Origin of the sequence: Desulfobacter vibrioformis DSM 8776, from assembly GCF_000745975.1 — a bacterium.
In the GTDB taxonomy this organism is placed as follows: Bacteria; Desulfobacterota; Desulfobacteria; order Desulfobacterales; family Desulfobacteraceae; genus Desulfobacter; species Desulfobacter vibrioformis.
The window spans coordinates 57,672-171,840 of the sequence record NZ_JQKJ01000007.1; the positions used below are offsets into that span (position 1 = coordinate 57,672).

Here is a 114,169-nt window from a genome sequence, read left to right on the forward strand (position 1 = left end):
CCACCTCCCGGATGTTCACCCCGTCCCCGAAGTTGATGTTCACCTTGCGAATCTGTTGAAGGGCCAGGTCAATGTCATCTTCGCAAGCGCGTTTGTCCCCGGTGGCAGCACACGCATCATCGGGTCCGATATATGACAGAATCCCTGGGGGGATCCGGAAGAGGCCGGAGGTAGTGTCTGCATTCCCAAGCTTTTCGTACAGCTCCGAAGATACGGGAATGGGGGTGAGCGCCGGCACCTCAAGGGTATCAATATAATTCTGTTTGATGGCCTCTTCCACGGCTGCGGTCTCTTCCTCATCATCGGGCAGGCTTTCCAGGAAAGCATCGGCCCTGGCATTGGCTTGTGCCTCAAGCTTTGCCATGTCCGGAATGCGCAGGGTGATTTTTTTGTGATACACCATCCGGCCGTTTTTCAGGCCGTCATACATGCACAGGACATAGGGGCCGGGCTCTTCGGGGGCCATGAACCCGAAGGTGCCGGCATCTTTGCCGTTCAGGGTCAAAGACCAGACCGCAGCCTTCCGGGCGGCATCGGCCGTGGCAGATGCCGTGTCAAAGGCCCCCGGCAGAATGCCGATCCAGGCGTCGGCGTCAAAGCCGATGGAGGCGGTGAAGCGGCCTTCGGTGTTCATGTCCACATAGAGGGTGTCGTCCATGGAGAAATAGGCCCAAAGCTCAATGTCCGGTTTGTGGACCGCGGCATAGGCCGGGTCCAGGGCCACGGTAAGCGTCCGGGACACGGTTTCCGGGGGCAGTTTGTCCGGGGGCTCTTTACCCGTACCCGGCCAGAAAAGCACCTGGTAGGTACCAGGCCGGTTCGGTGCCGTGACAGTCGTCTGGATCAGGCCGGTCCCATTGCCCTTGATCGATTTGGGCCCATAGGTGAAAACAGGCTTTCCCTGGCTGTCCGTTCCTGCCAGGGCAAATGCCATGTCCCCGGGCCAGGCGCGTGCCGGGATAAGATCCACGGCAGCCCTTGCTTTGGGAATGACTTTTGAACCGGACAGGCGAATCTGTGGGGGGGCCGTTCCCGGGGCAGGCACTGCTGTCAAGGTGAGCGGAAAGGTCTGGCGCACCCCGTCAATCTTGACCTGGTACTTTCCCGGTGAAAGATCCAGGGGCAATACCCCGTGGAACAGCGTATCCGTCACCCGGACAAACGTTGTTTTGGCCGATGATCCGGGCAGCCGGAAAATTGTGTTGATCTCCTCGGGATAGAGATAGACAGCCTTGAATGTTTTCTTGAATCCGGGTTCAGGCTCCGAGTGCAGCGCAACCACTATCTCGCCTTTTGCACAGGCGCTTTCAGGCATCTGCACCCGGGTATGAAAGGCGTCCCTGACGCTGAAATCCGCCCGGCTGACCAGGGTCGGCGGCCCGGCCTTGGTCCACTGCAGGGTGTCGTAGAGAAAAAGGGTGTAATCTCCGGGCTCCTGGGGCGGCAGGGAGATCATATTCTTGCCGGCATCCAGCTCCTTTACCAGGACCGCCTGCCCCATGGTCCGGGCCAGGTCATCCGGACCGCTGTTCTGTTCCCTGTGGGCCACCACAAGACAGGCCGGTACTTTGGGCGGCAGGTGATAGGTGATATGGATCTGCTGGTCCGCTTCAAACCGGGTGCTGTAAATATTGAACTTTGCCAGAAAGGCCCCGGGCAGCAGGGACTCATTTTTAAATGCTGCCATGGCCCCGGGACAGATGGGGGAGGGGGCTGTGTCAAAGACCGGGGGCGGAACATCCTGGGGAAAGGCAAATTCCACACGGGAACTGGCCACGGGTTGTTCAGTTCCGTTGACGAAAAAAAGTACATCGTATGTACCGGGTTCTCCGGGCGCGGTCACAGCCACAGGATCGTCCAGATACCGGGTGTATAGATCTTTTTTCATCACCTGCTGTCCATCTTTCTGAAATGAGGCATAGCCGTGCTGGGGCATGCCCTGGGCCGGAGGGAAGGCTTTAAAACAGAAGGGAGCCCCGGTGGGGAAAACGGTTTTGGGGATCATGATCCGGGCGCCTGCCGTTTCCCTTGGGACAACGGTCAGGGGCAGGGCCGCCCGCAGCATCCAGCCGTCGTACAGGGCCAGAATGTATTTGCCCGGGTCCATGGGGGCTTTGATGTCCACCCATCCCTGGCCGCCGGAAAGGGATTTGGCCTCCAGGCGGATCTGGTGCTTTTTCTCCATGATATAGCCGGCCTTGTCCGCCCGGACCTGGAGATAATCAGGTGCCAGGATGCCCACGGTCATGCGCCCGGCAATGTCACCGGCCATGACTCCGGCATGGACCACGGCCCCCGGCGCAAACGAAGATTCGGGCAGGGCCAGCCGGGGAACCGCGCTCTCCTTCACCGTCACTCCGGCCAGTTTCTCTGGCAGGGTTTTCCATTTCAACGCCCGCCAATGGGGATAAAAAAGGAGCTGAAACCTGCCGCCGGCATCGGGCAGGGCCATCTCAACGTCCCGGGTGTTAATGTCCTTGATCGTGGTCAGGGCATGGGTCATGCCGTGGCGGATATTCCTGGGCGTGAACCAGGCCGGCAGCAGCAGGCAAAAGGCATCGGGGTTCTTTTCAGGATGGGGCACCAGGGCGTTGCCGGAAATCCTGATCCGCTGTTTGCGCTCAAAGACCAGGGCCTCCCCATGGGTGTCAAAGCCCTTCTTTACAACCCTAGGCCGGGGATCACCCACCAGCAGATCGGTTTTCAGCAAAATCTGCCGGTCATCCCTGTCCTTGTCAAATATGCGCAGCTCGTACTCACCAGGGGCTTTGACCCTGGCAGACACCCGGGTAAATTCGGTTTTCTGTTTGATGTACCAGTAGGTAAGGTATTTTTTGCTTTCATCGGGCTCATCCTTTTTGAACAGCCCCACCCAGGGGCGGTCACCGGCGCTTCCCCTGGCCCACTCCGGGGTATTGTGGACTATCAGGTCCAGGGGGGCATCGGGCTCCAGGGCAGTGCCGCCGAACCCTGCAATGCCCCGGGTTTCGATTTTCAGCTTACCGGCCCAGGAAGGTTCCGGCAGCACCGTGACATTTTCCTGGGCCAGCAACCGGCCCTGGGAGCTGTAGACCTTGAGGGTATAGGTGCCGGCAGTTTTGGGAATCTCCACCTTGATCCGATCATCCAGGGCCGCGGCGGTATAGAGGACGGGCAGGGGAAGTTCCAGGTCCGGGAGCCCAGTGGCCCCGTCCGCCGGGGTCACGGTAATCCAGACATTGTCCGGATCTTTCTGGGTTACCCGGCATTCAGCAAAATTGCCTGGAATCACCTCTTTCCGGAAAAGGGCCAGGGCGTCCGCAGCATTCTTCTGCAGTGTACCGGCCACGGGATTATCCTGTCTATTTTTCAATTCCGTGATTTTCCGTTTCAGGGCGGGGGAGCGGGCCGGGTCTGCCGGGGGGAATTTCTCCCAGATAAAATCCAGGTACTGGTAACAGCGCCGGGCTTCGGAGAAAATACCGGCGGCCTCAAACTGCTCACCGGTTTTTAACAGGGTTTCCTGAAGCGTTTCAGAGTCCTGGGGCAGGGTCTGGATGGCCTGCTTCAGGGTCTGTTTCAAGGCCTCTGCATTGGTCAGGGCCAGAGCCTGGGAACCAGATAAGAAAACAAAACAAAGCCACAGACAGGTAAAACACCGTATTTTTCTTTGAAACGCTTTCATCCCGGGAAAAATTCCTTTATTTATTCAACGCGTTCAATTGTTTTTGGGTCAGTTGAGCCCAATACCGGTTCTGGTCAGGGATTCTGACCACGGGCGTGATGCCGGTGTTCTGCCAGCATCGCCCAATGGGATCCTTCAGCCGTCCCCGGCTGATAATAAGGGCGGATCCGTCGGACAATTCCACCACCTTCTGGGTCAATGCCTTGCCAAAGCTTTGGGTGCCGAAATTCAGCCCGGCATGGTTGGTTATGAGTGCGGCAATGAGCACCTCGGCAGCCGAAGCTGTGAATCCGTTTTGCCAGAGTCCGATGGGACGTCCTTTCCAGATACGGTTTCTGGCCTTGTATCCGGTGGTTTCCGAAGCGGTTTCAATGGCCAGGACATTCGCGTTTTCCGGCAGGAACAGTCCTGCGATATCCACAGCCGAAAACAGATCTCCCCCGGGATTGTTGCGAAGATCCAGCACCAGGGTCCGGTTCTGATTTATTTGTTCCAGGGCTGTCTTTATCTCCTCCAGGGTGGCCGGTGAAAAATGGCTGATACGCAGCACCTGAAGGCCGCTGTCATCGGCCCTGAATACGGATTTGTCCTTTAAGGCTGTGCGGATGACGGCCATCTCACGGTGAACCCTGCCCCGGCCGATGGTCAAGGTCACTGGGCTGTTTTCCCTGCCCCTGATCCGGGTGCCTGCCCAGTAGATGGAATGATCTGCCACGGACTCCCCGTCCACGGCAATCAGCTCATCCCCATCCCGGAGCCCGGCCCCGGCAGCCGGGCTTTCCGGCCGGGGAAAACAGTAAAACCTGCCGGAACGTTCCATGATCTCCATGCCCACCCCGTGGAAAGAATACTGCTGGGCCGCTTTCCACTGCCGGTACGCATGGGGCGGCAGATAATGGCCGTAGGGGTCGCTTTCGCGCATATAAGACATCAAGGCATTGGTAACGATATCACCGGTATCCGGGGCAGCCAGGGCATTTTTCTTGATTTTGGCAACGGCCTCAAAAAAGGTGAGCATGGCCTGGTCATTGGTCCAGGACAGGGGGGGGGCCGCCCGGGTCACACCGGCAGGTCCCGCGATCACCACCAGAACCCAGGCAGCCAGCACAAAAAGATGCCTTGCCATGTTACAAAGCACTCAGGGCCTCGGCCTCTTTTAAGAGTTCATCCATTTTCTTCTGCAGGGCCGCAAGCTTTCCCGCTTTGGTTGAAAGGGATTCTCCGGAATTGTTCATCTGGATGGTGGCGCTCTTTATGGATGCGGCTTCATCCTGGAGCCGTTTCAATTTTGCCTTCTGGCTGGTATTGATGGCCCTGGCTTTGGCCAGTTGGTCTTCCAGTTTGCTGGTTTGGGCATACAGGCTGGCCATCCGGGCTTTCAGGTCCTGGTAAGCGACCTGTTTGTGCTGTTTGTCCGCGTCAAGGGCCGCGCCCTCCTGCCGGGCCATGGCATTGGCCTCTTCCGTGTCGGCCAGGGTGGCTTCCCTGTCTGCTATGCGCTGCTGATAGGCTGTGGGGTTGTAGCTGAACAGCCCGCCCTTGCGGGGGTCGGTTTCCGTGGATGCACAGGCCCCAAGGCCCATTAACATAATCAGGCAAAGGCCTGCTGTGGTGATGCGTTTTATCATGATTCCTCCTAATTCGTGTTTGAACGAAACGTCAGTCATCTGCGGCATTGCATCTGCGGCATTGCATCTGGGCAACGTTCCGTCCAAACCCGGGGGGTGCGTTCAAGCACGAATTAAACTGACATGCGGCCGGACAGACTTGCCAGATCCTCACTGTGCTGCTCCAGCTCCTTGATCAGCCCTTCAAGTCTGGCAATTTCAGTGTCCAGGGCCTGGGTCTCATCCTTGGAGTTCTTCTCCGTGACCTGGGCCACGGCCTGTTTCTGGGAATCCAGCTCAAACTTGGCCCGGGCAAGTGTTTTATCCGTGGCCTTGATGGCAGCGTCAATGGTCTTTTTTTCGGCCAGAAGCGTTTTTTTACTTGCCTGTCTGGCCGCATATTTCTTTTCAAGGGCCTGGGTTTCAGCATCCAGCCGGGCGATATCGGTACGCAGCTGGTTATTGTAGGCCAGGGTCTCCTGGTTCACCTGCCGGGCGCTGGCAATGCACTGGTCCAGCCAGTCTTCTTCGCTGGCATATTTGGCTTTCTGGGAGGCCACGTGATCGCCGTAGGCATAGCCTGCGGCACCGCCGGCAGCCGCACCAATGGCTGCCCCGATCAAAGCACCCTTGGAATCGCCACCCAGAAGCGCGCCGGCCAGCCCGCCGATGAGTGCGCCGGCTCCGGCACCCACAGCCGTACCTTCATTTCGGGTTCTTTGGGCATCACTGGAACCTGTTGTGGCGCATCCGGCCATGGACACGCACATGGCAAAAATCAGGATAATAGAAATACAACGTGACGTTCTGTACATAATGAAACTCCTTTACTATGCCCCTTATCTTTCCATGGGAATCACAAGGGGGGTTGAATTATCAAAGCTGATGACAAGCTCAAATCTGTGTCTGCCTGCGGCAATGGTGTTATTGTCCTGCACATAAAGATCCAGACTGGCCGGACTGGCATCCACCGGCCAGTCCAGGGCCCCGGTTTCCGCCTGGTTTAAGGATTTGTTTTTCTTTGCCGCCACCAGCAGCCAGGCCGCATTGCCCGGATCGGTATCCCAGACCGGGGCTTTGGTGGCTGCATTTCTAAGGGCAAGCCCTGTGATGCGAAGGCCTTGGGCACCTTCAATCTTTAGTTTAAGCCAGGTATCCGGGGATCCATCGGCCCGCAGGGTCTCATTGCGGCCGGTAAAATCACTGAATCCCCGCAGTTTTTTTATGGTCAGCGCCCCTTTGGGGGAACCGCCATGGGCAGGGTCTGCCACCGGGGCCTGGGGTTCAGGGCGTTCCGGTTCCACAATAACGGGCGTTTCAGGTGCTTTGGGGGCTGCGGGCTCCTGGACATCCGGTGCTTCATACCGGGTCTGGTCACCTCCGTCCCCGGCAAAGGAAAAACTGCCGCATCCCAGTTCTCCGGTTTCCGGGAGTGTGGATTCAGGCGAAGCCGGAACCGAAGGCGCCGGCGCTGTTTCCCCGCCCATGGTGATGGAGCTGATGATCGCATCCAGGATTGGGGAAAACCGGTCATCTTGGACAGACGCGGCAATGCCCATGGGTCTGCCGTCCGGCAGGTCACCCTCAAACAGAATCAGCCGGGCCTTGATCTTGCCATCCTTGACAAGTCCTCTGTATTCTTTGGCATCCACACCGCCAATCCGGATTTTTTTTTCAGTGACCCCGGTCATGCTTTTTAAAAGTTTTTCTCCGCCCGATTCCCGGATCACGGCAAAGTCAGCCAGATGATCTCCAATGCCAAAACGGCCCGAGTCTTTCCTGACCGTGCTTTCCCAGTTATCCGGTACCCGGACACTGACTGGCCCCAGGGAATATACCTTCCATTCAGGCCCCGGTGCCATGGATGCCGGGCAAATCAGGGGTTCATCATTTTCCCCCACTTCCATGCCGCACACCGGAAGCGCCAGCCAGGCCACCCGCCGCTTTGTCCAGCTCTTTTTGGTCCATTTGTCATTGATTTTGCCGTCATCAAGCAGCTCCTGCTTCACCAGGTACATCAGGCTCAGCTCCATCACCACCGGGGCGGTGAGGCGTATTTTGCCCTTTCGCTCCACCATGGAGGGCACCCAGCTGATCTCAAGACCCTCGTTGTCTTCTTTCAAGCTGATCTTAGCCTTGGTTTCATCAACATGGATATCGCCTTCACTGTCCAGGATCCGCACTGACATGCGCTTTTGGGTCATGGTATATCGGATGTTGCCCGCCTTGCCGCCAAGCCCTGACAGCGGCATGGCGATCTGGTCGGGTTCAGGACATTTAATTTTAAGTGTCACCGGGGTGCCGATGGTCTGGACCCCAAAGACGCGCATAAAAGGTGTCGTAAAATTTTTGGCGGATTCGGAATCATAATTCACGGCCCCATTTATCCCGGAATCTTTGTACTTTTCCCAGAACCAGGATGACACCGGGTCATCCACGGGCAGGGGCCCCTTCAGCCCCTGGGTTTCCAGGGCCACGGGCAGTTTAAGTTCGAATTTTTCAGGCCCCAAATTTTTATTCAGGCTGTATTCAAAAAAAGTGATGGGCCCAAGACTTAAGGCATCCACGGGGGGAGCCTGGTCAACGGCCAGCACCGGACCATGCCACAGCAAAGCGATTCCGGCAATCAGCGGTATAATGACTTTTTTCAAGGAACTCTCCTGTGTTGATAAAAATTGACCTCTGTACAATATCTGCCGCACCCTTCTGCGGCCATCCCCCGGTGTTATATCCCCAGGGTGCTCAATTGTTTTTTCCACTCATCCAGGGTGGTGCGCTTGGTTCTGGACAGCTCCGCCAAGTGGTTTGCCACCAGCTTTGCCGCCCGGATCTGCTCGGCTGCATCGTTTTCCAGTAAAAATTTCAGGTACCGCTCCCGGGCCGTGTGCCGGGATGCCAGGCTTAAGGTGTCCATCTGGCGCAAAGAGGCTGTGTAGTTCTCCATGGCCTGGCTGATGTTGGCCTCGATTTCAGCACACCTTATTTCAAGCTTTTCCACCATGGCGGTGCGGTTTCCGGCTTTTGCCGCGTCAATGAGCTTGTGTACCGTGGGCAGTTTTTGGCTTTCAAGGTGAATGAAGAATCCCCGCTCCGCCGCGATCTTGAACCAGGCATAGGCGGTTTCGGCATCGGCCTTGGCCTGGATGAACTGAATGTCTTCGATTACGCTTCGAAGGCGGTTCAGATCCTGTTTCATATCCTCTTTCATATCCGGGTGGCCGGCTGCTATTTTTTCCAGACGGTCCAGGTACTCCCCGGCCTGGTTTGTGCCGGCTTTGGTTTTCTGAATCGTCGGTGCAGTGCTCACGGCGGCCGGGGTATCGGCCCCGGCCCCTGCCCGGTAGGTGTCCCAGGCATCGGCATAGGATTTTGCGGCATTGCGGTCCACGAACACCACCGCAGCCAGTACAGGCCGAAATCCCATGGTGGCTTTCCGGTTGGGTTTGGGCACTTCACTGCCCCGGGCCATGTAAAAGGGTTCTTCGGTGCGCAGACTTGAGCGCAGAGTTTTCTCCGAGGAGAGGAAATGGCCGCCCCTGGCCACAAATCCGCCGGGACGTCCCTGGTAGTATTCAATCATGTAAAGACCCTGGGTCATCTCGGTCACATTGCCCAGCATGTCATGCAGCCCGATGGGGTTGGGGGCCAGGAGACCTGCGGATTTCAGTTTGCCGTGGCTGGATTTGGGCCCCTCGAACCACTCGTATTTGTTTAACGTATCTGTGTAGGGCACCCGGCGGTCAAATACGTCGGCAGAAACTGCGGCCCCGCCCCGGGCCGCAAACTCCCACTCCGCTTCCGTGGGCAGGCGCAAAAATCCCGGGCTTGATCCGGATCTGGGCAGCTTGTCCAGGGCATTGGCAAAAAGCCATTGATTCAGCTTATTTAAAAAATCCTGGGCCTCAAACCAGGAGATGCCGGTCACAGGCTTTGCTCCGGCGTTGGGGTCCGGTGCGGGCAATGCCATAACCGCGGCCCACTGGGCCTGGGTGACCTCGTATTTGCCAAGGTAAAAGAGCCAGTCCCTGCCCGATTTAGTGTCACCGGTAAATGAGCCGCCCAGACTCACCTCGGTGGGATGCTCCTTGAACCCGCCGTCCGGATCCCCCATGCGAAAGCTTTTCTGGGCAAAAGGGGTATCCCCCTGCCCCATGAATACGGGCCTGAAGGCCATGTTTCGCTGCCCTGGCAATGGCAGGATAAAATCGCCGTGCAAAGGACTGGGGTTGTCATTGACCCCCAGAGCGGCGGTTGTACACACCATTGTGAAAACTATTGTGGAAACTATGGGAAAAATCAAAAATTTAAGCAGGTGTCTGTGCATTATTCCTTCTGTCCTTATTCATCTCTCAAGGCCTCGGCCGGGTCAATGGAGACCACCCGGAAGGCTGCCAGTGCCGCGGCGATTTGTCCCAGGATCACCACACCCCAGGCTGCAGCGGCCAGGTGGATGGAATAAAGGCGGCAGAAATGTTCCCCTGCCGAAAGCTGGGAGGAAAAAAGATGGTTGATGAGTCCGGCCATGACCAGGTAAAAGCCCAGTGCCAGGGCAAATCCCCCGCAGGAGAGAAACAGGGCCTGGTAAAGGGGGAAGCTTAACAGGCTGCCCCGGCCAAAGCCGATGAGCCCGAGCACCCCTAAATCCTTTCGTTTGCGCTCCACCGAGGCATAAAGGCTTGCGGCCAGGGCGCCGGCACCGCCCAGGATCCCGCCCAGGGCAATGAGCCAGAAAATCATGGAAAGATGTCTGTCCAGCTCCTTGAGATCCCGGATACGTTCGGCCTCTGTATGCACCGGAATACCCATCCCCTCCAGTTCCAGTTTCAGGTCCGGGACATGGTCCATGGTCCTTGCGTACATCCTGAATGCGGCATATCCCCGGCGGTGAAGAATGAACTGGTCTTTGTGGTCATCCCAGCGGATTTCCCGTTTCCGGGCCAGATTCAGGATACCAGCCAGATCCGGGGGAACCAGGGCCCAGGCACCTTGTGAAAACTGGTCTGTCCGGACCTGAACCGGAAATTCAAGGCCTTTTCCAGGCAGGCTCAGGACCGGCTGTCCGGACAGGTTCAAACCCTTTGGCAATATGATCTGCCTTGGATTCTTCCCCCCTGGACCCGAATCATTCCAGGCAAATTCCGGTGCCGGCGGGCTTGGAAAGGCCAGAATGGATATGTTCTGACTGGTCTCAAGTCTGGCATCAATGGGTGATACCCAGGGCAGGATCAAGGGGTTTTTCCCCCGGAGCCGGTTGGCCATGGTTGTCAAAACCGAACCGGGCACGGCTGTTTTTGTGCTGAGCAGATAAATATAGGGCCTGAGGGTTAGGGGATAGCCCAGGCTTTCCATACGGCTGCCTTCCGGCAGTGCCGTGACATGGCTCAAGCCCGTGCCCGAAATCAGGCGGACCTTGAGCACCGGGTCCATGGGCTGGTCAAGGCCGAGCACCACGCCGTCAAAAACAGGCCCGGCCACGGGAAGCCGGCCGTTCCAGCCCAGTTCCGGCACGGCCTGCCCGTCCTTGAACGCCTCCACCGCTTCCAAAAGGGGCAGGGGAAAAAAGGCTGCCACCCGGGCCGTGGCCCGGGGATCTGCAATGCCGGACACGGTGACCGTGGTGGCGCCGCTTTCAAAACCGCTGCCTTTCAGGCGTTTCACCAGAAGCGATAGGGTCTGGCCGGTTTGCACGTCCAGTTTGCGCGCCGCCTCCCAGGAGAGGACGCACTCTTTTTTTTCAGGCGGCCTGGCATGGTTTTCCAGCAGCAATGGGTCGCCTGGCGCCGAAGGCAGGGCCTCCAGCACCAGTTTATTTCCCTTTGAAATCAGCTCGACACTGGCGGAGATACTGCGGGTGGCCGGTACCAAAAAGTCAACTTTGGGGTTATTCTTTAACTGATCCAGCCATTGGGGGGTAAAGGAGCGGGAGACCATGGGGCGAATTTCACGGTTGCGGGGATCTTCAAGCAGCCTTCCCCGCAGGGTTTCCATGGTACCGTTTTTTAAGCCGAACAGCAGAAGCAAGGGCCCGATCACGGCCGCAACAGCCAGAAACAGGCAAAGGCTTAATACCCATTCATGCTTTAAATCTGCCCAGGCAAGACTTGGGACAAGGCCTGCGCCGCCGCCATGGGTCATAACGCCTCCACTTCGTGCAGGGTGGAGAGGGTCACCCCGTGGGCCGCACGTTCCAGGCGGAAGCTGAAAATCCGGTCCACCCGGCCTCTGAGCAAGGAGCGGTCGTGGGTGACCATGATGGTGGTGGTGCCCAGGGTTTTACCCAAACACTGAAACTGGTCCCGGATCTCCATGGCCGTGAGTTCATCAACGGCCGCCGTGGGTTCATCGGCCAGCACCAGACCGGGGCAATGGACCAGGGCCCTGGCAATGGCGGCCCGCTGGCGCTGTCCGCCCGAAAGAAACGCCGGGCGTTTGTCCAGCTGTTCGGCAATGCCCAGATTTGCGGCCAGTTCCCGGATCCGGCGGTTATCCTTTAAGCGGTTCAGTGCCAGGGGAAGGGCAATGTTCTGGCGCACCGTTAAAAAAGGAAGAAGTCCGCCGGTCTGGAGTACATATCCAATGTTCTGGCTGCGCACGGCAGCCCTGGCTGAGGTCCCCAGACAGGTGAGATCAAGGCAACGCCCATGATCCTGCAGCGTAAAGATATCAGCCCTGTCCGGTTGCATCACCAGCCCGAGAATGTCCAAAAGGGTGGATTTGCCACAGCCCGACGGACCCACCACAGCGGTGAATTCTCCCGGGGCCAGACACATGTCAGGCACCCGGAGTTCAAAGCGGATTCCGGCATGGGACCGGGCATGTACAAGGCCTTGGAGGCACAGCGCGGTTCCTGCCCTGGACAGGGGTTTCATGGATTAAGGCAAAAGTTCCAGGCTGACCGGGTAAACATGTTCATCCGGGTCATCCGCGGGATTTAAGGCAACCCATCCCTGGGGACGGTCATGGATGGAGCGGTAGGCCTGGATTTTGGCATCCAGTTCATTCAAGAACTCATCCTGCTCGTCCACAGACCAGCTCATCCACAGATCATTATTCATGCTCATCAGGCGGCTCTGATAGGGCAGCCCGGATAAAAATTCGGGAACCAGGCCTGTATCCGCCATGGTTTTAGCATTTTTGATGAGGTTTGGATCACGGGATGCGGCAGCCGAGGTCGCCTGCAGGGCCGTGAAAAAGTCTTCACCGCCGATCTGTCCCCGTCTGCCTGCAGCCATGATTTCTTTGAGGATGGTATTCAAGGCGTCCAGCTGCCGTTTGTTAATGAGCAGACGCACCTCCATGGATTGAATTTCCGGGGTGAGCAGATCCTTGTCCGTGGCCCAGGCAACGATATCCCGGGGCGCTTTGGCCCCGGTCTGCTTACCCACCCATTCCACCATGGCCGCTTTAACCATCCGGAAGGCAAGGTCTTTGGCACTGACACCGGTTTCGCTGTTCTGCCTGCCAACGATACCTGTCATTTCATGTTCAATGGGCCCGGGAGCATCCTGATTAACTGCAACTTTTGAGGTGTCCGGAGAATCAGCAAGTGCCCGGGAGAGCTGTGCTTCTTCGGACAATCCGGCAGCTTCGGGGGTATCCGCACCAATGCTCTGGGCCGCATTTCCCTGCTTTACCGCACTGAGCATGCGGGTCAACGCTGAAGTGATATCCCGGGCCACTTGGGAGAATCCGGTCAGATTTTCGGAAGAGACAGCGTAGTAGGCGCTTTGACCCTGCATCCCCGGGTTGCCGGAAAGTTCCCGGAACTGAATTTCAGCGGGTTCGTGATATTTTTTAGCCCGGGGCGCTTTGACATGCATGGCGAACAGATAGACGCCGGCATCGTCGCAGATGGCCCGCAAGGTCTGGACAGACTGGCCTGAGGCATTGTACTTGTGACCGGTTTCATGGCCGGGCGCATCGCCCAACAGCACCATGATACGGATAGCGCCGGTGGTCCAGGCGGTTTTACCGACGGCATCGCTGATCCCGGAAAAAACATCTTCAGCGTAGTCATCACTGTCTGTCTGGGTGACATCCACCTGGGAAAGGGCATTGACAAACTGGCCGGCATGGAGCAGTTCCGGGGTGTAGTTATACGTGGTGTATCCGATATCCGGGATCAGGTCCGCGGAATCGCGATACCCCCAGACGCCAAAGCGAAGGCTTTTGGAAACCTCCGGGTCTGTATTTAACTGTTGGGCCACCTGGCGGATCACATCCAGGGTGGCCTGGATATATCGTTTCATCGACACGGTGGTGTCTGTGACAAAGACAATGTCCACATCCATCTGCTTTAACACGTGGGCATCCACGCCCGAGGCATCAATGGTTGCCTCATCCAGATAATCCGGATTCTTGGAAAGATCTGTGGACTGTCTGGCATCCGGGCCCTGGGCTGTGGCTGCCGCCAGCTGGAGCAGGCGTCCTTCCCGGCCCTGGAGTTCAATTTCGTCAAAGGCAAGGATGGGCAGAAGGTAAAACTGGGTGGCAATATCAACAGCCTGCTTGGGCTCCACCGAACGGATGGGAAAATTCTCAGGGATCTGTTTTGCATCCAGGGCCTGGTAAAAACCGTTCACTTCATTGAGGCGGGTGATTTCGTCTGTGTTGAGAATATTCTGCAGTGCCGCGCGGTTTGAAAACATGAGGACCGGCTTGCGGCCCTCCGGGTGGGTATAGGCCAGGCACATGGTCTGTTTCCATTCAAAGACATCTTTTGCCTGCATCCACCCTATAATCCGGCCGCGATTATTTTCCCCGATTTCGTACCATCCGTCCTGGAGTTCTATATCTTCGGGCGATGGCCGGGTGTACACGTAAAATGGCTGGAATGCCGGCAGGTTTTCCCTGACAGTGCCGCTGTTTATATCTTTGGCATTATAGATGTGGGAAAATGGACGGGTTAGCACCCGCAAAGGCAGGATGGCCTTGCCTTCAATGGTAACCGGCTTTCTTTGCGTTTCGTTGGCAAACGCCGGTATGGCGATACAGACCATAACAAACAGCCAAAGGGATCGTTTTAGCATGGTGTAATTCTCCTTGCCTCCGCACGAAGCACTCTATATGAAACTAGAGACAAGATACAGGAAACAAAAGGGTGAAGCGCCTGGGGCGCCCATGTTGGCCCTGCATTGTTTCTGTCTTTGGTTTCATGGTTCGTTGTGGGCTTGCGGCCCATGTGGGTTATCTGAAAAAGTTTAACCACGGAAATCACTGAAGACACTGAAGATAGAATTCTGTGATTAAAATGTTTTCATCGTTTGTTGTGTCCGTCAGGTCATGGCCGTTATGCAAAAAGTGAAAAAATTAATATTAATTGTTAATCGTGGGATAGAATCTATTTAACCAAGAGCAGATCTCTTGTCAAGGTGTGTGAAACGCTTTTTATCTGCGCCGGTTCCTTAAGTTTTCATGCCTTTGAAAGGCTATGAATAAAAAAGCCCAACCACCAAAATGTTTCTCAGTGATTGGGCTTAAGAACGTCAGTTGATGGACTTAAGTGCTATACTTAAGCGTTATCAACGATTTGGTTCAGTGTTGCGCTAGGTCTCATTGCAGCAGTTGTCTTATCGAAATCAATTACGTAGTAACCACCGATATCAACAGGTTTTCCCTGTGCAGCCAGAAGTTCATCAGCAATTTTCTGCTCGTTTTCTTCCATGGCGGCAGCTACTTTTGCAAATCTTGCTTTCAAGGCGGCATCATCATCCTGTGCGGCAAGGGCCTGTGCCCAGTACATTGCCAGATAGAAATGGCTGCCTCTGTTGTCAATTTCATTTACTTTACGAGAGGGGGATTTTCTTTCTTCCAGGAACTTGGTATTGGCTTGGCCCAGAGCCTTAGCATATACTTTAGCTGTAGCGTTGCCTTTATTTCCAATATATTCCAGGGATTCGGCAAATGCCAGGAATTCACCTAAAGAATCCCATCTTAAATGACCTTCTTCCAGAAACTGTTGAACGTGTTTCGGGGCAGATCCGCCGGCGCCGGTTTCAAAAAGTCCGCCACCTGCCATCAAAGGAACGATGGAGAGCATTTTAGCACTGGTGCCAAGCTCAAGAATGGGGAACAAGTCTGTCAGATAATCCCTTAAAACATTACCGGTAGCACCAATGGTATCCTGGGATTTTCTTACACGGGCACAAGAGAAGGCGCATGCTTCAGTGGGCGCCATAATCTCAATTTCCAAACCGGATGTGTCATGATTCGGCAGGTATTTTTCAACTTTTTTAATCAGTTCTCTATCGTGGGCTCTTTGGTTATCCAGCCAGAAAATAACCGGGAAACCGGTCAGCCGGCCACGATTAACGGCCAGTTTAACCCAATCCTGAACCGGGGCGTCTTTTACCTGGCACATTCTGAAAACATCGCCTTGCTCAACAGCCTGCTCAAGCAGAACGTTGCCGGCAGTATCCACAACTTTAACGGTTCCGGCAGTGGGGATTTCAAATGTTTTGTCATGTGATCCGTATTCTTCGGCCTTCTTTGCCATCAAACCAACATTTTGTACGGTACCCATGGTTCTCGGATCGAAAGCGCCGTTTTTCTTGCAGTCATCAATGGCTGCCTGGAAAACACCGGCATAGGCTCTGTCAGGAATCATGGCGATGGTATCGGCAAGCTCTCCGTCCGGTCCCCACATTTTTCCGGAATTGCGGATCATTGCGGGCATGGACGCGTCGATGATCACGTCACTTGAAACATGCAGGTTGGTAATGCCTTTATCGGAATTCACCATTGCCAGAGGCGGTCTTTTTGCATAGCAGGCCTGGATATCTGCTTCAATTTCAGCTTTCTTGTCTGCGGGTAATGCCTCAAGTCTGGCGTAAAGATCGCCAAGACCCATGTTCGGATTCACACCAATTTCTTTAAACGTGCCTTCATGCTTGTCAAAAACGTCCTGGAAATAAACATAAACAATGTGGCCGAAAAAGATCGGATCGGAAACCTTCATCATTGTGGCTTTAAGATGGGCTGACAGAAGAACACCCCGGTCTTTAGCTTCCTGAATTGATTTAGCAACATATGCACGCAACGCTTTTTTGCTCATCACGCATGCATCAATAACTTCAGCAGCTTCCAGTGCAAGCTTTTCTTTGAGAACAGTTTTTGATCCGTCTGCACCAACCAGTTCGATCTTGACGTCACATGCGTTTTCAACAGTTATTGCGACCTCAGTTCCGTAATAGTCACCTTCGGTCATTGAAGCAACATCAGTTTTGGAGTCAGCAGACCATTCACCCATGGTGTGGGGATTTTTCTTGGCAAACTCTTTAACCGCAACAGCGGCTCTGCGATCGGAGTTTCCTTCCCTTAAAACAGGGTTAACGGCAGATCCCAGATTCTTTGAATATTGCGCTTTGATGGCCGCTTCTTCGTCATTTTTAGGCTCATCAGGAAAATCGGGAACATCATATCCTGCGGCCTGTAATTCTTTGATGGCGCCTTTCAATTGGGGAACAGAAGCACTGATATTGGGAAGTTTGATAATATTTCCGGCCGGGTCCATGGCAAGCTTGCCTAAAAATGCCAGATCATCGGACTGCTTTTGATCATCTTTCAAACGGTCAGACCAGTTGGCTGCAACCCGGCCTGCAAGAGAGATATCTCTCAGTTCGACTTCAATTCCTGATCCTTTAAGGTAAGATTTAATAATCGGAAGCAAAGAATGAGTTGCTAATAAAGGGGCTTCATCAGTTCTTGTCCATCTAATTGTTTCAGTCATGTTTATTCCTCTGTTGAAGTTTAGGTTTAAGACATCTAACACTATTATGTTAAGATCAAAGACCTGTCAGGTAATTGCTTACCGGAATTGAATTTAAGGTCTTCCATCTTGCAAACACAAACGGCGAATTCACTGACCATGCGCAGTTCACCCTTAACATACAAAAAATACTAAGGTTCCAACGGCCTGAATCAATTTGTTCTTAATAAAGAACAAACAGAAACTTTAATAACATTCAACAAGGTGCAAATCAAGACTGTTGTAGAAATTACTTCAAAATTTTGTATACAGCGAAAATTTAGCATGTTAAGGCACAATGGCGTCCGATCCGTGTTGATTTACAACCGGTCTTTAGTTTATTGTTCTTGGGTGACAGGTGGAACAGCCATATATATAATGTAAGAGCTCAAGAAGGAGGGTTAAAAATGAAAATAGTTGTTCTTGACGGATATACGCTAAATCCGGGGGACCTTAACTGGAACAAATTTTCGGAAATTGGTGATCTGAAGGTTTACGACAGGACAAGTCCGGAAGAGATCCAGGAACGAACGGCCGACGCCAATATTGTGTTGACAAATAAAACCGTGCTGACGGCTGAAGATATTGCGGCGATGGATAAAGTTGAGTATATCGGGGTGCTGGCAACAGGGGTTAATGTTGTCGACCTTGACGCCACAAAAAAAATGGGTATTACGGTTACCAACGTTCCCGGCTATTCCGGTTCTTCCTCAGCGCAAATGGTTTTTGCCCTGATTCTGGAACTGACCAACAGGGTCGGACACCACAGTCAGACGGTAAGGGACGGAAAATGGTCGGAATCAAAGGATTTCTGCTATTGGGATTATCCTCTGGTGGAATTGGAAGGCCTGACCTTGGGCATTGTCGGTTATGGCGGTATTGGCAAGGCAGTGGCACGCATGGGGGTGGCTTTCGGGATGAATATCCTGATCCACAACCGCTCTGTTCCCCCTGATCTTCCCGATGGAATCACCTATTCGGATCTGGACAACCTGATTCATACCAGCGATATTATATCCCTGCATTGTCCGTTGACCCCCCAGACAAAAGGATTGATCAACAGGGAGACCCTGGCTCAAATGAAAAAAACAGCCTATTTAGTCAACACCTCCCGGGGGCCGCTGATTGTGGAAAATGATTTGGCTGATTTTTTAAATGAAGGCCGTATTGCCGGCGCTGCACTGGATGTCCTTGGGGTAGAACCGCCCGTCAAGCACTGCCCGTTGCTGACGGCTAAAAACTGTTACATTACGCCTCATATTGCCTGGGCAACGCTTGCGGCAAGGGAAAGGCTGATGTCCATTGCTGCTGAAAACATAAAAAGCCATCTGGCAGGAAAACCCCGAAATGTAGTCCCCGGAAAGTAAAAAACATTCATCTGATCACTCCCAACGCATCCGGCTAAACTGCTTTCCGGGCTGTCTATTCTAGCCCGGAAAGGGAATAAAGCGGTCATGAGGAAATCCAGGTTCCCGGACCGCCCTGAAAAACCGCCAGCATGGTGCGGGTATCTCTCCAGATTTTAACATATTCTTAAATTATCTCCTGTGAAAAAAGGCATGCCCTTTTTAGCCCTCGGCTTTTCGACCTTCCTCTGGTTTCTTTTTCTTGTCCCGGTAAACGGCTGATGAATACTATGTTCAGAAGATGTTCAAAACCTATGAAAAGCCGCTTTAAATAATGATCCTGGAGCGGTTCAAAAAAAGAGTCTGATTGTTGAAAACAGGTTCAAAATATGTTGAAAATATTAAATCAGCATCAACCCAGAGTTCTGGAAAGAGGGTTCGGACTGATGTCAGGTTAAACTATCCAAAAGGATATTCATAAAATATCGACAAACATAGCGCCATGTTCAAAAGATGATGAATACTGTGTTCAGAGCATGTTCAAAACCTATGAAAAACCGCTTTAAATAATGATCCTGGAGCGGTTCAAAAAAAAGTGTCTGAGTGTTGAAAACAGGTTCAAAATACGTTGTATCTTCAAAAATATTTTTCCAAACCTCTTAACCAGAAGAAGACCCCATGGCAGATTATTTTTTTAAAGACCGATTGAATGTTGACAGAATATAAGTTTGTAAGTAACTATCACTCACCTTTCAAGGGCTTATGAAATGGTGGCCCTTTATGCCCCGCCATCCTTGAAATTATCCGGGAAGGCATTGCCTCAGATGAAATAGCTGCCGGTATTTCGGACATCATTTTCAACGGAGTGAAACCATGACCCTACTCAAAGAAATTGCAGCAACCATTAACAATTACATTAAAATCGGGATCACCAGTCTCAACGAAGACCAGGCAAAAAAAATATTCAAAAAACTGGGTCTGCCCGTGGTACAGGAAATACGAGTGGAATCCATTGAAGATATCCATGGGGCTGCCCATACTGTCGGCTACCCTGTTGTGCTCAAGGGCATTGCAAAACAGATGCTGCATAAAACCGAAGCCGGTATGGTGGACGTGGGCATCACCAATGAGGCACGTCTGAGGCAAGCGGCCCAAAGGATGAAGTCCCGGGCGGGTGATGGGTTTGAAGCCTTCCTGGTCCAGCCCCTGATCCAGGGGCGGCGGGAGTTTACCGCAGGCATGTTTCATGATCCCCAGTTTGGCCCGGTGATCATGTTCGGGGTGGGCGGTGTACTCACCGAAGCGTTAAAGGATATGGTTTTGCGGCTCGCCCCATTGTCCGATGCAGACCTTGATGACATGCTGGATAATCTGAAAGCCAAGACCCTTCTGGGGGCATTCAGGGGGGAGGCGGCTGTAAATATTACAGAACTTAAATCCGTGCTCCGGGGCTTGTCTGACCTGGCCATGGCCTGCCCGGGCATCCGGGAAATTGATATCAACCCTTTGATTATCAGCCAGGACGGGTCCCCTGTGGCAGTTGACGGGCTGATGATTCTTGAAAAACCCGGGCGGTGTGACGCTGGTGTGCATCAAAAAATAGATTTCAAGGCCTTATACACCACGTTTTATCCCAAAACCATTGCCTTTGTGGGGGCCTCTGCAGTCCCCGGCAAATGGGGGCATCTTCTGCCCACAAATGCCTATGCCGGTGGATTCAAAGGCCAAATTTTTCTGATTAATCCCAAGGGCGGCACGATTATGGGCCGCAAAGTCCACAAGGACTTTGATGACATAGAAGGCGATGTGGACCTGGCTGTGGTAACCGTGCCTGCAAGCCGGGTGATGGACCTGATCCCGGCCCTGGAAAAAAAGCATGTCAAAGGCATGGTGCTGATCACCAGCGGATTCAGGGAAGTCGGGGACCAGGGCAGACAGCTTGAGGATGAGGTCATGGCCGCAGCCGGCAAGGCCGGTATCCTGGTCATCGGCCCCAATACCATGGGCCTGTGCAATCCCCATGCATCCCTTTATTTTTCCGGGGCAAATGCCTTTCCGCGTCCCGGTTCCACGACCCTTGTGTCCCAGTCGGGCAATCTGGGCACCCAGCTTCTGTCCTTTGCCGAGCAGCAGGGCATCGGCATCAGGGGATTTGTGGGCTCAGGCAACGAAGCCATGATCACCATTGAAGATTATATGCAGGCCCTGGAACTTGATGACCTGACCCGCACGGTGGTGTTGTATATCGAAAGCGTAAAAGACGGACCCCGGTTTTTTGAATCTGCCACCCGGTTGTCAAAAACCAAACCCGTGGTGGTACTCAAGGGTGGAAGAACCCAATATGGAGAAAAGGCCGCCTCCAGCCATACCGGAGCCATGGCCTCGGATGCAGGTGTGTTTAATGCGGCCTGCACCCAGGCCGGGATTATCCAGGTGGAGCAGCCCATGGAACTTTTAGACCTGTCTGTGGTTTTTTCATCCCTGCCCATGCCCCAGGGGGGACGTGTGGCCATCATGACCCTGGGCGGCGGATGGGGTGTGGTCACCACAGACCTTTGCGCAGAATACGGGCTTGGGGTGCCCAAACTGTCCGGAAAAATCATTGAACGGCTTAACAACTGCCTGCCCGACTTCTGGAGTCATGGCAACCCCGTGGATATTGTGGGCGAAGGGGATCCGGAAATACCCATGATCTGCCTGGAGGAACTTTTAAAATGGGATGGGTGTGATGCGGTCATTCACCTGGGCATCCACGGCAGACGCATCCTGGTCAATGGCATGGCAAAGGCTGTGCTGAAAACAGATCCCGGCATGACAAAGGAAACGGCAGATATGTTTATGGCAGGCTTTCTCAAAGAAGAGGAGGACTACACCAGATATGTCGTTGAAATGACACAGAAATACGGTAAACCTGTAGTCGGTGTCAGCCTTTTAACCGATGAATTGAGCCGCACCCTTTACCGTTATGACGATCTGGACTATAAGGGGGTATTTTTCCCCTCGCCGGAACGTGCTGTCAAGGCTCTGGCCGGAATGGTCCGGTACAGAAAATGGCTTGACTCGGCAGGAATTAACAGATAACTTAAAATCAGGAGAGACGCATGAGCACAAAAGTTACCACTTCCAGCCTGATGAAGATGAAGCAGGAGGGCAAAAAAATCACGGCCCTCACCGCCTATGACTATCCCTTTGCCGCCATGGTGGACCGTGCCGGAATCGATATCATCCTTGTGGGCGATTCCGTTGGCATGGCGGTCCAGGGCTGGGACACCACCCTGCCCGTGACCATGGATGAGATGATTTACCATACAAAACTTGTGACCCGGGCCTGCACAAGATCCCTGGTAGTGGGTGACATGCCCTTCATGTCCTATCAGAGCAGCCTGGAAAGGGCAGTTGAAAACGCCGGCCGGTTTTTAAAGGAAGCCGGTGCCATGGCTGTAAAACTTGAAGGCGGTGCGGATGTCTGTCCTGCCATTTCAGCCATGGCAAAGGCGGGGATACCTGTCCAGGCCCACATTGGTCTTACGCCCCAGTCCGTACATCAGATGGGGGGATTCAAGGTGCAGCGGGATGAAGAACGACTGCTTAAGGATGCCAGGGACGTTGAGGCAGCCGGTGCTTTTTCCGTGGTTCTGGAAGGCATTCCCGCTTCCATTGCCCAAAAAATTACCCAGGCCCTGACCATTCCCACCATCGGCATTGGTGCCGGTCCCTTTTGCGACGGCCAGATTCTGGTGTTCCACGACATGCTGGGCATCAATGACGGGTTTATACCCAAATTCGTGAAAAAATACGTGGACATTGCAGCCCTGGCTGCCCAGGGACTTGATGAATATATAAAAGAGGTCAGGGAGGGCAGTTTTCCGTCCCAGGACCATTCATACAAATAAAATTATAAATACTCCCAAGCGAAAATTTTCCGTGATCGGCTGTGGACGGGTGGGCATCGCCCTGGCCACATTCCTCTTTAAAAAAGAGTATGTACCGGCAGGTTTTTTCAGCAGGAGCAGGACTTCGGCCCAGGCCGCCAGGGCAGCAGCCGGGTGCGGCACCGTATTTGATACGGCCGCTGACTGTGCCCGGGCCGGTGACATTGTTTTCATCACTACCCCTGACAACATCATAGCGTCTCTCTGCGGCGATCTTGTCCAACAAAACGCCCTGGGACCGAAAACCATGGTTTTTCACCTGTCAGGCGCCCATTCTTCAGGGATTCTTACCCAGGCAAAACAGGCCGGGGCAGTTGTAGGTTCCATTCATCCCCTGCAGTCCTTTGCCCCTTATGAACCGGGACAGGCAAGCCCCTTTGAGGGAATCAATATCTCTGTTGAAGGGGACCCCGATGCCGTTTCCCAGGGCAAGGACATTGCCGCAGCCCTTGGCGCCCTGGCCTTTGCCATCCCAACGGAATCCAAAACCCTTTACCATGCCTCGGCTGTGGTGGCGTCCAACTACCTTGTGACTCTGGTGCGGTTTGCCCTGGCCCTTTTAATGGAAACAGGGCTTCGGGAAGATGTGGCATTTGAAATTTTGTCCCCCCTGATCCAGGGCACTCTTTTCAATATCGGGTCCAGGGGCTGCACCCGGGCCCTGACAGGCCCTGTGGTCCGGGGGGATCATGAAACAGTGTTCCGGCACCTGGCTGACATTGACGAAAAAATACCGGAATTTTCATCCCTGTACCGTCTGCTGGGCGCCCATACCCTGGATATCGCCAGGGCAGGGAATGGACTGTCTGAAGAGGCGGAAAAAATAATGTCCCAGCTTTTTAAACAAATTTAATATCATGTGTGATTGTGACCGTGCTGATGGTCATGTTTGCGGGTGATCATATTTCTTAAGAAAAGTCCTGCCAGAATCAAGGCTGCTGCCAGTTCCACATTGTGGGGGATCACTTCGGCGGCCTGGCCGATTACAGCCGTTGCCTGGATTCCCAGCAACTGGTAGCTTAAATCCAGCAGGGACCCCATGGTCATGGAACAAACGGCGATCATGCTCAGGTAGATAACCAGGGCCCGGGTACTGAAGATATTTTTCACCACCCCCATGGTGGCGGCATTGGTGGCAGGGCCTGCCAGAAGAAAGACCAGTGCGGCACCGGGGTTTAGCCCTTTGAGGATAAGGGCTGCTGCAATGGGGGTGGAGGATGTAGCGCACACATACATGGGAATACCTGCTGCCAGCATGACCAGCATGGAAAGAAATGGATTATTCCTGGACCAGTCGCCTAGTTCAGCAGGAAAAAAGAATGTGATAATCCCGGCAATTAATATGCCGATGGCAAATGGTTTGCTGATATCTGTTAAAAGATCGCCAAATGCAAAGTTCAGTCCCTGAATCAAGCGCCGGGACAAGGGCGGCTCTGTTTTTATTTTACCAGGTTCTTCTGCATCAATAGCGCCACAGGAACTGCAGGCGCATCCCGAATCCGGGACCACATCAAAAAAGGGATCTGCATTAACACACTGCTTTTCTTTTTGCGGTTCACGACGGTTAAGAAAATTTTCTGCAATGCCCGTTGCTACAGCGGTCACAAGCCCCGCAATGGGCCGTATTATCGTCATCACCGGATCCAACATGGCCCAGGATACGGCAATGGAATCCACGCCGGATTCCGGCGTGGCGATCATAAAAGCAAGCGCTGCGCCGTCATTGGCGCCCTGTTTTTTTAAACCTGCCACCACCGGGATTACCCCGCAACTGCACAGGGGGATGGGAATGCCGAATAAAGCAGAAAGCAACACCGGTTTGATCCGGCCCTTCCCCAGGTATTTTTTGATTTTGTCTGCTTTGAAAAATACATAGAGCAGGGCCGCCACCAGAAAGCCGAACAGCATAAACACTGAGACATCCAGGTAAACATGCCAAATTTCTAAAAATATTTGTTTTATTGTGTTTATCATTATGTTTGTCCTGATTAATTTTTTTTTAAAATTAAGGGGCTTTTTACCTTTGTTAAATATATTTTACTTTTAATTGAACATATGAATTATTGTTCATATGTAAATATAAAATTAAAAAATATGTGTCAACCAATTTTTTAGGTTAAAGCAGGTTAAAAAAGATATGGAAAGCGAAGATACGGGATAGGGCTGAGTTAAGAAGGGCTATATTTGCTGGTAGGTGATATGATCCAGGGTCATCTGGATCAAGGTGCGCACGTGGTCATCATCCAGTGAATAATAGACCCGTTTGCCCTGGCGCCGGTTTTTAACTATCCGAAGAGCCCTTAAAAGCCTGAGCTGGTGGGATACGGCGGACTCGCTCTGGCCACACAGCGCGGAAAGATCGCACACGCAATGTTCATGATGCAGCAATGCGGTGACAATTTTAACCCTGGAGGCATCACTTAAGGCTTTAAATGTTTCCGCCAAGCCAAAGATGGTGTCGGGCGCAGGCATTTGCTTTGCCGTTTTTTCCACCAGTTCCGGATTGATGCATTTTTCTGAACAGATATCCATTTTCAATCGACCTTTGTATAACCCCCATGTCCTAGCGGACACAACAAACCATGAAAAACATTTTAACCACAGAACACACGGAAATCACAGAATTTTATCTTCAGTGTCTTCTGTGATTTCCGTGGTTAAACTTTTTATAAAAACAGGCTGGTCCAAACACCTAAATTTTATGAAGGACCAGCGGCTCACGCCCTTCTGCCTCCAGGGCCTGGTTGGCCTGCTCCAGAAGGGGTTTTGAGGAAACCACAGAAATGCCCTTGGCAGACTCGTCCCGGAAAAAATACCGGCCTGCTGTTTCCACGACCTTTTGCTTGTCCATACCCAGCAGGGCATCCTTGAATCCCTTGCGGATCTCATCGGACAACTTGGTGATCCGGCGGTAAAAGGCTTTCATCGCTGAAGGCGCTGGTGTTTCAGGCTTGTCAATGTCCGAGCAAACTTGAAGTATTGCCTCTTTTATATCTGTCTGGGTAAACCGTCCCTGGGTGATGAAATCACAAGCATCTGCGTAGACATCCAAGGTCCGTTTGATATGGGGATCCCGGTAGGAACCAAATGAAAAAATACCCTCTTCCATGTTGAACAGGGCAAATCCGCCGTATGCGCCGCCTTTTTCCCTGATTTCCCGATGGAGAAACAGGGAACGCAAAAGTTTGGCAATTACGGACAGGGCCGGTGCGTCTTCATGGGAGATGCGCACCGCTTTAAAGGACTGGGCCACAAAGGAAACAGCTGTATTGGTCATCCAGCCGTCGTAGGGCCGCAGGGTATATGTTTCTATCTGAGGGGTATAAAAGGCCTGGCTGCTGCCGTTGGGCAGGTTGTCGTAAATTTTTTCAATGCGCTTATCCGCCTGGACCATGGACGCCGCAGATCCGATAACAGCAGGTTTGAAATTATCTTTTCTCATGACGGCACAAGCCATGGCAGAAAGGTTTTTTTCCAGTTCAGCCAGGGCCTGGGCGCGTGTTTTCTCGTTATTCACCCTGGTGGCAAGATCCTTGATCCGGATGTACTGTTCGATGCCATGCCACAGTTCATCGATACTGGCAGCGGTTGACAGGTGCCGGGCAGACAGGGTTATGGCATACCTGTGTCCGGATCCGACAATGGAGGCCTCAAGACCTGCCTGATATTGTAGAATCAGGTTTTTGAGCCGGTCATGGTCTTTAAATCCACCGGCATTGATATATTCATCCACCATATCAAAGAGATGGTCAATGTTTCGGTCCAGGGCTTTCCCCTGCAACGCCAGAAAGGAGTGGCCCTCGCCCTTCTGGTCAAAATGGGTGCCGGAAAAGGGGGACATGAAAATGCCGCCGGTATAAAGATCCATACGTTCGGCCATCTGCACATAAGAAGAATTTTTTGTGCCTGTATTGGTAAAAGCCCGGGCGAAAAACGGTACCATGGGAAAAAGATCCGGCGCAATGTTTCCGGCGCCTGCCGGGCAGGTAAAGTAAAGGATGCCCGAGGTGGCCTTGTCAAAGGCAGTGGCGCAGGTGATGCCCTTGATGGTGTCAGGGTGAACGATTTCAATCTCAGGGGGCACGTCTTCAAGCGCCAGGGTGGGCAGAACATCCACGTTTTCTTCTGTTTCCTGGCGTTCTTTCAGGGCTGCCATATCTTGATTGATCTGCGCCAGCTCTGCTTCACCCAGGGATTTTAGTCTTGCTTGAAGTTCGTGGCGTACATTTTCGGCCTGACGGGTTTCAAGCCCTTCATCCGGGACAAGGGTAAACAGGAGCCTGTGGGGATTATCCAAAAAATACCGGCGAATCCGGCCTTCCAGAAAAGGGCCTTTAGCCAGCTCTTTCTGCAGTTTTTCCAAATCATTGTCAATGTTGATGGCGGATACGGGATTCCCTTCATGAACCATGACCGAAGCCACGCCCACAAGCAGTTTAATGCCGTACGGGTATGGTGTATTGGTGATCTCCTTGCGGGAAAATTCGATCTGGTGGATGGCGGAATCAATTAAATGTTGATCGATACCTTTGTCGACAAGGGTTTCAAGGGTGTTAAAAACAATTCTTTCCACTTCCGGGACAGCCGTTACCTCAATATCTTTGAGCCCGCAGACAAACATAGTGTCCCTGTTATCCGAATCAAATCCTGTATCATCGCACAGGGCAGAACCCAGGGTGCTGTCAATGAGTGCTTTTCTCAATGGAGATGCGGAATTTCCAAGGAGAATCTGTTCAAGCACCGTCATAACCAGTACTTCAAAATGATCCGCGATATCAGGCGTCAGCCAGGCCACACACCCCTGGTATTTGGCGGCGATATTATCAGTGTCTGAGTAGGCATATGCCTGGGTCATGGTTTTAGGGGCCTGCCACCGGGGCTGGGAAGGCACCCGGGTGTCCATATCAAGAAAATCAAATCTGGAGAGCACTTTTTCTTCAATAAAATTTAAACGCTCTTCCAGGGGCAGATCCCCATACGTATAGAAATAACTGTTGGACGGGTGGTAATACCTTGCGTGAAACGCCTTAAGATCCTCGTGGGTAAGTTTTGGAATGTCTGCGGGGTCGCCACCCGAGTTATTGGCATAGGTCGTATCCGGATAAAGCCCTTTAAGCAGTGCCCGGGACATGACCTGGCCAGGTGAAGACATGGCGCCTTTCATCTCATTGTAAACAACCCCTTTATACACCAGTTCGTATTCTCCGTTTTCCCCTGGTTCCAGTTCAAGCCGGTGGCCTTCCTGCTTGAAGCTTAAAGAATCAAGATCCGGAAAAAATGCCGCATCCAGATAGACATCCATCAGGTTGAAATAATCTTTTTTATTCTGGGTGGAAAAGGGATACATGGTCCAGTCTGATGCGGTGAATGCATTCATGAAGGTGGACAGGCTTCGTTTGAGCATGGAAAAAAAGGGATCGCGGACCTTATATTTTTCAGACCCGCACAGCACGGTATGTTCAAGAATATGGGCAACCCCTGTGGAGTCCGTGGGCACGGTTCTGAAAAATACCCCAAAGGTGTTTTCCTTATCCCCATTGGCAATGTGGATGTGGACAGCGTTTGTCTTCTCGTGGACCAGTTGGATGAGATGGGCGTTAATTGCAGGCAGGGCCGATACTTGTTGAATTCTGTAGCCGCTGATGGTCTGCCCGGGTGTAAATGCAGTCTGATTCATATAAAAAATGCTCTTAGATAATTAAACTTTTTTGTAAATTCCCCGGCTGACCCGTTGGATCTTTTTTATCTTATCCAGCCTGAAAATGATATTTCTCAATTTTTTATCGTCAAAACCTGTGGCCGCCTTAATGGTCTTAAAATTAGTGCCTTCCGGGTGGTTGCCGATGATGTCCAGTGTAATGGCAGAGGCACTCTTTTTTCGTGGCGTCCGGATTTTACTTTTCTGTTTGCTCGCCGGATGATTCTGATAAATCATTTGTTCTAGTTTGTCAAGCCTCCTATGAAGATTAGCAATATCTTCTTTAGTCGGAATGTCCAGGCTATGGAGAAACATTTTTATAAGTATCTCCCAATTGTTACTTAATTCGGCGGGTTCCATATGTTAAACCTCCTCTAAAATGGCGTTTTCCGTATCTTCAAATAAGATTGGGTCGCTTTTTGTCCGGCGCTTAATTTCAAATTTTAGTGCCTTACTCCTCGGTTTCTGTCAAACAAAACAAGAAAATAAGGAGGGACAATTGGGTTGCGGGTTTTCCGGGTTAGTAAGATTTTTCCAGGGATATGCTTTGCGTCTCAACTCTTTTTTAAACATCATGTTCCAAAAATTACTTCTTAACTATACTAAAGTCAAGTCGTCGATATCTAAATAAGTAAAAGACTATATCACGACAGGCGTTAAATTTTATGGAAATTAATAAAAAACTGTGATTTACTGGTATCTACGTTAAAGAAAAATTTAAAGAAAAACCGCTGCTGTCAATCTTTTATCCCCCTTCCAAGGCGAAAAATGTGTGGCATATGGCGTCCTGGAGATAAATAGCAAAGAAACGGAGAGCAAAAAGGGGAATGACGCATCCTGGGGAGTTATTAAAGAGAAACGGGGTATATGCCGGAAAAGAACTTGGCCAGAATTTTTTGTCCAACCCGGCTACGGCCCGGATGATTGTGGATAGAACCGGGGTTGATAAAGAAACCACAGTGCTTGAAATCGGTCCGGGGTTGGGGGCAATCACCCTGCCTTTGGCAAAGGCCTGCAAGCAGGTTGTGGCCGTTGAAAAAGACCGCCGTATAATTCCCCTGCTTGAAGGGGAACTGGCCGAAGAAAATATTTGCAATGTGAGGATTATCAATCAGAACATTTTAAAAACAGATATAAGGGAGATCGCAGGAACAGAAAAACTTGTGGTGATCGGGAATCTGCCATACAATATTTCATCCCAGATCCTTTTTCAGCTGGTTACAATCCGGCAGGTTGTGACACGCGCGTTTCTGATGTTTCAAAAGGAGCTTGCCGAACGCCTTCTTTCGTCAGCCGGAACCAAAAATTATTCAAGGCTCTCTGCGGTGGTTCAGTACGCATCAAAAATCAGCCATGTTGCAGATATCAGGCCCAATGCCTTTTTTCCCAGGCCGGAAGTGGACTCAACAGTCCTGCGCTTTGATTTCTTTGAAACCCAAGGGATGGAGGAAAAGGATGAGATCCTGCTGTTCAGCGTGATTAAAGCAGCATTTTCCAAACGGAGAAAAACCCTTCACAATGCCATGTCCGGCGGTGAGATGGGTTTAACAAAAGAGATTGTGGGGATGGCCCTTGCAAATGCCGGCATTGACGCTTCCCGGCGGGCAGAAACTTTAAATGTCCAAGAGTTCATAGACCTGTCAAAGGCAGTTGGAAAGGTTTGCACCCGTGAATTATGATTAAATCAAGGATTTCCATAGATAAGCTGATTGACATTGTCCGCCAGGGCGGCCGGGTTCAAACCGGGGTGGATGTGTATAACAGCAACGGCACCCTGCTTCTGGCAAAAGACGTGATGGTGGAAAAGATTAAACCACTTGAAATCGTTCGAAAAAACGGCCTCAGACAAGTGCCTGTGGCGGTGAACGGCGGTGTGTTTGATGCATCCGGAAAAAAAATAAACATGAAACCTGCCGGCATGCCCGACCCTTTGCCCGAGGCATTTTTCGATCCGGAACCCATAAAAACCAGAAACGTAACCGAGCGGCTCAAGGAGATCCAGGAACTGCGCAGGTTTGCCAAATCCATAAGCATCAAAGCCCAGGCCGGCATAAAAACCGCTGTGAACCAGATCCGGCAGACAAAGGGTGAGTTTGATGTGGATGCCGTATCAGAGCAGGCAGCAGAACTTGCATCTCTTGCCGACCAGAACCGCCACCCCTTTGCATACCTGCCAAGGGAGTGGTTTGTCTATGATGACTATTTTTACAGCCATGCCGCCAATGTCTGCGCCTTAGGTTCCCAGGTATTGCACCGATTTAACAGCGCTTTTTCAAGCGCTGTTGAAAAATCGCTTTGGTCATCGCCATCCCTTACCGGCAAGGGATCTTCCGGAATGTTTTCCTATTACTATCCCGGGGAGATAGATGAGATGTCCTTTGGTCTGTTTATCTATGATCTGGGCAAATCCATGGTGCCGGAGGCGCTTTTAAACAAGACCTCTGCCCTGAACAAAGATGAAACCGAACTGCTGCGCAGACACACCGGCGATTTCGGATTTACGATCATTGAAAAAAACCATCTGGACAGTACTGTGCTCAGCAACATGATCCAATATCATCATGGACCGATATATGAAGGAGAGCCTGGATGTTATCCTGTGGGGCTGGCGTGCGGGATGATGCCGCCCTATGTAAGGATATGCAAACTGATGGACATCTATGACGCCATGATTTCCAAGCGCAGCTACCAGGAAGCCGTTAACCAGGTTACTGCCGTTACCGGCCTGTTCCGCAGTTACGTGCACAAAGACCCCATCCTTCAATTTATTCTCCATGCTTTTGTTAAAACCGTAGGACTTTATCCTCCGGGCAGCATTGTTTTTCTTAAAAACGGACAGATGGCTTATGTCCTTGAAAGTGAAGGCCCCCTTGTTCTTCCTTTTACAGACAAGAGCCAGGCCCCGTTGATATCCAAGCCGGATCCTTTTAACGTCAGTAAACAGACCGGAGGTCTTGTCATTGACAGTGGCAGAAGCATCAGACAACCCAAAAAAATCTGGGACTGCCTGCCTGTATTTATCAGGGAGATTGCCTCGCCCGGGAATCAGGCAACAGAAGCAGTTGCTGCGGTTTCTAATATATAACCCTGCCTGTTACGGCTTAAAAAGCGCTGAGACACTTTCTCCTGTATGGATGTGCTTGATGGCACTTGCAAAAAGCGGTGCCACGGACAAGGGTTTAAGCTGGGGAAATTGTTTGTCTGCAGGGATATGCACCGTATTGGTGACCACAATCTCGGATATACCGGTTTGACTTAAATTTTTCACGGCGTGCCCACAAAGTACCGGGTGGGTCGCACCAACATAAACCTTAGCCGCACCTGCCCGTTTCAAGGTCTTAACAGTGCTCACCAGGGTTCCCCCTGTGGATATTTCATCGTCAAAAATAATAGCATTTAAACCCTTTACATTGCCCACAACCAGTCCCTGCTGGACATTGGAATCGCTGAGCCGGCGCTTGTCAATGATGGCAAGGGAAGTGTCCAGGCGGTTGGCAAACCGGCCGGCCCTTTTAGCCCCGCCGGCATCCGTGGCCACCACCACCACCTTTGACAGGTCCAGGAGCGCTGCAAAATAATCACAGATTGTGGGCATGGCTGTTAAATGATCCACGGGAATACTGAAAAATCCATGCACGGCATCGGCGTGCAGATCCATGGTCAAAACCCGGTCTGCCCCGGCAGTTTTTAAAAGATCTGCCACCAGACGGGCCGCAATGGAAATTCTTGGGGCATCCTTTTTATCGGACCGGGCATATGAATAATAAGGGATGACAGCTGTAATTCGTTTGGCAGATGCACTGCGCAGGGCATCCAGGGTAATCATCAGCTCCATGAGGTGGTCGCTTACCGGTGTGGTCAACGATTGGATCACGAATACATCCTCTTCCCTGACACTTTCTTTAATCTGAACAAATAGATTGTCATTTGAAAACCGGGAGGTTTCCATTGGACTTAAAGCAATTCCGATATGCCTGCAGATTTCCGTTGCCAGATCCGGATTGGATCCCCCGGAAAAAATTTTTAAATTGTCTGCCATCTTATGCTTTCCTAGGAGGGTTTTTAGTTCGCATTTTTTAATAGCAGGTTACAGGTCAAGAAACAAGAGATGGGAAACAAGAAACAAATTGTATATTGCCATATTCTGGGGCTTTTCATTATTGCCGCCCGGATCTGCGGCAGTGCCGAAAAAGGCAGTGTCCTTGTCTCTGAATCCACTGCGGCCCCAATGCCATAAACTTAAGCATTGAGATTTTATTTTACCACGAAGAACACGAAGTTCACGAAGATATTAGAGAACTAAACTTCGTGTTCTTCGTGGTTTTAATCTGAAAAGTTTCTTAACTTTATGACATTGCGTCAAGTGTCTCTTAGCAACTGGTTCAAATTTCGGGGTCCATTATAATGTTTAGATTTCATATGGATTGCGCGTTCCCTGTTTCTGCCTTAATTTTTCCGGATTACTAAATTTTATAAATTACCCGGGTATCAGTAATAATGATATCCACCGTATATTTCCTTGATTCCATCTGGATCTGGTCAACAATCTGCTCTTCATAAGCCAGAGATACCCTCCGGCAGGTTTCAGGCAGTTTTGTAATCAGCTTTGCATAGTAGTTGTTGCCGAATCCCATGCGCCCGCCCTTGTCATCAAAGGCCAGGCCCGGAATAATGGCAATATCCACATCATCCAGGGCGATTTTTTTGCATCGCTCCGGATTGGGCTCAAGCATGTCATGGGCGTTGGGCACCAGATCCTTGTCAAAATGACTGATTTTGTACAAAAGAAAAGTATTTTTAACATCCGTAAATACCGGAAGAATAATACTTTTTCCGATTTCCATGGCTTTGCGGATGATGTTTTCCGTAGGAATTTCCTTACTTCCTGGCGGGTACAGGAACACCTGCTGGGATTCTAAAAAGTTTGCAAATTCAAACAATTTATTTTCAATAATATTGTATTTTTCTTCAATCTGTTCCGGGGGCAGGGCGTTCATGCGCTCAGCCACCAGGCTTAACACACTGTTTTTACCGCTTTTGGTCTCATCCATAATGCTATTCCTTATTATTTCACAATAAAGTTTTTGAGAAATATTATACACTGTCGGACAATTGTCAACCGGCAATAATCGTTGACTGTTTACATGGCCCGTGTTATCTGGATACAATTGTGAAAATATTATAATCAGTCACCTTTCAACCCTATAATCATGCAGGACAAAAATCGAAAATGCTTGATATCAAATTGATTAAAAATGACCTGGACACTGTTGTTCAGGGCATGAAAAAAAGAGGGGCGAACATTGATTTTTCCCCGTTTTTTCAAAATGAGGAAAAAAGAAAAGCACTTTTAATTGATATTGAAGAGTTACGCCATTTAAGAAATACTGTTTCCGATGAAATTGCCAAAATGAAGAAATCCGGCCAGGACGCCCAGCCAAGCATAGATAAAATGAGGGGCGTTTCTGAACAAATTAAGGAAATGGACAAAGCACTCAATGACCTGGAGGCCTGGATCAAGGAATTCCTTATTCATCTTCCCAATCTGCCCCATGAAGATGTCCCCATGGGAAAGGATGACACTGAAAACCGGCTTGAAAAGACCTGGGGAACACCCCGGTCCTTTGATTTTCAGATCAAGGATCATGCTGACATTGCCGAAAGCTTAGGCATTCTCAATCTTGGGTGTGCCGCAAAGATTGCCGGGGCCAGATTTCCTTTGTACCTGGGCGCAGGCGCACGCCTGGAAAGGGCTTTAATCAACTTCATGCTGGATATTCACACCCGCGAACACGGGTATAAGGAAGTTTTACCGCCGTTTATCGTAAATAAGGAAACCATGACCGGCACGGGCCAGCTGCCTAAATTTGAAGAAGATCTTTTTAAGCTCGAGGGCTGGGATTACTACCTGATTCCCACATCAGAGGTGCCCATGACCAACATCCCGGCCGGAGAAATTCTGGATGAGTCCAGGCTGCCCATGAAATTCACGGCATTTACCCCCTGTTTCAGGTCCGAAGCAGGCTCCTACGGCAAAGACACCAAAGGACTGATTCGCCAACACCAGTTCAACAAAGTGGAAATGGTGAAAATCACCTCCCCGGAGACCTCATTTGAGGAGCTTGAATCATTGCTGACCAATGCGGAAGACATTCTCCAGCGCCTGGAACTGCCCTACCAGGTGGTCACCTTGTGCAGCGGTGACCTGGGATTTTCCGCCACGAAAACCTATGACCTTGAAGTGTGGATGCCCGGCCAGGATAAATACAGAGAGATTTCCTCATGTTCAAACTGCCTTGATTTCCAGGCCAGGCGGGCAAACATCCGGTTCCGGCGGGAAAACGCCAAAAAGCCGGAGTTCTGCCACACCCTGAACGGATCAGGTCTGGCCGTGGGCAGAACCTTTGCTGCAATTGTTGAAAACTATCAGATGGAAGACGGAACCGTCAGAGTGCCCAAGGCACTGGTACCGTATATGGGAGGTATAGAAATAATTGACTATGAATCTTAATCTGTTTCCTGGGGATATCAGGCCGCATATCATACCCTCGCCCCGGGGGGAAATGTACTATAAATGCCTTGGCTGCGGTGCTGAATACGGCATTGAAAAACTGTTATACGTGTGTCCGGCATGCAACCAGGTATTGCTGATCCATGACCGGAACAAAGATCAGCTCAACGCCATTTCAGGCGAAACCTGGCAGAGAATCTTTGATTACCGGAAAATGCTTAAGATACCGGCGCTTAAAGGGATTTACCGGTACCACGAATTCATCGGCCCCAGCATCCCCCTTGAATCCATCATCTATCTGGGTGAAGGGCACACGCCGGTGGTGGAGGCCAACGCCGGGCTCCAGGAAAAAACCGGGGTAAAGTTCTATTACAAAAACGACGGCCAGAACCCTTCGGCCTCATTCAAAGACAGGGGCATGGCCTCTGCCCTGTCCAGTATAAAATATCTTATTGACCAGGGATTTGTCTCCGAGGTGATTGCGATATGTGCATCCACCGGTGACACCTCGGCATCGGCAGCCCTTTATGCCTCCTATCTGGGGTCTAAAGTAAAATCCGCCGTACTTTTGCCCCATAAAAAGGTCACCTCTGCCCAGCTGGCCCAGCCTTTGGGAAGCGGTGCCAGGGTTTTTGAAATCCCAGGGGTTTTTGACGACTGCATGAAAATTGTGGAGCACCTGTCTTCAAGCTATCCTGTGGTACTGCTCAACTCCAAAAACGCCTGGCGTATCCTGGGGCAGGAGTCCTACTCCTATGAGATCGCCCAGGACTTTGACTGGGATATGGATAAAAAAGTGGTCATGGTTCCCATTGGAAATGCCGGCAATATTTCAGCGATCATGAACGGATTCCTGAAATTTTACAACACCGGCATCATCCATACTCTGCCAAAGATCATCGGGGTTCAGTCCGAACATGCAGACCCGGTATACAAATATTATCTGGAATCCGATGAGAGCAAACGTAAATTTACGCCGGTCCAGACCCAGCCAAGTGTAGCCCAGGCAGCCATGATCGGAAATCCCGTATCCATGCCAAGGGTCATCCGGATCGCCCGGGAATATGATGCAGCCAGCGGCCACAGAAATGTTTTTGTGGTCCAGGTAAAAGAACAGCAGATCATGGACTGGCAGCTTACAGCCAACCAGAACGGGCATATCACCTGCACCCAGGGGGGCGAGTGTCTTGCCGGGATGGTCCGGGCAAAGGCATTAAACCTCGTGGATGACAGCGAAACCGTGATTCTGGATGCCACGGCCCATGCCATTAAATTTTCCGGTTTCCAGGATCTTTATTTTAAAGGCGAACTGGCCGGGGCATACGGTATTTCATCTGACAGCCGGTTTATTAATCTGCCGGATTTTATTTCCCCGGATGACCCTGAATTGATTCCGTCCCAGGAAAAACCCCTTGGGGCATCCCAGTTCCAGGAATTCGTAAAGGATGTATCAGAAAAAATCGCCACCCGTCTAGGGCTTTAATTTATGTCTTTTTTCCGGGCCATCATCATAAGATGGGGTGTTATCCCGGTCATACTGGTTTCATTCACCCCTTGCGCCTCTTTTTCAGCAATGGGGGTGAAAACCAGTTTTAAGAAGTATTCCCTTTTCCGCTACGATAATCGGGTTTACCTGTGCGAGCCTTACCTGGTCCAAAAAGATGAATGGCTGTATAAAATTTTCCGCCGGAAAGGAGAAATATCCACATCGGATTTCCCGCTTTTTTTAAATATATTTAAAGCCATTAATCCGCAACTCGGCAAAATTGATGCCATTTCTCCCGGCAGCCAAATTCTGATTCCCCTGAAGCAGGTGGATAAAAATGATTACGAACAGGACAGCAACAGCACTGTGGCGGTGCCGGTGCTGGCGTTCTCCACAGAGATTAAGCCCGCCACTTTGTCCCGGCATACCCACAAACACGAACTCAAGGCCGGAGACACCATATCTAAACTGCTTTCCGAAGAATTTTTAACACCCAGGGGCAATGTATCCAAGGTGGGAGAAAAAGCCATTCTCCATCTGAATCCAGGCATTACAGACATCAACTGCATCTATCAGGGAAAAAGCATTATAATTCCTGAGCCTTCAATTCTTTCCCAGCCCTGGTTTAAGGATTTCATTGCCATGGGAAAAGAACATGCACCGCCTGCAGATCGCCGTTCCACCCATTTTCCTGAAAAAACACAAACCGCCCCCCACCATACGGCAAAACCTATTTCCATGGCGGATTTGGCGCATCTTAAACGCTATACCCAGCTTATCCGGGGCCGCCTCATGCACCAGGGGAAACTGTTTTTCCCGCTCGGCAGCCACGGCGGCAGGCCTAAATTTATTGACTTGTCAAAAACGCCTGTCATCAGTGACTCTACCGGAAAAAAAACCGTGCTGCTGGAACCCGATACCACAGAATCATCCATGGACCCGGATCTTGTTGCCACCATGAAAGCCTATTGGAAGGGGCTGCAGTTTAAAAAATTCAGTGATGTCCTCAATACCACGGTACAGTTCAACACACAGACCATGAAAGATGTGCCAAAATCCCAGGAATCATTAATCCGGACGCTTCTGGCTGTCACATCCTATGCCTATGAGCCCCAGGCCCTTTTCCCCGTATCTTTAAACAAGGTACAGATGACAATCTCTTTAGGCAGAATCACCCATGACCACGCCCCTGATATTTTAATCAATCCGGGAAGCGTCTACGGCAGCGCTCTTGACGTATTAAAACACCAGGGATACCAGATCCTGGATCTGCCTTCGGCTCTCACCTTTGAAGATATCTGTACCCGCCTTTTTTCAAGGCTTGGGTATCAGGTGTGGAAAGACCCGTCATTCAAGGCAAACCGGAAAGTGAAAAATATCCCGGGCATTTACGCTGAAAAAGGGATGGAGAAGCTTTTTTTGACCCGGACCCCTCTTTTCAAAAGTGCCACAACCTTTCTGGAAAATGAGAAAATAGATGTGATTATGCTTAACTAAGGAGCCGGCCCGATGAAAACAAAACTGTATATCCTGGTTTGTATCTGTACTGTCATGGCATCCTGCACCCCAACGGCACAGACCCAAAAACAGAACAAAATCGCCCAGGCCATCAAGAAAGAGGGCGATGTATTCCAGGCCCAGGGGAACTATACGGCAGCATTGACCAAACTGCTTGACGCAGAAAAAATCGCGCCGGACGACCCATATATTCAAAACAGCCTGGGACTGGCCTATATGGGTAAAAAAAAAGAGGATATGGCCGTCCAGGCTTTTCACAAAGCCCTGGCGCTCAAACCCGATTACACCGAAGCCCTGAACAATCTTGGCGCAGCGTATCTTCGGGATGAAAAATGGGACATTGCCATAAAGACATTCAACAAGGTTCTTGAAGACATCACCTACCCCACCCCCCATTACCCCTTGGCCAATATCGGGTGGGCACAGATGGAACAGAACAATTACCCCCTGGCCCAGAAATATTTTCTTAACGCATTAAGGGAAGTGCCCGGATTCATTCAGGCGGTCCATGGTCTTGCCCAGCTATATATCCGAACCGGCCAGACAGACAGAGCTATCGCTTATCTGGATCAAAATATAAAAAGATACCCGGACACGGTTATATTCCATGCAGACCTTGCCCAGGCGTATGAAGCCTGCGGCCAGGTCCGCCAGGCCATTAAAGCCTGGCAGGTGGTTATGCAGCTGGTTCCTGAAAATTCCAGTCTCTATTTCAAAGCAGAGCAGCGTCTGTTTGACCTGCAGTAAAATCCTATTTCACAATATGCCTTTTCTGCTCAAGCTGGACAATGGAAGGGGTCAGGAAAATAAGCAGTTCATTTCGATCGTCAACCTTGGCTTTTGAACCAAAAAGATAGCCTAACCCGGGAATGCCTTCCAGAAAAGGAACACCATCACTGTCCTGGCTCTGGGTCGTCTTGACAACACCGCCAATGACAACCGTATCATTATTATTCACGAGAAGCTCTGTTTCCGCCTCATTTGTGGCCAGGGTCGGGACACCATCGGAACTGATGCTGGCAACGTCATTTTTGGTCAAGTGCACGGTCATGGAAATTCTGTTATCCGGCGTAACATGGGGCGTTACTTCCAGCAACAGGTCTATGTCTTTAAACTTCACACCAGGCGTGCCTTCAGCATTAACGTCTTGATAAGCATATTGTGCGCCCTGCTTGATCATGGCCTTTTTGTTGTCCAGGGTCAGAATTCTTGGAGAGGATACGATCCTGACGTCGCCTTGTTCTTCGAACGCTTGAAGCTGGGCATTGAGTGCGCTGACAGAAGACCCGAACAGTCCGAAAAAGGAAAAATGACCTGAAACACCTGCTGTATTAACAGACACAGCGTAATCATCAACAAAGCCTGATGTTACAGTAGACGCATTGGACAGATTCCAATTGATTCCGAAACTTCGGGAGAACTCCTTGGTCACTTCGACGACCTTGGCCTCTATCATAATCTGGGGCGTCACTTTGTCCAGGCGGTAGATCAGCTCATTGGCCTGGTCGATTTTAGCCTGGGTATCGGTAATAATCAGCATATTGGTACGGGTGTCCACTGAAATTTTGCCCCGGCCATGGGTCAGGATCTGGGATACATGGGGTTCAATATCAGCCTTTGCATCTGAATAATTGACAGGAATATATTCGGTGACAAGGGGTTCCAGGGCCTTTTTCTGATCCTCGGATTTCTGCCGGGCAGCAATGGCTTCCTGGCGTTCGTTTTCCTCCCTGGCAAGGGTTGCTGTGGTGGCGATGCGGATGACATTGCCTTCCATCTTTTTACCCAGGCGGTTCATTTTTAATACAAGATCAAGGATCTGGTCCCAGGGTACGGGATCTTCCATGCTCATTGTCACCTTGCCCTGCACATCTTTATCAATGGCGAAATTCACGCCTCCCACACTTTTCAATATCCTGAAAACATTTTTAATATCTGTTTCATAAAAATCCAGTTTGATTTTTTCACCGGTGTAACGAACCGAGGACGGATTCAACAAAGGATCCTGGTCCAGGGAAGCCTCCTCTTTCTGAGCTGTTGGCTGCCCCTGATCCGGTTCTTTAAATCCGGCATGGGACTTTGGGCCGGGGTCCGGATCCTTTTGGGCTTTTTCAAATTCAGGGGCAGAGACGGTGGATGCTTCAAAGGTCATATGAATGCCCTTGGTGGTTTGAATCACTTGGAACGGCACGTTTTCCCTGATTTTGATATCCACCAGCGTATCATTGGGATTTGCGGGATTTGGCCGGGGCATGACCTGTTCCACGGCAGAATTGAAATAACGGGTCACAAGGGGCCGCTGATGGCGGCTGGGCACCATTGTATTATACAATATCAGCCCTATGGAATCATTTTTGTTCTGAATGGTTTCGTATCGAACCGGATGATCCGTCTGAATCTGAATATCAGACTGGCCAAGCGTATTGTTATCAAATTCAATATGGGTCAGATGGGCCGTCGTTCCTAGGATGGGAATGTCTTGGGGCAGCTCCGCAGCCGCGTCCAAGCCCTGCCCGGGTTCATCTGGAACAGGATCTGCCCCAGCCGTCTGTTCAAAATCGGCCTGACTGCCTTTTAGAATGATACCCAAACGGTCCGGTTTTTCCTCTACAATGTACGGCAGATCCGCTTTAAGGAGGATATCTACCTTGGGTGTTGTCCGGGCCTGATCAACAAATCCCACCTTTACACCGCTGACACGGGTGTCGGAAAAGGATACGGCATCCACACCAGGGGCAAGCCGGGCATTGGGCAGATAAACGCTCACGGCAAAGGGAAAAGGCTGCTTAATGGACGTGTAATCATTCAACGCCCCCAAGGAACCCTGGATCCATACCTCAAACACATCTGCTTGCGGGTTGACCCATATTTTGTCAACCGTTCCGGGCAAAGACGCCGAATCGTCCCGTAAAGTCCGGCTTTCCTGCACCTTGGCTGCACGTTCAGGTGCTGCGGTCTTCTGGGTTACGCACCCTGACATAAAGGAAAGCCACAGAACCAGCATGATAAGACCTATCCCATAATGTCTGACAGCAGACCGGTAATTAACCATCATCTTATTCCCCATCCTCACTTTTATGAAATTTAATCTCCTCATACCGCTTGCGGCTTTTTCCGTTATACGCGTCCATATTTTCTTCAATTGTAATGCCTTTCATGGTGACGGATGTCACCCTCCCGCCCTGGGACCCTATATAGGTACCAATGGCAACCTCATACCCTTTACCGGTAGCATCTTCCACCATGGCAATGGTCCGGTCTGACATTTCAACAATGGCCACCAGTTTAATCTGGCTTAACTCCAGTTTTTCCAGGGGAGTCAATGGTCTCTTGGGCTTTGTATCCACGGAGGCGCCTGACCCGGCAGGGATGTTTTTTTCAGCAATCAAAGGAATGAACGGATCCACCCGGCCCTTGCTGTCATATTGTTCCATGGGCATGGAAATGCCTGCTTTTTGCAAGGCATCGGCTTTATCTTTGTCCTCCCCATCGGCGTTCACAGAATCCCGGGCTGGTTTCAAATCAGGTACCAATGCCTGTTTTTTTCCGGCATCCCCGGGATCAGGCGTTTGCGATGCCGGCGGATTTGGTTTGGAAATGGATTTGGAAACCACCAGGGTCTGTTTTGCCAGTTCTGGCCCAGGGGCCTGATCCTCATTACAGGCGCATACAAACAGCAAGGAAACAACCAAACCGGCTAGGCAACATATTTTAATTAATTTTTCCATATCCGGCGTCTTCTACCTTTTTTTACGTTTCTTCTTGTTTTTGTTCCCCGTATCTCCATCTTCCTGGGGGTCAACAAACATGTAGGTAACGGCCACGCATTTCATCTGGATTTTATTTTTGTCAGCGACCTCTTTTTCGGCAATCCGGTTCATATTAATGGCCGACATATTGACAATACGATTGAGTCCTGCAACCCGGTAAAAAAATTCAGCCATCTGGTGGTAACGGCCCACAACCGTCATGGACAATGGGATTTCTGTGTAGGACTCGTTTCTCACCATGTTCTGGGGCGCAAACAACTGGACTTCAAGCCCGGCATCCCTTCCTGCCTTGGATATTTCATCCAGCAGCGACGGCAGTTCTCTTTTGTCGGGCAGGGCGGTCATGGCAATGTTAAACTGTTCCCGGACTTGCGCCATCTGGGCTTCCACCTTTTCAAGGGTGCTGGCTTTGATCTTGTACGTTGACAAAATATTTTTCTGATTTTCCAGATCTTCCCGGGCTGCCGTAAGGGCATCAAGCTTTGGGCCAAGCAGCAGAAAATAGAACCCGGCACCGATTAAACCCAATGACCCCAGACAGATAAGCAGGCGCTGAACTTTGGTCAACGCACTTATTTTTTCAAACAGGGCGTCCATGTTCCCTTTTTTTTTCACGGTGCTGTCTTTTTTTCCCCCTGCCATTATTTTTTCCTTTTTTGGGACGTTTCATCCTTATCGGTCTCATCGGATGCGGGGTCGGGCAGTCTCTTTGTGCAGGATATTTCAAATTCCTTTAACCGAATATTATTGTCAAATTCCTTTGTCCTTGACAGTTTTAAATCGACGGCCCCAATCATCTGGGAATTTTCAAGATTTCTCATGAATTCAGCAATGGTCGGGTTATCAAAGGCAATCCCTTTTAAAGAAACGGTTTGAGCATCTGCGGCCACACTGGACAGCCACATTTTTGTTTTCACAATTCGTTGCGCCAGTTGTTCCAATAAAATCTGATGCTCATTCTTTCTTTTTTTCAGGGTGGCAACAATGGCCAGTTTATCTTCCAGAATCGCCAAATCTTTCTTAATCCGGGAAACCTTATCTGCCTTTTTCTTATACTTGAGGCTTTCGGCCCTTACCTGGGCCACCTCATTCTGTGTCCGGGACAGTTCATTATTCAGTTGAACAAACACCCAAACCAGTGCCAGAATAATAAAAACAAGGGAAAGAAAAAAGACAGATACCTGGCGGCGGATATTTTCCTTTTTCCTGGCAAGCCTGAACGGCAACAGATTGATTCGTATCATTTGTCATCCACCTGTCTCATGGCAAGCCCCAGTGCAATGGGGGCCAGAAGCTGGTACGCTTCCAGTTCGGCAAGTTCTTTGGCCTCGCTGACCAGTCCGGCAAAGGGATTAATTTTTGACACTGCTACATTCAGCGCCGCAGTCAATTTTTCAGCCAGCAGGTCTATGAAACCGCCCCCACCGCTGACAACAATCTTTTCCACCCTGGCATTGCCGGAACTGGACTCAAAGGTATAAACCAGCTCGCAGATATCTGAACACCAGTTGCCGATAACCATGTCATAAAGCGCTTCCAATGATTGTTCAGATTCCGGATAATCAATCTGCCCCATGATGATCTGCAATGCCTTTTCCCGGTCAATTTCAAGTTGTTCACTGACAACGGAAACCAGCTGGTAGCACCCGTTGGTCAGATCCCGTATCATCATGGAATAGTTATTCTGAACGATATTCATACTTGTTTTGGAAGCCCCCACATCGAGCAGCAGGGTGATACGCCCATGATCAATATCAGGAAGGATTTCATAAACATTTTGAAGGGCAAACGTATCCACGTCAATAATAACGGGGTTAAGGCCCGACATCTGGATCAGTTCAACATACTCATCCACCAGATCCTGTTTTACCGCCACAAGAAGCACATTCATCTGTTCTTCAGAATACTCGCTGTCTCCCAGAATCTGGTAATCGATATTGACATCATCGATATCGTAAGGAATATATTGCTCGGCTTCCGCCCGGATATTTTTATGCAGCTCTTCATCAGACACCTTTGATGTGCTGATGGTCTTGATAATCACGGAATGCCCGCCGGTGGAAACCGCCACATTTTTTTCCTTGATCTTCTGCGATTTAAATAAGGAGCGAATAATTTCGGACAACCCCGCCATATCGGCAATTCTGCCGTTCTGAATCATGCCTTCAGGCACCTTTGCGATGCCGAATTTATGAAGGGTCCTGCCTTTCTTGGTCGTTTTCAGTTCGGCCACTTTAACAAATGCAGCCCCAATGTCTAGGCCTGCAAGATGACTTTTTTTCCCGAATTTCATACGCATCTATCCTCAATAGTGGCTGTCGCAAAGGGTCTGAACTTAAGAATGTAAATATTTATTGATATCCTATATTAATATGACTATATATTCAACGTCATAAAGTTAAGATGCAGATTAAAACCACGAAGTTCACGAAGAACACGAAATTTAGTATGCTGACATCTTCGTGAATGTCGTACCCGTTGTGGTAAAATAAAACACTCAATGCTTAAGCGTTATTAAAGATATAAAAAATGGATTAATGTGAAAAAAAAGCAACTGAACGAGGCTGGCAATTCCGGCTCCCGGCCTTTTGTTCTAGTCAAAGCCTTCACTGTTTCAAGCCTTGTGGTCATGCTTACGGCCACCATTGTTATTGCCGCTTTGAATGCCCACTGGGTAAGAAAAATACTGCTTGAAAAAAGTAAAGAGTATAACCGGCTGTTAGTGGAAAACCTCAATCACCAGATATTTTTAAGATTTGTCTGGCCTGTGGTTTTCAAATATGGGGAGATAAAGCTGCGCGAACCAGGCCAGCATCAGCTTCTTGACACGGTTGTCAAAAGCACCCTGCACAGTTTCCATGTGGAAATGGTCAATATCTACGCAACGGATAATGTTATTGCCTACAGTCTGGATAAATCCCGAATCGGCAAAAAAAATGCCGGCGGAGTCTATTATGAAAAAGCCATGAAAAGAGAGGTAACCTCCGAGCTGATTCAGCAGGGCAGCTGGATTGAACTGACGTTCTGGTTTCCCCAGGAGACAAAAATTGTCACCTTTGCCCCTTTAATCCAGGAAGTTCAACTTACCCGGGAAAAGGACAGGATGGTCATCGGCGTTATTGAGATTATCAGGGATGTATCTGACGATTACCAGCAGGTATTTAAACTCCAGGGATTGATTGTCGTCAGTTGCGCCATTATCATGGGGATTCTTTTTCTTATTCTCAGATTTGTGGTGAAATATGGAGAAAATATTATTGAGCACAGAGCTGAAGAACGGCTCAAACTGGAAGAAAAATTGCGTCAGGCAGAGCACCTGTCTGCAATCGGAGAGATGACTGCCGGTGTATCCCATGAAATTCGCAATCCTTTAGGTATTATAAAAAGCTCTGCGCAGCTGATGAAAAAAAAGATGGCCAAACTGGACCCCTCCAGCAGTATTCCGGGAATCATTGTGGAAGAATCAACCCGCTTAGACCGTATCATCACAGATTTTCTTGATTTTGCAAAACCTAAAATCGCAGACTTAAGACCCTGCTGCCTGGAAGATATCATAGAAAAAAACATCGCTTTTTTATCGTCTTCAGATGCGCATAAAGATATCAAGATCATCCGGGAGTGCCAGGGCAACCTGCCGGACATCCTTGGTGATCCTGCCATGCTTTACCAGGCATTTTTAAATATTTTTCTAAATGCATTTCAGGCCATGGACCAAAAGGATGGGCGCATCACCATTGCCACATGGCATGAGCCCGGGTTTGTTTATGCCGGCTTCACAGATACAGGCCCGGGCATTGACGAAGATGTGCTGAAAAAAATCTGGACCCCCTTTTTCACCACCAAGGAAATGGGAACCGGTTTAGGTCTTGGTATCATTAAAAACATCATTCAGGCGCACAAAGGAGATATCAGCATAACCAATGTCGAACCCTGCGGAACCAGGGTGGAGATACGCCTGCCCTTGGCGCAGTAAAATATCCAGGAATTTATCCGGGAGTTATCATGGAAAACATATTGATTGTAGATGACGAAAAACACTACCCAATGATTATAGGGGAAGTTCTGTCCGAAGAAGGGTATACACCGTTCACCGCATCAAGCGGGATGGAGGCCCTGGACATTCTAAATACCCAGCCCATTGACCTGATCTTATCCGATGTCAAGATGCCGGGCATGTCCGGCATTGACCTCCTGGAAAAGGCCAAACAGATAAAACCGGATCTTCCGGTGATCATCATGACCGCATTCGGCAGTGTGGAAAAGGCGGTGGAAGCCATGCACAAGGGCGCCTACACCTTTATTTTAAAACCGTTTGAAAACGAAGCACTCATTGCCCACATTGCCAAGGCCCTGTCCATGTCCAAAATCGTCAGGGAAAATACGCTGCTTAAAGATGCCATCCAGACCCGGTACCAGTTTGACAACATCATTGGTAAAAGCAACCCCATGCAGGCCCTGTACGAAATTATTAAAAAGGTGGCCCCCACCAGTGCCTCGGTGCTCGTTGAAGGGGAAAGCGGCACTGGCAAGGAACTTGTGGCCAAATCGATTCATTATAACAGCATGCGCAAGGATCATGCCCTGGTTGCGGTGAACTGTTCTGCCTTTGCCGAGTCTCTTTTGGAAAGCGAACTTTTCGGACATGAAAAAGGGGCGTTCACCGGTGCGGTGGGGTTGAAAAAAGGCCGGTTTGAAATGGCTGATAAAGGCACGCTTTTCCTGGATGAAATCGGGGAGCTGCCCATGCCGCTTCAGGTGAAACTGTTACGGGTACTCCAGGAACGTACTGTGGAGCGGGTCGGCGGGACCGCAAGCCTGCCTGTGGATTTCAGGCTCATTGCCGCCACCAATAAGATCCTGGAAGATGAAGTTAACAAAGGCAATTTCAGGCAAGATTTGTACTATCGCCTCAACGTGGTCAAAGCCAGCATCCCCCCTTTGCGTGACAGACTGGGGGACATTCCTTTGCTTATTAACCATTTTATTAAAAAATACACCCAGGGCCCGGAGTCCGCAGGGGGTGTCACAGGCATTGACAAAGAAGCGGTCCAGCGGCTGTGTGAGTATGAGTGGAAAGGCAATGTCAGGGAGCTGGAAAATGTCATTGAACGGGCCGTTATCCTGGCCCCGGGCAGCATGATCACCGTTTCGGACCTGCCGGCCCAGATCCGCAATCCCAAATCCGGCACACTTCAACTTGACGGCATTCCTGATGGCGTAGGCCTTTCAGAAACCCTTGCCGCAGTAGAAAAAAGAATGATTCTGCGGGCAATGAAGATGGCCGGCAATGTCCAGACCCAAGCCGCACAGATCCTTGGTATTGGAAAAAGCGGATTAAACCAGAAACTAAAAAAATTTAATCTGGACAAGGAGTTAAAGCAGGATGAAAAATGATATTAAACCGGAGTTCAAAATTTTGAATCCCGGGAAAGATCATTATTCAGGGAAGACACGCACTTTACGGGAAAATGGCATATTAAAAGTTCAAAATTTTGAACCCTGTCATGCCATAACCACATAAGCAGCATTTTATTTTTTTACAAAAAATAAAATATATGTTTAATTTTCAGTTGATTATATATTTTATGAATTATTTTGAGTTGAATGGCAGGGAATTTGCTTTTAATAATTATCACTAACCACGGTTAGTGTTTTCATCTTTTTTTCCTTTTCTAAAAAAGGCTGCCCTGCCCAGGCAGCCTTTTTTAGTTTGTATGTCAATGTCATAACACTATTGAGCTGAGATTCGGGCCTGGGCAATGGCCTTATACATGGAAGTGCCCTGGCTTTCGGCAATTTTTTCATACATCCGGCGGCTGGCATCCGCATCATTGAGTTTTTCATAAATCAGGGCCAGGGCAAACCGGGCATCATCCTTTAAAAGGTTTGATGGGCCCTCTTCCACACGCAAATAATAAGATTTTCCCTGTTCCGGATCATTTTTCAATTCACAGATGGTTCCCAGGGTGCAAAGCAAAAAGTTTTTCACGCCGGCCTTATCCCCCATACTTGACAGAGCCCGGGAATACAGATCAAATGCGTGATCATAGTCCTTGGCCTCAAAACATATGTTCCCGAAATTGATCAATGCCATGCGCCCGGCACTGGTGTTTGGATATTCATCAAAAAGGGTTTGAAAATCATCCTTAACCGCATCATATCCTTTCCGGGCATCCCGGTCCTGGGAATAGTGTTCCTCATATTTCTCATAGGCTTTGGCAGCCAGTTCGGACGCCTTGACTTCAGACTGTTTAAAACTGAACAGAATCGCAGAAAACACAACCACCACCCCAACCAAAGCACCGGCTGAGATCATCAATAGTTTTTTATGGGCTAAGACCCATTCAACAGATCTGCTGATACTTTCCTGGAACGGATCCATCTGGGTCAGTTCTCTTTTCCGCTCATTTGATACGCCTTGATTCGCCATGAAATTTTACCTATAAAATTAATTTGTTATCTGATTGTTTGTCTGAATTATTTGCCTGAATTCTTTGTCTGGGCTACCATACCAACGTTTTAAAAATCCAGCCAATTTCGCCGTCAGCATGCTCAATGTTAATCCAGTCCCCTTTACGGCCGAGTACCTTGAAAGGAACACCTCGTTCCACTCTGAGTATTATGTTTTTGTCATTTGATTCATCCGGTGTTGAGCGGACGTTGCATTTTGATTTCATTGAAATTACCGTATCTGTTTTTCCCAGCAGGGTGTTATGAATCCAAGCCGAATCCCCTTCAAAATCCTTAACCTCGTACCAGTCCTCTTTTTTATTAATCACAAGAAAAGGGTGGTATTTTTCCACCTGCCACAGCACCTTGTATTGGGTTCCTGCACCGTTTCTTAAATTGGCAACGGAAGATTTTACCGATAACCGTTCCGAGGCCAAAGCAATGCCGGTACCGAGGAAAATAAAAATACAACAAGCTGAAAATATTAAAAATTTTTTTTCTATTACACGATACATAAATATCTCCGGTCGACTTCAATTTCAATCATATCGTACCCGGTATATCAGAAAAGCACCTTGGCATGCAAGGTATAGTGCCAAGCCTTTCATCCCGTCCTGATGCAAAAAAAAGTTACGGAACGATGTTCTCCACAAAGATTTTCGAAGCATCTTTTTCTGACAGAAAAAAACGATGCCCCCGCACCATGACCTCAATGGAATCTGATGACGGGCTGTTATTCATTACCCGGACAAGAACGCCCTGGAGAAACCCCATCTTTCCCAGCCGCCGCCGGGAAAAGTGTCCGCCGTTCACCCGGGCAATACTCCCCTGTTTTCCCGGTGCCATGCGGGTAAGCGGCAGGGATTCATTGTTGAGAAACGGCAGGCATTCCTCCCCTGCTCCGTCATTGAATGCCCCCCCGGGTCTTTTTTCGGGACGAACCCAGATTTTTGCAGCCATGCCTGCACACAGAATCAGCCGGTTGCAATCCGATGCAATGACAATCTGCCCCCCCATGGCACTGGAAATGATTTCAACAAAGATACCTGTCCGAAGCCCCATGGACGCAAACCGCATCTGCATGTTCCTGCCAGCAGCCACATTGACGATCTCAACCCTTTCTCCGATTCTGGCCCTGGACAAGGGGATCAGATCGTCCCGTTCAGCCATGCACTGCCCGCAAAGGCCATAAATCTCCATTTTATGCTGGAGCATGAAAAAACCATATTCAGCAGCCAGTTTGTCCTGAAGGTTTTCTAAAGCCTCATCATGGAACTCAACAATTGCACCGCATTGGGTGCAGACCATATGATCATGATGCACCCCGAGATGGCGGTGTTCGTATCGAATGGTTTCATCCCGGTCAAATACCACCTGGCGGGCAAATCCGAACCGGCACAGCTGTGCCATGCACTGGCGCAGAAATTCCTCATCCACACCCAGGCCATCCTGCCTGACCTGATCGGCAATCTGGGCCAGAGTGACATGGCTTTCCAATTTTAAAAAAGATTCCAGTATCTGAAACCGCTCCTCAAAGCGGTCAAGCCCCCGCTGGCCAAAAAGGCGGCGGAACTGCTCTTTTTCCTGCTGATGCCTGTCCGGCATATTTTTAAACTCCTCTTTAAACGACCGCGGTTCTAACCCGGGTATACCCGGATTACACCTTGCAGCTAAAAATGAAAGGCTTCTTAAACATTTCATAGAGATCATATAAATAATATAGGTCCAACCCCTTGTCAATATAGCCATTTACCCAGGTCCAACGCTGAATATCGTTTGACACCGGCGGTTAGCTTCCTTTAAAATAAAAGCTCTCTTTTTTTAATTCAAATCCGTTCAAAAAAAACAGCAAGGGGGCGCCCATGGGAACCAACAACCTGATTTACCTTGAAATACTGGAGTGGTTTGACGAAACCGGACAGGAACTGGTTCACCGTCTGCCTGAAAAAGGCTCCGGCGAAATCAAATTCGGGGCCCAGCTCATTGTCCGGGAGAGCCAGGCCGCAGTCTTCTTCTACCAGGGAAAGGCTGTTGGCGCCTTTGGTCCCGGCCGGCACACCCTAAAAACCGCCAACATCCCCATTTTAACAAAAATCGCAAGCCTTCCCTGGGCCATGGAGAGCCCGCTGAAAGCAGAAGTATACTTTATCAACTTAAAAACCTTTACCAACCTGAAATGGGGAACCCGGGACCCGGTGGCATTCAAGGACAAGGCCCTTGGCCTGGTGAGGCTCAGGGCCTTTGGTGTCTTTAACTTGAAAATTGTCCAGCCGGTCCTGTTCGTCAACACCCTGGCCGGTACCCAGGGCATTTATACAAGTTCTGATATCAGTGATTACCTTAACCAGGTGGTGGTCTCCAGGTTTAACGACTATATTGGAGATAAGATATCCTCCATTTTTGATCTGCCGGAACATTACGATGAATTGGGCAAAGGCCTGGCCCAAAGGCTGCATGAGGATTTCAGCGGATTCGGACTGGATCTGACCCATCTTTACATCAATGCCATCACCCCGCCCCCCGAGGTCCAGCAGGCCATTGATGACAAAAGCCGGTTAGGGCTGTTTGATGACATGAACAAACTGATGCAGATGAAAACCGCCATGGCCATGGAAAAGATTGCTGAGAACCCCCAGGGCATAGCCTCGGACGGGGCCCAGGCAGGACTGGGCCTAGGCATCGGCATGATGCTGCCCGGCATATTTTCCCAGCAGATGCCTTCCCCGGCAGGACAGCCGGCAAACCAGGCCGCCATGGCCACAGCCTGTCCGGAGTGCCAGAACCAGATTCCCCTGGACGCAAAATTCTGTCCCCAGTGCGGCCACCAGCAGGTGATCTTTGCCCGGTGCCAGTATTGCGGCAAAAACATCACACCCGGCACAAAATTCTGCCCCAGATGCGGAAAACAGGTCATGGAAAAGATAAAAGAAAAAACCTGCGGCAATTGCGGGGCAAAAAATCTGCCTGGTGCAATGTTCTGCAACCAGTGCGGAGAAAAATATTAGCTACGCGGTCCAGCATCAATGCCCCCAGTGCGGGGCACCAATCACCCTCGGGGAAGAGACCCGGTTCTTTGTGTGCCAATTCTGCCGGGTCCGGTCCTGTATTTCCCAGAAAGGATTTCCCAGGTATTATCTGCCCCGGGCCCCCCAGGTGCCCCGGGATGTAAACCTGATATACCTGCCCTACTGGCGCTTCAAGGGTGTGCGCTACACCTGCACGGCATCCGGTATAACCCCCAGATTTACGGATATCTCCACGTTGGCTGTGGCAGATATGCCGCCCCAGATTCCCTTTTCCCTGGGTCTAAGATCCCAGGCCATGACCATGAAACTGATCAGGCCCGACACCAGGGGAGAATTTTTTCGGCCCCTGCCATCGGCACTGGTATTAAAAGAAAAAACAGTGGGTTTAAACCCGGAGGAACCCACGTTTAAAGAGGATATCGGAGAAACCTTCAGTCTTATTTATTCTCCTTTTTACACCAGGCAGCAACAGCTTGTGGACGGGGTTACCAACCAGGCGTTGCCCCTGGAAAAAGCGATGACTCCGGATCTATCCAACCTGGATCGGGTCCGGCCCGGCATTGAAACCCATTTCATTGCCGGAATTTGCCCGGGCTGCGGGGCGGATCTTGGGGGCAGCGGCGATTCACTGGTCCTGGTCTGCCGGAACTGCCACTGCCTGTGGCGGGCCAGGGGGGAGAAACTTGCAAAAATCAGATTCAGTGCCGCAGCCCCTGCCCACAAGGATGACATCATGGTGCCGTTCTGGCGGATCAGTGCCCAAATCTCGCCCATAAACCTGTCCAGCCATGCGGATCTGGCCCGGATGGCAAACCTGCCACTGGCAATTCCCCGGGAATGGGAGGAAAAACCGGTGCATTTCTGGAGTCCGGCATTTAAAGTCCGTCCCAACATTTTTTTACGGCTCCTGGGCCAGATCACCTCAGCCCAGCTGGAACCGGCCCTGTCCCAAACCATTGAAAACAATGTGTACCAGCCCGTAAATCTGCCTGCTTCCGAGGCCATCCAGACCATTCGCATTACCATGGCGGCCCTGCTGAAGCCCAGAAAAGAAATTCTTGAAATTTTATCCGGGACCGACGTCGTTCCCCAAAGCGTATCCCTGATTTTTCTGCCCTTTAAATCCACCCACCATGATATTATCCAGCCGGATTCAGGCATTGCCATCAATAAAAATGCCCTGGCATTGTCCGGCAACCTGTAACGGTCCCGTTGCAGGCATTGCACAAACAGGCCATGGCTGATACAACACCCGGGAACCCACAATCAAGCCAATGGTGACAACATGAAAATTCAGTGGACAGGTACAGCCGGTTTTAAAATCCAGTCCCGGGACGCTTCCTTTCTTATTGATCCCTATCTGAGCCGGAACGCCCGGGCATGGCCGGTTCAGACAATAAAACCCAAGGATCTTGCGCCCTTCTCCCACGTTTTTGTTTCCCACGGCCATTTTGATCATATCCTGGATATTCCGGACATTGTTAACCCCACGGACGCCCGGGTGGTGTGCTCCCCCGTTGTTGCCCGGACCCTGGTAAAAATGGGCATGGACTCCGCTCATCTGATGGAAATAAAAAATTGCGGGGATGACATCCGTTTTTCACATATCAACGCCACAGCCTTTTTCAGCCGTCACATCCGCTTTGATGCCAAACTCTTAATCACCACACTGATACGCGCAGGAAAACAGATCAAGGACATATTGCCGTTGCTGAAAAATTACCCCTGCGGCCAGGTTTTAAGCTGGCAATTTAAGCTTGAAGGCAAACGCATTCTTTTCTTTGGCACCGGCGGTTCCACCCGTGCGGAACTTGAGATGCTGGCAAAAGAGCCTGTGGACCTTCTACTTGTGCCCCTCCAGGGCCATTCGGACATCTGCGCCAGGGCCATGGCCTATGTAAAAGCCCTTAAGCCGGCATTTGTGCTTCCCCACCACCAGGATGATTTTTTCCCGCCGATCTCCCGGGCCGTGGATATCACCCCGTTTATAAAACAGGTTAACCTGCAGTGCCCGGGGACAAAAATAGTGAGCATGGATTTTAATGACACAATCGAATTGTGATCACACAGCAGCCAGGGTTGTCAACACGCCCGAAGACCTGTCCCGATATCTGCTCAGGCCCCTGACCATCGGCAGTAAAACCATCTCCAACCGGATGGTGCTGGCCCCCATGGCAGGACTGGGGCACATCGCGTTCAGGCAGCTTGTGACCCGGTTTTCAGGATTCGGCCTGCTGTTCACGGGCATGTGTTCTGCCAAAGCCGTTCCCCATGAAAATCCCGGGAGATCCCATGTGTTTTCCTGGCGCCCCGAAGAACTGGATCACACCGTATGCCAGATATTTGGCGCAGAACCTGAGATCATGGCCCGGGCTGCCCGGCGCGTTGAAGCCGAAGGCTTCTTCGGGGTGGACTTGAATTTCGGATGTTCCGTTGCCGCAATCTGTAAAAAAGGATGCGGGGCCGCACTTTTAAAAACACCTGATAAGGCGGTTGACATTGTATCTGCCGTCAGAAAGGCGGTGTCATGCCCGGTTTTTGTTAAATACAGAACCGGCTGGCAGGATGATCACAACTTCCCTGTGACCATGGCCCGGGCCTTTGAAAATGCAGGCGCAGATGCCTTAACCTTTCATCCCCGGGTGGCCCCGGACAGAAGAAGTCGAAGCCCCAGATGGGAGCTGATCGGCAAAGTACAGAACGCTGTCACCATTCCCGTATTTGGCAACGGGAACCTGTTTGCCCCCGAGCACGGAATCAAAATGATCCGGGAAACCTGCTGCCAGGGGCTTTCCATCGGCAGAATGGCCGTGGCCCAACCCTGGATTTTTGCCCAGTGGACAAAAGGCTTTAAACCGGAACCGTCCATTTATATGGAAACCGCCCTGGACATGGCAAGGCTGTTAAGCGGCTATTATGAGGACCGCTTTGCCCTGAAAATGTTTAAAAAATTTGCCCCGTATTTCTGCGCCAATTTTAAATTTTCCAACGCCATTTTAAAATCCCTGATACGGGCTGAAGATATGAATCAACTTTGCAACAACATACGGCGTCTTCTGGACCCGCCGCCCCAGACATTACGCCTGCCCAATATCAATCTGTTCGTTTGACAATCTTGTCTTTACCAGGCAAATGCAGTAAAAAACAATGCACAAGGGGGAAATCCAAATGTGCATGAATAAAAAAATGGACAAAAAAAGATTTTTTAAAAAAATAATAACCCTGGTTGCAGCAGGTTTAATTGTCGGCTGTGCCGCCTCGCCCAAACCCGAACCGTCACGAACAGCCTTGGGAAAATGGCATAGCCAGAACATCAATGCAGACGGCAGCAAAGCGGACTGGCCCGGATCCGCCCCGCAATACAAAGACAGCGAAATAGACACAAAAATATGGATCAGCAACAATGCCGAACAGCTCTGTCTGCTGGCTGAAGTCAACGATCCCGGAATAGCCCGGCAGTTGACCCAGAACGGTTTAATCCTGTCCATGGAAACAGGAGAAAAAAATGCCAAGCCTTTTTCAATCCAGCTCAAATGCCACGCGTCCTTCAAACTGCCGGACACCCTGGTCGTGACCTATCCCTTCTCTTCGGGACCCGTGACCATGTCCATGACGGAGGCCCGGACCACAGGTATAGCCCTTGGTCTGACAGAAGCAGGCCGACACACCTTAATTTTTGAAGCGGTGATCAGCCTTGATGCAATATTTTTCGACGTACCCCGGATAGCCGGTGCAGTGATGAACATTGCCTTGTCAGCCAAAAGCAACTCTTTTGCCATAAAACGGCGGGAAAATCTGGAGGGCAAAAAACATGACCGACCCAAAGGCGAATCGCCCGACCAGGGGTCTTCCGACACCAGCCACGGCCCCGGAAAACCCGATGACATGAAACAGACAAAAGCGTCAGATGACCCCTTCAGGGCCGCAGTTGAAATTACCCTGGCCGGTCCTGCAAAATAAAACCCCAGCACCGGGGGTAACAATGACAAACGACCACATACTGAATCTGACACGGTTTGAATGCTTAGGATGCGGGGCCTGCTGCAGACAAAGCGGATATGTCCGTCTGGGTGCGAAAGAACCGGATATCATTGCGGAGTTTCTGAATATGGATGTCCTGGATTTTATAGAGACCTTCACCTGTCTGACCCGGGACCGCAACGGACTTTCAATTATTGATGCGCCTGACGGGGCCTGTATTTTCCTGGACAGCAATGGCTGCCGCATCAATCCTGTCAAACCTGCCCAATGCCGGGATTTCCCCGTTAAATGGCGGTTTTCAGGTTTTTACCAAATCTGTGGTTGGGCACAAAAAAAACGATTCATCTCTAACAAGGAGGATTAAAATAAAATGGTAAAAGAACTTGACTGCAGGAAAATGGATTGCCCGGCACCCGTGCTCGAAACAAAAAAATGCCTTGAAAGCGAAGTATTATCGCATATCCGGGTGCTGGTGGACAATGATGCCGCCGTTGAAAATGTCAGCCGGTTTTTAACCTATGCCGGTTTTGAAGTCGGTGTGGAATCCGACATGGCCATGTCTGTTGTGGAAGGCACCCGGGACCAGGCCGCTGCCGTAAAGCTGACTTCCGGGCCGACAGGACAGCCGGCATCCGCTCCAGAGTTATCCAAAGAAAATATCCCGGCAAAAATCATGGTAATGGCCGCATCCGACAAATTGGGCGTTGGAGATGATGAACTGGGCGCAAAGCTGATGATCAATTTCATCAAAACGCTTAAGGAGATGGGCAAGGAGCTGTGGCGTCTGGTTTTTGTCAATCATGGCGTCTCCCTTGCAACGCTTGATTCTGAAGTGCTTGATGAACTGCACGCACTTGAAGAATCAGGCGTCACGATTCTTGTCTGCGGGACCTGCCTGACCCACCTGGGCCTGATGGAAAAAAAAGCCATTGGCCAGACCACCAATATGCTGGATATTGTCACAGCCATGCAGCTGGCCGACAAGGTGATCAATCTGTAAGGCCATGGTCAGAATCATAACCCCAGGATGTTTTCCAAAATCCTATGGGGAGTTTCACCCGGTTGCCTTCCGCTTATGCTTTATCATCCGGGATGTAGGGAATCATGCCTTTTTTATAAGCCAACGCTTGGATTTGTCTCGGAGCGTTCCGGGCGTCTACCATAAAACCATTCACCGAAATCAGCCACACCATAGGATTATTATCCATTTCACTCGGAAGACACCAGTTGGGGTCACGTTGAAAAGTTTTCAAAATATCTCTGACTTCCTTTGATTTGTTTCCACCAGTACTTTTACTCACCCCAAAGGCGGCACAAAGGTCCGCCGCACTCATGAAGGGGTCTTGACTCCGGTCAAACAAAAAATTGACAAACCCGATGGCGTAAGTGATGCCGCAAGCCCAACTCTCCACCCGCCCTTTCAACAAGGGAGACGGGCGTTTCCGGCACAGGGCGGCAGTGGCGTACCGAATCGTCTGAGCATACTCATCATTAAGATTCTTTTTTGCAACCTCATCCGTAATCGCCACAATTTTATCATAAACTTCCTGCATTGCCTTCGGAACATTCTCAGATTTTTTTGCTTTTGCCACGATTTCCCCCTTTTAATCCGTGTTTGATTCTATCTTACCCACGGTATACCCCGCTCTGTTAATACCTGTTGACTTATTTTGCACCCCCGTCGGGAATCATGAATAAGCATGGGGATTGATACTTGTCTGCTGGAATGCAAAAAAACATCGGTATTTTCCCCATGGGCATAATCAATGAAACCTTCCCCCCCCAGGCAGGCTTAATTTTTAGTCACAAAAAAGTCGTCAATGATGTGATCAGCCTTGAGCCGGTTGCCGTAAGACTGGGCACTTTTCTGGTCCGTGAACTCAGATACGCGGACCAGATACCAGGTTTTGCCCCCGCCGTCCGTGACCGTCATGGTGGTTTCGATCCCCTTTTGGGCGAGGGTTGCCATATAATTGTCGGCATGGGCCTTTTTATGGTAGGCCGCCACCTGGATGGTAAACGGTTTTGGAATCACGACCTTGATCTGCTGGGCCGGCTGCTCTGCTGTTTTAAACATGTGGGAAAACGTGCCCCAGACAAAAAAGATCAGCCAGGCGCCCAAGCAGGTAATCATGATGACCCGCACCCGGCCCCACCATTTTTCCCGGTCCTGGATCAGATTTAAAACAGTGAGTTTGGCTTTTTCGGTACGGTCTGCGATAAAAGATCCACCCCCGGCCGCTTTTCTGCCGATTCCGGACACCAGGGCCGACATCCGGCCGGATGTTTGCTGTCCGGTATAGATCTCTTCTTCCGACCGCCATCCTGCCGGACCCTCTTCAAATGCCTGGTCACCCAGACTTGCCAACTGGCCGTCGTCCCCTTGATCCTTGGGCGTAAATGTCGCCGGATCAATCCGGTCATCCCCAAGGGTAATCCATCCCGGTTCCGGCATTTCCGGGTCCGGGTCCGGTGCAGGCGTATCCAGGCGTGCAGACATCATATCCCGGATCGTTTCAGCCCGGGCCTTATCCTGTTGTGATGCCTCTTTATCCCCGCCGGTCAGATCCAGAAAGGACTGGTACAGGCGCCTTGCTGAAAAATCCATCCGGCCCTGGTCCAGGAACACCGCCACCAGTATCCGGCAAAGATCAGGATCTGCATACCAGCTATCTGCCAGCACCGTAAGTATGGACTGGGTGAATGTTCCGGACATATCCTGATCCTGGATACGTTCAAGCCAGAACCGGGCAAGGCTTTCGTCTTTGGGATTTTGCGCCAGCCAGGCACTGGCTGCACCCTGGATTTCCCGGCGCTGGCTGCCCGATGCCAGGTAAAACCGCGCCAGGGAAGAGGTAAGCATGGGCTCTGCCCGTTGTGCAGCCAACGGCGATATCCAGGCACTGTCATAGATCCGGACGGCCTGGATAAACTTTTTTTCAGCCCGGCTGGCAATACCGGAACGCTCCCACAACTGCGCTTCCCGGACCAGTCCCCTGATGCGCCAAAGCCCGGCAATATCCATGAATATACCCAGTCCCAGGCCACAGAACACATACATCAGGGGGATAAACACCGAAGCAGGCATATCCGAAAGCCACCCGGATAACCGGGGAAACAAGATAAACCCTGACGGCAGAACCATCAGGGTTGTCAGCCAGAACCGGACACTGATATGTCGGATCATGCGAATCATCTTAATATCCCCGGCAGGGGTCCTGGCCTTTTTTCAACGCCACACGAATGGTACCGGAAGGGTCTGGCACGGGCGGCGGCGCATCTGTGCCATCAACCATATTTTGATTTTGCCGGGAACCTGCCAGGCATCCCGTGGTCTTTTCCACGATTTCATACCGGATATCCGGAGGAATCAAAAAATCACGTTCAGGTTCCCCTTTCATGGCCTGGATCATAAAATCCGTCCAGATGGGCACAGCCCCGCGGCCCCCGGTAATCCCCCTTCTATTTTTGTCGCCAAGTTTTTTCTTTTTATCATACCCGGTCCACACAGACACGCAAAGGGACGGGGTAAATCCGGTGAACCAGGCATCATTATAATTGTCCGTGGTGCCGGTTTTCCCGGCTGCCGGCCGCTTAAATCCCAGGCGCCTGACCCCCTGGCCCGATCCTGCGTCCACAACGCCTTCCATCATGTCCACCACCTGGAAAGCCGTTGCCGCATCCAATACCCGGCGGTCTTTGACAATATGCTCAAAAAGCACCCGGCCCCTTGCATCCTCAACCCGCCAGAACAAAAATGGGTCATGGTAAATACCCAGAGAGGCCAAAGTGGAGAACCCGGCTGCCATGTCCATGACGCTGACGCCAGACGTCCCAAGGGCCACGGAATATACCGGTTCTAGCGGACTTTTTACGCCGCAGATCCTTGCCACATCCACCACGGCAGCAGGCCCCACATCTGCCACCACCTGGGCCGCGATGGTGTTCACCGACTGGATCAGGGCCTGCTTCAGGATCATGGGCCCCCTGAAGGTTTTTTCAAAATTCTGGGGATACCAGTCAGGCGCCCCTTTAATGGGAATGGCCACAGGCCTGTCCTGGAACACGGTGGCCGGGTGCAGCTTTCTATTCCTGAAGGCGGCATAGTATAAAAAGGGTTTAAATCCGCTGCCGGCCTGGCGTTTACTGTTCACGGCCCGGTTGAATTCACTGGTATAATAATCCCTGCCGCCCACCATGGCCTTGACCGCACCGCTGGCCGTATCAATTGCCACCAGGGCGGCCTGGGGTTTTTCCGTCACTCCGTTATCCAATCCCATGAGTTCGTCAAGCCGGGCCATCCCTTCCGCGACAGCGGTACGCGCATCGGCCTGGAGTTTTGAATCCATGGTGGAATACACTTTTATGCCGCCATGATACACCACATCCTCACCGTAAATTTTCACAAGTTCCTGAATCAGGGCATCCAGAAAATAACTGCCGGTACGGGCATCTTTGCGGCCATCGTGCAGTTCCGGGCGGATGGCATCGGTTTTGGCTGCCTCATCTGCCGTGATAAACCCGGCCGCTGCCATGCGGTTTAACACCACCCGCCGCCGGGCAAGGGCCTTATCATAATACCGGAAAGGATTATACTGGGTGGGTGCTTTGGGAAGGCCCGCAAGCAGCGCCGCTTCGGCCAGGGTCAGATCCTGGGCGGATTTATCAAAATACATGCGGGCTGCCTTTTCAATGCCCTGGGCCCCGGCCCCGAAATGGATCTGATTGATATAGGCCTCAAGAATCTGCTCCTTGGTATTGGCCTGTTCAATCTGAAACGCCACCAGCATCTCCTTGAATTTACGCTGCCAGGTCTTTTCAAAACTGAAAAACAGATTCTTGGCCAGCTGCTGGGTAATGGTTGAGGCGCCCTGGATCCGGCCGGGTTTAAACAGGGTAATATACAGGGCTTTAAAGGTACGCAGCTTATTTACACCATGGTGCTCAAAAAACCTGTGATCCTCGGTGGCCACAATGGCATTGAGAAAATCGGCAGAGACCATGTCCAGGGAAACGGATGTTTTTTCGCCAAGGGCGATGAGCACCTGGCCGTCTGCGGCATAGATCAGACTCTGGGGGGTTTCAATGATACGACTTAAAGGCGAGGGCAGTTTGGGCAGGTCCTGGGAAATATGAAAAACCATGAGGCAGCCTGCCGCCAGCATAATACCAAGGGCAAGAAGCCCTGTATAGAACAGCAGGCGCACCAGGGAGAGCAGCCATGAAAACAGCCGCATCAGCCTTCTCCCTTCAGCACCAGGGTCAATTGCCAGACAGCCCATTCCCGGGCTTTGACCTCCACCACCCGGGATTGGCCCAGGTGCCGGAATTCAAATCCCAGGCAGATAAAACCGTCCTGGGCGGAATTACCCACTCCTACCCGGCCCAGGGCGCCTTTTTCGGATAAAAGATCCTGGGTATCCAGTATCAAATCTGATCTCATGTCCCCGGGCAGCCTTGAGACGGCTGTAAAAAAAAGAGAGGCCGGATAGATTCTGCCAAAAAATTCAGGGGCATTGTCCAGGGTTCCCGGAACCACGGCGCCACCGCCGTCGTTCTCCAACGCCTGGACATCCAGGTCCACCTGCTGAACAACCCGGTTCTGGGTATCAATGAAAAAAATTTTCATGCCGCCCATGCGGCCTTCGCAGAAAATCCGGTCAGTGGCACCGCCGTTGAGCAGCCACACCAGACGCACCGGATCCACCACATCCCTGCGGCGGTAGGGGGGTAAAGACAGATACAGCTCCCTGAACCGCTCCTTGTCCAGGTTGGCCCACTCCCCGGGCCCCAGCTTGGCCGCCAGGTCTGCAAAGGAATCTGCCGTCCGCACGGTTCGTCCGGCACTTTCCCGGGCAAGGGCCATCTGATCCAGGGATTGCAGCGCACTGACCATCTGCCGTCCCGCGTCCCAGATGGCACCGGTTTCAGGGCGGGCGTCATTGGTAAAGGAAAGATAATTGCCCACCATACGCTCGCACCAGTCAAAACGGAATTCAGATACAACAATAATGCAGGTAACTATAAGAATGGTCAGATTTAAAACCGAACATACCCGTTTGAGCCACTCTGTCAGGGTTCCTGGTCCATACCAGTTTTGCGCGCGCAGATTCATAACAGGACAAAGGGAGATTTCAGGCTTTGCCCACAGCCTTCATTGAATCGTTAAACACAGCATACATCTGTTCATGTTCGGACAGGGCCACGGCCAGAACATGATCCGCCAGGGAGGCATCTTCCTGCTCAAGATCCTGGGATTTTATCACATAGTTTGCGCTCAGATTCAGGGCTGTCATGGCATTCCCGGTCTCAAAACCCGGACCGATCCGGACAAGACAGGTCTTGCGGCGAAGAAACATATCCATATTATTTATCTTGGCAGCCATGGCCTTGTCTGTATCAAAGGCGTCATCCACCACCACCAGGGGGTAAACATAATATTCAAGATTTTTCACTGCCTGGGCCGGCGTTTTCGGGAGATGGGCCGTAAAACCGGCATGTTCCAGTCCAGCCATGATCCGGTTACGGCCAAGGCAGGGGGCCAGGCAGACCAGCGCCTTTTTCGCACCGCCGGCCTTCAGCCCGGACATATCATCCGGGCCCATGCCGGCGATGTTCGGCTCAAAACCGGCATCTCCGGGGTTTTTAGCCGATGCCTTGACCGGAACCAAGGCCCCGCATTTGGGACATTTGAATGAAAAATCCTTGTTTTTTGGTATCTTATCATCGGGCAGATTTGTATCTTTGCCGCATGTCGGGCAAGCAATTTTCATAATAAGTCGTCCTCCTCCCCGTAACTGCGGTCAATTTCAAGGGACTGAATGCCACTGGTGGATTCCCCCCTGGCACTCTTGATCCGGTCAAGCCCCCTGCCCACAATATCTTTGCGTGACGCATAGGCTGTGGCCGTGTTTTCATCTATCGTTCCCTGTTCATACAAACTTATAATGAACTCGTCAAAGGAAATCATGCCCTGGGGTTTACCTGCCACAATAATGTCATTAAACGTCTTGCCTTCGGACTCCCCGTTTAAAATGGTATCCTTGACCCGCAGGTTGGTGGCCATGATTTCAAAGGCAGCCACCCGCCCACCGCCCACCTTGGGCAAAAGCCGCTGGGCCACCACCCACCGGACAGTGTCGGCCAGGCGGATGCGAACTTGCCTTTCCTCTTCCGTGGAAAACATGCCCAGCAGGCGGTTGATGGTCTGTCCGGCATCCACGGTGTGCAGGGTGGAGACCACCAGATGGCCGGTCTCGGCAGCGGACAGGCCGATCTCAACCGTTTCCCGGTCACGCATTTCGCCCACCAGGATCACCTTGGGGGCCTGGCGCAAGGCAGCCCGCAGTCCCGAGGCAAAGGTGTCGAAATCCATACCCAGCTCCCGCTGGTTAAAGGTGGATCGTTTCTGGGTATGCTGGTACTCTATGGGATCTTCCAGGGTAATCACATGCACGGATTTGGTCGCGTTGATTTTGTCTAAAAGCGCGGCAAGTGAGGTGGATTTACCCGAACCTGTGGCCCCGGTAACAAAGATGATGCCGTTCTTCTCATCGGCCATCTTATGAAAACTTGCCGGCAGGTTGAGCTTTTCAATGGTAGGGATGGTGGTCTCAAGTTTTCTTAATACAATGGCGTATTTGCCTGACCTGGAAAAGATGTTCACCCTGAATCTTGCCTTGATGCCCAGCTGGTAGGATAAATCACAGCTGCCTTCCCGCAGCAGGGTTTCAATCTGTTTTCTGTCATTATTAATAAGATTGAGTGCCAGAACCTCGGTCTGAAACGGCGTCAGGATGCTGAACCCTTGCCCCAGATCAACGGCGGTAAGCTGGCCTGAACTTTCCACCTGAAGGGGTTTTCCCGGTGTGATATTCAGGTCCGACACATTATCGTGGGAATCCAGCATGTTGGTAAGAATATAATCAAGCTGCTGTTTTTTCATGCTTTGCTCCTGTTATGTCACAGAACCTGTGATCACGCTTCTGTGAAATCCGCAGGCGGGCGTTTAAGAAACGGACGGAACAATGATTTGTTATTTGACTTTGAATAGGCATCCTCGGGACTGATCTTTCCTTGTTTATACAGGGCCATGATGGCATCGTCCAGAAGCTGCATCCCGAACTGTTTGCCCGTCTGGATCATGGAAGGGATCTGATGGGTTTTTGAATCACGGATAAGCGTTCTGACCGCAGGGGTTGCCACAAGGATTTCCATTGCAGCACACCGGCCCTTTTTATCAACCCGTTTAAACAGCACCTGGGCCACGATGGCCCGAAGACCGTCTGCCAGTGTGGAACGGATCTGGGCCTGCTCGGTGCTGGGGAATACCTCAACAAGCCTGTCCACGGTTTTATGGGCACTTGACGTATGCAGGGTGCCAAAAACCAGATGACCGGTGGAAGCCGCCTCAATGGCCAGGGAAATGGTCTCAAGATCCCGGAGCTCGCCCACCAGGATAATATCCGGATCCTCGCGCAGGGCCCCGCGAAGCGCGGCGGAAAAGGTTTTGGTATGGGTCCCCACTTCCCGGTGGTTCACAATACAGCTCTGGCTTTTGTGAACAAACTCGATGGGGTCTTCCACGGTAATAATATGGTCTTTTCTGTTTCTGTTGGCCTGGTCAATGATGGCAGCAAGGGTGGTTGATTTACCGGAACCGGTGGGTCCTGTCACCAGTACAAGCCCCCGGGGCAGGTCTGCCAGTTTTGAGATCACCGGCGGCAGCCCCAACGCTTCGGCAGTCATAATCTCCGATGGAATTTCACGGAATACGGCGGCTATGCCGTTTTTCTGCATAAAATAATTGGCCCTGTACCGGGCAAGGCCGGGAATTTCATATCCGAAATCAACATCCCCGGTCTCCTCAAATTCCTTAATTTTTTCCTGGGAGGTGATTTCATAAAGCATGCCGCGCAGCTTATCATTGGTCAGCTTATCGTATTTAATTCGCTCAATGTCGCCGTGAAGCCTTAACGCAGGCTGCTGCCCCGCAGTCAGGTGCAGGTCGGACGCCCCATGGTCATGCATAAGCTTAAAAAACGCATCAATTTCAGCCATTTTTGCCCCTTTTTTTGTTGTTTTCCCCCTGAACCGAAGATATTTTGGAAACACCTATCCATAAATCAACACAGCCCTGTACGATAAGGGCGTGTAACCAGAAGCTTATGTCAAAGGAATCAGGCCCGCCGGATAAATTTCAGGGCCGTGTCTGATTCATCGGCTGCTTTGTTTTCTTCTTTGGTCATCTCGAGCAGCTTTGAGTGTGAATCAATCACCGAACTGATCTGCATTTCAAGCTGGATACGCTGGCGTTTAAGTTCCGTAATATCGCTGTGCAGTTGGGAAAGGCGTTTATGTGCCTGATTCAGGATTTTTTCAGCCTCAACCTCTGCATTGGCAATGGTGACCTGGGCTGATTTCTCAGCGTTATCCCTCATCTGATCCAGTACTTTCTGGGACTGAATCATGGCATTTTTCATTGATTCTTCGCGTTTTCTATACCCCTGGTTTTCCAGGTTCAGCCGGTGATTTTCCTGCCTGAAATTTTCCAGGGCAGTTTCCTGGGATTCAAGTTCCCTTGCCACTTCTTCAAGAAAGGCATCCACTTCCTGTACATCAAAACCTCTGAAACGGGTGGAGAACTCTTTTTGTTTGATCACCAGTGGTGTAACGCCCATGAATAAACTCCCTTTAGGTTCGGACCGCAAATTTTATTTCCTCTGCGGTCCTTATCACATTGAACGGGCCAGGCCAACCAGGCTCTTTACAACAAAATTCTGCATAAAAATAATCACTAAAAATACAACAATCGGGGACAGGTCCATACCGCCGAAGGTCACGGGAAGATGTTTGCGGATCTGGTAAAACACCGGTTCCGTTGCCTTGCGAAGAAACCGGACTATTGGGTTGTACGGATCGGGATTCACCCAGGACAGCACCGCCGAAGCAATAACAATCCACATATATATATTTAGCGCATAGTCAAGGACAATGGCAACAGCCATAAAAAAATTGGATAGTATCAGCATTCTATATCACCCTGGTTCAGGTTATTTTTATGAAACGTGTTATCGCGAACCAATTGAAAAGTCAAGTTTTTTTGACTTTTTCCAAACATTGCTGCAGGTAAGGAATTTTATACATAAAAACATGACCCGCACCGTTCCGCAAAACGCGAAATTTTCCTTCCCAAAAAACGGCGTGTCTGTTAGAAACACACTGACCGTTTAGATATTTACCTTAACTTACCCTCAAAATAAAGAAAAGATACGTTTAAATCACTTTGAAACAATTAATCCGATTCATAAAAAAAATTTTTACCGGACCCCCCCAAAAACAAAATCCCAGCACCTGTATTCCAGAAACCCGGACCCCTGAACCGGCTGCACTGCCCCCTGACAGGGAAGCCAGGTCGGTTAAAAAGCCCCGGCCAAAACCCCAAAGACCGCGCTGGACCCTGGAGAAATTTCAGGTTCCCCCCCAGGAGGGCAAAACCCGGTTCCATGACTTTAAGCTTCCCACAGGGCTGATGCATGCCATCTGCGACCTTGATTTTAAATACTGTACAGATATCCAGGCCCGGCTTCTTCCCCACACCCTTGAGGGCCGGGATGCCACGGCCAAGGCCCAGACCGGAACAGGTAAAAGCGCCACCTTTATCATCGCCGTAATTAACCGGTTTGTCCGCACACCGGTCAAGCGGGAGAAAAAGTATCCCAGGGCACTGATCCTTGCCCCCACCAGGGAACTGGTTCACCAGATTGAAAAGGATTTCAAGGGACTTGCCAAATATTCCCATCTTCGCATTGTCTCTGTTTTTGGCGGCACCGATTATCACAAACAGCAGACCCTTCTCACGGACAAACCCGTGGACGTCATTACAGCAACCCCGGGGCGCCTTCTGGACTTTATCTCAAAAAAACTGATTGATCTGTCCCGGGTGGAGATTGTTGTCATTGACGAGGCAGACCGAATGCTGGACATGGGATTTATTCCGGATGTCCGTCGCCTGATTTACATGACCCCCCACAAGGACAAGCGCCAGACCCTGTTTTTTTCCGCCACCCTTACAGACGAGGTTCTCCGCCTGTCCGAGTCCTGGACCCGGGATGCCGTGCGCATTGAAATTGATCCGGAACAGGCGGCTGCGGATACCATCACCCAGATTGTCTATCTGACCACGGAAGAAAATAAGTTTAAAAATGTATGCAATCTTCTGATCAGTGAAAAACTTGAACGGGTTATCATCTTTGTCAACCGCAAGGATACGGCCCGGTATCTGTCGGAAAAACTATCCAGGTACGGCCTGAACGCAGGGGTTCTGTCCGGGGACGTGCCCCAGGACAAACGGTTCAAGGTACTCAACCAGTTTAAAACAGGAAATCTCAATGTTCTGGTGGCAACGGATGTGGCTGCCCGGGGACTTCACATTGAAAACATCAGTCATGTAATCAACTATGACCTGCCCCTGGAACCCGAGCATTACATCCATCGAATCGGCCGCACCGGCAGGGCCGGCGCCACCGGCACCTCAGTCAGTTTTGCCGATGAAATGAGTTCGTTTCAAATCCCGAAAATTGAAGAGGTCCTTGGCCACAAGGTCAGCTGCGAATATCCCACGGCAACTCTGGAGGCGGATCTGCCAGCACCGGCCCCATGTCCTTCAAAACAAAAGTTTAAACAGAATCAAACAAAAGGTGCCAGTAAAGATAAAAAGCCTTACAGGAGACGGCAAAGACCGGCAAAAACAGCGGCAGCCAAAAACCCATGACCCGGTCCCGGTTGACACCCAATCAGGTTCAATGTAAAAACAACATGGTAATTAAATCCAAATAAGCAATCACAAGGAGTAAAACCAGCATATGTTTGGTCTAGGAATGCCGGAAATTTTGCTGATTCTGGCCATTGCCCTCATCGTCATAGGCCCGCAAAAACTGCCGGAAGTGGCCAAAACCCTTGGCAAGGCCATGGGGGAATTCAAACGATCTGCCCAGAATCTGAAAAATTCCATTGATATAGAGACGACCGTTCAAGAGGTCAAGCCAGAGCCTGTTAAAAACAAACTTAAGGACGTTATCAAGGATATAACAGAAGACGGCCCCGAATCCAAACCCCAGCAGATGTCCACTGAATCCGAAAGCCCTGGCGTCCCTGAAACAAAAAAAAATTCGGAATCACCCCAGGACAGTCCGGATGCAGACGCCCAGGCTGCGCCTGAAACCGACACAGCGCCCCCTAAAGCATAAATCCATCAGGTATCTGACATGAGCGATCCGGAAGAAAAAAGTCCGTTTACCGAGCACCTGGGCGAATTGCGTGACCGCCTGATTCATTCCTTTATTGCCGTGGGCTTGGGGTTTGTTGCGGCCTATTTTTTCAAGGAACAACTGTTTGACATTCTGACGGCCCCCCTGGTCACTGCCATGGCAAAAAGCGGCAATGCAAAACTGATCTATACAGGATTGCCCGAAGCCTTTTTCACCTATCTTAAAGTGTCGTTACTGGCAGGCATCACCCTTGCTACCCCGGTCCTGTTTTATGAATTCTGGATGTTTGTCTCTCCCGGGCTGTACCGGGACGAAAAAAAATATATCCTGCCCATCATCATTCTATCGCTTATTTTTTTTATTGCCGGGGCCTCATTCGGGTATTTTATTGTTTTCCCATACGGGTTCCAGTTTTTTCTTGGCTTTACCACGGAAACCATCCAGGCCATGCCCTCCATGAAGGAGTACCTTTCCTTTGCATCCAAAATGCTTCTGGCCTTTGGATTTGTTTTTGAGCTGCCCCTTGTGCTGACCTTTTTGTCCCGCATGGGACTGGTCACCCCTGCTTTTTTAAGGAAAAACAGGAAATATGCCCTGCTTCTGTTCTTTGTGGCAGCAGCGATCATCACCCCGCCGGATGTGGTCACCCAGATCATGATGGCCATGCCGCTGATTCTTTTGTATGAAATCGGTATTCTCGGGACAAGATTTTTCGGCAAAAATTCTAAGTCAGATGGTGAAAATGATGATGAACAGGAAGAAGAAATCCCAGAATTTGATGACGACCCTGGAGCAGAGGACATAGACAAAGATGCTTTTCATTGATCTGAAAGGTCTGAATCCTGTTTCGTTTTCAATTGATCAATCTGTTTAAATCGTTTTGACAGATTGTTATCCATGTTTGTCCCCACCGCTCCGTATTCCACCTGTGTTTGAATTACGGACACCCGCAAGGGGTGTCCCTGGGATGGGTTGGATAATGCCATGAATATGATTTGGCATTTTGTTGATGTTATCTACTTGAAATTATTGATAATACTTATATTCAGGGCTGTTTCATATTTTCCGGCCAGAACCGCGGCACCTGCCAGCAATCTGCCGGATTCAGGCGTATTTATAAGGGCAGCAGACCTTTTCGCATGGTAAAACATCTCCTCAAAAGCCTGTTTTTCAAAGGCCTCCAAGGCCTTTTTCCCATGCATCTGGGCCTGGGTTTCGATGTTTAACAACACAGATAAATCGGTTCTGCACCTGCGGCAAACGCTTTGCCCCGGACTCACCAGAGCCCCGCAAGCCGGACATTTTTCCATGGGGCCTCCCTGCCTTACTCAAGATAAAAAAGAATATCTTCAAGGGCCTGGGCTGATTTTTGAGCCTCATCCAGTTTTTTATCAGCGGCCAGAGTCTTGATCTCTTCAATGAGGTTAATAATTTCCTCACAATCTTCTGCAGAAGCATTTTCAAGGGTAGCCCTGGCCCTGGCAATAAGAGACTCAAACGCGTCGTCCGTTTCAGCCGGGACTTGCTTTTTTTCATCCGAATCATCTATTGCCGTATCCAAATCCAAATCCAAATCCAAATCGTCCAGGGATTCCCACACTTTATCAATCTTGCTTTTTGATGCCGACACAGTGTCCTGGGATATTTCGGAAAAGGCATTCTCGATGACACCGGTGATCTGTTTGCCTGTGTTCTTTTCAATGGCAGTTATTTTGAGTATGCCGTTAAAATCCAGTTCATATTTCAAAATAACCGGGCTACTTTCCGGTTGATGAGGACTTAAATCAAGCCGGTAGGTGCCAATAAGAATATTGTTCACTGCGTCGCGGTCTTCGCCTTGATAGACTTCAATCTGCACCCGCTCCTGCCCGGAAAAAACAGTCCAGAACACCTCGCTTTTAACCGCAGGAAGCTTTGTATTTCTTCGGATCAAAGGGACAAAAAGGGTCTCGGTCATTACACCGTCAAGCTCTCCTATGGCAGAAGTGCCAAAGGTGTAGGGGGTAATATCCAGTAATATGCCGGCGGAATCCAGTCCCATTTCCCGTCCGGCCTGGATGGCGGCCCCCATGGCGACACACAGATCCGGATCAATTTCCTGGTTGGGAAAAATGCCGAAACTGTCTTCCAGCATGGCCGAAAGTCTGGGAATCCTTGTGGAGCCCCCCACCAGAATAATTTTATCAAGGGCTGACGGCAGCATGGCAGCATCTTTCAAGGCTTTGTTCACGCTGTCCATTGTTTTTTGAAGGTGGTGCTCAATCATGGATTGAAAATCCACTCTGGATAATTCATAGGAAAGATGCACATCCATGCCATCCTTTTTGGCGATGTGATCCTCTTCAATGGCGGCATAGGGGGCGCTGGACAGTTCTATTTTTGCTTTTTCCGCAGCATGCCTGAGCCTTGCCCTTGCAATGGTATCCTCTGACAGGTCAATGCTGTATTCCTTTTCAATATGCTCCAGAAGCCTATTCTCAATCTCAAGGTCAAAATCATCTCCGCCCAGATGGTTGTCCCCTGTGGAAGAAAGTACCTCCACCACCCCGTCCTCAATTCTTACAATGGAGACATCAAAGGTGCCGCCCCCAAGGTCATACACCAGGATGGTGCGGGCGTGGGCATCCGCAGATTCATAGGCAAGGGCTGCGGCTGTGGGTTCGTTGAGTATCCGGATCACGGTGAGCCCTGCAATCTCGCCCGCCTCCCGGGTTGCCTGGCGCTGGGCATCCGTAAAATAGGCAGGGGTAGTGATGACCGCTTTTGTAATGGTTTGCCCTGTTATCCGCTGGGCCCTCTCCTTGAGCGCCTTGAGAATAAAAGCGGAAATCTCCTGGGGGGTGTAGCTGTCGTTTCCCAGGGCAACTTTTTCCTGTGAGCCCATGAGACGCTTGATGGAAAGAACCGTTTTGTCAGGGTACAGCGTGGCCTGATTCCGGGCGGCTGTTCCCACACTCATGGTTCCGTCTGCCCCGAGACCCACACAGGAAGGTACAATTCCGTTATCATTCTCCATTAAAACAGTTGATTTGCCATCCATAATAAAGGCAACTTCAGAGTTTGTCGTACCAAGATCTATCCCGATAATCGGTTCCATATAAAAAAGTCCTTTTTCCTTAAAATCCTTTTAAAAAATTTAGTCGGCGACAACCACCTGGGCATACCGTAAAATTTCATTGCCCCTTTTAAAGCCTCCGGATACGGTTTCCACCACCGTTCCCTTTTCCACCCCCTCCGTAGTTCTTGATTCCAGGGCTCTCATCGCCATGGGGTCAAATACGGCGCCCGTGGACGCTATGGGATGAATGCCCAGCAGGGCAAGGGATGCGTCAAATTTTCGGATGGCCATATCATATCCGTCACGGATATTGTCCATGTTTTTCGGTGCCCGCCTGAAAAATCCCTTTTGGGAAACAGATGCCGGACAGGCAGCCCTGCCGCGCACCAGGCTGTCCCGGATATCAAAAAAATATGACACGGTTCTTTTCTCAGTCTCCATTCGAATATTTTGCTCTAAGTCGGCAATCTGTCTTGTCTTTTCATTAAAATGGTCCATGATCTCACCATAAGCGTCGGTCATGGCCGTGATCTGATCCAGGGCCTTTAATGTCCGGTGCTGCTCCCTGTTCTGCATCTTAATTTCCTGTTTTAAGGCCGTAAATTCAGAAAGCAGGGTATAAAGATCACAGGTATCCGGCGTCACAGACAAGGCGGGAGGATCTTGGTCCGGCACCTCGGAAAGCCAGGTTTTAAAGTCCTCAAGAACCTTGGTTTTCCAGGGTTGCATCCCGCCGGTCTCCAATGCGGTCCGGTCTTCGGATATCTCATCCTCATCATCCCAAGATACCCGGGAATAGCCCTTTAAGACAGTTTTACAGCGCTGTATGATCACGCCTTTCATTTTTGTGAAGGAAAAAGCTGTCTTTTTAAACCAGTTCCCGGTCCTTTTTTCTCTGTCAGATGATTTTTCCACCTGCTATTCCATCTCCTTGCCAACGGCGTTTAACAGTTCCTGCAACCCAGGGGTGCGCCGGGTGATTTTAACGCATGAGGCAAGGGTTTCAATGGCCTGCCTGGATTCCACGTTTTTCAGCGCAAAAAACAGCTTTGTTGCGGCCCGGGTTCTTGCATCCTTGATGGACTCATAGGCGCTTGTGATCTTTTGAAACATTTCAGGATCTTTTTCCGGGCTGTGGGTCTTTACCAGCAGAAGGTACTTTTTTCGGATTTCCAGATCCGTTGCATTAAGGGATAACCCCAGAACAAGATAAGATTTCAGCATATTTCTTCCTTACAAATTTTTTTAGGATTGATTTTGTGCCTTACTGAAGAAATATGATTTTGGCTTCCCGGGACAATTTCTTTTTGCCCTCATCTTTAAAAATAAGATTGAGTATCAAAATCAACCCATTAATTTCATGATTTTTCTTCATCAAATCCTTTTTACATCTATTTAATACGGATGTGGATGCACCGCGTAATCCCTCGCTATCAATAATTTCTTCTATCTCGTTTTTCAAATGTTCAAACATCCCCCAAAATTCTTTGGGATCTTCCCGCTTCAGCTGCTTTCCCTGGTCTGCAAAAAGATTTTTCAGAAAAGGATCTTTGAAATGCTCAAAATCCAACATGTCTCCTGGAAGGGAATCAAATGGATTAAATTTTTCATCATCATCATCATCGTCGTCGTCAAACAGATCGTCAAACAGATCATCGAACAGATCATCTAATAATTCAAATTCAAGGTTTTGGAGCGCATGGCGGTAGGGACCATGGGTATGACGGGAAAGGCGCTCTCCGGCAGCCTTGAATTTTTTCTTCATTTCAGGATCTGCATCTTCCACCAAATCCATGAGGCCATCCACATCCCAGTCATTATCCTGGATACCTTCCAGGACAAGGGCGTAAAATGTCAACAGATCATGGCCAGGTTCTTTTTTTCCTTTTCGGGTCCGTCTCAGCAATTCAAGGTGAAAGGGGGTCACATGATCCGCTGAAAGAACCCGGTCCATAAGCCGGATAAGATCGTCATCGTTCAGGTGCTTGAGTATTCCGTTTTCGGTCGCCAAAAACACCAGGTGAATTTTAAGGCTTGCAAAAATATGTTGCCACTCCCGCGGGAAAGGGGTGAGAAGTGCCAGCAGCTCTTCCGAACTCAGGCCCGGAACCTGCCCAAGTTCGTTTTTAAACAAGGACTTGATTTTGTGAGATACCTTTGAATTATTTTTTTGGGGTTTATCCTGAACATCCATGCGAAGCATGGAAACAAGTCTAAGCCTTTGGAATAAAGAAAATTGATCCAGGTTTAATCCAATGACCTTTTCAGTCATTTCAGGGTGTTCACAAATCTGGTAAAATAACTTCTTTTCTTGTAAAAGAAGGGCATTGGTACCGGCATCAAGGTTCTGTGCTTTTTCCAGATCCTGCCGGGCACGTTGATAATTGCCTTTGTTAAGGCTCTTGTCAGCGGAGATGACAAGGGCGATAATGTGCATATCCTGAACCCGGCTGTCATAGGGGGCCAGTTCCATGGCTTTTTTAAGTATATTTTCGGCTTTCCTGAAGGCGTTTTTGCCATGATACAGCGAGGCCAGTTCAATGCAGGGGTAGGGATCATCGGGGAAGGTCTCACACATGGAAAGCAACAGCCCCTCCTTGATCTTTTTGGCTTCCCTGGTACTGACATTCATTCGGGCCACCAGTTCATACAGTTCTCTGTTGCCGGCATCACACTGGAGTCCCCGGGCCGCACACTGCATCCAGAGGCTGTCAATCCCTTCACCGGGAGAAAAACCGAATCGTGCTGCGGTTTTGTCGCTTAGCCTCATCAACTCCTCCTGGATTCTTTCCGAAAAATCAGCCCTGCACACATAGAGAAAAATGGCAGACTCCGCCATGGCAAGGGCCTGGGGATCTGAATCCGTTTTTTTCAGATGGTCAAGGTATTGCGCCGCATTATCCAGCGGGTTGTTCATGGATAAAATTTTCCGCTTGGCTTCCAGCAATGCGGCATCCCGGGGCAGCAGGGCTTTTTCAAGTGCCATGAACGTCCTTTCATTGGAAAGATCCTGCTGCCATAATGTTTCCACAAGATATTGCGTGGCATATTCCGGGTCATCCGGCAGGATCTGTTTTGAAAAGGCCGTGATCAGTTGCTTCATGGTGTTGTCAAACTGTTTTTTTTCTTCCCGTTCAATGATTTTTTCAGCCGTATCCCAGACGTCCAGCGCTCCTTGCCACAGGCATGCCGCAAGGGTTTTATTTTCTTTGATGCAGGTTTTTTCGTTTACGGATTGAACCGTTGCCCCAAGCACGGCTGCAATTTCAGCGAACACGGATGCTTCAGGGATCAGGGAAATAGCCTTGTACATGTTTTTGTCATCTTCCTGTCCAAACAGCGCCATGGCTCTGCAAAACATGCGGATATGTGCAAAGGCGGAATTTCTCGGCAATGCCTTCATTCCGTCAGATGCCTGCTGCCATTGGCCTTTATCCATCAAGGGAATGCATGCCTTAACAATAGCGGCATCCCGGGAAATAAAGAACGGGGCTTGTTTTTTATCCAAAAAATCCCAAGACCCTTGGTTTACCAGCCGGTCGGCAAGCAAAACACCCACCAGAGGATCCGCTCCTTTGAGGGCAACATATTGTTCTGCGTAGTCAAAGGCTTTTCCGATATCACACAGTTCAATGACCAAAGCGATGCCGGGCTGATCCATAACGTCGGGGGTCGGCAGATAGTTCATGCCCTGTTTTTGTAATAATGCGGCCTCCTCCGGCATGTTTTTACGGGCAAGTTCCTTTGCTCTTTGCATATACGCTACAAACAATTTGCAATGCCCTACCCGGACCTGGTCTTCTGACTTTGAATTTTTAATGGCCAGTTTATACATTTTTATGGCCTCCCGGGGGTTTTTACCGAACGTGTGTTTATCTCCTTTTTCCACAAGATCATCAAACGCCAAGTTTGCAATGTATCGCTGCTTTTCTTTTATTTTTTTTCTGGTATTTTTATTTCTTTTTGCCATTCACATACCTTGACCGGACTTAATCTCGATCCGTCCTTTGATGGGAGTTCATCCTTGATGGTTTACTCTGTTCGTTCCGGGCTTGGGGCCCATGTGGGGTATTGAAAATTTCGGATTAAAAGCTGTCATGCGGATACCATATCATATGCTTGCTAATTTTCAATTTCAAATGTGAAAATTCTCGGTGCAATCCGGTTCATTTTGTTGGTATTGACTTTACCCGGGGCTTGGGTGTAAAAAAAACGGGAATAAATTATAAAGATATAATCGGCTGTATCGTCGGTAAAAAGCAATATCGTTTTAACTTTTAAAGGAGAAAAGAGGTTATGAGTAAAAAATTTTTCGCCCTCCTGCTGGCTGCAGGAATTGCTGTGGTTTTCACTGCCTCCGGTATTCAGGCAGGGACCCAGGCAGATGACGTGATCACCATGAAAAGCAAACTTTTAGATGCAAATCGCAAAAAAGGGCCGGATTCAAAAAACCCGTACCAACTGGTTCAATTCGACCATAAAAAACATCATGAAGCGTACAACATTTCCTGCGGCGACTGCCATCATGACAAAGAAGGCAAGCCCCTTGCCGATCTGAAAGAAGGAGATGATGTTCAAGAATGCGAAGTATGCCATACCCACGCAACACCTGGCGACAAAAACTTCCAGGGAAAATACAAGAAAAAACCTGTTGACATCATGCACCTTGAATCCGCCATCCATGAAAACTGCGTGGGCTGTCACAAGGAAAAAGGCCTGAGCGTCGGCACTAAATGCGGCGACTGCCATAAGAAAATGTAATTATTCCGGCGGACGGTTAATTTAACGAACCGTTTACACGGCATATATTTAGAAAATATATTTAGAAAGGGGAAGGCCGGATGGTCTTCCCCTTTTTGCGTGTCACACTGCTTAAAGGCGTTTCCAGGATTTCAGGTTGCCCAAAACGACACCCCCTCTGGGAAAGCATCTTTTCCAGGGGGGCGCTTAATTGTGCAAAGGGAGCCGGATCAGGAGAACTCGCCGTGCAGGTATTCTTTGGTCAGCTCTTCCTGGGGATTTTCAAACACTTCTTTGGTGGGCCCCATTTCAACAAGGTAGCCTGTACGGCCGCCCTTGGAGATGTCCACGGCAAAGAACGCGGTCTGGTCAGCCACACGGACAGCCTGCTGCATGTTGTGGGTGACGATGGCAACGGTGAACTGTTTTTTCAGTTCCACCATCAGCTCTTCGATCTGGCGGGTGGCAATGGGGTCCAGGGCGGAGCAGGGTTCGTCCATGAGAAGAACACGGGGTTCCGTGGCAATGGCCCTTGCAATGCACAGGCGCTGCTGCTGGCCCCCGGAAAGGGACAGGCCGTTGTTTTTAAGTTTGTCCTTTACCTCTTTCCACAGGGCTGCACTTCTAAGAGCCTTTTCAACCTTTTCGTGCATGTTCCCTTTATACCGGTTCAAGCGCAGGCCAAAGGCCACGTTGTCAAAGATGGACATTGAAAACGGGTTGGGCTGCTGGAACACCATGCCGATGTTCCGGCGTACAGATACGGGATCAATATTTTTATCGTAGATATTGATCCCGTGAAAGTGTACATCCCCCACAAACCGGAATCCCCGGATCAGGTCGTTCATGCGGTTGATACTCTTAAGCACCGTACTTTTACCGCAGCCCGAGGGTCCGATAAAGCCGGTGATCTGGTTTCTTTTTATGGGTACGTGGCTGTCCCGGACAGCAAGGAAATCGCTGTAAAAAATCTGATGTGCTCTGCAATCCAATGCAACATCTGCCGGCAGGTCGTTTTCATAGGCTTCGTTTGCATCCACTTCTTTTAATGCTTCCATGAGCGTTTATACTCCCTTATTTTTTTGACCTAAAATTACAGTTTTGTTTTACCACCCATGCTGCGGCTGATGATGTTGAGAACAAATACCAGGACGACAAGGATCAGCGATGCGGCCCAGGCCAGTTCAATGAGATTTTCATAGGGACTGGATGACCAGTTGTAGATCAGTACGGCCAAGGATGCTGTGGGATTGTTGGGAGAAAGCCAGCTTTCTGAAAAAAGGGCCGTGAACAGCAACGGCGCGGTTTCTCCGGCAGCCCTGGCCACGGCAAGGACAACGCCTGTTATGATGCCTGGCATGGCAACAGGCAAAATAACCTTGACCAGACTTTGGGCTGGGGTGCATCCCATGCCGTAGGCTGCTTCGCGCATGGGGTTTGGCACCATTTTAATGGCTTCTTCAGCCGTGAGCATGACGGTGGGGATCATCAGCAGGGAAAGGGCGATGCCCCCGGCCCATGACGAATAATGGCCCATGACAAGGACAACGACGGCGTAGGCGAAAACACCGGCAATAATGGACGGAAGACCGGTCATTGTTTTTGCGCAGAATCTGGCAGTTTCTGAAATTTTGCTGTGGGGATCAAGTTCTGCCAGATAAACCGCTGCCAGAATGCCAAAAGGGATACTGATCAAACCGGCAATGCCCACCATAAAAGCGGTACCGAGAATCGCATTGCCGAAACCGCCGACGCCATGGGCGTCAAAGGCACCCGGAGGCAGGGTGTAAAACAGTTCAAGGGTCAGTCGTTTACCGCCGCGGTATATCAGCAGGATAAGGACTGAAAATAAAGGAATACATGCTGTGATCGCGCAGGCAATAGTGATGGCACTTAAAATGATTGACTTAAGCGCTCTGGGTTCCATGGGCTGACGTTCCAGTTGCGGTAGTTGAAGGCCGGTCTGGCTCATCTTCTATCTCCTCCCGGTGTTGCCTTGGTAACAATGACAGCACCTGCAATGTTAACGATCAGGGTAATCAGCAAGAGCACACAGGCGGCATACATGAGCGCACCGGTTTCAAGCCCGACATTTGCTTCCGGAAAAGTGTTGGCCAGAAGGGCTGCAATGGTGTCTGCCGGGGCAAAAAAGGACAGGGTCAGTGTGGACATACTGCCCACAAGCATGGCAAGGGCCATGGTTTCACCAAGGGCCCGGCCAAACCCCAGTACAAGCGCACCGAAAATACCACCGGATGCTGTGGGCAGCATAACACGCAGGATGGCTTCCCAGCGGGTGGTGCCCATGCCAAAGGCGGCTTCCTTGGTTTTATGGGGTATGGCTTTGAAGGCGTCCTGGGAAATGGCCGCAACCGTAGGCAGGATCATGATGGACAGCACCAGTACTGCCGGAAGAAGGCCCAGGCCCGAAAGCCGGGTGGAAAAAAAAGGAATCCATCCCAGGTATTCGTGCAGAAAATTGGCTAAAGGACGGATCAGCGGAACCAGAACATAAATGCCCCACAGCCCGTAGACAACGCTTGGGATAGCGGCAAGCAGTTCAATAATATTTTTTAATGCAAATTCAACTTTATATGGAAGAAAATCCTGGGTGATGAATATTGCAATGGTAATTCCGAAAAAACCACCGAGAATAAGGGCAAGAAAGGAACTGTAAATTGTTCCCCAGATCTGGGGAAGAATCCCGTACACATTTTCGCTTGAGTTCCAGACAGAAGTGAACAGAAATTTAATCCCCAGATCAGGGAACGCCGGCAACGCTTTTCCGCCGATTTTATAGACGATGAACGCCAGCAGGAAAATAGTGGCCCAGGTAAAAGCCCGGGTTAAGAACCTGAATGATTTGTCAAAAAAAATGTCGCCCGGGGTGGGCGGTTTGGATAATGTCCTGCCACCGACATTACCCAAGAATTCATTGTCGGCCATTTTTTTAAGTCTCCGGATAAGAAACAGGGCACTTTCCCTTTTTTAAAGGAAAGTGCCCCTGATCAAGAAAGAAAATTGTTTTTACTGAATGTTTTTAGAAGCTTCCCTAACTTTTTTTACAACACTTTCAGGAAGGGGAATATAACCGGCTTTGTCAGCAATTTTCTGACCGTCATCCAGGCAGTATTCGACCATTTTGCGCAGGGCTGCAGCGGTGTCTGCATCTTTGTTCTTTTTGTAGAACAGCATCCAGGTGAAGGTTGCAATGGGGTAGGATGCATCGCCTTCAGGATCGTTGATGAACACGATCATATTTTCAGGCAGAACAGCGTTGGCAAGGGCTGCAGCACCGCCTTCAGGTCCGGGGCATACAAATTTGCCGGCTTTGTTTTCCAGGCATGCCATGGGCAGTTTGTTCAGCTTGGCAAAACCGTATTCGGTATATCCAATAGCACCCGGGGTCTGGCGGATGGCAGAAGACACGCCGTCGTTCTTTTTGCCTTTTACCATGTTGGTGCCGGGCCACTGAACCATTTTGCCCTGGCCGACAGTGGATTTGAAATCAGAAGAAATAGCGCTTAAGTGACCGGTGAAGCCAAAGGTGGTACCGGATTTGTCAGAACGGACAACAACGGTGATGGGGGTGTCAGGCAGGGTCAGGCCGGGGTTGGCATCAGCGATTTTGGCGTCATTCCATTTGGTGATTTTGCCCAGGAAAATTTCGGGATATACGCTCCGGGGCAGTTTGATGCCGTCAATGCCGGGCAGGTTGTAGGCAATAACAATTTCGCCTGCGGTCATGGGCAGCAGCTGAACACCCTCGGGCACCTGGTCAATTTCGCTCTGCTTCATGGCTGCATCACTGGCGCCGAAATCAACGGTGTGGGCAATGAAGTTTTTGATGCCGGAACCCGAACCGATGGACTGGTAGTCTACTTTGATTTCTCCATTGGTTTTTTGGGCAAGATCTTTGAACCATTCGCTGTAAATTGGTGCAGGAAAGCTGGCACCGGCACCGGTAATTTTGGTTTCACCTGCAGTTGCGGAGCCCGCAATCATGAAGGATGCTGCAACGGCAGCGGATAAGGCAACATTAAATAACGATTTGAATTTCATCTGTTTCTCCTGTTGTTAACGTTTTAAACTGCACTTTTGGTTAAGAATCAACATGATGAGTATTACTACTATTCAAATGTTATGATTTTGTTAAGATTTAATGAGGGGAGTGTAAGTCAAGAAAATCGGGGCTGACGGCGTGCTGGGGCAGGATTTTGAACACCCTGATTGCAGGTGTCATGAAGGACGCAGCAGCAATTCCGGGTTGGCCTGGGCTTCAAGAAATGTTGCAAAGTTTTTTTTGATTTTCGGCAATTTGTATAATTTGCCGACCAGGTCCTTTTTAGTGGCTTTGGCAAGGCTTGAGGGGTCAAAATATGCCTTGGCATTATCCACGGTCAGCACAAAAGGGGGTTTGCCGTTACGCACGAGAATATGACTCATCAGCAGTGCGCCGGTCCGGTGGTTGCCTTCGAAAAAAAGCTGGGGCTGGCTGACATGGAGAATATACATGCCGGCGGCGCGTTTCCAGGCTGGGACATGTTTATGATTCTTTGCCCAGGAACGCAGATCCTTGATGCAGAATTCTTTCTGGCCGTAAAAGCGGTCGCTTGTGGCCAGGATGTGCTGCTGGAAATCCTTTCTTTTTTTCAAATCCTCCCCGCACAGGACAATATGGTTAAGTTCAAGGAAATGGTGCAGCCCGGTCTGTTCCACCAGGCTTAAATCCTGTTCGAGCAGGGTGTTGATGTAGCGGTAGCCGGCAAGCATGTTTTCGACAATTTCATCCCGCATGGGTTCCCGGCGCATATCCAGACTGTCGTTAATATGTTCGAAATTTTTCTGGACCGTCCTCAGATAATATTCCACTGCCTCAAGATTAATCCTGAATTTAGAATGCATTTTTCCACCAGGTTGTAATGGTCAACAGATAGGGGCAGGCACAATTGCTTATGTTCCGCCTGTAATGAGAACCCCCAAGTCAGGCATACATTAGAGCAGGCATCCGGTTTTTGTCAAGGTGCATAAAAATTCTCCCCGGAGACGATCCGCATATTAAAAATAGGGCGCAAGGCCCGGGGAAAATTTTTCAAAGCTGCAAATTTTTTCTTCAAGTACGGGATCAAGACCGGATTGTACCAGAGTGGCATATGGTTCATTGGGGAATAAAAATGTTTCCGCAAACCCTGGAATTTGCCGACCGGCAATTCGAATGCCCGGGTGCTGGTTATCTTTTTCAATAATGACATGGCTGTCTTTATTCAGCTGGACTGGTATATGCGGGTAGCGCATTGACGGGGCAGCACGCAAAGCGGTGGAATGGTATTTCAGTGTCAGGGTTAAATCTGAAAGATTCAGGCTGTTGGGCCACAGGCTCCGGGGGATGGTGATGCCATCTTTGCCGGCGGTCCAGTCCGTTCCTTTTTTGCCTCTTGTTTCAAGGTATCTTGCAACGGCGCCGGTCTGGTTCGGGTCTCCTGAAAGGGTCATGGTCCGGATAAACCCGGTGGCTGTGATGTCTTCCCATGCATGTTTGATCAGATCGGCATTTCGTTTCCTTGCCGCAGCTTTCTGGAACTGCTGGCGATAGGTGAATGCGCAGTAGTTTATGGGCAGATTGATCTCATTTCTCAGGCTGTGCAGGATAAGCTCCAGGGCCGCAAGCTCGGTTTCAAGGACAGACACGCCGGGACCATGCAAAAAGGTGTAGCCGTGGCTGATCAGTTTTGGCAGGTTGAAATGGGTGCACCGGATCTGGTGAAGATTGAGAAAATTGACCCCCAGGCCGGAAAGAGATTTTAAAAGGGGCTTTGTCCTCTCCAGATCCTCGGGGATCGCCGGCATTTCAACCGTGACAACAGGAATGATTCCCACGGCCTTTTTCAGGCTGTCCAGGGCGTAGTCCGCGGCTGGCAAATCAAAACGGATTTCTTTAAGACCTTTGTCTCTAAGGATTTTCAGCCGGTCTGTGGTGACAAGGGTGCCGTTGGTATACATCCAGATATGGGAAAGATCAGGCACCTCCCGGCCAAGGATGTCTAAAAAACAGATGATCCGGTCAAAGCTGATCATGGGTTCCCCGCCGCTGAATGCCACGCCCCGGATACCAAATTTTTTGACATAGTCGGCATAGTCTTTGGGCCGTTCAAATTCAATTGAGCTTGTCATTGGCGGGCCCTGGTCCTTTTGTTCCGATGGACAGTAAAAACATCGGGCATTGCAGATGCCGTTTATGAACAGGCATGACCAGGTGCCTTGTCCGCACAGGGCACAGCCCGGGGAGATCGCATGGGTATACAGTTTGGTCCCGGCAAATTCCCACCGGGCCTGGGTATGGGTGGATATCTCATCAAGCAGTTCCCTGCGCAGGGCTTGGGCTGCCCTGGCTGCCCCGGGTGAGATCCAGGGCATGGTGTGGTAAAGGTCGGGGAATGCTTTGCGGGTTTGGTGGATTTGGGCGGCCATGTCCATAGATTTCACCTTTGCTGTAATCACATTTAAAAGTGCGGGAGGATTCTGCAGGATGGATGCCATGGGGTGGGCAATGCCATAAACTTAAGCATTGAATATTTTATTTTACCATGAAGAACATGAAGAGCATGAAGAATATATACCGAAAAAGCAATCTTCATGTCCTTCATGCTCTTCATGGTTTTAATTTGGAAGCCTCTTAACTTTATGGCATTGAAGGCAGGCTGAAGGATGGCGGATGAAAGGAAATAAAAAGAAGTAATAGTTCCTGTTTATAATTTTATCGGAATTTATAGTTCTATGCCGTCAGGGTGCCGGGCCTGGTAGGAGGCGCTTGTCAAATAAGCTTGTCTTTATGAATCCTTTTTTGTAAACAGGGGATCGTAAAAGGAATTAAAGAATCCGAATATCGGAACAACCTGTTATCAGAGTCGGGGATCAGGGTTGAGTATCAGGGTTGAGTATCAGGGTTGAGTATCAGGGTTGAGTGACGTGAAAAAACTTCATTTTATTGTCAGGCAGGCATCGCATATGGGGGATCTGCATCAGCACCTGGCACCGGTATATGACATTGACAGCAGCAGCCGGCTGACAATTGCCCTGCAGGTGCTGCGCCACCGCCGGCCGGAATTTGTATTTCTGGATATTCAGCTCCTTCAACAGGCGGCTTCAAAAAGCAGTTACAAAGCCATTTTTCAAACCATAAGCCTGGTATGCCCCAATGCAAGTATTATTATCATGGCCCCGTCTGAACTGCTTGCCGAGGCTGTCAAAATCGTCCGTGACGGTGCTCAAGCCTATCTGACCTATCCCCTGGTGCCTGATGAAATCAGGCTGGTGGTGACCCGTATCATTGAGCAGAACCGGGCAGCGTCGGAACTCAATTATCTGCGGGAGCAGGTCTGGCAGGAAAACGCGTTTGACCTGCTTCACACCAAAAGTCCGGCCATGAAATCCGTATTTGAAAAAATCCGGGCTGTGGCTGCCACCAAAAGTACGGTGCTGTTGACTGGTGAAACCGGAACCGGTAAAGGATTTACCGCCCGGTGCCTTCACAATCTCTCTTTAAGAAAAGATGAACGGTTCATTGAGGTGCATTGCGGGGCCATTCCCGATACCCTGGTGGAGAGCGAACTGTTTGGCCATGAAAAGGGCGCCTTTACCGGGGCTGTCAAAAGAAAGCTGGGGAAGTTTGAGATTGCCAAAAACGGGACCATTTTTTTGGATGAAATCGGGACGATCACGCCCTCGGCCCAGATCAAACTGCTCCAGGTTCTCCAGGACGGCACCTTTCACCGGGTGGGCGGAGAAGAGCAGCTCCAGGCGGATGTGCGCATTCTTGCTGCGACCAATGCGGATTTGAAACAATTGTGTGATGAAAAGCGTTTCCGGTCGGATCTGTATTACCGGCTCAATGTTTTTCCGGTTACCCTGCCGTCCCTGAAAGAGCGGAAGGAGGACATTCCCCGGCTGGCGGAGGCGTTTCTGGGAAGGCTGAATACCTTCCATTCAAAAACCATTTCAGATGTCCATCCCCAGGTTCTTGAGGCATTCCTTGCCTATTCATGGCCTGGAAATATCAGGGAGCTGGAGAATGTGCTGGAACGGGCCTTTATTTTGGAAAAAACAAGTGTACTTCGCCCTGAAAATTTTCCTGCGGAACTGTTTACCCACAAAGCTGAGTCCCTCCCGGATACCATTGATCTGTCCCTGGGCCTGGCCCGGGTCAGAACCCGGGAGGCAGCCAGAGTTGAACGCCGGTACCTGGATTTGATGCTGACCCGGTGCAAGGGGAAAATAAACGCTACGGCAGAGGCTTCCGGCATTACCACCCGGCAGCTTCATAAATTGATGAAAAGGCATTGTCTGGTTAAAGAAGATTATAAAAACAGATAGGTGCTGTCTGGCTTCCGTGATGAACACCTCCAGGAAGGGATCAAGTTACCCTAGCACTTCCTTTATTCGCGCGCCAAGATCGGCAAGGAAATACGGTTTCTGGATCAAACCGGCGCACCCGAGTGCTTTAAGCGCTTCCGCCTCCTCGGCAAGGTCCTGGCCACTTGAAAAAATCACCTTGACGCCGGGATTGATCTTGATAAGGCCCTGGATACACGCTTTCCCGTCCATTTCCGGCATGGCGATATCGAGAAGGACCAGGTCGATCTCAGAATGGCGGTCCTTGAATAAATCAACGGCTGCAGCACCGTTGGACGCGACGCAGACCTTATAATTGAGTCGTGCCAGAATCTCGCTTACCAGGTTGAGGATACATTTTTCATCGTCCACCACCAAAATGGTCTCCTCCCGGCCCATGATGTTCTCCATGTTCTTGGGCGCATGGGGTTTGGACAACCGCCTGCCCATGGGGAAATAAATTTTAAATACTGTGCCCGCATCAATCTCACTATACACGTCTATCCACCCGTTCATCTTCTTGACGTTGTTCCAGACAATGGAAAGTCCCAATCCCGTTCCTTTTTGTCTGCCCATCTGCTTGGTCGTGAAAAACGGTTCAAAGATCCGGTGCCGTATCTGCTCAGGCATCCCCTTTCCGCTGTCCCGGATCTCCAGAAGAACATATTTTCCTTCACAGAGGTTGGGATGGGTGAGCAGGTAATTGCCCGCCACCTCGACGGACCGGTACTTCAGGATGATGTCTCCCCCATCGGGCATGGCCTCGGAGGCATTGATGCACAGGTTGAGGATGATCTGATTTAAAAGCGTACTATTCGAAATAATGAGCGCGGGGTACTTGGGTGCATCAAGACTGAATTTCACATTTTGGGGCAGGGTGTGGCGGAGGATATTGAGCGAATCCGAGAGCACCTGCCCAATCTCAATCAGCTCCATCTTATCCCTTTCCCACCGGCTGAAGGAGAGAAGCTGCCTGACCAGGTTCGCCATTTGCTTACTGGTTGCGATGATGTTGTCCAGGTCCGCTTCGACTTCCCGGCCGTGGGATTTCATCTTTGCAAAATCCGCATATCCCATAATAGCCATCAGCAGGTTGTTGAAGTCGTGGGCGATGCCGCCGGCAAGAACTCCGAGGGTTTCCATTTTCTGGGCCTCCTGGAGCTGTTTTTCCAGGACCGCCCGTTCTTCGGCAGCCCTGAACCGCTCCAGGGTGCTGTGGATGGTCCGTCTCAAAAGATCCGGGGTAACCTGGTCCTTGACGAGATAGTCATCCGCACCGGCCCGGGTGATCTCGGCGGCGACTCTCTGGTCCCCCTGGCCGGTCAGTACAATGATCGGTCTTTTTTCACCGCTCTTTCTAAGGGCGTTGATGACGTCAAGCCCGGTCAGGCCGTCCAGGCAATAATCCACGAACAAAAGGTCCAGGGCACATCTTTTAACCTCTGTTCGAAACGTCTCCCACCGGGTGAACGGGGTAAAATAAATGTTCCATTGGGGAATTTGCTTCAGGGTACGACGGAACAATTCCAGATCCCCGTCGTCATCGTCCAGTGCAAATATGATGAGTTTTTGTTCATCCATGGATAACTCCAATCTTTTTTAATCTTGTTTCCCTTTGGGCGGCAGTTTCACAATCTGAAACCAATACTCCTTCAAGGTGCCCACTGCCTTGAAAAACTGATCCGGATCCACCGGTTTGGTGATGTAGGAGCTGACACCCAGGCCGTAGCTTTGCAGGATATCCCTTTCCTGGCAGGATGTCGTCAGCACGATGATCCGAATGTATTTGAACCTCGGGTCTCCGTGGAGCTGCTCCAGAACCTGGTGGCCGTCGATTTTAGGCATGTTAAGATCCAGAAGCAGGATATCCGGCTTAGGAGCGCGGGACGGGTCCGCATAACAGTTCTGTTGGTAAAGGTAGTCCAGGGCTTCTTCCCCATCATTGACAATGTGAAGTTCGTTTTCAATTTTTCCCTCTTTAAGGGCCCGCCGGGTCAGCTCCTGGTCTGCCGGATCGTCTTCGGCCAGAAGGATGACAGCAGCCTTATTCTGCTTCATGGTGAATCTCCTTTTTTATGTTGAGCGTGAATTGGAAATGGGTAAATTCCCCGAAAACGGAGTCCACCCAGATCTCTCCCCCGTGGCGCTCGATCACCTTCTTGCAGATGGCAAGGCCGATGCCTGTTCCCGGGTATTCGGAACGGCCGTGAAGCCGTTTGAAGGGCTGAAAGATCTGCCGGGTGTACTGGGGTTTGATGCCGATGCCGTTGTCTTTGATTCCGAGCACCAGGCTGTCGCCGGTGCGGACGCAGGTTGCCTCGATCACCGGCGTGTCCTTGTTGTTGAACTTGAGGGCGTTCTGGATCAGATTCTGGAATACGAGCGAAAGCAGTGTCTTGTCACCCAGCACCTCGGGCAGGTCAGTCCGAATCAAGGTGGCTCCGGTCATTTGGAATGTGGACTGCATCATGGCTGCGACCTCGTCCAGGCATTGGTTGAGACAGACGGCTTCCAGGGGGATCTCCTCGCGCCCGGTTCTGGAAAGCTGCAGCAGGTCCTGGATCAGGACTTCCATTCGCCGGGCCGCATCAATGATGAAGGAGAGATCCTTGTCCGCCTGTTCGTTCAAATCCGGCCCCACATCCTTGACCAGCAGCTTTGAAAAGGCGATCAGTTTCCTCAACGGCTCCTGGAGGTCATGGCTGGCGATGTAGGTAAATTCGTCCAGCTCCCTGTTCTTCTGCTCCAACTGAAGAATGTAGCTTCTGTTTTCTTCCATGGTCTTCTTCAGTTCAGCCTCTGCCTGACGCCGTTCCGCAGATTCGATCCGGAGCCGGTTGACGGCATCGGCTAGTTCTTCTGTGACTTTTGAGGCGGACTGCTGTTTTTTCAGCTCCTGCCTGGCTGAGGCACGCTCCTTGAGCAGCCCGATATGCCGTTGGCAAAAACTTTTTTGTCCCGATATTTTTGTCCCCTGGGCGGCATACCACGTTCCAAGCCGTTTCCGGAAGGCGTCTTCCATCAGGGTGAGTTTGGCAGATGCGCCCCAGATATGAAAACAGACATAGGCCTGCTGCCAGTATGCCTGGGCCAGGTGACCGTTTCCAAGGCTCTCCCAGAACCGGGCAGCCCGTTCGTTGGCAATGCCCTCCCACTGGACGAATCCGTTCTCCTGTGCAGCCGCGACAGCCCGGTCGTAGTGCAGGATCGCCGTATCTGTCCGGCCTTCCATCCTGTCGATCTCGGCTGCTGCCAGGTAACGTTTATGGGCGTAATTTTCAGGACAGCATTCGGACCATACGCCAAGCTGGCGCAGGATATCACGGAGCTGCGCCAGTTTGGCCGACTGAACGCACGCTTTTTTATCCCGGGGCATTCCCGACAGGATGAGAAACCGGATAAACACATGCTCGGGCCAGGGCAGCAGACCCTGGGTCCCCACCGTATACAGCAGGGTGTCCGCCTCTTTGGACAGGGAAAGGGCCCGGGGATAATCCTCTAAAAGCATGTGGTAAAATGACTTGAAGATCTTGTAAATGCACAGCACTTGAATATTTTGATTGGTTTCGACCCGGTTAAGGTAACGATGATCATCCAGGGATGTCCGGTCCGGGACGGTGCCGGGATCAGACAGCGGTTCAAAGATGAGAAGTCCGCCTTCGAGCAAGTCGATGGCCCAATGGTTCATCCGGCTCCTGCTGAAGGACAGCGAGCGTTCGGTGTCGGCAATCAGTTCGCCAAGGGCCATCCCCTGGAAAAACCGGCAGTACATGTTGTGCCCGAATCCGTAAGCCGCGTATTGAAGGTTGCCGGACCGCCGTCCCTCCTCGAAGGCCCGGATATAATCTTCGCTTACGGCATGCAGGGGATTGAACCAGTGCCGGATGGAGCTGCCGATCATCAGATAAAAAACGCTTTGGTCTGAAGGGAAATCAAATTTCGTGTTCATGATACGTTCGGCCAGGTCCCCGAACGCTTTGGCTGTCCGGTAATCCCCGTTGACCCAGCACAGCAGGCCGCCCAATGCCGTGTGGCTGTATCCGATCTGTGGAACGTGGCCAAAGGCCAGGGTGAGATTCACCACCTTTGGGACAATTACGCTCCACAATCGCTGGTGGGTTCTGTAACAAGGCGGCCCCAGGGTAATCAGAAGTCTTATCGCCGTAAGCATCTCGGGGTCCGTCATCAGGGGAAGTTCATACAGATCCGGTATGGCTTGTCCGGAAAGCTTCTCCCGAATTCCGTCAATTTCCTGATCCCGGAAGTGTTCGAAATCGTGTTCCGGCAAAAAGATATCAAATTCAGCCAATGCCTTACGCCCGGCTGAGATGGCGTCTTTATACCGTGCCAGCAGCGTATACTGGATGATCAGAATGTTAAGGGTGTCGGCCCGCTCAATGCTTGATGCCGTAAAAGCCAGGGCATCCCGGATAAGCCCTTCCGCCCGTTTCCGGTCGCCTTCCATGAATTCGCTCTCCGCAAGGTTGCGGTGAAGGGCCAGGGCCCTGGGATGGTCGGTGTGCCAAAAGGCGTCCATCCCCCCGGCCATCCGCGCCGCGAAGTTGAAGGCAGCCCGGTTGAAGGCCATCATGGCCGTAAAGGCCGTAGCTGCTTTCGCCCGCGACGATGCCGTCATGTTCAGGTCAACCATTTGCCCAAGCTCTGCCGGCTCACAGATCAGTGCTCCGCCGGCGTTGAGATGTTCCAGAATTTCAAAAAGGCGGTTACCGGTTTCACCCGGTGTAAGGCCGGCAAGCAGCAGCCGGCCAATCTTGAGGTGGAGCCCAGGCCGTTTGTCTGCATCAATCATCAGGTAAGCGGCCTGCTGCACCCTGTCATGCAGGAACATAAACGAACGCCCGGACGCCGGGGATGCCTTTGGGTTTTGATCCCCAGGTACCAGCAGTCCCTTTTCTAACAGAGGCGATAGGCGCTCCCTGCATTTATGGCCGGACAGATGACTGATGAGGCTCAATGTATCAAGATCAAAAAAGTTACCAATGCAGGCGGCCATGGAGATCAGTTCCCGGCTTCCGGGTTCGAGACGGGAAATACGCCGGACGAACAGATCGACAATGGTCCGGGGCCTGTCTGGTTCCAGGTTCCAGTGCCACAACCGGCCGCCGGGATCCAAACGAAGCGCTCCCTCGTCGTATAGAAAGGAGATCAGCGTTTTGATATGAAACGGGTTGCCCCGGGTAATCCTGATAATTTCGTCGATAAACGCCTCCGGCCGTGCAAGCGGGGCATCCAGGGCGTCTTCGATCAGCTTTTTGACGGCCGGTGCCTTAAGGCCCTTGACCTCGATCACCTCCGGCGGGGCGGTTCTGCGGTTGAGATCGGCAATGACCGGACTTAGGGGATGGGTGGCGTCCACCTCTTCGTCCCGAAAGGAGGCGATGAGCAGAAAGTAGCGAATCGTGTTTTTTCCGCCGAGTCTCCGGAGCAGTTCAAGGGACGCAGAGTCCGCCCACTGCCAGTCGTCGATAAAGACCACCACCGGATGTTCCGGCAGGCAGACGGTTTTCAAAAAATTCCGGATCAGCGTTGTAAAGCGGTGCCTGGCCTCGACGTAACTGATCTCCTCGGGCCGGGGGCCTTCTCCAAAGTGCGTCTCGATTTCCGGAATCAGGCCGCCCAGCAGAAAACCCAGGTCGCCGAGCGCCTCCCGCAGCCGGGCCTCCAGCCCGGGGTCGGCATCAATGATGGGACATATCTTACGCCACAGGGCGCTCAATGCCTGGCCCACGGCATAATAGGGTGTGTTTTGGTGATACTGATTGAACTTGCCTGTCACGAACAGGCCGTTTTCCAACCTAACCGGTTTTGCCAGCCATCGGACCAAGGAGGTCTTCCCGGCACCGGAATGCCCTGGAACCAGAAGTATTTTTCCCTCTCCACGGCCGATTTCTTCAAAAATAGAACGCATCCGGGCTTTGGCATCGTCCCTGCCGATAAGGTCGCTGATGGACTTAAACTTACCTGTTGAATTTATCATGAACTTATCTTTAATATATGTGAATGAAATTTGTATGCGTCCGCTCGAACGGGTACAAAAGAAAACACTGCAAAATGAGAATTAAAGAAAAATCGTGCGGGCGGACCGTTTAGACCATATTAAGTTTAAATTATCATACATGAAGGCAGATGTTTGTGCAAAGAATTTATGCGGTTCCCAATCCCCATTTGCTTTTTCCCGGGCCTGGGCGACTGCCTGGGTCAAATCTGCCTTTAAAGTTGATTTTTAGTGCCAGACCCGGTATGGATTAGCCTGTTTAAATGATCCATTGGAGAAGGATATGCGTTTTGAGTGCAGGGGCCTGACCTTCACTTACCCGGAGGCGGACAAACCAGTCCTGGAAAATCTGAATTTTTCCATGGCCGCACCAGGATTTAATGCCGTTTTCGGGCCATCGGGCGTGGGCAAAACCTCCTTTGCAAGGATTCTTGCCGGCGGCAGCAGCGGTCCCGGGGGGGATGCCTTGATTTATGAAGGCATTTCCACCATTTTATATTCTTACAACCAGGAGCGCCTGCCCGGCTGGGCCGACACCGGCAGTCATCTTGAAAAGGTCTGCCCGCCGGAAAATTCAGATCTTAGAAAGGAACTGGTCAAAATCTTCAAAGTGGACGCCCTTCTTGGGTCACGATTCTCCCAACTGTCCATGGGCCAGCAGAACCGGATGAACCTTATCCGCTACCTTATTCAGGACTTTGATCTGCTGATACTGGACGAAAGTCTTGCCAATGTGGATGAAGCCTTACGGGAAACCATTGTCCTGGCCGTAAAGGAGCTGTTTCCGGATAAATTATTTCTTTATATTTCCCACAATCTCATGGAAGTGGCACGATTCTGCAAAGACATCCTGGTGTTAAGCCATCCCGGGAAAAGCAAGGGTGCCGTCGTGGTGCGGGGCCGGAATTATGAAACAGGATATACAGCCGATCCCCAGGCCATTGACCGGTCCATGCTGGAGATTATGAATGCTGTTTAGGCGAATCTACCAGTTTCTGATTGTTTACTGCCTGGGTCTTACATGCCTTTTGGCGATTAAATATGGTGCCGGCCTGTCCAATTATGTTATCCCCGGGTTAACGCTGATCTTTGATACGGCCCACCGGATGCTGGCCGGTTATTTCCTTGATGTGCTCAACACCCTTTCCGTAACGGTGCTGGGCCAGATGATCTCCATTTTCATGGCCTTTTTTGTGGGAATCATCGGCCGCAAATCATCCTGGGCAGGCTCGTTTATCAAGGTCATGGCCTATAACATCCAGGCCTACCCCATTGTGGCCCTGGCCCCGATCATTTTTATTCTCATGGGGGACGGATTTTTATCCCGTCTGCTCATTGCCTCCATGATCTGTTATTTTCCTTTGCTCCTGTCTGTCCTGGGGATCATGGCCTCGCCCATCAAGGACATTGAGCATTTTTACATTGCCACCGGCCGGATGCGCTGGCAGCTGGAAGTCAAAATCCGGGCCTTTGAAAATTTAAACAAGCTGACCACAGTGATTGCAGGATCAGCCACACTGGCCATGGCCGGCACCATTGTGGCCGAGTTCATTGCCGCAGACCAAGGCATCGGTTACAGTATACGCATTGCCCTGTACCAGAGCGATCTTGCCTGCATTCTTGTGGCCCTGTTTTCCATCGGAATCATTATCTCGGTTTACCAGGGCATTCTGGAAACTGTGGGCGAACAAATGAAAACCAAATGGTTTGCACCAAAGGGAGGGGATCTGTTATGAATCAAAAAATTAACACCATCGCCGTGATCAGGGCAGGCGTCATGGTCCTTTGCATGACGCTTTTTTGTGCCCTTCCCCCCGCCTTTGCCGGGGATACGCTGAATTACCGCCTGAAATGGCTGTTCAACACCTCTGTGGTCGGTGATATCATTGCCGATACCGGCGGTTTTTTTAAAAAAGCAGGGCTGGATGTTTCGGTAAACGAAGGCGGGGCCGGGAAAAATGCCATCAAAGAGCTTGAGCTGGGGTATGCAGACTTTGGCGTGGCCTCTGCGGACCAGGTCATCCGGGCCCTTGAAAAAGGCGCTGATGTGGTGGTCCTGGCCCAGTTGTTCCAGGTCAACCCCATGCAGTGGATCTACCGGTCGGATCAGTCTGAAATTAAGACCCTTTCCGATTTAAAGGGCCGGCATATCGGGGTCACCTTCGGGGGGAACGATGAAACCATCATGAACACCCTTTTAGCCAAAGCAGGGCTTACGTCAAAAGATGTCCGCATCTCAAGCGTCAGGTTTGATTTCACCCCGTTTCTTAAAAAAGAAGTTGATGTGTGGCCGGTATACCGCAATTCCCAGGGCGTTATTCTGGAAGAGAGGCTGGCCGCAGAAGGCGAACAGGTCAAATTTTTCAATCCTGCGAATTATGGGGTGTCCTTTGTGGCCAACTCGGTTGTGACGTCCGGTGCCATGATGAAAAAACACCCGGACACGGTAAAAACCTTTATGACGGCGCTGCTGTCCGCCTGGGAATTTGCCGTGGATCCGGCCAATGAAGCCCAGGTTTTAGCCCAGATTAAAAAAAAGGATAACGGCACCCGGGACGATATCCGCCAAAAACAGCTTGAAGCCACCCGTCCTTTGATCAAACCTGACCCCGGGACAAAAATCGGCGTCATTGATGCCAGGGCCTGGCGGCAGACCGAAAATATCATGGTCAGGGAAAAACAGATTGTGACCCCGGTAGATGTGATAAATTGCCTGGTTGGACCTAAAAAAAGGAAAATGCCATGAAACAGTTTCGCCTGATTTTTTTGCCGGTAATCGCGTTATGTTTGTCCCTTTTCGCACTCCAGGTGCCGGCCCAAAGCGCCGAACTTGAAGCCCGGTTTTCCGGCCAGCAGACCGTGGACGGGCAAAACGCCCTGGCCGTCACCTTTTCTTTACCCCTGGATGCAAAACAGGATCTGGGCAAGTATTTCAGTATTACTGAAGGAGACGGCGATGACGCCACACCTGTGGACGGTGCCTGGATCCTGGCCAAGGATACCAAGGTGGCCTATTTCACCCAGATAAAACCGGACACCGCCTATACCATCCATGTGGCAAAAGGACTGGCACCGGCCCAGGGTGAGGCCCTGGCCGGGAAGGTCATATATGAAATCACCACCCGGTCGGCCCAACCCATGATCTCATTCGGCTCCACGGGATTCATCCTGGCCCCGGACCTGATCAAGGGACTGCCCGTGGACAGCCTGAACATCAAACAGGCAGACATTGATTTTTTCAGGGTGCGGCCGGACCGGCTGACAGGCTTTAAGGATGAATTCTGGAATTCCACATATTTAAGTTATTATGACTCTGATGCGCTTGGGGCGATAGCAGAACTAGTCTATTCCGGCCGCTGGGACCTGGACGTAAAAAAGGACTTGCGCACCCGGTTCAACATTCCCATCACCCATATCAGGGAACTTAAAACGCCCGGCATCTATATTGCCGTGCTCCGGGGGGCAGGCCTTTATCGCGACGGCTACCGCATGACCTGGTTTTCCATTTCCGATTTAGGGGTACATGCCAGGGTATATGACACCTCCCTGCGGTTTTTCATCCAGAGCCTTTCAACGGCAGACCCAATCGGAAAGGCGGTCATCAAGGGGTTTGACGCGGATGGAAAGACCTTGTTTGAGCAGGCAACGGATAACGGCGGCCTGTGCGTTATAAAAGGACACTTTGAAAAACTCAAACTGGTATCTGTTTCCAAAAAGTATCATATCAGCCTGATGGCCATGGATACCCCGGCCCTTGATTTGTCGGAGTTTGCCATGGGCCATGCCCCGTTCAGGCCCCTGGACCTGTTTGTATACGGCCCCAGGGATATCTACCGTCCCGGGGAAACCGTTGTGATTGACGGCATCTTAAGGAACCAGGACGGGCAGATGGCACCTGCGATAAAGGTGGCAGCCAAGGTGGTTCAGCCCGACGGAAAAACCATCCGGGAATTTACCTGGAAGCCGGGCAACGGCAACCATTTCAACACAAGTGTTCAGTTGCCTGCCAATGCCCTGACAGGCAAATGGCGGGTGAAATTTTCCAATGGCAAAGACCGGTTTGAGGATTATCCCTTTCTGGTATCAGAGTTTCTGCCCGAGCGCATGAAGCTGGTCATTGACCAGACAGGCGACAACATCCTGGCCCCGGATAAAGATCTTGCCATCCATATCCAGGGTGACTTTCTGTACGGGGCCCCTGCCGGCGGCAGCCGTGCCAATGCCGTGATCCATGTAAAGCCGGCCCGGGATCTGTTCAAAAAAACCTTACCCGGTTTTGAATTCGGTGCCATCACCGACCTTGTCAATACGACGTTCACCTGTGACGACATCCGTCTGGATGAAACGGGAAAAGGCGTTATTGACGTGGATAACCAGTGGAAGGCGGTCACCTCTCCCCACTGGGTCACCGCCAATGTCAGCCTGTACGATTCCGGGGAACGCCCGGTGGTCAGAAACGCCTCCTGGCAGGTGTGGCCGGCCCAGAGCCTTGTGGGCATCAGAAATATGTCCGGCACACAAGATGATCCCGAGCAGGTACCCGGCAATGACACGGCAAAGTTTGAAGTGGTCCTGGCCGATACCCAGGGCCGGCTCAGGGCTGCCCATGGCCTGAAGGTCACCGTTATCCGGGAGCACCGCGAATATTACTGGGAATATAAAGACGACGCGTGGCACTGGGGCTGCAACAGCCAGTTCTATCCCGTGGACCGGTTTGATCTTGATATTCCGGACCAGGGCAGGGCCCAGGTAACTGTCCCCGTGGAATGGGGCGGATACCGTATTGAAATAAAAAATCCGGCCACAGGCCTGACAAGCTGTAAAAATGTATGGGCTGGCTGGCGCTCTCGGGGCCAGGACGAAAGCGACATGAACCGGCCGGACCGTGTGGATCTGACCCTGGATAAACCCGGCTACCGGGCCGGGGACACGGCCCGGGTGACGGTCAAGGCGCCCCAGGGCGGCAAAGGCTTTTTGTTCGTGGATGGGGCAGACAATCTTTTAACCCTGCCCATTGATATTCCTGCCCAGGGAAAAGAGATTTCCATCCCTGTTCATCCGGACTGGGCGCGTCACGATCTGTATGTCTCCGCACTGGTGATCCGGCCTGGAGAAAGCAGAAATGCCAAACTGCCCAAGCGGTCCGTGGGACTGATCCACCTGCCCCTTGACCGCACCGGCCGTCGTATGAAGGTTGACATCCAGGCCCCGGAAAAAACAGAACCCAATTGCCGGGTGGATGTGGCGGTCAATCTCACCGATGCCGGCGGCAAGCCGGCCAGGCATGCCATGGTCACCCTGGCTGCCGTGGACAGCGGGATTCTGAACCTGACCCGGTTTAAAACCCCGGACCCCTTTGGCTACTTTTTCCAACCCCGCAAATACAGCCCCGAGCTCCATGACATCTACCAGAAACTCATTGAAGCCGCAGACGGCAGCTATGCAAGGATGCGGTTTGGCGGGGATGCGGCAGCCCTGACCCGGGGCGGAGACCGGCCTTCAACCGATGTGCAGATCCTGGCCATCCACCAGAAGGCTGTTGACGCCGACGACCAGGGCAAAGCTGTATTCCATCTGGACCTTCCGGATTTTGACGGACAGGTGCGGATCATGGCCATTGCCCATACGGACAACACCTTTGGCTCCGAAGACAAGGAGATGATCCTGGCTTCGCCCATCGTGGTCCAGGCCACCATGCCGCGATTTCTCTCCTGCGGAGACCAGGGCTTTATCATGCTGGAACTGAACAACTTAACAGATATTGCCCAGAATATAACCCTGGAAACGGAGATCTTTGGACCGGTGTCTCTCACCGGCCAGGCCGCTCACACCATTGCCCTGGAACCCCATCAACGCACAAGCGTCAAACTGCCGGTTACAGCAGGAACCACCACGGGCCGGGCACACATCACCTGCCGGCTAAAGGGGATCCAGGGGCCGGGTGTCTCACCACAGATGACCAAAACCTGGTTCCTGGAAACCCGGTCTCCCTATCCCCATAAGACCCGGACCTGGCAGAAACTGCTGAAACCGGGACAACGCTTTTCCACGCCGTCTGCAGTCCTGGACACCCTGGTTCCGGATACGGTAACCGTGCTGGCCAGCCTGGATTCAGAGCCTCCGGTGAATCTGGCCCAGCATGTCAGTGAATTGCTTGCCTATCCTTACGGGTGCCTGGAGCAGACCGTATCGGGGTTTTTTCCCCATGTACTGCTCTCCTTTGATCAGTTCGCGCAATTGGGTGTTGAGGCAGGCACCAGGGAAGCCACCAATGAAAAAATCAGGCGTGGCATCCAGGGATTGCTTGAAAAACAGAAAAGCTCCGGGGCCTTTGGACTGTGGAGTTCACAAAGCCCTGAAAGTCCCTGGCTGACAGCCTATGCCGCCCATATGATGGTTGAAGCTGTGGACGCAGGGTATGAAGTGCCTGTGAATGCGGTGAAAAAGGCCCTTACGCGCCTTGCCGTATACGTTCGCCGCCCAAAAGCCATTCCCTGTCCGGGATGGACGGACGACAAAATGTTCAGGGCTGCAACCCGGGCCTATGCCGCCTTTGTCCTTGCCCGGATCAGCTCCCTGGGACTGGCCGATGCCAGGAATGTCTATGCCTATGTGAAAGCCAACCATCCCACACCCTTGGGCCTGGTCCATGCGGGTACTGCCCTTGGGCTTGCCGGTGACCGCACCCAGGCATTTGATGCCTTTGACCTGGCCATTAAAACCCGGCGGAATGACAAACAGGTGTATTGTGGTGATTACGGCTCCAACGTCCGGGATCTTGCTGCTGCCTACTATTATGTCACTACCTTTTTTACTGATTATGCATTCCGGGGTGTGTTCCTCCACGACCTTGCCCATGTGATAAAAGACCGGCACTGGCTCTCCACCCAGGAGCGCAACAGCCTGGTCATGGCAGGGGCGGCCAAACTGGCCCATCCGGCCGGGGCATGGGCTGCCGATGTGACCGTGGGGAACCAGGCCGGTGCCCACACAGGAAAGGGTCCGGGACGGGTGATATTCACAAAGGGAACCGCTGCCAAAGGATTCACCGTGAACAATACAGGCAAGTCCAATCTTTATCTGGACCTTGTGCTCACGGGATACCCCAACAGCCTGCCTGCCCCCCAGAGCCATGGTGTCAGCATTTCCCGGCAGTTTCTGGACACCAATGCAACGCCTGTGGATATTTCCACGGTCGTTTCCGGGGACCGGATCATTGTGGCCTTGAAGGTTGAATCCCAGAAACAGAAAATGCCCCATGCCCTGGTGGTGGACATGCTGCCTGCCGGATTTGAGCTGGAAGACCCCAATGTGTCCGGATCATTTCTCATTGATGATATCAAGGTGGATGGCAAAACCATTTCCCAATGGCATGGCGGTTGTCACACAGCCCACACCGAATACAGGGATGACCGATTTATTTCAGCCCTGGATCTTGGATACAATGATGCCTGCCGGATTTTCTACGCTGTGCGGGTGGTCAGTCCCGGTGTTTTCAAGGTTCCGCCCCCCCTGGTGGAAGATATGTACCGGCCTTATATCCGGGGTGTGGGTGAAACCATTGTCCGGACCCATGTAAGTTCGCCTGGAACCGGTGAAAAATGAATCCCGGATGAAAGAAGGATTTCAAAGGAAAATTCCCGGCGTTGGGATCTGCCCGGTCAATGCCTGAAACAAGCCGGCGCATTGGCCTGAACCCGGCAAAGATCGCCGGAATCCTGCTCTTTGTTCTGCTGGCAGGCGGTTTGTGCTTTATTGCCCTGGACCGCCTGTTCCCCTTTGATACTGTGGGCCGGCCCGTGTCCGGCGTTATTGTGGACCGCCACCAGGTCCCCCTGCGGGCCTTTGCCGACAAAACCGGGGTGTGGCGGTACCCGGCAAGGCCCGGCCAGGTCTCTTTACTGTACCTTCAAGCCCTTCTGGCCTATGAAGACCGCTGGTTTTATTATCATCCGGGCATCAACCCCCTGGCCGTGTGCCGGGCGTTTTTCCAGAACCTGGCCCATGGCCGGATTGTATCCGGCGGATCAACGCTCACCATGCAGACCGCCCGGCTTCTTGATTTGGGTGAACAGGGGCACAGCCCCTCATGTTCAGGCTTTTTCCCGCGTATGGGTGTCAAACTGCGCCAGATGTTCAGGGCGCTGCAACTGGAATACCATTTTACCAAGGATGAAATTCTTGGGTTATATCTCACCCATGCCCCGTTTGGCGCCAATATCCAAGGGATCAGAGCGGCCTGCTACACCTGGCTGGGCAAGGATGCAAACGAGATGACCCGGGCCGAAGCCGCCCTGATGGCCGTATTGCCCCAGGCCCCGTCCCGATACCGGCCCGACCGCCATCCTGACAGGGCCGCACAGGCCCGGGACAAGGTCCTTGACCGGATGGCCCGGTTCGGCATCTGGACACCGGACCAGATCAGGGCAGCCAAGCAGGAACCAGTGATCGCCTTCAGGTTTCCCACATCCATGACAGCGCCCCTGGCAGCCCGGCGCCTGAAAGCCATTTACCCGGATGCAGAAGTGATCGCCACGTTTATTGATGAAAACCTGCAGATGCACGTGGCCGATCTTTTGCGGGCATACATGGACAGGCTGCCCCCGAAACAGTCGGGCGCCGTGCTGGTGGTCAATCACAAGACCCTGGAAATTGAAGCCTATGCCGGGTCTGCTGACTTTTTCAATTCATCCAGGCGCGGCCATGTGGATATGATCCAGGCCTTAAGATCCCCGGGTTCCACTTTGAAACCTTTTATTTACGGCCTTTCCATGGATCAGGGTCTGATTCATTCCCATTCCATGCTCCTGGACGTGCCAAGATATAAAAAAAACTATGACCCGGGCAATTTCACCCGGGGATTTTCCGGGCCTGTGACCGTGACCCGGGCGTTGCAGGATTCGTTGAATCTGCCTGCGGTCCAGGTGCTGGAAGCCTTTGGTCCGGGCCGGTTCCACGACAGGTTGCGCAACGCAGGGGCCTGGTTTCAATTTGAAGGCAAACCCAATCTCTCCATGGCCCTGGGCGGTGTGGGCACCAGCCTGGAATCCCTGGTCACCCTGTATACGGCCATCGGGCGGGGCGGTATTGCCGGAAAGCCGCGTTTATGCCCCATGGAACCTGTGCAGGAGCGGTATCTGATGAGCCCCGGTGCTGCCTTTATTATCCGGGATATCCTGTCCCGGCCCTTTCCGGGCAGACAGGGGGTAGGACGGCTGTCCGGCGCATTGTCCATGGCATGGAAAACCGGGACCAGTTACGGATTCAGGGATGCCTGGGCCATGGGCCTTAAGGGGGATTACACGGTGGGGGTATGGATCGGACGGCCAGACGGCTCCCCGTCCCCGGGACAGTATGGCGCCATCACGGCGCTTCCGCTTCTTGGCCAGGTTATGGAGAGCTTCGCCGCTGGGACGGGAACACTGAAACCGCCTGAAAGCGTGACAAAGGAGACCATATGCTGGCCGTCCGGCCTTGGGGCATCCGGCATCCGGGGCAGGGCAGGGGGGGCCTGTGCCAAAAAATTTGATGCCTGGATCCTTGACGGACAGATTCCGTCAACCATGACCGGCGAAACCGGCCTTACCGCCCCCCTGGTCCGGACGTTCTGGGTGGACAGCCAGGGAATGCGGGCAACACCTGCCTGCGGAGGTATTGAAAAAAAGACAGTGGCCTTGTGGCCATGGCAGGCCGAGCCCTTTATCCCGGCCCTTTGGCGGCGGGCTGCCGTGCTGCCCAAGGATTCGCCCGGTTGTCCCGGTATGGCGCCCCTGGCTTTGCCTGATATAAGGATTGTTTCGGTTTCAGACCACAGCATCCTGACCTGCCAGCCGGGACAGTCCAGTTCTCCGGCCATTCCCTTAAGCGCCCTGGGCGGCAGGGGGGAACGCCAGTGGTTTCTGAATCAAAAACCCCTGGTGAATGCAGACGGATCAGCCCCGGTTTTTATGCCCATGCCGGTTCCGGGACTGTATCACCTGGCCGTGGTGGATGAATCCGGCAGTTTTGATCAGGTCTGTTTTTCCGTCATTGAACTTAATCCATGACAGGAAGGCTTTTTACAAGAGACTGGAAACAAGAAGGGGAAGCGCCTGCGGCGCCCATTTTAACCCTGCATTGTTGGTATCGTTCCTTTGTAAATTGCAAGTTCAACCTTCAACTTGCAAGATTTGGTCAATTTGGCGGGTCATGCCTCATATATTAAGACCATGAAGTTAATGAAGAGCATGAAGAAAGGTCATCTTCATGCTCTTCATTAACTTCATGGTGAAAAACGAACTTATGAATGACCAGCCGGTAGGGTGGGCACGCTTTTTGTGCCCACCGTTGGAGGATATGGTGGGCACCGCACAATTGTGTGCTGATCAAATTTATAATCGCTGGTTTTCCCGGCATAAATTCAAGTCAAATTTTCTTTCATCGGATTTGCTGTATTGCTTGAAAAAAACTTGAAAGTATAGGAATTTCCTAAAACCTAAAACCTAACAACCACCCCAATCACGCCAACTTAAACACATCCCCGCATTTAGGAACAAAGGCATCATATCCATTCTCGTTGAGACGCTGGGCAAATGCCGCGCTCTGTTCAGCTTCGCCGTGAACAACGGCAATCTTTTTCACCCGAAGATTGGATTCCGCAACCACCTGCATCAGTTCATGGCAGTCTGCGTGGGCGGAAAACCCGCCGAGTTTTTCCACATGGGCTCTCAGGGGATAGGCTTTCCCCAGAATTTTGACTTCCGGGGCCTTGCCTGAAGCCTGCTTTCTCTGCAGGCCCAGTTCTTCAATACGCCGGCCCAGGGTGTGGGATGCCATATAACCCACTATCAGGATGGTATGTTTGGGATTATGGATCTTATAACGCAGGTGGTGAAGAATCCGGCCCGCCTCACACATGCCTGATGCCGAGATCACGATGTGCGGGGTGTCGTCCTGGGTGACGCGCATGGACTCCTCCACCGACTCAACAAACTTGATGTCTTTAAAATAAAAGGGGTTGATCCCCTTTTCCAGGAACGTTTTATGGGTTTCCTTATCATAGGTTTCCGGATGTTCCCCAAAGACCTTTGTGATATTTGATGCCAGAGGACTGTCCACATAAATAGGCACTTTGGGAACCGTGCCGGAATCATATAACTGGTGAAGGATGTAAATAAGCTCCTGGGTTCTGCCAAAGGCAAAGGAAGGAATCAGAAGAGAGCCCCCCCGTTCAATGGTCCGGGTCAGTGTCTCCTTCAGGCTGCCGGCAAGGTCCGCCACCGGGGCATGCTCGCGGTCCCCGTAGGTGCTTTCAATGATCATCAGATCAATATCCCTGTCCTCTTCATCAAACTCCAGGGTGGGGTCTTTTAAAATGGGTTTTCCAAACCGGCCGACATCGCCGGTAAAAAGTATTTTAAGGGGTTTTCCGCCGTGCTCCGGTTTCACCGTAATCAGGGAAAAGGCAGACCCCAGAATATGGCCGGCCACGTAGAATTTCACCGTGGTTCCCTTTCCGATGGTCACTTCTGAGCCAAAGGGGTACCCGTCAATAAAAGAAAGGGACTCCAGTGCCTCCTCCTGGGTATACAGCGGCGTTACCATCCCAAGGCCGTGTTCCTTGTGCAGTGCGGCAATGGCCCCCACATTCAGTTCATGGGGGCTTTTTTTCAGCAGCTTTTTAATCCCGGCTTTTTCCTTATTGGAAATCTGTTGTTTGGTTTTGGACTGCTCTGCCTGATACAGAAACGCGCGCAGGGCTTTATAGTTAAGGTACTGGGCATCAGACTCCTGGATATGTCCTGAATCCAGGAGCATGTAATCCAGAGCGTCCTTGGTGGGCCGGGTGGTGACAATCCGGCCGGAAAACCCCTCTTTTGTCAACAGGGGGATCCGGCCGGAATGGTCAATATGGGCGTGGGAAAGAACCATGGTGGTGATTTCAGACCGGTTTATGAGAAAATTTTCGTTTTTCTCCCGGCTCTCTTTTCTCCGGCCCTGGAACATGCCGCAATCCAGTAAAATCTTATCAACGCCTGTATCCAGCATATGCATGGACCCGGTCACCTCTCCTGCTGCTCCGAAAAATCCCACTTCAACCATAGGTTCGTCCCTTTCTTCCGAATGAATCAGTTAAATAATTTTTTTAACAATGCCGTAGTCTGCTTGGCCGGATTTTCCCGGATCGCCTTTTCTTCCTTTGCCAGATAATAAAAAATGCCGTTCAGGGCCTCTTCAACAGCATAATCTGTCAGGCTGCCCTTTATATCTGGAACCAGGGGCAGGGATTTATACTTTTCCATCATCCGGTCATAGGATTTCACTGCCCCGATCTCTTCCAGGGTCTCCGCCACCACCGGGGTAAAGGCCTCGGTGAGATCGTCGGAGGTTTTTTCCTTGAAATACCGGGTTGCCGCATCATCTGCGCCATTGAGAATGCGTTTGGCATCGTCAAAGGACATTTGCGAAATGGCATTTACAAACAATGCCCTGGCCTTGGGCGCAGCCGCTTCGGCAGCCCGGTTCAGTTTCAGTTCCAGATCCTCTGCATAGGACCCCATCCCGACCTTGTTCATTAAGATCTCTACCTTGGAAAGATAGGAAGGCAAAGGGATATGGATACTGGCATCGGAATTAAACCCGTTTTCAGCGCCCAACCGGCTGACAACGGTTTCAGCACCTGTTTTCAGCGCTTCCTTGAGACCGGAAATAATCTCACTGTTGGTCAGGCTGCTGGCACTGGCACTGGTGCTGGCACTGTCGGAACTGCTGCTGGCGCTCTTGTTCAGGGACTTAATAAATGAAGAACCCTGTTCCAGCAGGGAATTGCCGGCCAGTACAGGTGCCTGGAATCCCAGAATAAATGTAAAAACAATTGCCAGGACTGAAACGCCGATCCTTTTTTTACACATGTTAAACCCTTCTCCTTTCATTTAAGTCCCTTGGTTTTTTATATGATCACGACAGTGAAGCAAGTGCTGACTCATAATCCGGTTCCTGTTTAATCTCAGGAACAAGCTGGGCATGAATCACCTTACCGGTTGCATCTATAACAACAACGGCCCGGGCCGTGAGGCCAGCCAGGGCCCCGTCCTGCATGGCCACCCCATAGTCAAGGGCAAACTGCGGATTACGGAAGGCCGATGCCGTCACAACGTTTTCGATGCCTTCGGCAACGCAGAACCGTTTGTGGGCAAAGGGCAGATCCCCTGAGATGCAGAGTACAACCGTATTTTCCCTGGTACCGGCTGTTTCATTGAATTTGCGGACAGCGGTTGCACAGATGGGGGTGTCAAGGCTTGGAAAAATGTTGAGCACCACCTGTTTACCGGCAAAGGCAGACAGTTTAATGTCAGACAAATCCTGTCCCACAAGGGTAAACTCTTTTGCCTGTCCACCGGTTCCGGGAAAATCACCAGCCAAAGTTACCGGGTTGCCGCCAAGTGTAATAGATCCCATGAATGTTCTCCTTTTTTGGTTTTCATACGTCCTGTTTGAATACTCAAGTGTCGGTCCGGAAAAATTATGCACCATAATATCCGCCATGCCGTCACTTTGTAAAGAATAATGGCGATATCTGCTATTTCAAGTTTTTGAACCGCATGAAAAGCGGTCAATGCCAGAGCCGTAATGGAAGGGCTCACGCTGGGCCAGGGTATGGGAGGGGTCAGGCAAGGTGATCTGCTGCGGCGGATTCGAAAACGCCATCTCCCCGGTCTGCCCCGGTGTCCGTGAATATACATGGTTTAGCGGGGCTGTCCCGATCGACCTTAATAATGTTTCATAATATCAAGAGCCCGCTTAAGCCTTTGGCAGAAAAACTGGATGCACTCTTTTCTGAATGCCAGTCCCTTGAAATATTCCTGTTCCCCGCAGGTGATGGTGGGGCAGTCCACGTCCATTCCCATTTTTTCAAACATGCTGCGCCAGCTGTCCTGGTCACCCATGAGATCTTTTTCCACATGCATGCCGGCCAGAAACAGCATGGGGATCAGGCGAATCCGGGTAAACGGTGTCCGGGCATGGTCTTTTTTGATCTGGTTGACAACGCTTTGGATGGTGGGAATCCCTTCAACCGTGGCGGCATAAACATTGTCATACAAACCTGAGACAAGATGACTGATGCCCATATAGATCATGTTCACGGGATCTGCGGCCAATGGGGTTCCGTGCAGGGCAAGCAGGTTGATCTGGTTTTCCCCGGTGAGAAAATCCGCTGACACCTCTTCCAGGACCTCGTGGATAAAATCCCACCGGTGGCACAGGGTTTCACTCAAGATCACCCGTAATCCGGGGAAATATAAAGAAGACTCCCGGACCTGCTGATACTCTGTGCCGGGAAAAACATGCAGGGGCTGAACAACGGCTTTGCGATACCCGTCAGACTCCACTTTGGCCAGGGTTTCCAGAAGACTGGGAAGCCCTTTTTTCCTGCGGATGATCTCGGATGTATATGCCCAGTATATCTGATAGCCGGCAAAATTTTCGGCAAGCTGGGCTTCAACTGCGTCCATGGCTGCCTGCCCCCTGGAAGAAGAGCCAAACGCCGCAATAATGATTGCCGGTTGATCTTCAAGTTTCGGCAGCCGCATTTTGCGGCCAATGTACCCATGCTGATGCATTATAATACCCTTTCTTGATCGTCTAAAGTATCGGTTTGTTTTTTAAATGTTTTTTCTCTTTTAGGTCAATGCTGTGGAAATAAAAAATTATTAATTCCCAGCCCCTGTATTTCGTCCATAGGGGATGCCCAGCTTATCCATACGGCTGCGCAGCGTACTGGGATGAATGTTTAAAATGTCTGCGGCGCCGTTCTTGCCCTGGATTCTGCCGCCGGTGTTTTTCATTACAGAAAAGATATGCTGCTTCATGGCTTCATCAAGGGTCCGATGTTCGCAGGTATTCCCGGAATCCGGACGTGTTGCGTTGTCCCCCGGCAGTTCCCCGACAAGGTCTGAGAATTGAAGCGGCTGCTCTTCTTCCTGGCTCATGTGCCGGATCAGTGCCCGTTCCACCATATTTTCCAGTTCACGGACATTGCCGGGCCACTCATAGGCCGTGAGCTGTTCCATGGTGCCCGGGGCAATAACCGGGTGCTTGGATAGATTATAGGTTTTGCGCTTTCTGTTGATAAAATGGTGGACCAATTCCGGAATGTCTGACTTTCTTTCACGCAGGGCCGGAATATGGATGGGAAAGACATTCAGGCGGAACAGCAGATCCTGCCGAAATTGCCCGTTTTTTACCATCCGGGCCAGATTGCGGTGGGTGGCGGCAATAATTCTGACATCCACGGAAATTGACTTGGACCCGCCAACCCGCTCGAAGCACCCGTCCTGAAGCACCCTGAGAAGACGAACCTGGGCTGCCGGTGAAAGTTCGCCAACTTCATCAAGAAACAGGGACCCCTTATGTGCCCGCTCAAACCGCCCCCGTTTGCCCTGCATTGCCCCGGTAAACGCTCCTTTCTCATGCCCGAATAACTCGCTGTCAAGAAGATTTTCCGTAAATGCCCCGCAGTTGACCTTGATGAGCGGCCCGTTTCGACGGGCAGAGGCATAGTGGACGGCATTGGCAATCACCTCCTTGCCCACGCCGGTTTCCCCGGTCAGCATCACGTTGGCATCCATAGGCGCAACCTGCCAGACCATCTCCATGACATCCCGAAGACCGAACCTCGCGCCCACGATTTCATCACCGGAAATATGGTGGAGTTCCCGGCGCAGGTACTGATTGTCCTCGGCCAGAAGGTCTTTGAGGCGCATCAATTCCCTGTGTTTGAGCACATTGGCCAGGGCCACGGCAAAGGGATCATGCAGCAGGACGGCAAGGCGGGCATGCTCGGCATTGAATTCGTCCGAACTGTTGGAAAAAAACAAAACAGCTCCAAGCAGTTCTTCGTCAAGCCTCAGGTGCAGCACAATTTTCGAACACCGGGACAGTTTTAAAAACCGTCCTATTTCACGGGAAATCGGGTTATTTTCCTGCTGCCCATAGAGAGAAACCCTGCCGGTATCTGTATGGGTTTCCAGAAAAGTCAGGCTCTCCGGGGAAAGGAACAGGGCTTGGCCCTCAGCCTCTTTGGGCAGGTTGTTTGTTAAAGACAGTATCCGGATTGCGCCTTTGTCCTCTTCATAGGTGCACAGCATTATGCTGCTCAAGGGAAAAAACTGTTTCAGAAACAGTCCGCACTCACGAATCATGCGGTTTTCATCCAGGCTGCCGCAGATTTTCATGGTGGCCTGGTGGAAAAAGGTCATATCATCCATGGTTGATTCTCCAAAACGCTATATAGCGTATATTTTGACACTAAATACCATATCTCGCAGCTATAAACACGATATTTTGAATTTATAATATCAGATCAATTTATTACAACATAAATTCAATATGTTAAACAAGTGGTATGTATTTTGATAATATGATTCTGATGAATATAGATAGTGCCTGAACGCAAACCTGTGTTTGGGCAAAATTAGAAGTGAAAATGCGGAACAGACCATGAACTGGAGTGTAAACCAGTTGTAAAAGTTAAAACCGGGAGAAATCAAATGGAAATTGGTATTCGCGCAAAAGCTGCTTTTTTTATTCTTGTTTTCGTTCAGACGTTGATCCTTCCCGCAGCATGGGCCGGCAACAGGTTTATCGACTACCAGGGGGTTTCAGTTTTCCACGGCCGGAGCGACGGGACCGGTATCGGGCCTGATACTGTGGACGCATATGAATGGACTACGCTCAACTATACACTGGGAAAAAACCTGACCACCTGGACCGCTTTTGAAACCCTGCTCGGGGCCGGTTACCTGGAAAGCGAACATTACGGGGATACCACGACCCTGGAGGCCAGGGTGCTTGCCGATGTTCATTATAAATTTCTCTTTTTAAAATTCGGGGTAGGAATTGCCCATCTTTTCGACGATGATAACCTTCCCGGTCTCGCAGAGACCGGCATTCATGGTATTATCTCCGGATCTGCGGGGTTCCGCTTCCGGTTCCACCGGGAGAAAAAGCCCCCTGTGGTGGTCTCCCTGGGATACGGGGTCGAGCATGTTTCCGCACCGTTCAAGCATGGAGATGACGGGGATGACGGCTGGAATACCGGCGGCGTACTCTTTACCCTTTCCTGTCCTCTCTAACGGGGAATTTTTCCCTGCCGCCGGACTCAGGAGCGGTTCCCCGGTCCGGCGGCAGGAACACCCCAAGCCCCAGATTGATAACAGTCACTGAACTGCAATATTCGGGTCAACTGTGTTCCGTATTCCGGCCTCGGCCATATTCACCCACCTCCCCCGGCAGCAGCCAGCCTTAAAAAAGCGTCCCATTTCACGGGAAACCAGGTTATTTTCCTGCTGCCCATACAGATAGATTTTCATGGTGGCCTGGTGGAAAAAGATCATATCATTGCATGGTTGATTCTTCCAAATTTTATATATCGTATTTTTTAACCACAAACACCATATTTCACAGTTATAAACACGATATTCCGCGTTTAAGGTACAGGCCCCCAAATTATGTAGACCCTGGTCAGGTATTTTTGCATAAAGTGACCATGGAAATGAACCTTGGCCATACCCCGGAAAACAGCGCTTGATTTTTGATGTCCTACCGTAACTGCTACACTTTTTTCATATGTTATTATTTTGGCATGATTATGGCAAATTATGTAGGCGGATCTGAACTGCCATGCACTCCATAAGGGACATGGCGGAGCAGACATGAGTTAATATTTTATTTTTTTAAAAGGAGAAAAAAATGAAAAAACAAATTATGGGTCTGCTGTTCGCTATGGTGTTTTTGTGTGCAGGAACTGCCATCGCTTCGGACTGGAATTTTTATGGATCTGCCCGGGTGGGAATGTTCTGGGAAGACAGCGATCTGAAAGACGAAACAAACCTGACTGAGGAGCTGCAAAGTAATTCGAGGATCGGCGCCAAGGTAAAAGTCAGCGATGAGCTGACCGGCCATTTTGAATACGGTGCTTCTGATGGAGACGCCAACGTCCGTAAACTTTACGGCACCTGGGATTTTGGTACAGGCAAATTAACTGTCGGCAAGGATTATACCCCTATGTACCTTCCTGTTTCCAACCAGGCGTGGAACGATGACAATGGCCTGGGTGGCTATGGCGAAGTCGACCCCGGACGTCATGCCCAGGTCAGACTGCAGTTTGGCGGATTCCAGATTGCTGCCATCTCTGCGGATTCAGAGTATTACGACGGCACCGATATTGTAGATGACGATATCCAGGTGGTGATCCCCAGAATCGAAGTTTCCTACGGCATTGATATAACCAACAATGCAACCTTTGATATTGCCGGAGGTTACGCGACGTTTGAATACAATGATAACGAAGATATTGATTCCTATGTCATCGTGGCCAGAGGCACCTGGGCGGCTGCCGGTTTTAACCTGGGCATTGAGGCTTTCTACGGACAGAACGCCGGTAACCTGATTGAGTGCAACACCACCGGAAATGATGATGGCAGAGGCTATGCCAAAGTTAATACCGTCACAGGCAAGGTTGAAGATGTGGACAACTATGGCGGAGAAATCGTGGCCGGATACACCTTCAATGATATGTTCGCCATTGAAGCCGGCTTTGGTTACATGCAGGGCGAATATGATGATGACGATGAAGACGAAGTCTATGCCTACTATCTGCAAGTGCCCATTACGCTGGCATCGGGCGTCACCATTACACCGGAAGTCGGTGTAGTTGACTACGAGGAAAGTGACCAGGATGAGATCGCCTACTTTGGTGCCAAATTCCAGATTAACTTTTAAACGTCAACCATAGTACTAGGGCGCGTCTTTTCGTTTTTTCATCCCACCGTCCATTCACCTGTTTCGCGGTCTTCCCAATTGACGCGCTTGCAAGGCGTACCGGCAACTTCCAGCCGGTACGCCTTTATTTTTTTTCTCTTTTGGTCAATACCATGGTCATATCATCCATGGTTGATTCTCCAAAACGTTAGATAGCGTATATTTTGACACCAAATACCATATTTCGCAGCTATAAACACGATATTTTGAATTTATAATATCAGATCAATTTATTGTCACGTAAATTCAATACATTAAACAAATGGCATGTATTTTGAGAATATGATTCTGATGAATATAGATAGTGCCTGAACGCAAACCTGTGTTTGGGCAAAAAAGGTACAAGCCAACCTAAAGGAGAATGCCATGTGCCCGACCATCAACCGGCGGAAAAAAATATTTTATCTTTGGTGGGCCGAAGCATACTTAAAACTAAGGAGTCACAGGCATGAAATCGGTTCTAACGAATAAAGAGAGAAAGAACGACCCCGAAAAAACGGTTCAGCAAAAAGAGCAAACCTTACAATGGGTTGAAATTATCACCGCCCGGATGGGGGCGCAGGTGTTTGAATTTCCGGACCAGGAACGATTTTTTGCGGACATCCGGGCCAGTGTGGATGTCCTCAAGCCAAAATCTGTGATCATCATGATCTATCGCAACTGCCTTGTGGAGAACGACTGGTCCATTCATCTGCGCTGGCGAACCGGATGTCAGACACCGGGGAAAACGGAGCTTGGCATCAAACTGGCCAATATTGTCAGGTCCATGGCGTTAGTGGATCACACCGTATGGTGTGGAGTGCAATAGTCGAACCAATACATGTGAATGAAGTCCTATTTGGGGACATTTTTTATATTGAACCTAGGAGAGAAAATTGAACATCAAGCTGTTATCACCATTTGTCCAAACCGCGGCTATCCTGGTCGTTGCAGGCTGCCTGCTCGCGGTCGGCTGCAAAACTGAAAATCAAGCCCAGGCCGTGGATCATCTTCCCGAAAAGACCCCGGTTCTCGTGACGCCGGTGACCCAGGTCTCTGCCACCCGGATTATTTCTGTTTCCGGTACCCTGGCCGCGGATAAAACCACCCCCACGGGATTTCTGGTTGCCGGCAAGGTGGACCGGATGTTTGCCGACGAAGGAGACCATGTCCCCAAGGCGTTTTTGCTGGCCACGGTTGAAGCCCAGGATTACAAGAATCGGCTGGACATGGCCAGGGCAAAGGCAGATACCCAGGTCGCAATAGCGGAACTGAACAGGCAACTCACCCTGGATATAAATACAGACACCCGGATCGAGCAAATTGAAAAGGAGTTCATGTATGAATAACCGCGACTTAATTGTATCCTACCCCGGCTTCTTTGTGTCTGAATTTCGGGACGGTGCCCTGTGGCTGAAGATTTCAGGGAATTTTTTTCACAATGCAATCAGTTTTGACCGCATGGATTTCTTCCATGACTATTTTGCGGCCCTTGCCGAGGAAAAAGAGATCAAAACCGTGGTGATGCATTCGGGGTTCAGTGACTCCGGCAGCGATGAATACTTAAAGTTTTTTCTGTTTGAGTCTCCGGAACGCGATCCGGGCCACTTTGGGTTCTCCAATACCATGAACCGTTATGAACTGCACCGGTACTGCAATGTCATTGACCAGACCATTTTAGACATTTTGGCCATGGATAAAATGTTCATCCATATCTGCACCGGCGAGGTGATTTCCTTGTTCCTGAATATTGCCCTGGCCTGTGATTACCGCATTATAACCAGTGACACGATGTTCCATAATGTTTATCACGAAATCGGCATGCTGCCCAAAGGCGGTGCGCCTTTTATTCTCGGCCGCACCGTGGGGCCCGGCAAAGCCAAGGAACTGCTGCTGCAGGACCGGATCACCGCCCTGCAGGCCCTGGAAAACCGCATTGTCGAAGATGTGGTGGTACCGGAAGACCTTGAAGACAGGGTCCAGGAGATAATCTGCCGGTTTAACGATCTTCCTGCACAGTCCCTGTTCGGTGTTAAACGGCTGGCGAATTTCAACTTCGATGAACTGAAAACCTACCTTGAATATGAAACCGAACAAATTTGGAAAATCGGTCAGAATAAAAATTTTTTCGACCAGTGATGGTTAAAGATGAATCCTCATCTCATCTGGCCACCACCCACCAGGCCACCCCCCGGCTGTTATTCCATGAGTGCAAGGACCTTTTCCCAGGTAATAAAAATATTCCGGCTTGTCTGGTCAAGCCCCAGTGCCTCACACTGGACCATAATCCTTGATGGGTTAGGTAAGTCGATCTGGTGCGGCGAATTCGAAAACGCCATATCCCCAAGCTGCCCCTGTGTGCGTGAATATACATAGGCATGCTTGTAGGTCAGATTTAAGTCTATGTTTGTCTTGTTTGTATCTGGCTTATTAATTTGGAATACACGACATAGATTAGCCTTGACTTTCTTTTTTTGGTCTTGTACTACAGAGATGATTTGGTCGGCCCGTTTTGTGGAACCAGCTAAAACACGCCAAAGATTTAAAAAATATTGGACTTCAAGGGTGATGAAAGGGAAAATAATGGGAAGTGAAAAGAATCAGGGCGCCCGGGATCGTGGCAGAACATGGATGGGGTGCGCTGTCATGGCCTGCCTGCTCATACTCCCGGTATGGGAAGGATCTGCCGCCCATGCCCGGGTCTCTGTGCCAAAGGATATTGAAGCTCCGGTTGCCGCCTCGGTGGATACCCGCCAGGCTGCCCAGGCGGCCCGGGAAAAATGGGACGCCCGGCGCCAGGCACTTGCAGAGGAGTATGACCGCCTTAAAGCAGAAAATGAACAGCTTGCCTTTGCCAACAGGAACCTGGCCAACAAGGCAGGGGACCTGGAAAAATCAAACCAGGACCTTACCCGGGAAAAAGAGGAGGCCCAGCGGATCAGGACGGAACTGGCCCCGTTTTTAGGGGACCTTCTTGGGCGGCTGAAGGCCCTTGTAGCAGCGGACGCCCCGTTTTTATCCCGGGAACGCAATGACCGGCTGGTCCGGCTGGGGGTGATCCTGGATGATCCGGATATCACCATTGCCGAAAAATACAGAAAAATGATGGAAGCCCTGTTTGTGGAGGCCGAATACGGCAACACGGTGGAGGTGTACCGGGAAAAAATTGTTGCGGACGGCACAGAAGTCCTTGCGGACATTTTCCGTATGGGAAGGGTGGCATTATTCTTTCTGGCCCTGGACCGGGAAAGCGCCGGGATTTTTGACGTGGCGGCCAATCAGTGGCGCACCCTGGACAAAACCCGTGTGCCGGCCATTGAGGCCGTGGTGGAAATGGCAGCCAAACACCGGCCCATGGAAGTGGTGGCCCTGCCCCTGGGGGCTATTGCCCCGGAAGGGGGGGATCAGAAATGATACCGGTGAAACGCTTGTCAATTCCTTTTGGGGTCGGTCTGATCCTGGCCGCAGTTGTGGTCTGCCTCGTCCCTGCGCCAAAAGTTATGGCCGCAGATATGCGCAAATCCTATGCAGATCTTGAACAAAAACGCCGGGACATGGCTGCCCAGGCGGCAAAAGAACTTGCCGCAGCCCGGGCCGAGGCCCTGGAAAATGCCCAGGCCATCAAAAAGGACAAAGATGCCCTTGTTTCGGCCATTGCAACGCTGAAATCCCAGAATAGCCGCCTCCGGACAGCCAATGGGGGGCTTCAGGAAAAAATTGATGTCCTGGCAGACGAACAGGCAAAACTGCAGACCAGTCTTGAAGAATCCAGGATGGTGAACAAGGAGCTGGCAGGCTTTGTCAGAACCTGCGCCAAGGATCTCAACAGCCTTCTGGTCCAAAGCCCCCAAAGCGCCTTTGATAAAGACCGGAACAGTTTTCTTGCACCTGTGGTCAACCAGGAGCGGTTCTGGTCCATGGATGATCTGCGCCAAATGTGTGATATCCTGTTTGGCGAAATTCTGGCTTCGGGGCAGGTCGGTCTGGGCCGGGGCATGGTGGTGGACCGCCAGGGAAAGGACAGGGAGGCCAGGATTCTGAGCATCGGCAATTTTACCTCCCTGTATGTGCTCACAGATGACCAGGGCCGGGAATCGGAAACCGGTTTTCTGCTCTATTCGGATCAAAGCAGCCGGTTTTTCGCCCTGTCCAAGCTGCCCTCAAAAAAATTTGCAGACCAGATCAATGCCTATCTTGCCGGGCAAAGCGACTGTGTGCCCGTGGATATCTCCAAAGGCGGTGCCCTTCGGCGGTTTACCCATGAATTGAATTTGCTGGACCAGGTGCCCAAGGGCGGTCCCCTTGTATGGCCCATCCTGGCCCTGCTGGGCATTGCCGTACTCATCCTGGTGGAGCGCCTGGTTTTTTTTTGGCGGCGTCAGATCCGGGTGGAGCCGTTTATGGCCAAGCTTTCCCCTTTGCTTGCATCCGGAAATTGGCAGGCATGCCGGGATTTGATGCAGGCCAACAAGCGGGGATTCATTCCCCGGGTTCTGCTTAAGGCACTGCCTGTAAGGGAGCAGACCCGCACGGACATGGAAAATGTACTCCAGGAAGCGATCCTGGCAGAAATTCCCCCCATTGAACGGTTTTTATCCACCCTGGGCATGCTGGCTGCCATTGCACCGCTCATGGGGCTTCTGGGAACGGTGACCGGCATGATTAATACCTTTCATGTGATCACCTATTACGGGGCCGGGGACCCCAGAATGATGTCCGGCGGCATTTCCGAGGCCCTGGTCACCACCATGCTCGGATTGACCGTGGCCATTCCCATTATGCTGTTTCACACCCTTTTGTCCCGGCGTGTGGAAACCCAGATCAGCACCATGGAGGAAAAGTCCGTGGCCTTTGTCAACATGGTGTTCAAGGCAAGGAACGGGTGCCGGCCACGTGAGATTTCCAGCGCAACAGATAGCAATCAGAATTAAGGAACGATCCGGATGGATGAGTTTTTTTACCAGATGGCCGCTTATATCCGTTCCGGCGGGGTGGTGATGGTGCCCATTCTGTGCGTTTCCCTTGTGATGTGGATACTGATCTTCAACCGCCTGTTTTTTCTGCATCGCCTGTATGTGAAAAACATGCCCCGGGCCATGGCCGGGGAACTGGTCCGGGACAACCAGTGGCCTGAAAAGAGGTATCAGGGTGCCAATGCTTTTCTGATCAGGGAATTTCTGTCCCGGCGCAGCCCGGTGCCGGACCCGGATCTGGACGCCCGGATTCTTGATGAAACGGTCATGGCCCTGACCGCCTCTTTGGACCAGTACCTGGCCCTGATCGGTGTGCTCTCTGCCGTGGCCCCGCTCATGGGACTTCTGGGCACGGTGGTGGGGATGATGGAGACCTTTGATGTGATCACTGTATTTGGCACGGGTAATGTCCGGGCCATGGCCTCGGGGATTTCCGTGGCCCTGGTCACCACCCAGACCGGGCTGATGATCTCCATACCCGGGCTTTACATGAGCGGGTGGCTGAACCGGCGGGCCTCAAACCTCAAACACCGCATCGCCTCCACAGCCATGTACCTTAAACCCTTTATCCGCAGCAGGAGTGTGTCATGCTGAATATATCCGCATCCAGGCGGGCCGCGAAAAAGACCCTTGAACTGAATATTGCGCCCCTGATCGATATGGTGTTCATCCTTTTGATCTTTTTTCTGGTCACCACCTCCTTTGTCAAGGAGACCGGGGTGGACATCTCCCGGCCCACGGCCAGTACGGCTGTGGCAAAAAACAAAGCCACCATTCTCATCGGCATCACCCGGGACAACACCATTCACCTGGACCGCAGGGAAATGGATGTCCGGGCCGTGCGTTCGGGGGTTGAACGGGCCATGGCTGAAAATCCCGAAGCCGGTGTGGTGATTGTGGCGGACAAGGAGAGCCGGACCGGTCTTGTGATTTCGGTGATGGATGCCTGTAAACTGGCCGGGGCGCAAAACGTGGCCCTTGCCGCAAGCCTGCCCAAAGGAGAATAAATGACCGGTACTGCTCGGCTTTCATACCGGGAAGGGTCCCGCAGATTTCAGCCGGGTACAGTTCTGGTCTGGATTTCGGCCATTGTTCTGGCCCTGGGACTGAATCTGTTTATCTTCGGGATTATGCCGGCCTTTATCCAAGGTGTGCCCGATGCACCGGATGATGCGGAACTTATCCAGGCCATCCAGGTTGTCCGGATCAA

At 51.1% G+C, this 114,169-nt stretch carries 92 protein-coding genes and 1 pseudogene (1 of these 93 running past the window's edge); 40 read left to right on the forward strand and 53 right to left on the reverse strand.

Annotated elements, in window-relative coordinates; genetic code table 11:
• From Q366_RS05500 to Q366_RS05550, 10 genes are all read right to left on the reverse strand, one after another.
• Positions 1-3,664 carry the 5' portion of a hypothetical protein gene (locus Q366_RS05500; protein ID WP_035237102.1) on the reverse strand. Its footprint begins 1,631 nt before the window's first position, so 3,664 of the gene's 5,295 nt are visible here — the first part of the coding sequence; it begins with the start codon at positions 3,662-3,664; the stop codon falls past the left edge of the window.
• A 16-nt stretch (positions 3,665-3,680) separates the two neighbouring features.
• A complete protein-coding gene (locus tag Q366_RS05505) occupies positions 3,681-4,790 on the reverse strand; it encodes a S41 family peptidase (RefSeq protein WP_035237104.1) in 1,110 nt (369 codons plus the stop codon).
• A 1-nt stretch (position 4,791) separates the two neighbouring features.
• Positions 4,792-5,292: a hypothetical protein gene (locus tag Q366_RS05510; protein ID WP_035237106.1), complete on the reverse strand. Its 501-nt coding sequence runs from the start codon at positions 5,290-5,292 to the stop codon at positions 4,792-4,794.
• A 113-nt stretch (positions 5,293-5,405) separates the two neighbouring features.
• A complete protein-coding gene (locus Q366_RS20080; protein WP_051957845.1) occupies positions 5,406-6,086 on the reverse strand; it encodes a YMGG-like glycine zipper-containing protein in 681 nt (226 codons plus the stop codon).
• Between the two features lie 24 nt (positions 6,087-6,110).
• Positions 6,111-7,922 carry a prolipoprotein diacylglyceryl transferase gene (locus Q366_RS05520; protein ID WP_035237108.1) on the reverse strand — a complete coding sequence of 604 codons (1,812 nt, stop codon included), beginning with the start codon at positions 7,920-7,922 and terminating at the stop codon, positions 6,111-6,113.
• Positions 7,923-7,996: 74 nt separating this feature from the next.
• Positions 7,997-9,595 carry a formylglycine-generating enzyme family protein gene (locus Q366_RS05525; protein ID WP_245619878.1) on the reverse strand — a complete coding sequence of 533 codons (1,599 nt, stop codon included), beginning with the start codon at positions 9,593-9,595 and terminating at the stop codon, positions 7,997-7,999.
• Positions 9,596-9,609: 14 nt separating this feature from the next.
• Complete coding sequence (locus tag Q366_RS20085) at positions 9,610-11,406, reverse strand: ABC transporter permease (RefSeq protein ID WP_051957846.1); 1,797 nt, start codon at positions 11,404-11,406, stop codon at positions 9,610-9,612.
• The gene (locus tag Q366_RS05540; protein ID WP_051957847.1) at positions 11,403-12,140 is read right to left on the reverse strand and encodes an ABC transporter ATP-binding protein; all 738 of its coding nucleotides are present in this window, start codon (positions 12,138-12,140) and stop codon (positions 11,403-11,405) included. Before Q366_RS05540 ends, Q366_RS20085 begins: the two co-directional genes overlap by 4 nt.
• 3 nt (positions 12,141-12,143) lie before the next feature.
• Positions 12,144-14,300, reverse strand: coding sequence for a VWA domain-containing protein (locus tag Q366_RS05545; RefSeq protein WP_035237110.1), 2,157 nt, complete (start codon positions 14,298-14,300; stop codon positions 12,144-12,146).
• 482 nt (positions 14,301-14,782) lie between these two features.
• On the reverse strand, positions 14,783-16,999 hold the full coding sequence (locus tag Q366_RS05550; RefSeq protein ID WP_035237112.1) for an NADP-dependent isocitrate dehydrogenase: 2,217 nt from the start codon (positions 16,997-16,999) through the stop codon (positions 14,783-14,785).
• A 425-nt stretch (positions 17,000-17,424) separates the two neighbouring features.
• Here Q366_RS05550 and Q366_RS05555 point away from each other — a divergent pair, with 425 nt between their 5' ends.
• From Q366_RS05555 to Q366_RS05570, 4 genes are all read left to right on the forward strand, one after another.
• A complete protein-coding gene (locus tag Q366_RS05555) occupies positions 17,425-18,384 on the forward strand; it encodes a D-2-hydroxyacid dehydrogenase (RefSeq protein ID WP_035237114.1) in 960 nt (319 codons plus the stop codon).
• Positions 18,385-19,236: 852 nt separating this feature from the next.
• Positions 19,237-21,444, forward strand: coding sequence for an acetate--CoA ligase family protein (locus Q366_RS05560; RefSeq protein ID WP_035237116.1), 2,208 nt, complete (start codon positions 19,237-19,239; stop codon positions 21,442-21,444).
• A 20-nt stretch (positions 21,445-21,464) separates the two neighbouring features.
• A complete protein-coding gene (panB, locus tag Q366_RS05565; RefSeq protein WP_035237117.1) occupies positions 21,465-22,256 on the forward strand; it encodes a 3-methyl-2-oxobutanoate hydroxymethyltransferase in 792 nt (263 codons plus the stop codon).
• A gap of 31 nt (positions 22,257-22,287) precedes the next feature.
• Complete coding sequence (locus Q366_RS05570) at positions 22,288-23,148, forward strand: Rossmann-like and DUF2520 domain-containing protein (protein WP_245619879.1); 861 nt, start codon at positions 22,288-22,290, stop codon at positions 23,146-23,148.
• Positions 23,149-23,150: 2 nt separating this feature from the next.
• Here Q366_RS05570 and Q366_RS05575 read toward each other — a convergent pair whose 3' ends face one another.
• The 4 genes from Q366_RS05575 to Q366_RS05590 all read right to left on the reverse strand — a co-directional run bounded on the left by Q366_RS05575 (position 23,151) and on the right by Q366_RS05590 (position 28,353).
• On the reverse strand, positions 23,151-24,266 hold the full coding sequence (locus Q366_RS05575; protein WP_425388299.1) for an SO_0444 family Cu/Zn efflux transporter: 1,116 nt from the start codon (positions 24,264-24,266) through the stop codon (positions 23,151-23,153).
• Positions 24,267-24,473: 207 nt separating this feature from the next.
• Entirely contained in the window at positions 24,474-24,827 is a 354-nt protein-coding gene (locus Q366_RS05580; protein WP_035237120.1) for an ArsR/SmtB family transcription factor, read from the reverse strand.
• A 160-nt stretch (positions 24,828-24,987) separates the two neighbouring features.
• Positions 24,988-27,972 carry an insulinase family protein gene (locus Q366_RS05585; protein WP_035237121.1) on the reverse strand — a complete coding sequence of 995 codons (2,985 nt, stop codon included), beginning with the start codon at positions 27,970-27,972 and terminating at the stop codon, positions 24,988-24,990.
• Positions 27,973-27,993: 21 nt separating this feature from the next.
• Positions 27,994-28,353: a hypothetical protein gene (locus Q366_RS05590; protein WP_035237122.1), complete on the reverse strand. Its 360-nt coding sequence runs from the start codon at positions 28,351-28,353 to the stop codon at positions 27,994-27,996.
• Between the two features lie 467 nt (positions 28,354-28,820).
• Between Q366_RS05590 and rsmA the strand changes: the two genes are divergently transcribed.
• Together rsmA and Q366_RS05600 are read left to right on the forward strand one after the other, a co-directional pair.
• Positions 28,821-29,672: a 16S rRNA (adenine(1518)-N(6)/adenine(1519)-N(6))-dimethyltransferase RsmA gene (rsmA, locus tag Q366_RS05595; protein WP_035237123.1), complete on the forward strand. Its 852-nt coding sequence runs from the start codon at positions 28,821-28,823 to the stop codon at positions 29,670-29,672.
• Complete coding sequence (locus tag Q366_RS05600; protein ID WP_035237124.1) at positions 29,669-31,078, forward strand: HD-GYP domain-containing protein; 1,410 nt, start codon at positions 29,669-29,671, stop codon at positions 31,076-31,078. The genes rsmA and Q366_RS05600 overlap by 4 nt, the downstream gene beginning before the upstream one ends.
• Positions 31,079-31,087: 9 nt before the next feature.
• On the opposite strand, the gene Q366_RS05605 is transcribed toward Q366_RS05600, so the two are convergent.
• A complete protein-coding gene (locus tag Q366_RS05605; RefSeq protein WP_035237125.1) occupies positions 31,088-32,032 on the reverse strand; it encodes a ribose-phosphate diphosphokinase in 945 nt (314 codons plus the stop codon).
• Between the two features lie 69 nt (positions 32,033-32,101).
• Here Q366_RS05605 and Q366_RS22145 point away from each other — a divergent pair, with 69 nt between their 5' ends.
• Entirely contained in the window at positions 32,102-32,230 is a 129-nt protein-coding gene (locus tag Q366_RS22145) for a hypothetical protein (protein ID WP_281175474.1), read from the forward strand.
• 226 nt (positions 32,231-32,456) lie between these two features.
• Here the strand turns inward: Q366_RS22145 and Q366_RS05610 are convergent, their stop codons facing one another.
• The gene (locus tag Q366_RS05610; RefSeq protein WP_035237126.1) at positions 32,457-33,044 is read right to left on the reverse strand and encodes a 5-formyltetrahydrofolate cyclo-ligase; all 588 of its coding nucleotides are present in this window, start codon (positions 33,042-33,044) and stop codon (positions 32,457-32,459) included.
• Between the two features lie 179 nt (positions 33,045-33,223).
• On the opposite strand from Q366_RS05610, the gene serS reads away from it, so the two are divergent.
• Genes serS through Q366_RS05630 form a run of 4 tightly spaced genes read left to right on the forward strand, consistent with a single transcriptional unit; the run spans position 33,224 to position 38,255 of the window.
• Positions 33,224-34,504, forward strand: a complete 1,281-nt coding sequence (gene serS / locus Q366_RS05615) for a serine--tRNA ligase (RefSeq protein WP_035237128.1) — start codon at positions 33,224-33,226, stop codon at positions 34,502-34,504.
• Complete coding sequence (gene thrC, locus Q366_RS05620; protein ID WP_035237130.1) at positions 34,494-35,987, forward strand: threonine synthase; 1,494 nt, start codon at positions 34,494-34,496, stop codon at positions 35,985-35,987. The genes serS and thrC overlap by 11 nt, the downstream gene beginning before the upstream one ends.
• A 3-nt stretch (positions 35,988-35,990) precedes the next feature.
• Positions 35,991-37,487, forward strand: a complete 1,497-nt coding sequence (locus Q366_RS05625; protein WP_035237132.1) for a LysM peptidoglycan-binding domain-containing protein — start codon at positions 35,991-35,993, stop codon at positions 37,485-37,487.
• A 12-nt stretch (positions 37,488-37,499) separates the two neighbouring features.
• A complete protein-coding gene (locus Q366_RS05630) occupies positions 37,500-38,255 on the forward strand; it encodes a tetratricopeptide repeat protein (protein ID WP_035237133.1) in 756 nt (251 codons plus the stop codon).
• Positions 38,256-38,259: 4 nt separating this feature from the next.
• Here the strand turns inward: Q366_RS05630 and Q366_RS05635 are convergent, their stop codons facing one another.
• Genes Q366_RS05635 through pilM form a run of 5 tightly spaced genes read right to left on the reverse strand, consistent with a single transcriptional unit; the run spans position 38,260 to position 43,571 of the window.
• The gene (locus Q366_RS05635) at positions 38,260-40,563 is read right to left on the reverse strand and encodes a type IV pilus secretin PilQ (RefSeq protein ID WP_245619880.1); all 2,304 of its coding nucleotides are present in this window, start codon (positions 40,561-40,563) and stop codon (positions 38,260-38,262) included.
• A gap of 1 nt (position 40,564) precedes the next feature.
• Positions 40,565-41,236, reverse strand: coding sequence for a pilus assembly protein PilP (locus Q366_RS05640; protein ID WP_035237137.1), 672 nt, complete (start codon positions 41,234-41,236; stop codon positions 40,565-40,567).
• A 12-nt stretch (positions 41,237-41,248) separates the two neighbouring features.
• A complete protein-coding gene (locus tag Q366_RS05645) occupies positions 41,249-41,920 on the reverse strand; it encodes a type IV pilus inner membrane component PilO (protein ID WP_035237139.1) in 672 nt (223 codons plus the stop codon).
• Positions 41,920-42,522, reverse strand: a complete 603-nt coding sequence (locus Q366_RS05650) for a PilN domain-containing protein (RefSeq protein ID WP_035237141.1) — start codon at positions 42,520-42,522, stop codon at positions 41,920-41,922. The genes Q366_RS05645 and Q366_RS05650 overlap by 1 nt, the downstream gene beginning before the upstream one ends.
• Positions 42,519-43,571 (reverse strand): type IV pilus biogenesis protein PilM, encoded by a 1,053-nt coding sequence (gene pilM / locus Q366_RS05655; protein WP_035237142.1) that lies wholly within the window; start codon positions 43,569-43,571, stop codon positions 42,519-42,521. The genes Q366_RS05650 and pilM overlap by 4 nt, the downstream gene beginning before the upstream one ends.
• A 246-nt stretch (positions 43,572-43,817) precedes the next feature.
• Here pilM and Q366_RS05660 point away from each other — a divergent pair, with 246 nt between their 5' ends.
• Both Q366_RS05660 and Q366_RS05665 read left to right on the forward strand, forming a co-directional pair.
• Positions 43,818-45,251 (forward strand): two-component system sensor histidine kinase NtrB, encoded by a 1,434-nt coding sequence (locus Q366_RS05660; protein WP_051957848.1) that lies wholly within the window; start codon positions 43,818-43,820, stop codon positions 45,249-45,251.
• Positions 45,252-45,280: 29 nt separating this feature from the next.
• Complete coding sequence (locus Q366_RS05665; RefSeq protein WP_035237144.1) at positions 45,281-46,672, forward strand: sigma-54-dependent transcriptional regulator; 1,392 nt, start codon at positions 45,281-45,283, stop codon at positions 46,670-46,672.
• A gap of 337 nt (positions 46,673-47,009) precedes the next feature.
• On the opposite strand, the gene Q366_RS05670 is transcribed toward Q366_RS05665, so the two are convergent.
• The 3 genes from Q366_RS05670 to Q366_RS05680 all read right to left on the reverse strand — a co-directional run bounded on the left by Q366_RS05670 (position 47,010) and on the right by Q366_RS05680 (position 49,333).
• Complete coding sequence (locus Q366_RS05670) at positions 47,010-47,708, reverse strand: tetratricopeptide repeat protein (protein WP_035237146.1); 699 nt, start codon at positions 47,706-47,708, stop codon at positions 47,010-47,012.
• Between the two features lie 73 nt (positions 47,709-47,781).
• Complete coding sequence (locus tag Q366_RS05675) at positions 47,782-48,243, reverse strand: SH3 domain-containing protein (RefSeq protein WP_035237148.1); 462 nt, start codon at positions 48,241-48,243, stop codon at positions 47,782-47,784.
• A gap of 115 nt (positions 48,244-48,358) precedes the next feature.
• The gene (locus Q366_RS05680; protein WP_035237150.1) at positions 48,359-49,333 is read right to left on the reverse strand and encodes a FeoA domain-containing protein; all 975 of its coding nucleotides are present in this window, start codon (positions 49,331-49,333) and stop codon (positions 48,359-48,361) included.
• Positions 49,334-49,590: 257 nt separating this feature from the next.
• Here Q366_RS05680 and Q366_RS05685 point away from each other — a divergent pair, with 257 nt between their 5' ends.
• The 7 genes from Q366_RS05685 to yedF all read left to right on the forward strand — a co-directional run bounded on the left by Q366_RS05685 (position 49,591) and on the right by yedF (position 55,735).
• On the forward strand, positions 49,591-50,733 hold the full coding sequence (locus Q366_RS05685) for an SPFH domain-containing protein (RefSeq protein ID WP_035237152.1): 1,143 nt from the start codon (positions 49,591-49,593) through the stop codon (positions 50,731-50,733).
• A complete protein-coding gene (locus Q366_RS05690; RefSeq protein WP_245619881.1) occupies positions 50,696-51,958 on the forward strand; it encodes a phage terminase large subunit family protein in 1,263 nt (420 codons plus the stop codon). The genes Q366_RS05685 and Q366_RS05690 overlap by 38 nt, the downstream gene beginning before the upstream one ends.
• An 81-nt stretch (positions 51,959-52,039) precedes the next feature.
• The gene (locus tag Q366_RS05695; RefSeq protein ID WP_035237156.1) at positions 52,040-52,816 is read left to right on the forward strand and encodes an MBL fold metallo-hydrolase; all 777 of its coding nucleotides are present in this window, start codon (positions 52,040-52,042) and stop codon (positions 52,814-52,816) included.
• Entirely contained in the window at positions 52,797-53,864 is a 1,068-nt protein-coding gene (locus tag Q366_RS05700; RefSeq protein ID WP_035237158.1) for a tRNA dihydrouridine synthase, read from the forward strand. The genes Q366_RS05695 and Q366_RS05700 overlap by 20 nt, the downstream gene beginning before the upstream one ends.
• A gap of 64 nt (positions 53,865-53,928) precedes the next feature.
• Entirely contained in the window at positions 53,929-54,714 is a 786-nt protein-coding gene (locus Q366_RS05705) for a hypothetical protein (protein ID WP_156968118.1), read from the forward strand.
• A gap of 22 nt (positions 54,715-54,736) precedes the next feature.
• Positions 54,737-55,099 (forward strand): YkgJ family cysteine cluster protein, encoded by a 363-nt coding sequence (locus Q366_RS05710; protein WP_035237161.1) that lies wholly within the window; start codon positions 54,737-54,739, stop codon positions 55,097-55,099.
• 6 nt (positions 55,100-55,105) lie between these two features.
• On the forward strand, positions 55,106-55,735 hold the full coding sequence (gene yedF / locus Q366_RS05715) for a sulfurtransferase-like selenium metabolism protein YedF (protein WP_035237163.1): 630 nt from the start codon (positions 55,106-55,108) through the stop codon (positions 55,733-55,735).
• Between the two features lie 73 nt (positions 55,736-55,808).
• Here the strand turns inward: yedF and Q366_RS05720 are convergent, their stop codons facing one another.
• The 9 genes from Q366_RS05720 to Q366_RS05760 form a co-directional block, all read right to left on the reverse strand.
• Complete coding sequence (locus Q366_RS05720) at positions 55,809-56,327, reverse strand: DUF6398 domain-containing protein (protein WP_211251867.1); 519 nt, start codon at positions 56,325-56,327, stop codon at positions 55,809-55,811.
• Positions 56,328-56,527: 200 nt separating this feature from the next.
• Complete coding sequence (locus Q366_RS05725) at positions 56,528-57,931, reverse strand: SPOR domain-containing protein (protein ID WP_035237165.1); 1,404 nt, start codon at positions 57,929-57,931, stop codon at positions 56,528-56,530.
• A 1-nt stretch (position 57,932) separates the two neighbouring features.
• A complete protein-coding gene (locus Q366_RS05730) occupies positions 57,933-60,017 on the reverse strand; it encodes a transglycosylase domain-containing protein (protein ID WP_245619882.1) in 2,085 nt (694 codons plus the stop codon).
• Positions 59,972-60,850 (reverse strand): hypothetical protein, encoded by an 879-nt coding sequence (locus Q366_RS05735; RefSeq protein WP_035237168.1) that lies wholly within the window; start codon positions 60,848-60,850, stop codon positions 59,972-59,974. Before Q366_RS05735 ends, Q366_RS05730 begins: the two co-directional genes overlap by 46 nt.
• Before the next feature lie 19 nt (positions 60,851-60,869).
• Positions 60,870-61,508: a zinc-ribbon domain-containing protein gene (locus Q366_RS05740; RefSeq protein ID WP_035237170.1), complete on the reverse strand. Its 639-nt coding sequence runs from the start codon at positions 61,506-61,508 to the stop codon at positions 60,870-60,872.
• Positions 61,505-62,680 (reverse strand): type IV pilus twitching motility protein PilT, encoded by a 1,176-nt coding sequence (locus tag Q366_RS05745; protein WP_035237172.1) that lies wholly within the window; start codon positions 62,678-62,680, stop codon positions 61,505-61,507. Before Q366_RS05745 ends, Q366_RS05740 begins: the two co-directional genes overlap by 4 nt.
• 32 nt (positions 62,681-62,712) lie before the next feature.
• Positions 62,713-63,795, reverse strand: a complete 1,083-nt coding sequence (locus Q366_RS05750) for a type IV pilus twitching motility protein PilT (RefSeq protein WP_035237174.1) — start codon at positions 63,793-63,795, stop codon at positions 62,713-62,715.
• A gap of 119 nt (positions 63,796-63,914) precedes the next feature.
• Positions 63,915-64,415, reverse strand: coding sequence for a DivIVA domain-containing protein (locus tag Q366_RS05755; protein ID WP_035237176.1), 501 nt, complete (start codon positions 64,413-64,415; stop codon positions 63,915-63,917).
• A 54-nt stretch (positions 64,416-64,469) separates the two neighbouring features.
• Positions 64,470-64,766 (reverse strand): YggT family protein, encoded by a 297-nt coding sequence (locus Q366_RS05760; RefSeq protein WP_035237178.1) that lies wholly within the window; start codon positions 64,764-64,766, stop codon positions 64,470-64,472.
• A 254-nt stretch (positions 64,767-65,020) separates the two neighbouring features.
• Between Q366_RS05760 and Q366_RS05765 the strand changes: the two genes are divergently transcribed.
• The 3 genes from Q366_RS05765 (at position 65,021) to tatC (ending at position 67,829) form a co-directional block, all read left to right on the forward strand.
• A complete protein-coding gene (locus Q366_RS05765; RefSeq protein WP_035237181.1) occupies positions 65,021-66,508 on the forward strand; it encodes a DEAD/DEAH box helicase in 1,488 nt (495 codons plus the stop codon).
• A 91-nt stretch (positions 66,509-66,599) separates the two neighbouring features.
• Entirely contained in the window at positions 66,600-66,983 is a 384-nt protein-coding gene (locus tag Q366_RS05770) for a twin-arginine translocase TatA/TatE family subunit (protein WP_035237183.1), read from the forward strand.
• 18 nt (positions 66,984-67,001) lie between these two features.
• Entirely contained in the window at positions 67,002-67,829 is an 828-nt protein-coding gene (gene tatC / locus Q366_RS05775) for a twin-arginine translocase subunit TatC (RefSeq protein ID WP_051957849.1), read from the forward strand.
• Positions 67,830-68,020: 191 nt separating this feature from the next.
• On the opposite strand, the gene Q366_RS05780 is transcribed toward tatC, so the two are convergent.
• From Q366_RS05780 to Q366_RS05800, 5 genes are read right to left on the reverse strand one after another with little or no spacing between them, the layout of a single operon-like run.
• Complete coding sequence (locus Q366_RS05780; protein WP_035237185.1) at positions 68,021-68,314, reverse strand: zinc ribbon domain-containing protein; 294 nt, start codon at positions 68,312-68,314, stop codon at positions 68,021-68,023.
• Positions 68,315-68,328: 14 nt separating this feature from the next.
• Positions 68,329-70,101, reverse strand: coding sequence for an Hsp70 family protein (locus Q366_RS05785; RefSeq protein WP_035237187.1), 1,773 nt, complete (start codon positions 70,099-70,101; stop codon positions 68,329-68,331).
• A 39-nt stretch (positions 70,102-70,140) separates the two neighbouring features.
• Positions 70,141-70,977, reverse strand: coding sequence for a nucleotide exchange factor GrpE (locus Q366_RS05790; RefSeq protein WP_035237189.1), 837 nt, complete (start codon positions 70,975-70,977; stop codon positions 70,141-70,143).
• A 3-nt stretch (positions 70,978-70,980) separates the two neighbouring features.
• Positions 70,981-71,286 (reverse strand): J domain-containing protein, encoded by a 306-nt coding sequence (locus tag Q366_RS20090; protein WP_051957850.1) that lies wholly within the window; start codon positions 71,284-71,286, stop codon positions 70,981-70,983.
• A gap of 40 nt (positions 71,287-71,326) precedes the next feature.
• On the reverse strand, positions 71,327-74,032 hold the full coding sequence (locus Q366_RS05800; protein ID WP_035237191.1) for a tetratricopeptide repeat protein: 2,706 nt from the start codon (positions 74,030-74,032) through the stop codon (positions 71,327-71,329).
• A gap of 326 nt (positions 74,033-74,358) precedes the next feature.
• Between Q366_RS05800 and Q366_RS05805 the strand changes: the two genes are divergently transcribed.
• Positions 74,359-74,823, forward strand: coding sequence for a cytochrome c3 family protein (locus Q366_RS05805; RefSeq protein ID WP_035237193.1), 465 nt, complete (start codon positions 74,359-74,361; stop codon positions 74,821-74,823).
• 209 nt (positions 74,824-75,032) lie between these two features.
• Here the strand turns inward: Q366_RS05805 and pstB are convergent, their stop codons facing one another.
• The 6 genes from pstB to Q366_RS05835 all read right to left on the reverse strand — a co-directional run bounded on the left by pstB (position 75,033) and on the right by Q366_RS05835 (position 81,339).
• On the reverse strand, positions 75,033-75,860 hold the full coding sequence (gene pstB, locus Q366_RS05810; protein ID WP_084691727.1) for a phosphate ABC transporter ATP-binding protein PstB: 828 nt from the start codon (positions 75,858-75,860) through the stop codon (positions 75,033-75,035).
• A gap of 35 nt (positions 75,861-75,895) precedes the next feature.
• Entirely contained in the window at positions 75,896-76,774 is an 879-nt protein-coding gene (gene pstA / locus Q366_RS05815) for a phosphate ABC transporter permease PstA (protein ID WP_035237195.1), read from the reverse strand.
• A complete protein-coding gene (gene pstC, locus Q366_RS05820; RefSeq protein WP_035237197.1) occupies positions 76,771-77,748 on the reverse strand; it encodes a phosphate ABC transporter permease subunit PstC in 978 nt (325 codons plus the stop codon). The genes pstA and pstC overlap by 4 nt, the downstream gene beginning before the upstream one ends.
• Before the next feature lie 81 nt (positions 77,749-77,829).
• Complete coding sequence (pstS, locus tag Q366_RS05825; RefSeq protein ID WP_035237199.1) at positions 77,830-78,864, reverse strand: phosphate ABC transporter substrate-binding protein PstS; 1,035 nt, start codon at positions 78,862-78,864, stop codon at positions 77,830-77,832.
• 177 nt (positions 78,865-79,041) lie between these two features.
• Positions 79,042-79,707, reverse strand: a complete 666-nt coding sequence (locus tag Q366_RS05830) for a hypothetical protein (RefSeq protein WP_035237201.1) — start codon at positions 79,705-79,707, stop codon at positions 79,042-79,044.
• Positions 79,708-79,860: 153 nt separating this feature from the next.
• Complete coding sequence (locus Q366_RS05835) at positions 79,861-81,339, reverse strand: radical SAM protein (RefSeq protein WP_245619883.1); 1,479 nt, start codon at positions 81,337-81,339, stop codon at positions 79,861-79,863.
• A gap of 429 nt (positions 81,340-81,768) precedes the next feature.
• Here Q366_RS05835 and Q366_RS05840 point away from each other — a divergent pair, with 429 nt between their 5' ends.
• Positions 81,769-83,172: a sigma-54 dependent transcriptional regulator gene (locus tag Q366_RS05840; RefSeq protein WP_035237203.1), complete on the forward strand. Its 1,404-nt coding sequence runs from the start codon at positions 81,769-81,771 to the stop codon at positions 83,170-83,172.
• Between the two features lie 45 nt (positions 83,173-83,217).
• On the opposite strand, the gene Q366_RS05845 is transcribed toward Q366_RS05840, so the two are convergent.
• From Q366_RS05845 to Q366_RS05855, 3 genes are read right to left on the reverse strand one after another with little or no spacing between them, the layout of a single operon-like run.
• The gene (locus Q366_RS05845) at positions 83,218-84,771 is read right to left on the reverse strand and encodes a response regulator (RefSeq protein ID WP_035237205.1); all 1,554 of its coding nucleotides are present in this window, start codon (positions 84,769-84,771) and stop codon (positions 83,218-83,220) included.
• Positions 84,772-84,789: 18 nt separating this feature from the next.
• Complete coding sequence (locus tag Q366_RS05850; protein WP_035237206.1) at positions 84,790-85,248, reverse strand: response regulator; 459 nt, start codon at positions 85,246-85,248, stop codon at positions 84,790-84,792.
• Positions 85,235-89,188, reverse strand: a complete 3,954-nt coding sequence (locus tag Q366_RS05855; protein WP_035237208.1) for an AAA family ATPase — start codon at positions 89,186-89,188, stop codon at positions 85,235-85,237. Before Q366_RS05855 ends, Q366_RS05850 begins: the two co-directional genes overlap by 14 nt.
• A gap of 301 nt (positions 89,189-89,489) precedes the next feature.
• Here Q366_RS05855 and Q366_RS05860 point away from each other — a divergent pair, with 301 nt between their 5' ends.
• The 5 genes from Q366_RS05860 to pbpC are packed head-to-tail and all read left to right on the forward strand — an operon-like array spanning position 89,490 to position 99,252.
• A complete protein-coding gene (locus Q366_RS05860; RefSeq protein ID WP_035237210.1) occupies positions 89,490-90,185 on the forward strand; it encodes an ATP-binding cassette domain-containing protein in 696 nt (231 codons plus the stop codon).
• Complete coding sequence (locus Q366_RS05865) at positions 90,175-90,942, forward strand: ABC transporter permease (RefSeq protein ID WP_035237212.1); 768 nt, start codon at positions 90,175-90,177, stop codon at positions 90,940-90,942. The genes Q366_RS05860 and Q366_RS05865 overlap by 11 nt, the downstream gene beginning before the upstream one ends.
• Positions 90,939-91,952 carry an ABC transporter substrate-binding protein gene (locus Q366_RS05870; protein WP_035237214.1) on the forward strand — a complete coding sequence of 338 codons (1,014 nt, stop codon included), beginning with the start codon at positions 90,939-90,941 and terminating at the stop codon, positions 91,950-91,952. The genes Q366_RS05865 and Q366_RS05870 overlap by 4 nt, the downstream gene beginning before the upstream one ends.
• Positions 91,949-96,811, forward strand: coding sequence for an alpha-2-macroglobulin family protein (locus tag Q366_RS05875; RefSeq protein ID WP_051957851.1), 4,863 nt, complete (start codon positions 91,949-91,951; stop codon positions 96,809-96,811). The genes Q366_RS05870 and Q366_RS05875 overlap by 4 nt, the downstream gene beginning before the upstream one ends.
• A gap of 59 nt (positions 96,812-96,870) precedes the next feature.
• Entirely contained in the window at positions 96,871-99,252 is a 2,382-nt protein-coding gene (gene pbpC, locus Q366_RS05880; protein WP_051957855.1) for a penicillin-binding protein 1C, read from the forward strand.
• 451 nt (positions 99,253-99,703) lie between these two features.
• Here pbpC and Q366_RS05890 read toward each other — a convergent pair whose 3' ends face one another.
• The 5 genes from Q366_RS05890 to Q366_RS05910 form a co-directional block, all read right to left on the reverse strand.
• The gene (locus tag Q366_RS05890) at positions 99,704-101,287 is read right to left on the reverse strand and encodes an MBL fold metallo-hydrolase RNA specificity domain-containing protein (protein ID WP_035237218.1); all 1,584 of its coding nucleotides are present in this window, start codon (positions 101,285-101,287) and stop codon (positions 99,704-99,706) included.
• A 26-nt stretch (positions 101,288-101,313) separates the two neighbouring features.
• Positions 101,314-102,096, reverse strand: coding sequence for a DUF4197 domain-containing protein (locus tag Q366_RS05895; protein WP_035237273.1), 783 nt, complete (start codon positions 102,094-102,096; stop codon positions 101,314-101,316).
• A 46-nt stretch (positions 102,097-102,142) separates the two neighbouring features.
• Complete coding sequence (gene tpx / locus Q366_RS05900) at positions 102,143-102,643, reverse strand: thiol peroxidase (protein ID WP_035237220.1); 501 nt, start codon at positions 102,641-102,643, stop codon at positions 102,143-102,145.
• Between the two features lie 311 nt (positions 102,644-102,954).
• On the reverse strand, positions 102,955-103,806 hold the full coding sequence (locus tag Q366_RS05905; protein ID WP_035237222.1) for a sirohydrochlorin cobaltochelatase: 852 nt from the start codon (positions 103,804-103,806) through the stop codon (positions 102,955-102,957).
• A 90-nt stretch (positions 103,807-103,896) separates the two neighbouring features.
• Entirely contained in the window at positions 103,897-105,453 is a 1,557-nt protein-coding gene (locus Q366_RS05910) for a sigma-54 interaction domain-containing protein (RefSeq protein WP_035237223.1), read from the reverse strand.
• A 282-nt stretch (positions 105,454-105,735) separates the two neighbouring features.
• Between Q366_RS05910 and Q366_RS05915 the strand changes: the two genes are divergently transcribed.
• The 5 genes from Q366_RS05915 to Q366_RS05940 all read left to right on the forward strand — a co-directional run bounded on the left by Q366_RS05915 (position 105,736) and on the right by Q366_RS05940 (position 110,125).
• Complete coding sequence (locus tag Q366_RS05915) at positions 105,736-106,320, forward strand: hypothetical protein (RefSeq protein WP_035237225.1); 585 nt, start codon at positions 105,736-105,738, stop codon at positions 106,318-106,320.
• A 616-nt stretch (positions 106,321-106,936) separates the two neighbouring features.
• Positions 106,937-107,968 carry a porin family protein gene (locus tag Q366_RS05925; RefSeq protein WP_035237229.1) on the forward strand — a complete coding sequence of 344 codons (1,032 nt, stop codon included), beginning with the start codon at positions 106,937-106,939 and terminating at the stop codon, positions 107,966-107,968.
• A gap of 487 nt (positions 107,969-108,455) precedes the next feature.
• Complete coding sequence (locus tag Q366_RS05930; protein WP_035237231.1) at positions 108,456-108,815, forward strand: hypothetical protein; 360 nt, start codon at positions 108,456-108,458, stop codon at positions 108,813-108,815.
• Between the two features lie 67 nt (positions 108,816-108,882).
• Positions 108,883-109,335, forward strand: coding sequence for an efflux RND transporter periplasmic adaptor subunit (locus tag Q366_RS05935; RefSeq protein WP_035237233.1), 453 nt, complete (start codon positions 108,883-108,885; stop codon positions 109,333-109,335).
• On the forward strand, positions 109,328-110,125 hold the full coding sequence (locus Q366_RS05940) for an enoyl-CoA hydratase/isomerase family protein (RefSeq protein WP_035237235.1): 798 nt from the start codon (positions 109,328-109,330) through the stop codon (positions 110,123-110,125). Before Q366_RS05935 ends, Q366_RS05940 begins: the two co-directional genes overlap by 8 nt.
• A 59-nt stretch (positions 110,126-110,184) precedes the next feature.
• Here the strand turns inward: Q366_RS05940 and Q366_RS21225 are convergent, their stop codons facing one another.
• Entirely contained in the window at positions 110,185-110,325 is a 141-nt protein-coding gene (locus Q366_RS21225; protein WP_156968119.1) for a hypothetical protein, read from the reverse strand.
• Positions 110,326-110,569: 244 nt separating this feature from the next.
• Between Q366_RS21225 and Q366_RS20095 the strand changes: the two genes are divergently transcribed.
• The 5 genes and pseudogenes from Q366_RS20095 to Q366_RS05965 all read left to right on the forward strand — a co-directional run.
• Positions 110,570-111,400 (forward strand): DUF3450 domain-containing protein, encoded by an 831-nt coding sequence (locus Q366_RS20095; RefSeq protein ID WP_051957852.1) that lies wholly within the window; start codon positions 110,570-110,572, stop codon positions 111,398-111,400.
• A gap of 5 nt (positions 111,401-111,405) precedes the next feature.
• A complete protein-coding gene (locus tag Q366_RS05950; protein WP_245619885.1) occupies positions 111,406-112,917 on the forward strand; it encodes a MotA/TolQ/ExbB proton channel family protein in 1,512 nt (503 codons plus the stop codon).
• A gap of 12 nt (positions 112,918-112,929) precedes the next feature.
• Positions 112,930-113,553: a MotA/TolQ/ExbB proton channel family protein gene (locus tag Q366_RS05955; RefSeq protein WP_035237238.1), complete on the forward strand. Its 624-nt coding sequence runs from the start codon at positions 112,930-112,932 to the stop codon at positions 113,551-113,553.
• Positions 113,547-113,966, forward strand: a complete 420-nt coding sequence (locus Q366_RS05960; protein ID WP_035237239.1) for an ExbD/TolR family protein — start codon at positions 113,547-113,549, stop codon at positions 113,964-113,966. Before Q366_RS05955 ends, Q366_RS05960 begins: the two co-directional genes overlap by 7 nt.
• Positions 113,967-114,169, forward strand: a pseudogene (locus Q366_RS05965) (energy transducer TonB); the annotation flags it as partial. It abuts the gene before it with no gap.

What these genes read in the sequence shown, in the direction of transcription:
- Q366_RS05610 (WP_035237126.1), bottom strand. Translation starts at nt 33,044, where the DNA reads ATGGATGAGACCAAAAGCGGTAAAAACAGTGTGTTAAGCCTGGTGGCT.
- Q366_RS05910 (WP_035237223.1), bottom strand. Translation starts at nt 105,453, where the DNA reads ATGGATGATATGACCTTTTTCCACCAGGCCACCATGAAAATCTGCGGC.
- Q366_RS05850 (WP_035237206.1), bottom strand. Translation starts at nt 85,248, where the DNA reads ATGAAGCAGAATAAGGCTGCTGTCATCCTTCTGGCCGAAGACGATCCG.
- Q366_RS05600 (WP_035237124.1), top strand. Translation starts at nt 29,669, where the DNA reads ATGATTAAATCAAGGATTTCCATAGATAAGCTGATTGACATTGTCCGC.
- Q366_RS05875 (WP_051957851.1), top strand. Translation starts at nt 91,949, where the DNA reads ATGAAACAGTTTCGCCTGATTTTTTTGCCGGTAATCGCGTTATGTTTG.
- Q366_RS05905 (WP_035237222.1), bottom strand. Translation starts at nt 103,806, where the DNA reads ATGCATCAGCATGGGTACATTGGCCGCAAAATGCGGCTGCCGAAACTT.
- Q366_RS05555 (WP_035237114.1), top strand. Translation starts at nt 17,425, where the DNA reads ATGAAAATAGTTGTTCTTGACGGATATACGCTAAATCCGGGGGACCTT.
- Q366_RS05580 (WP_035237120.1), bottom strand. Translation starts at nt 24,827, where the DNA reads ATGGATATCTGTTCAGAAAAATGCATCAATCCGGAACTGGTGGAAAAA.
- Q366_RS05525 (WP_245619878.1), bottom strand. Translation starts at nt 9,595, where the DNA reads ATGCACAGACACCTGCTTAAATTTTTGATTTTTCCCATAGTTTCCACA.
- Q366_RS05710 (WP_035237161.1), top strand. Translation starts at nt 54,737, where the DNA reads ATGACAAACGACCACATACTGAATCTGACACGGTTTGAATGCTTAGGA.
- Q366_RS05760 (WP_035237178.1), bottom strand. Translation starts at nt 64,766, where the DNA reads ATGCTGATACTATCCAATTTTTTTATGGCTGTTGCCATTGTCCTTGAC.
- Q366_RS05705 (WP_156968118.1), top strand. Translation starts at nt 53,929, where the DNA reads ATGAATAAAAAAATGGACAAAAAAAGATTTTTTAAAAAAATAATAACC.
- Q366_RS05545 (WP_035237110.1), bottom strand. Translation starts at nt 14,300, where the DNA reads ATGCTAAAACGATCCCTTTGGCTGTTTGTTATGGTCTGTATCGCCATA.
- Q366_RS05890 (WP_035237218.1), bottom strand. Translation starts at nt 101,287, where the DNA reads ATGGTTGAAGTGGGATTTTTCGGAGCAGCAGGAGAGGTGACCGGGTCC.
- Q366_RS05735 (WP_035237168.1), bottom strand. Translation starts at nt 60,850, where the DNA reads ATGAATCTGCGCGCGCAAAACTGGTATGGACCAGGAACCCTGACAGAG.
- Q366_RS05745 (WP_035237172.1), bottom strand. Translation starts at nt 62,680, where the DNA reads ATGAAAAAACAGCAGCTTGATTATATTCTTACCAACATGCTGGATTCC.
- Q366_RS05725 (WP_035237165.1), bottom strand. Translation starts at nt 57,931, where the DNA reads ATGATTCGCATGATCCGACATATCAGTGTCCGGTTCTGGCTGACAACC.
- Q366_RS05630 (WP_035237133.1), top strand. Translation starts at nt 37,500, where the DNA reads ATGAAAACAAAACTGTATATCCTGGTTTGTATCTGTACTGTCATGGCA.
- Q366_RS05590 (WP_035237122.1), bottom strand. Translation starts at nt 28,353, where the DNA reads ATGGAACCCGCCGAATTAAGTAACAATTGGGAGATACTTATAAAAATG.
- Q366_RS20085 (WP_051957846.1), bottom strand. Translation starts at nt 11,406, where the DNA reads ATGACCCATGGCGGCGGCGCAGGCCTTGTCCCAAGTCTTGCCTGGGCA.
- pbpC (WP_051957855.1), top strand. Translation starts at nt 96,871, where the DNA reads ATGCCTGAAACAAGCCGGCGCATTGGCCTGAACCCGGCAAAGATCGCC.
- Q366_RS05680 (WP_035237150.1), bottom strand. Translation starts at nt 49,333, where the DNA reads ATGCCGGACAGGCATCAGCAGGAAAAAGAGCAGTTCCGCCGCCTTTTT.
- Q366_RS05860 (WP_035237210.1), top strand. Translation starts at nt 89,490, where the DNA reads ATGCGTTTTGAGTGCAGGGGCCTGACCTTCACTTACCCGGAGGCGGAC.
- panB (WP_035237117.1), top strand. Translation starts at nt 21,465, where the DNA reads ATGAGCACAAAAGTTACCACTTCCAGCCTGATGAAGATGAAGCAGGAG.
- tpx (WP_035237220.1), bottom strand. Translation starts at nt 102,643, where the DNA reads ATGGGATCTATTACACTTGGCGGCAACCCGGTAACTTTGGCTGGTGAT.
- Q366_RS05800 (WP_035237191.1), bottom strand. Translation starts at nt 74,032, where the DNA reads ATGGCAAAAAGAAATAAAAATACCAGAAAAAAAATAAAAGAAAAGCAG.
- serS (WP_035237128.1), top strand. Translation starts at nt 33,224, where the DNA reads ATGCTTGATATCAAATTGATTAAAAATGACCTGGACACTGTTGTTCAG.
- pilM (WP_035237142.1), bottom strand. Translation starts at nt 43,571, where the DNA reads ATGAAATTCGGGAAAAAAAGTCATCTTGCAGGCCTAGACATTGGGGCT.
- Q366_RS05835 (WP_245619883.1), bottom strand. Translation starts at nt 81,339, where the DNA reads ATGGCATCCATCCTGCAGAATCCTCCCGCACTTTTAAATGTGATTACA.
- Q366_RS05855 (WP_035237208.1), bottom strand. Translation starts at nt 89,188, where the DNA reads ATGATAAATTCAACAGGTAAGTTTAAGTCCATCAGCGACCTTATCGGC.
- Q366_RS05755 (WP_035237176.1), bottom strand. Translation starts at nt 64,415, where the DNA reads ATGGGCGTTACACCACTGGTGATCAAACAAAAAGAGTTCTCCACCCGT.
- tatC (WP_051957849.1), top strand. Translation starts at nt 67,002, where the DNA reads ATGAGCGATCCGGAAGAAAAAAGTCCGTTTACCGAGCACCTGGGCGAA.
- Q366_RS05550 (WP_035237112.1), bottom strand. Translation starts at nt 16,999, where the DNA reads ATGACTGAAACAATTAGATGGACAAGAACTGATGAAGCCCCTTTATTA.
- Q366_RS05675 (WP_035237148.1), bottom strand. Translation starts at nt 48,243, where the DNA reads ATGTATCGTGTAATAGAAAAAAAATTTTTAATATTTTCAGCTTGTTGT.
- Q366_RS05700 (WP_035237158.1), top strand. Translation starts at nt 52,797, where the DNA reads ATGACACAATCGAATTGTGATCACACAGCAGCCAGGGTTGTCAACACG.
- pstS (WP_035237199.1), bottom strand. Translation starts at nt 78,864, where the DNA reads ATGAAATTCAAATCGTTATTTAATGTTGCCTTATCCGCTGCCGTTGCA.
- Q366_RS21225 (WP_156968119.1), bottom strand. Translation starts at nt 110,325, where the DNA reads ATGGCGTTTTCGAATTCGCCGCACCAGATCGACTTACCTAACCCATCA.
- Q366_RS05895 (WP_035237273.1), bottom strand. Translation starts at nt 102,096, where the DNA reads ATGTGTAAAAAAAGGATCGGCGTTTCAGTCCTGGCAATTGTTTTTACA.
- Q366_RS05830 (WP_035237201.1), bottom strand. Translation starts at nt 79,707, where the DNA reads ATGCATTCTAAATTCAGGATTAATCTTGAGGCAGTGGAATATTATCTG.
- Q366_RS20090 (WP_051957850.1), bottom strand. Translation starts at nt 71,286, where the DNA reads ATGCTGAAATCTTATCTTGTTCTGGGGTTATCCCTTAATGCAACGGAT.
- Q366_RS20095 (WP_051957852.1), top strand. Translation starts at nt 110,570, where the DNA reads ATGGGAAGTGAAAAGAATCAGGGCGCCCGGGATCGTGGCAGAACATGG.
- Q366_RS05560 (WP_035237116.1), top strand. Translation starts at nt 19,237, where the DNA reads ATGACCCTACTCAAAGAAATTGCAGCAACCATTAACAATTACATTAAA.
- Q366_RS05665 (WP_035237144.1), top strand. Translation starts at nt 45,281, where the DNA reads ATGGAAAACATATTGATTGTAGATGACGAAAAACACTACCCAATGATT.
- yedF (WP_035237163.1), top strand. Translation starts at nt 55,106, where the DNA reads ATGGTAAAAGAACTTGACTGCAGGAAAATGGATTGCCCGGCACCCGTG.
- Q366_RS05540 (WP_051957847.1), bottom strand. Translation starts at nt 12,140, where the DNA reads ATGAAACCCCTGTCCAGGGCAGGAACCGCGCTGTGCCTCCAAGGCCTT.
- Q366_RS05625 (WP_035237132.1), top strand. Translation starts at nt 35,991, where the DNA reads ATGTCTTTTTTCCGGGCCATCATCATAAGATGGGGTGTTATCCCGGTC.
- Q366_RS05930 (WP_035237231.1), top strand. Translation starts at nt 108,456, where the DNA reads ATGAAATCGGTTCTAACGAATAAAGAGAGAAAGAACGACCCCGAAAAA.
- Q366_RS05685 (WP_035237152.1), top strand. Translation starts at nt 49,591, where the DNA reads ATGGGAACCAACAACCTGATTTACCTTGAAATACTGGAGTGGTTTGAC.
- Q366_RS05510 (WP_035237106.1), bottom strand. Translation starts at nt 5,292, where the DNA reads ATGATAAAACGCATCACCACAGCAGGCCTTTGCCTGATTATGTTAATG.
- rsmA (WP_035237123.1), top strand. Translation starts at nt 28,821, where the DNA reads ATGACGCATCCTGGGGAGTTATTAAAGAGAAACGGGGTATATGCCGGA.
- Q366_RS05750 (WP_035237174.1), bottom strand. Translation starts at nt 63,795, where the DNA reads ATGGCTGAAATTGATGCGTTTTTTAAGCTTATGCATGACCATGGGGCG.
- Q366_RS05650 (WP_035237141.1), bottom strand. Translation starts at nt 42,522, where the DNA reads ATGATACGAATCAATCTGTTGCCGTTCAGGCTTGCCAGGAAAAAGGAA.
- Q366_RS05770 (WP_035237183.1), top strand. Translation starts at nt 66,600, where the DNA reads ATGTTTGGTCTAGGAATGCCGGAAATTTTGCTGATTCTGGCCATTGCC.
- thrC (WP_035237130.1), top strand. Translation starts at nt 34,494, where the DNA reads ATGAATCTTAATCTGTTTCCTGGGGATATCAGGCCGCATATCATACCC.
- pstC (WP_035237197.1), bottom strand. Translation starts at nt 77,748, where the DNA reads ATGGCCGACAATGAATTCTTGGGTAATGTCGGTGGCAGGACATTATCC.
- Q366_RS22145 (WP_281175474.1), top strand. Translation starts at nt 32,102, where the DNA reads ATGGGAAACAAGAAACAAATTGTATATTGCCATATTCTGGGGCTTTTC.
- Q366_RS05780 (WP_035237185.1), bottom strand. Translation starts at nt 68,314, where the DNA reads ATGGAAAAATGTCCGGCTTGCGGGGCTCTGGTGAGTCCGGGGCAAAGC.
- Q366_RS05955 (WP_035237238.1), top strand. Translation starts at nt 112,930, where the DNA reads ATGGATGAGTTTTTTTACCAGATGGCCGCTTATATCCGTTCCGGCGGG.
- Q366_RS05585 (WP_035237121.1), bottom strand. Translation starts at nt 27,972, where the DNA reads ATGAATCAGACTGCATTTACACCCGGGCAGACCATCAGCGGCTACAGA.
- Q366_RS05805 (WP_035237193.1), top strand. Translation starts at nt 74,359, where the DNA reads ATGAGTAAAAAATTTTTCGCCCTCCTGCTGGCTGCAGGAATTGCTGTG.
- Q366_RS05635 (WP_245619880.1), bottom strand. Translation starts at nt 40,563, where the DNA reads ATGATGGTTAATTACCGGTCTGCTGTCAGACATTATGGGATAGGTCTT.
- Q366_RS05785 (WP_035237187.1), bottom strand. Translation starts at nt 70,101, where the DNA reads ATGGAACCGATTATCGGGATAGATCTTGGTACGACAAACTCTGAAGTT.
- Q366_RS05640 (WP_035237137.1), bottom strand. Translation starts at nt 41,236, where the DNA reads ATGGAAAAATTAATTAAAATATGTTGCCTAGCCGGTTTGGTTGTTTCC.
- Q366_RS05960 (WP_035237239.1), top strand. Translation starts at nt 113,547, where the DNA reads ATGCTGAATATATCCGCATCCAGGCGGGCCGCGAAAAAGACCCTTGAA.
- Q366_RS05505 (WP_035237104.1), bottom strand. Translation starts at nt 4,790, where the DNA reads ATGGCAAGGCATCTTTTTGTGCTGGCTGCCTGGGTTCTGGTGGTGATC.
- pstA (WP_035237195.1), bottom strand. Translation starts at nt 76,774, where the DNA reads ATGAGCCAGACCGGCCTTCAACTACCGCAACTGGAACGTCAGCCCATG.
- Q366_RS05845 (WP_035237205.1), bottom strand. Translation starts at nt 84,771, where the DNA reads ATGGATGAACAAAAACTCATCATATTTGCACTGGACGATGACGACGGG.
- Q366_RS05865 (WP_035237212.1), top strand. Translation starts at nt 90,175, where the DNA reads ATGCTGTTTAGGCGAATCTACCAGTTTCTGATTGTTTACTGCCTGGGT.
- Q366_RS20080 (WP_051957845.1), bottom strand. Translation starts at nt 6,086, where the DNA reads ATGTACAGAACGTCACGTTGTATTTCTATTATCCTGATTTTTGCCATG.
- Q366_RS05670 (WP_035237146.1), bottom strand. Translation starts at nt 47,708, where the DNA reads ATGGCGAATCAAGGCGTATCAAATGAGCGGAAAAGAGAACTGACCCAG.
- Q366_RS05730 (WP_245619882.1), bottom strand. Translation starts at nt 60,017, where the DNA reads ATGGGCTGTCTGGCAATTGACCCTGGTGCTGAAGGGAGAAGGCTGATG.
- Q366_RS05645 (WP_035237139.1), bottom strand. Translation starts at nt 41,920, where the DNA reads ATGGCAGGGGGAAAAAAAGACAGCACCGTGAAAAAAAAAGGGAACATG.
- Q366_RS05605 (WP_035237125.1), bottom strand. Translation starts at nt 32,032, where the DNA reads ATGGCAGACAATTTAAAAATTTTTTCCGGGGGATCCAATCCGGATCTG.
- Q366_RS05940 (WP_035237235.1), top strand. Translation starts at nt 109,328, where the DNA reads ATGAATAACCGCGACTTAATTGTATCCTACCCCGGCTTCTTTGTGTCT.
- Q366_RS05695 (WP_035237156.1), top strand. Translation starts at nt 52,040, where the DNA reads ATGAAAATTCAGTGGACAGGTACAGCCGGTTTTAAAATCCAGTCCCGG.
- Q366_RS05925 (WP_035237229.1), top strand. Translation starts at nt 106,937, where the DNA reads ATGAAAAAACAAATTATGGGTCTGCTGTTCGCTATGGTGTTTTTGTGT.
- Q366_RS05915 (WP_035237225.1), top strand. Translation starts at nt 105,736, where the DNA reads ATGGAAATTGGTATTCGCGCAAAAGCTGCTTTTTTTATTCTTGTTTTC.
- Q366_RS05870 (WP_035237214.1), top strand. Translation starts at nt 90,939, where the DNA reads ATGAATCAAAAAATTAACACCATCGCCGTGATCAGGGCAGGCGTCATG.
- pstB (WP_084691727.1), bottom strand. Translation starts at nt 75,860, where the DNA reads ATGGAAGCATTAAAAGAAGTGGATGCAAACGAAGCCTATGAAAACGAC.
- Q366_RS05740 (WP_035237170.1), bottom strand. Translation starts at nt 61,508, where the DNA reads ATGAAAATTGCTTGCCCGACATGCGGCAAAGATACAAATCTGCCCGAT.